79 protein-coding genes and 5 tRNA genes (2 of these 84 running past the window's edge) are annotated in these 115,343 nt (G+C 70.4%); 28 read left to right on the forward strand and 56 right to left on the reverse strand.

The genetic code is table 11. The features are described from left to right. Both C8E96_RS29235 and C8E96_RS29240 read left to right on the forward strand, forming a co-directional pair. Window positions 1–543 carry the 3' end of an aldehyde dehydrogenase (NADP(+)) gene (locus C8E96_RS29235; RefSeq protein ID WP_091377869.1) on the forward strand. It extends 882 nt beyond the left edge of the window, so 543 of the gene's 1,425 nt are visible here — the last part of the coding sequence; the start codon falls outside the window, past its left edge; the stop codon is at window positions 541–543. 10 nt (window positions 544–553) lie between these two features. Further along, window positions 554–1,633 carry an ABC transporter ATP-binding protein gene (locus tag C8E96_RS29240; RefSeq protein WP_091377865.1) on the forward strand — a complete coding sequence of 360 codons (1,080 nt, stop codon included), beginning with the start codon at window positions 554–556 and terminating at the stop codon, window positions 1,631–1,633. 372 nt (window positions 1,634–2,005) lie between these two features. Here C8E96_RS29240 and C8E96_RS29245 read toward each other — a convergent pair whose 3' ends face one another. Both C8E96_RS29245 and C8E96_RS29250 read right to left on the reverse strand, forming a co-directional pair. Further along, entirely contained in the window at window positions 2,006–2,365 is a 360-nt protein-coding gene (locus tag C8E96_RS29245) for a hypothetical protein (RefSeq protein WP_091377862.1), read from the reverse strand. A 58-nt stretch (window positions 2,366–2,423) separates the two neighbouring features. Then, window positions 2,424–2,855 (reverse strand): Hsp20/alpha crystallin family protein, encoded by a 432-nt coding sequence (locus C8E96_RS29250; RefSeq protein ID WP_091378245.1) that lies wholly within the window; start codon window positions 2,853–2,855, stop codon window positions 2,424–2,426. 168 nt (window positions 2,856–3,023) lie between these two features. On the opposite strand from C8E96_RS29250, the gene C8E96_RS29255 reads away from it, so the two are divergent. Beyond that, complete coding sequence (locus C8E96_RS29255; RefSeq protein WP_091377859.1) at window positions 3,024–3,371, forward strand: MerR family transcriptional regulator; 348 nt, start codon at window positions 3,024–3,026, stop codon at window positions 3,369–3,371. Between the two features lie 53 nt (window positions 3,372–3,424). On the opposite strand, the gene C8E96_RS29260 is transcribed toward C8E96_RS29255, so the two are convergent. The 11 genes from C8E96_RS29260 to C8E96_RS29310 all read right to left on the reverse strand — a co-directional run bounded on the left by C8E96_RS29260 (window position 3,425) and on the right by C8E96_RS29310 (window position 10,836). Continuing rightward, a complete protein-coding gene (locus tag C8E96_RS29260) occupies window positions 3,425–5,032 on the reverse strand; it encodes an ABC-F family ATP-binding cassette domain-containing protein (RefSeq protein WP_091377856.1) in 1,608 nt (535 codons plus the stop codon). A 340-nt stretch (window positions 5,033–5,372) separates the two neighbouring features. Further along, window positions 5,373–5,445: transfer RNA gene (locus C8E96_RS29265), tRNA-Gln, on the reverse strand. A gap of 7 nt (window positions 5,446–5,452) precedes the next feature. Continuing rightward, window positions 5,453–5,523 (reverse strand) — tRNA-Gln (locus tag C8E96_RS29270). Between the two features lie 4 nt (window positions 5,524–5,527). Beyond that, window positions 5,528–5,600 (reverse strand) — tRNA-Leu (locus C8E96_RS29275). 24 nt (window positions 5,601–5,624) lie between these two features. Further along, a tRNA-Leu gene (locus C8E96_RS29280) sits at window positions 5,625–5,698 on the reverse strand. Window positions 5,699–5,706: 8 nt separating this feature from the next. Beyond that, window positions 5,707–5,778, reverse strand: a tRNA-Glu gene (locus tag C8E96_RS29285). Between the two features lie 99 nt (window positions 5,779–5,877). Continuing rightward, window positions 5,878–6,459, reverse strand: a complete 582-nt coding sequence (locus C8E96_RS29290; RefSeq protein WP_091377853.1) for an HAD domain-containing protein — start codon at window positions 6,457–6,459, stop codon at window positions 5,878–5,880. Window positions 6,460–6,822: 363 nt separating this feature from the next. Beyond that, window positions 6,823–7,923, reverse strand: a complete 1,101-nt coding sequence (locus tag C8E96_RS29295; RefSeq protein ID WP_133794858.1) for a DUF6923 family protein — start codon at window positions 7,921–7,923, stop codon at window positions 6,823–6,825. Beyond that, window positions 7,920–8,681 (reverse strand): bestrophin-like domain, encoded by a 762-nt coding sequence (locus C8E96_RS29300; RefSeq protein ID WP_091377847.1) that lies wholly within the window; start codon window positions 8,679–8,681, stop codon window positions 7,920–7,922. Before C8E96_RS29300 ends, C8E96_RS29295 begins: the two co-directional genes overlap by 4 nt. Window positions 8,682–8,764: 83 nt before the next feature. Beyond that, window positions 8,765–9,817: an AI-2E family transporter gene (locus C8E96_RS29305; RefSeq protein ID WP_166658147.1), complete on the reverse strand. Its 1,053-nt coding sequence runs from the start codon at window positions 9,815–9,817 to the stop codon at window positions 8,765–8,767. A 71-nt stretch (window positions 9,818–9,888) separates the two neighbouring features. Further along, window positions 9,889–10,836, reverse strand: a complete 948-nt coding sequence (locus C8E96_RS29310; RefSeq protein ID WP_228770008.1) for a S1C family serine protease — start codon at window positions 10,834–10,836, stop codon at window positions 9,889–9,891. 176 nt (window positions 10,837–11,012) lie between these two features. Between C8E96_RS29310 and C8E96_RS29315 the strand changes: the two genes are divergently transcribed. Then, window positions 11,013–11,438 carry a DUF1761 domain-containing protein gene (locus C8E96_RS29315; protein WP_166658148.1) on the forward strand — a complete coding sequence of 142 codons (426 nt, stop codon included), beginning with the start codon at window positions 11,013–11,015 and terminating at the stop codon, window positions 11,436–11,438. 3 nt (window positions 11,439–11,441) lie between these two features. Here C8E96_RS29315 and C8E96_RS29320 read toward each other — a convergent pair whose 3' ends face one another. Genes C8E96_RS29320 through C8E96_RS29335 form a run of 4 tightly spaced genes read right to left on the reverse strand, consistent with a single transcriptional unit; the run spans window position 11,442 to window position 15,271 of the window. Next, entirely contained in the window at window positions 11,442–12,002 is a 561-nt protein-coding gene (locus tag C8E96_RS29320) for a GTP-binding protein (RefSeq protein WP_091377835.1), read from the reverse strand. Continuing rightward, window positions 11,983–12,351 carry a DUF742 domain-containing protein gene (locus C8E96_RS29325; RefSeq protein ID WP_091377832.1) on the reverse strand — a complete coding sequence of 123 codons (369 nt, stop codon included), beginning with the start codon at window positions 12,349–12,351 and terminating at the stop codon, window positions 11,983–11,985. Before C8E96_RS29325 ends, C8E96_RS29320 begins: the two co-directional genes overlap by 20 nt. Continuing rightward, a complete protein-coding gene (locus C8E96_RS29330; RefSeq protein WP_091377829.1) occupies window positions 12,348–12,776 on the reverse strand; it encodes a roadblock/LC7 domain-containing protein in 429 nt (142 codons plus the stop codon). Before C8E96_RS29330 ends, C8E96_RS29325 begins: the two co-directional genes overlap by 4 nt. Continuing rightward, complete coding sequence (locus C8E96_RS29335) at window positions 12,773–15,271, reverse strand: sensor histidine kinase (protein WP_166658149.1); 2,499 nt, start codon at window positions 15,269–15,271, stop codon at window positions 12,773–12,775. The genes C8E96_RS29330 and C8E96_RS29335 overlap by 4 nt, the downstream gene beginning before the upstream one ends. Window positions 15,272–15,900: 629 nt before the next feature. Here C8E96_RS29335 and C8E96_RS29340 point away from each other — a divergent pair. The 3 genes from C8E96_RS29340 to C8E96_RS29350 all read left to right on the forward strand — a co-directional run bounded on the left by C8E96_RS29340 (window position 15,901) and on the right by C8E96_RS29350 (window position 19,377). Further along, a complete protein-coding gene (locus tag C8E96_RS29340) occupies window positions 15,901–18,102 on the forward strand; it encodes a xanthine dehydrogenase family protein molybdopterin-binding subunit (protein ID WP_091377823.1) in 2,202 nt (733 codons plus the stop codon). 11 nt (window positions 18,103–18,113) lie between these two features. Then, on the forward strand, window positions 18,114–18,569 hold the full coding sequence (locus C8E96_RS29345; RefSeq protein ID WP_091377820.1) for a (2Fe-2S)-binding protein: 456 nt from the start codon (window positions 18,114–18,116) through the stop codon (window positions 18,567–18,569). Between the two features lie 226 nt (window positions 18,570–18,795). Then, on the forward strand, window positions 18,796–19,377 hold the full coding sequence (locus C8E96_RS29350; protein WP_091377817.1) for a superoxide dismutase family protein: 582 nt from the start codon (window positions 18,796–18,798) through the stop codon (window positions 19,375–19,377). Window positions 19,378–19,540: 163 nt separating this feature from the next. Here C8E96_RS29350 and C8E96_RS29355 read toward each other — a convergent pair whose 3' ends face one another. Beyond that, window positions 19,541–20,518 (reverse strand): YdcF family protein, encoded by a 978-nt coding sequence (locus tag C8E96_RS29355; protein ID WP_228770007.1) that lies wholly within the window; start codon window positions 20,516–20,518, stop codon window positions 19,541–19,543. Between the two features lie 411 nt (window positions 20,519–20,929). On the opposite strand from C8E96_RS29355, the gene C8E96_RS29360 reads away from it, so the two are divergent. Continuing rightward, window positions 20,930–21,286 (forward strand): MmcQ/YjbR family DNA-binding protein, encoded by a 357-nt coding sequence (locus C8E96_RS29360; RefSeq protein WP_091378235.1) that lies wholly within the window; start codon window positions 20,930–20,932, stop codon window positions 21,284–21,286. Here the strand turns inward: C8E96_RS29360 and C8E96_RS29365 are convergent. The 3 genes from C8E96_RS29365 to C8E96_RS29375 form a co-directional block, all read right to left on the reverse strand. Continuing rightward, the gene (locus C8E96_RS29365; protein WP_091377814.1) at window positions 21,283–22,128 is read right to left on the reverse strand and encodes a hypothetical protein; all 846 of its coding nucleotides are present in this window, start codon (window positions 22,126–22,128) and stop codon (window positions 21,283–21,285) included. The genes C8E96_RS29360 and C8E96_RS29365 overlap by 4 nt on opposite strands. Further along, entirely contained in the window at window positions 22,128–23,156 is a 1,029-nt protein-coding gene (locus C8E96_RS29370; protein WP_091377812.1) for a sugar ABC transporter substrate-binding protein, read from the reverse strand. The genes C8E96_RS29365 and C8E96_RS29370 overlap by 1 nt, the downstream gene beginning before the upstream one ends. A gap of 178 nt (window positions 23,157–23,334) precedes the next feature. Next, entirely contained in the window at window positions 23,335–23,796 is a 462-nt protein-coding gene (locus tag C8E96_RS29375) for an SRPBCC family protein (protein ID WP_091377809.1), read from the reverse strand. Between the two features lie 67 nt (window positions 23,797–23,863). Between C8E96_RS29375 and C8E96_RS29380 the strand changes: the two genes are divergently transcribed. Next, complete coding sequence (locus tag C8E96_RS29380) at window positions 23,864–24,181, forward strand: hypothetical protein (RefSeq protein ID WP_133794862.1); 318 nt, start codon at window positions 23,864–23,866, stop codon at window positions 24,179–24,181. A gap of 55 nt (window positions 24,182–24,236) precedes the next feature. On the opposite strand, the gene C8E96_RS29385 is transcribed toward C8E96_RS29380, so the two are convergent. Beyond that, complete coding sequence (locus tag C8E96_RS29385) at window positions 24,237–25,364, reverse strand: serine hydrolase domain-containing protein (RefSeq protein WP_166658150.1); 1,128 nt, start codon at window positions 25,362–25,364, stop codon at window positions 24,237–24,239. A 190-nt stretch (window positions 25,365–25,554) separates the two neighbouring features. Here C8E96_RS29385 and C8E96_RS29390 point away from each other — a divergent pair, with 190 nt between their 5' ends. Then, window positions 25,555–26,334: a chymotrypsin family serine protease gene (locus C8E96_RS29390; protein ID WP_091377798.1), complete on the forward strand. Its 780-nt coding sequence runs from the start codon at window positions 25,555–25,557 to the stop codon at window positions 26,332–26,334. A 46-nt stretch (window positions 26,335–26,380) separates the two neighbouring features. Here the strand turns inward: C8E96_RS29390 and C8E96_RS29395 are convergent, their stop codons facing one another. From C8E96_RS29395 to C8E96_RS29405, 3 genes are all read right to left on the reverse strand, one after another. Further along, complete coding sequence (locus C8E96_RS29395) at window positions 26,381–27,337, reverse strand: helix-turn-helix transcriptional regulator (protein ID WP_091377795.1); 957 nt, start codon at window positions 27,335–27,337, stop codon at window positions 26,381–26,383. 117 nt (window positions 27,338–27,454) lie between these two features. After that, the gene (locus C8E96_RS29400; RefSeq protein ID WP_091377791.1) at window positions 27,455–28,645 is read right to left on the reverse strand and encodes an RNA-guided endonuclease InsQ/TnpB family protein; all 1,191 of its coding nucleotides are present in this window, start codon (window positions 28,643–28,645) and stop codon (window positions 27,455–27,457) included. 199 nt (window positions 28,646–28,844) lie between these two features. Next, the gene (locus tag C8E96_RS29405; RefSeq protein ID WP_166658151.1) at window positions 28,845–29,957 is read right to left on the reverse strand and encodes a serine hydrolase domain-containing protein; all 1,113 of its coding nucleotides are present in this window, start codon (window positions 29,955–29,957) and stop codon (window positions 28,845–28,847) included. Window positions 29,958–30,125: 168 nt separating this feature from the next. Here C8E96_RS29405 and C8E96_RS29410 point away from each other — a divergent pair, with 168 nt between their 5' ends. Next, window positions 30,126–30,779 carry a TetR/AcrR family transcriptional regulator gene (locus C8E96_RS29410; RefSeq protein WP_091377784.1) on the forward strand — a complete coding sequence of 218 codons (654 nt, stop codon included), beginning with the start codon at window positions 30,126–30,128 and terminating at the stop codon, window positions 30,777–30,779. On the opposite strand, the gene C8E96_RS29415 is transcribed toward C8E96_RS29410, so the two are convergent. Together C8E96_RS29415 and C8E96_RS29420 are read right to left on the reverse strand one after the other, a co-directional pair. Next, window positions 30,714–31,055, reverse strand: coding sequence for a DoxX family protein (locus tag C8E96_RS29415; RefSeq protein WP_091377780.1), 342 nt, complete (start codon window positions 31,053–31,055; stop codon window positions 30,714–30,716). The two genes, C8E96_RS29410 and C8E96_RS29415, sit on opposite strands and share 66 nt — an antisense overlap. A 75-nt stretch (window positions 31,056–31,130) precedes the next feature. After that, window positions 31,131–31,844 carry a class I SAM-dependent methyltransferase gene (locus tag C8E96_RS29420; RefSeq protein ID WP_091377776.1) on the reverse strand — a complete coding sequence of 238 codons (714 nt, stop codon included), beginning with the start codon at window positions 31,842–31,844 and terminating at the stop codon, window positions 31,131–31,133. A gap of 95 nt (window positions 31,845–31,939) precedes the next feature. On the opposite strand from C8E96_RS29420, the gene C8E96_RS29425 reads away from it, so the two are divergent. Further along, complete coding sequence (locus C8E96_RS29425; protein ID WP_091377773.1) at window positions 31,940–32,776, forward strand: alpha/beta fold hydrolase; 837 nt, start codon at window positions 31,940–31,942, stop codon at window positions 32,774–32,776. 107 nt (window positions 32,777–32,883) lie between these two features. Here C8E96_RS29425 and C8E96_RS29430 read toward each other — a convergent pair whose 3' ends face one another. The 5 genes from C8E96_RS29430 to C8E96_RS29450 all read right to left on the reverse strand — a co-directional run bounded on the left by C8E96_RS29430 (window position 32,884) and on the right by C8E96_RS29450 (window position 35,949). Further along, window positions 32,884–33,864 carry a sigma-70 family RNA polymerase sigma factor gene (locus C8E96_RS29430; RefSeq protein ID WP_091378232.1) on the reverse strand — a complete coding sequence of 327 codons (981 nt, stop codon included), beginning with the start codon at window positions 33,862–33,864 and terminating at the stop codon, window positions 32,884–32,886. A gap of 107 nt (window positions 33,865–33,971) precedes the next feature. Beyond that, complete coding sequence (locus C8E96_RS29435) at window positions 33,972–34,697, reverse strand: DUF899 domain-containing protein (protein WP_091377770.1); 726 nt, start codon at window positions 34,695–34,697, stop codon at window positions 33,972–33,974. Beyond that, window positions 34,694–34,999 (reverse strand): hypothetical protein, encoded by a 306-nt coding sequence (locus C8E96_RS29440; protein WP_091377767.1) that lies wholly within the window; start codon window positions 34,997–34,999, stop codon window positions 34,694–34,696. Before C8E96_RS29440 ends, C8E96_RS29435 begins: the two co-directional genes overlap by 4 nt. Window positions 35,000–35,062: 63 nt before the next feature. Continuing rightward, window positions 35,063–35,647 carry a carboxymuconolactone decarboxylase family protein gene (locus C8E96_RS29445; protein WP_091377764.1) on the reverse strand — a complete coding sequence of 195 codons (585 nt, stop codon included), beginning with the start codon at window positions 35,645–35,647 and terminating at the stop codon, window positions 35,063–35,065. Next, entirely contained in the window at window positions 35,644–35,949 is a 306-nt protein-coding gene (locus tag C8E96_RS29450) for a carboxymuconolactone decarboxylase family protein (protein ID WP_091377761.1), read from the reverse strand. Before C8E96_RS29450 ends, C8E96_RS29445 begins: the two co-directional genes overlap by 4 nt. Before the next feature lie 109 nt (window positions 35,950–36,058). On the opposite strand from C8E96_RS29450, the gene C8E96_RS29455 reads away from it, so the two are divergent. Further along, a complete protein-coding gene (locus C8E96_RS29455; protein ID WP_166658152.1) occupies window positions 36,059–36,391 on the forward strand; it encodes a YrdB family protein in 333 nt (110 codons plus the stop codon). On the opposite strand, the gene C8E96_RS29460 is transcribed toward C8E96_RS29455, so the two are convergent. The 3 genes from C8E96_RS29460 to C8E96_RS29470 all read right to left on the reverse strand — a co-directional run bounded on the left by C8E96_RS29460 (window position 36,345) and on the right by C8E96_RS29470 (window position 39,234). Further along, complete coding sequence (locus C8E96_RS29460; protein WP_091377752.1) at window positions 36,345–37,010, reverse strand: DUF4386 domain-containing protein; 666 nt, start codon at window positions 37,008–37,010, stop codon at window positions 36,345–36,347. The genes C8E96_RS29455 and C8E96_RS29460 overlap by 47 nt on opposite strands. A gap of 93 nt (window positions 37,011–37,103) precedes the next feature. Beyond that, the gene (locus C8E96_RS29465; RefSeq protein WP_091377749.1) at window positions 37,104–37,634 is read right to left on the reverse strand and encodes a gamma carbonic anhydrase family protein; all 531 of its coding nucleotides are present in this window, start codon (window positions 37,632–37,634) and stop codon (window positions 37,104–37,106) included. A gap of 76 nt (window positions 37,635–37,710) precedes the next feature. After that, window positions 37,711–39,234 carry a glycosyltransferase family 39 protein gene (locus tag C8E96_RS29470; RefSeq protein WP_228770006.1) on the reverse strand — a complete coding sequence of 508 codons (1,524 nt, stop codon included), beginning with the start codon at window positions 39,232–39,234 and terminating at the stop codon, window positions 37,711–37,713. A gap of 204 nt (window positions 39,235–39,438) precedes the next feature. On the opposite strand from C8E96_RS29470, the gene C8E96_RS29475 reads away from it, so the two are divergent. From C8E96_RS29475 to C8E96_RS29490, 4 genes are all read left to right on the forward strand, one after another. Continuing rightward, window positions 39,439–40,287 (forward strand): ABC transporter ATP-binding protein, encoded by an 849-nt coding sequence (locus tag C8E96_RS29475; protein WP_091377644.1) that lies wholly within the window; start codon window positions 39,439–39,441, stop codon window positions 40,285–40,287. Further along, entirely contained in the window at window positions 40,277–41,095 is an 819-nt protein-coding gene (locus C8E96_RS29480; RefSeq protein ID WP_091377642.1) for an ABC transporter permease, read from the forward strand. The genes C8E96_RS29475 and C8E96_RS29480 overlap by 11 nt, the downstream gene beginning before the upstream one ends. Before the next feature lie 76 nt (window positions 41,096–41,171). Continuing rightward, window positions 41,172–44,948 (forward strand): SDR family NAD(P)-dependent oxidoreductase, encoded by a 3,777-nt coding sequence (locus tag C8E96_RS29485; RefSeq protein ID WP_091377640.1) that lies wholly within the window; start codon window positions 41,172–41,174, stop codon window positions 44,946–44,948. Beyond that, entirely contained in the window at window positions 44,945–46,099 is a 1,155-nt protein-coding gene (locus C8E96_RS29490) for an acyl-CoA dehydrogenase family protein (protein ID WP_091377637.1), read from the forward strand. Before C8E96_RS29485 ends, C8E96_RS29490 begins: the two co-directional genes overlap by 4 nt. Window positions 46,100–46,757: 658 nt before the next feature. Here the strand turns inward: C8E96_RS29490 and C8E96_RS29495 are convergent. From C8E96_RS29495 to C8E96_RS29540, 10 genes are read right to left on the reverse strand one after another with little or no spacing between them, the layout of a single operon-like run. Beyond that, the gene (locus tag C8E96_RS29495) at window positions 46,758–47,546 is read right to left on the reverse strand and encodes a thioesterase II family protein (protein ID WP_324187457.1); all 789 of its coding nucleotides are present in this window, start codon (window positions 47,544–47,546) and stop codon (window positions 46,758–46,760) included. Beyond that, complete coding sequence (locus tag C8E96_RS29500) at window positions 47,521–48,603, reverse strand: HAD-IIIC family phosphatase (protein ID WP_091377631.1); 1,083 nt, start codon at window positions 48,601–48,603, stop codon at window positions 47,521–47,523. The genes C8E96_RS29495 and C8E96_RS29500 overlap by 26 nt, the downstream gene beginning before the upstream one ends. 1 nt (window position 48,604) lies before the next feature. Continuing rightward, the gene (locus tag C8E96_RS29505) at window positions 48,605–49,750 is read right to left on the reverse strand and encodes an acyl-CoA dehydrogenase family protein (protein ID WP_091377629.1); all 1,146 of its coding nucleotides are present in this window, start codon (window positions 49,748–49,750) and stop codon (window positions 48,605–48,607) included. Between the two features lie 2 nt (window positions 49,751–49,752). After that, window positions 49,753–50,004, reverse strand: a complete 252-nt coding sequence (locus C8E96_RS29510) for an acyl carrier protein (protein WP_091378227.1) — start codon at window positions 50,002–50,004, stop codon at window positions 49,753–49,755. Window positions 50,005–50,029: 25 nt separating this feature from the next. Then, window positions 50,030–50,884 (reverse strand): 3-hydroxyacyl-CoA dehydrogenase family protein, encoded by an 855-nt coding sequence (locus C8E96_RS29515; protein WP_091377626.1) that lies wholly within the window; start codon window positions 50,882–50,884, stop codon window positions 50,030–50,032. A gap of 46 nt (window positions 50,885–50,930) precedes the next feature. Then, on the reverse strand, window positions 50,931–64,679 hold the full coding sequence (locus C8E96_RS29520; protein WP_166658153.1) for a type I polyketide synthase: 13,749 nt from the start codon (window positions 64,677–64,679) through the stop codon (window positions 50,931–50,933). An 8-nt stretch (window positions 64,680–64,687) separates the two neighbouring features. Continuing rightward, the gene (locus C8E96_RS29525) at window positions 64,688–69,382 is read right to left on the reverse strand and encodes a type I polyketide synthase (RefSeq protein WP_091377619.1); all 4,695 of its coding nucleotides are present in this window, start codon (window positions 69,380–69,382) and stop codon (window positions 64,688–64,690) included. Window positions 69,383–69,410: 28 nt separating this feature from the next. Continuing rightward, window positions 69,411–74,897, reverse strand: a complete 5,487-nt coding sequence (locus C8E96_RS29530; RefSeq protein WP_407642659.1) for a type I polyketide synthase — start codon at window positions 74,895–74,897, stop codon at window positions 69,411–69,413. A 21-nt stretch (window positions 74,898–74,918) separates the two neighbouring features. Beyond that, entirely contained in the window at window positions 74,919–80,435 is a 5,517-nt protein-coding gene (locus C8E96_RS29535) for an SDR family NAD(P)-dependent oxidoreductase (protein WP_456049314.1), read from the reverse strand. Next, window positions 80,398–88,881 carry a type I polyketide synthase gene (locus tag C8E96_RS29540; RefSeq protein WP_091377610.1) on the reverse strand — a complete coding sequence of 2,828 codons (8,484 nt, stop codon included), beginning with the start codon at window positions 88,879–88,881 and terminating at the stop codon, window positions 80,398–80,400. Before C8E96_RS29540 ends, C8E96_RS29535 begins: the two co-directional genes overlap by 38 nt. A gap of 423 nt (window positions 88,882–89,304) precedes the next feature. On the opposite strand from C8E96_RS29540, the gene C8E96_RS29545 reads away from it, so the two are divergent. After that, on the forward strand, window positions 89,305–90,666 hold the full coding sequence (locus C8E96_RS29545) for a condensation domain-containing protein (RefSeq protein ID WP_166658154.1): 1,362 nt from the start codon (window positions 89,305–89,307) through the stop codon (window positions 90,664–90,666). A gap of 67 nt (window positions 90,667–90,733) precedes the next feature. Then, the gene (locus C8E96_RS29550) at window positions 90,734–92,881 is read left to right on the forward strand and encodes an MMPL family transporter (protein WP_228770005.1); all 2,148 of its coding nucleotides are present in this window, start codon (window positions 90,734–90,736) and stop codon (window positions 92,879–92,881) included. 51 nt (window positions 92,882–92,932) lie between these two features. Here C8E96_RS29550 and C8E96_RS29555 read toward each other — a convergent pair whose 3' ends face one another. The 3 genes from C8E96_RS29555 to C8E96_RS29565 are packed head-to-tail and all read right to left on the reverse strand — an operon-like array spanning window position 92,933 to window position 95,922. Next, on the reverse strand, window positions 92,933–94,126 hold the full coding sequence (locus C8E96_RS29555; RefSeq protein ID WP_091377603.1) for a pyridoxal-dependent decarboxylase, exosortase A system-associated: 1,194 nt from the start codon (window positions 94,124–94,126) through the stop codon (window positions 92,933–92,935). Beyond that, window positions 94,123–95,664, reverse strand: coding sequence for an acyl-CoA ligase (AMP-forming), exosortase A system-associated (locus C8E96_RS29560; RefSeq protein WP_091377599.1), 1,542 nt, complete (start codon window positions 95,662–95,664; stop codon window positions 94,123–94,125). Before C8E96_RS29560 ends, C8E96_RS29555 begins: the two co-directional genes overlap by 4 nt. 9 nt (window positions 95,665–95,673) lie before the next feature. After that, a complete protein-coding gene (locus C8E96_RS29565; protein WP_228770004.1) occupies window positions 95,674–95,922 on the reverse strand; it encodes a phosphopantetheine-binding protein in 249 nt (82 codons plus the stop codon). A gap of 286 nt (window positions 95,923–96,208) precedes the next feature. Here C8E96_RS29565 and C8E96_RS29570 point away from each other — a divergent pair, with 286 nt between their 5' ends. Continuing rightward, entirely contained in the window at window positions 96,209–97,816 is a 1,608-nt protein-coding gene (locus C8E96_RS29570; RefSeq protein ID WP_091377593.1) for a condensation domain-containing protein, read from the forward strand. Between the two features lie 29 nt (window positions 97,817–97,845). On the opposite strand, the gene C8E96_RS29575 is transcribed toward C8E96_RS29570, so the two are convergent. From C8E96_RS29575 to C8E96_RS29605, 6 genes are all read right to left on the reverse strand, one after another. Continuing rightward, window positions 97,846–98,850, reverse strand: coding sequence for a helix-turn-helix domain-containing protein (locus C8E96_RS29575; RefSeq protein ID WP_091377590.1), 1,005 nt, complete (start codon window positions 98,848–98,850; stop codon window positions 97,846–97,848). Between the two features lie 220 nt (window positions 98,851–99,070). Further along, a complete protein-coding gene (locus C8E96_RS29585; RefSeq protein WP_133794868.1) occupies window positions 99,071–99,769 on the reverse strand; it encodes a helix-turn-helix transcriptional regulator in 699 nt (232 codons plus the stop codon). A 375-nt stretch (window positions 99,770–100,144) separates the two neighbouring features. After that, window positions 100,145–101,407 (reverse strand): helix-turn-helix domain-containing protein, encoded by a 1,263-nt coding sequence (locus C8E96_RS29590; protein WP_091377586.1) that lies wholly within the window; start codon window positions 101,405–101,407, stop codon window positions 100,145–100,147. Between the two features lie 142 nt (window positions 101,408–101,549). After that, window positions 101,550–101,759, reverse strand: a complete 210-nt coding sequence (locus C8E96_RS29595) for a hypothetical protein (protein WP_133794870.1) — start codon at window positions 101,757–101,759, stop codon at window positions 101,550–101,552. A 105-nt stretch (window positions 101,760–101,864) separates the two neighbouring features. Beyond that, window positions 101,865–102,488: a GTP cyclohydrolase I FolE gene (folE, locus tag C8E96_RS29600; protein WP_091377582.1), complete on the reverse strand. Its 624-nt coding sequence runs from the start codon at window positions 102,486–102,488 to the stop codon at window positions 101,865–101,867. Further along, the gene (locus C8E96_RS29605) at window positions 102,485–102,922 is read right to left on the reverse strand and encodes a hypothetical protein (RefSeq protein WP_091377578.1); all 438 of its coding nucleotides are present in this window, start codon (window positions 102,920–102,922) and stop codon (window positions 102,485–102,487) included. The genes folE and C8E96_RS29605 overlap by 4 nt, the downstream gene beginning before the upstream one ends. A gap of 78 nt (window positions 102,923–103,000) precedes the next feature. On the opposite strand from C8E96_RS29605, the gene C8E96_RS29610 reads away from it, so the two are divergent. Next, window positions 103,001–103,693 (forward strand): helix-turn-helix transcriptional regulator, encoded by a 693-nt coding sequence (locus C8E96_RS29610; protein WP_091377574.1) that lies wholly within the window; start codon window positions 103,001–103,003, stop codon window positions 103,691–103,693. Between the two features lie 385 nt (window positions 103,694–104,078). Here the strand turns inward: C8E96_RS29610 and C8E96_RS29615 are convergent, their stop codons facing one another. Continuing rightward, entirely contained in the window at window positions 104,079–105,248 is a 1,170-nt protein-coding gene (locus tag C8E96_RS29615; RefSeq protein WP_091377571.1) for a hypothetical protein, read from the reverse strand. Further along, on the reverse strand, window positions 105,245–105,751 hold the full coding sequence (locus C8E96_RS29620; RefSeq protein ID WP_166658155.1) for a SigE family RNA polymerase sigma factor: 507 nt from the start codon (window positions 105,749–105,751) through the stop codon (window positions 105,245–105,247). The genes C8E96_RS29615 and C8E96_RS29620 overlap by 4 nt, the downstream gene beginning before the upstream one ends. A gap of 212 nt (window positions 105,752–105,963) precedes the next feature. Here C8E96_RS29620 and trpB point away from each other — a divergent pair, with 212 nt between their 5' ends. The 7 genes from trpB to C8E96_RS29655 form a co-directional block, all read left to right on the forward strand. Then, window positions 105,964–107,121 carry a tryptophan synthase subunit beta gene (gene trpB / locus C8E96_RS29625; RefSeq protein ID WP_091378218.1) on the forward strand — a complete coding sequence of 386 codons (1,158 nt, stop codon included), beginning with the start codon at window positions 105,964–105,966 and terminating at the stop codon, window positions 107,119–107,121. Beyond that, window positions 107,118–107,918 (forward strand): tryptophan synthase subunit alpha, encoded by an 801-nt coding sequence (gene trpA / locus C8E96_RS29630; protein ID WP_166658156.1) that lies wholly within the window; start codon window positions 107,118–107,120, stop codon window positions 107,916–107,918. The genes trpB and trpA overlap by 4 nt, the downstream gene beginning before the upstream one ends. Then, window positions 107,896–108,660, forward strand: coding sequence for a GntR family transcriptional regulator (locus C8E96_RS29635; RefSeq protein ID WP_091377567.1), 765 nt, complete (start codon window positions 107,896–107,898; stop codon window positions 108,658–108,660). The genes trpA and C8E96_RS29635 overlap by 23 nt, the downstream gene beginning before the upstream one ends. Next, window positions 108,657–109,232, forward strand: coding sequence for a VanZ family protein (locus tag C8E96_RS29640; protein WP_091377563.1), 576 nt, complete (start codon window positions 108,657–108,659; stop codon window positions 109,230–109,232). Before C8E96_RS29635 ends, C8E96_RS29640 begins: the two co-directional genes overlap by 4 nt. A 119-nt stretch (window positions 109,233–109,351) precedes the next feature. Beyond that, on the forward strand, window positions 109,352–110,278 hold the full coding sequence (locus tag C8E96_RS29645) for an anti-sigma factor RsbA family regulatory protein (RefSeq protein WP_091378214.1): 927 nt from the start codon (window positions 109,352–109,354) through the stop codon (window positions 110,276–110,278). A 47-nt stretch (window positions 110,279–110,325) separates the two neighbouring features. Continuing rightward, on the forward strand, window positions 110,326–111,411 hold the full coding sequence (locus C8E96_RS29650; RefSeq protein ID WP_091377560.1) for an aminotransferase class V-fold PLP-dependent enzyme: 1,086 nt from the start codon (window positions 110,326–110,328) through the stop codon (window positions 111,409–111,411). A 186-nt stretch (window positions 111,412–111,597) separates the two neighbouring features. Next, window positions 111,598–115,343, forward strand: the 5' portion of a protein-coding gene (locus C8E96_RS29655; protein ID WP_091377557.1) for a hypothetical protein. The gene runs 106 nt beyond the window's last position; only the first 3,746 of its 3,852 coding nucleotides appear in the window; it begins with the start codon at window positions 111,598–111,600; the stop codon falls past the right edge of the window.

A 115,343-nucleotide genomic window follows, 5' to 3' on the forward strand; every position in this document is an offset into this window, starting at 1 on the left:
CCCGGAATCCACCGCTCCTATGTGGACCACACGGCCGCCGGCCCCGCGCGGGTGCTGGCGACTGGGACCGCGGGCGAAGGCGCCTGGGCGGTGGCACCGGTCGTGTTCGCCACGGACGCGGCGGATTTCGTCGCCCGGGCCGAGTCGCTCACCGAGGAAACCTTCGGCCCCAGCGGTCTCGTGGTCACCTACCGGGACCTCGACACCCTGCTCGCCGCGCTGGAAGCGTTGCCCGGCAGCCTGACCGGCTCCGTGCACGCGGGCGCAGACGACTCCGCGACGCTGAAGGTCGCGGCGATCCTGCGCACCCGCGTCGGCAGGCTCGTCCACAACGGCTGGCCCACCGGCGTCGCCGTCTGCTGGGCCATGCACCACGGCGGGCCTTGGCCCGCTTCGACCGCCCCCGCACACACATCCGTCGGCACGGCCGCCATTGACCGCTGGCTCGTGCCGATCGCCTACCAGGACTGGCCGGAGCACCTGCTGCCGCCGGAACTGCGCACCGACAACCCCCTCGGCTTTCCCCGAACCGTTCAAGGATAAGGAAAACACCATGGCCACAGTCGAGTACCGGGCCGCCACCCGGCTCTACCCGGGCACCGAGACCCCCGCCGTGCAAGACCTCGACCTGAACATCCGCGACGGCGAGTTCATGGTGCTGGTCGGCCCGTCCGGCTCGGGCAAGTCCACCGCCCTGCGCATGCTGGCGGGCCTCGAAGCCGTCGACGGCGGTGAGATCCACATCGGCGACACCGACGTGACCCACGCGCAGCCCAAGGACCGCGACATCGCGATGGTGTTCCAGAACTACGCGCTGTACCCGCACATGACCGTGCGGCAGAACATCGGGTTCCACTTGAAGATCGCCAAGGTGGGTCGCGCCGAGATCGACCGCAAGGTCGACGAGGCCGCGCGGCTGCTGGACCTGGAGCCGTACCTGGACCGCAAGCCCGCCAAGCTGTCCGGTGGCCAGCGCCAACGGGTCGCCATGGGCCGGGCGATCGTGCGTGAGCCGCGGGTGTTCTGTATGGACGAGCCACTGTCCAACCTGGACGCGAAACTGCGGGTGCAGACGCGCACCCAGATCGCGTCACTGCAGCGCAGGCTCGGGGTCACCACGATTTACGTGACCCACGACCAGGTCGAGGCGATGACGATGGGCGATCGGGTGGCGATCCTCAAGGACGGCAAACTGCAGCAGTGCGACACGCCGCGCAACGTCTTCGACCGGCCGCGGAACCTGTTCGTCGCCGGGTTCATGGGGTCGCCCGCGATGAACCTGATCCCGTTGCACGCGCATGACTGGACGGTCGAGTTCGCGGGAACGCGCATCGACTTGACGCCTGCTCAGCGGGCGGCGGCCACCAGTCGGGACATCACGGTCGGGGTCCGGCCTGAGGGGCTGCGCATCGCGGGGGCTCGGGAGGGCCAGCAGGTGATGGTGGAGATGGTGGAGGAACTGGGCAGCGACAGCTACCTGTACACCACGACGAACGGCGACACGGCGCACCCGATTGTGGTGCGGGCGGGGGCGCGGGATGTGCCGATGCGCGGGTCGACGATCGGGTTGCAGGTTCAGCGCTCGGACGTGCACCTGTTCGACACGGCGACTGGGGAACGGTTGCCGGACTGAGGGTTGGGCGGCGGGCCCGCTTCGGCGGGACCGCTGCTCGCCTGCGGTGCCTGTTCGGCCGCCCTTGCCTGCCTGGGGTGCCTGCTCGGCGGGATCGCCGCCCGCGCCTGCCTGGTGCCTGTTTGGCGGAATCGCCGCCCGCGCCTGCCTGGGTGCCTGTTTGGGTGGTTCGCCTTGATTCGGGGACCCCGCCAAATGGGCCTGGCGCGGGCTCAAAAGGTGGGCGAAGTACAGCCCACCCGCGCCGAAAGTTTAGGCCCATTTGCCCCGAATCAAGGCGAACCACCCAAACAGGCCGTTCTGTTCTGCCCCTTGCGATTCCGGGTGGGTGGCGTGGGTTCGGGTGGGTGGCGTGGGTCCGGGTGGGTTGGGTCAGGCTGGGATGGGCATCGGGCGATCAAGCGGGTTCTGTTGGCGTGGAACGGTTGCCGCCTCCGGTGAGGTCAGCCCGCGCAGATCTTCTAGCGCGGGCGCGAGCAACAACGTGCTGGTTGTCAGGCAGCCGTGCATCGCACGCAGGTCCGCGACGACTTCCTTGGCGATCCCCTGATCGTCAAGTCCGACCGGCACCTGCTCCATCAAAGCGGCCGTCACGGCGGCCAGCGCACGAGTCACCTCGTGCACGCCCTCGACAGCGGCACGAAGTCCTTCCGTGCCTGCGCCTTCGAGGGAATGTTCGACCTGTTCGAGCAAGCGGCGAGCGTCGGTCAGCGGCTCGCTGATGGTACTCACGAAACGCTCCTTCCCCGTCCCGCCGGGGAAAGCCCGGCGGGACGGGTCGTCGGTCGGGTCAGGCGTTGATCTCTTTGCGTCCCGCGCCCGCGGCGACGGTGATCTTGCGGGGCTTGGCCTGTTCGGCGATGGGGATGCGCAGGGTCAGGACACCCGCGTCATAGGTGGCGGCGACGTTGTCGACGTCCAGGGTCTCGCCGAGGAACAGCTGCCGGGAGAACAGCCCGCGCGGGCGCTCCGCGGCCGTGACCTCGACATCCTCGCCGAAGTCGGCCTTGCGCTCCGCCTTCACCGTGAGCACGTCGCGTTCGATGTCCAGGTCGATGGACTCCGGGGCCACGCCGGGCAGGTCGAACTGGACGACGTACTCGTTGCCGCTGCGGTAGGCGTCCATCGGCATGACCGCGGGGCGGGTCGTGGTGCCGTTGGTGCCGAAGAACTGCTGGGTCAGTCGATCCAGCTCGCGGAACGGGTCGGTCCGCATCAACATCGTCATCGTCTCCTTCCACGATCACGGTTCGTGTGCCGGTCTCGGACCCGGCAATGTTGCTAACGCTTGACTCAAGCTTCCTGTTCCCGCTGATGGAGATTTTTCGCAAGTAACTTATAGCTCGCACTGGAGATTGTGTCAATCCGCGCGCGCAGATAACGTGTGGGCATGACGAACCAGGGGCCCGAGGGCGACGGCGTGGGCGGGTTGGGCAGGCTCGACGACCCGGAGTACCCGGCGTTCACCATCGGGCAGGCGGCGACCCTGCTCACCGTCCAACAGGCGTTCCTCCGAAGCCTCGACGCCGCCGGGATCGTCTCGCCCGAGCGGTCCGGGGGCGGGCACCGCCGCTACTCGCGCCGACAACTGGAGACCATCACCCGCCTGCGGGAACTGCTCGACCAGGGCCACCCGCTCGCGGCCGCCGCCCGCATCGTGGGCCTGCAGAACGATCTGGCCGCCGCGAACGCCGAGATCAGCGACCTGCGCGACCAACTCCGCGAACGCGAAGCCTGAATCGATCCGGCACCAAGCCCACACACGCAATGCTCACCCACACGGCCGCTGGTTCAGGCGACTCGGCCCTCGACCAAGGCCAGTTCCGGGCCGTCCCACGTTCGGCGGAGCCAGCGGTCGTGGGTGGCGATCACGACGGCGCCGGGAGCGGTGCCGAGCGCTTCCTCCAACTCCTCGGCCAGACTGAGCGAGAGGTGGTTGGTCGGCTCGTCGAGCAGCAGCACCTGCGGCGGGCGGGCGATCAGCAGCGCCAACGCCACCCGCCTGCGCTGCCCGACCGACAGGGCACCCACCGGCCGGTCCAGGTCCCGCGGCGGCAGCAGGCCCAGCTGGGTCAGCGGCACCGCACCCGCCTGCGCGGCCTTGGCGTACAGCGTTCGCGCCGTGGCGCGGGCGTCGGGGAACACGACGTCCTGCTCCAGCAGGCCGACCCGGACACCGCGGTCGCGCCACACGGCACCGGCGTCCGGCGCGAGCCGCCCGGCGAGCACCGTCAGCAGCGTCGACTTGCCCGACCCGTTGGGGCCGGTGACCAGCAGCCGCGCCGAACCCGGCACGTCGAGGGCGCCGATCTCCAGGCGTCCGTCGACCCGAACCTCGCGCAGGGCCAGCGCGGGCCGGTCCGCCGCCGACTGCCCGGTGAGCGCGGCGCTGAACCGCAGCGGCTCCGGGGGTTCGGCGATCCGGGTGCGAACGAGCTCGTCAAGCCGCTGCTGGGCGTTGCGCACGCGGCGCGAGATCTGCTTCTGCACCCGGTCGCCGATCATGCCGTAGGACATCTTGTTGTTGTCCTTCATCTCGCGGGCATGGTTCACCGCGCGGGCTGTCACGTCGACCGCCACGCGCAGCTCGCCGAGCTCGGTCTGCTCAGCGAGATACCGCCGCACCCACCGCGCCCGCTCGGCGCGTTTGGCCACCAGGTAGTCGCTGTAGGCGCCGCCGTACCGGGTCACGCCGCCGCGCGCCGGGTCGAGGTCGACGATGTCGGTGCACACCTCGTCGAGGAAGACCCGGTCGTGTGAGGCGACCACGACCACCCCGGGCAACGCGGTCAGCTCCCGCTCGACGAAGGCGACCGCCTCGTCGTCGAGGTGGTTGGTCGGCTCGTCGAGCAGCAGCGCCCGCGGCCGACGGATCAACAGCGCGGCCAGCGCCAGCCGGGACCGCTGCCCACCGGAGATGGCGTCCAGCCGTCGAGTTGTGTCCACTGTGGCCAGTCCGAGCCCGTGCAGCACGAGTTCGGCGCGCCGGTCGGCGTCCCACAGGTCGTGGTCCTGCGCCCAGCCGAGCGCCTCGCCGTACTCCGCGAGCACGTCCGGGTCGTCCGGGCGCTTCTCCAGCAGCGCGGCCAGCTCGTCCAGCCGCGCCTTGGCGGCCCGGATGTCGGCGAGCGCGTCGTCGACCACGTCACGCACGGTCGCGTCGGGGGCGAACGGCGTCTCCTGCCAGAGGAATCCGCAGTCGGAGGGTCGTTCGACCGTCCCGGAGTCCGGCTCCTCCACCCCGGCCAGCAGCCGGAGCAGGGTGGACTTGCCCACGCCGTTCTCCCCCACCAGCCCAACCCGCCGCCCCGGCGACGCGGTCAGCGACACACCGTCGAGGACCCGACGGTCGCCATAGGACTTGACCAGCTCGGTCGCATGCAGAATTGACATAGACATCCACCACCCGGAACTCGGATACGAATGCCCACCGGCGCTCTCCCGCATGGACGCGGGTCGCTCGGACGTGGGCTCGGCGGAGGTCAGTGGATCACCCCATGAGGTTCTCATCGGGGGCACGGGAGCGTCAACGGAATTAATTCGGGCCCGCCCGACAGCGTTGACTGACCCAGGCGGCGCTGAGGACCTGGCCGTCGACGACTGGCTGGTCACCTTCGACTAGCGCGTTTCCCTCATCACGCCGCGCACCGGGGCTAGTTCTGACCTGACCGTCACGTGGCTGAACTACGTCCAGGACGCCCTGGTCCAGACCCGTCCGCACTAGGACGCGTTGGTTGAGCTGCCCGTCGAGGGTTCGAACCTCGGTCTCCGCGGTCAGAACGCGGTGTCCATGCCGACTGGACCAACGGGCACTGCCTGCTCCCGGCTCAGGGTTCGAACCTGACCTCGCGGTGTCAAAGACCGCTGTGCTGCCGCTACACCAGCCGGGACCGGTGCCCTTGGCAGGATTCGAACCTGCACTGGCCGCGTTCTGAGCGCGGTGCCTCTCCCGTTGGGCTACAAGGGCTTTCTCCCGCCAGGCGGGACGTAGTGCGGTCGCGGGGAGTCGAACCCCGACTGGCCTGGCCCTCGACCAGGTGCCTCTGCCGATTGGGCTACGACCGCGTGAAACGTGACGCGTACCGGGGTCGAACCGGTGTCTCCGGCGTGAGAAGCCGGTGTCCATCCCACTGGACCAACGCGCCTGGCCTGGCTGTAGTCGGGTGCCCGCGAGTCGAACGCGGTGTCTTCCGCTCCCAAGGCGGATGGGTTGCCGTCTCCCTCGCACCCGTGGCGACCCGCCCTCAAGCGGACGGGTCGGTCAGACCCGCGGCCCAGGCACGGACCGCGGTGAGCTGGTCGGGCCGCAGCCCGTGTCTCGGATCGACGTGACACAGCAGCGTCTGTGTCGACGCCCGGGCCTGGTCGAACGCCGCCCGCGCCGGGCCGAACGTGTCGTGGCCGACGAGTTCGTCGTCCAGCCAGGCCAGTGGCCTGCCCGCGGCGTAATCCGCGACCGCGGGCCACTTCCAGCCGCCGTCGGCCCGCCAGCCGTGGCCGACCCGCAGATCCCGTTCCGGGAACTCGATGACCGGCAGCTCCGGCAGGCCGATCGTCCGCCCGATGTACGTGTTGGCCTCGTGCGTCCACGTCGTGGCCCACACCAGCTCCAGGCCCGTGTCCGCGGCGACCCGCAGCAGCAGTTCGCCGTGGTCGGGCCGCAGCCAGACCCGCATGCCCCGGTGTCGGCGGGCCGCCGGTCCGGTGTGCCAGCCGCCATTCGGGGTCAGGCGGAACGTCTCGTACCCCGGTGGCCGCCGAGTCGGCTTGGCCGCGAAGGGGTTCAGCGGTCCGTCCACGTCGATCAGCAGCAGTCCACGGGACATCGGTCCGCCCTCCCTTCTCCTGGATGGTAAATAGCTAAAAATTGCCCGAAGGTATGCACACACCTCATTAATTCGCCGCCACACATAATGGGTGTGCGAAATAAAGAAAGCCGCCTACCGGTTTCCCGATGGCGGCTCCCTGAGCATGACGCTTCACGTCATGGTGGGGAGCCTGAGCTGCCAAGTTGCTGCTCAAGCAGCGGCAGGGCCAGTACGGGAAGCGGGCAAGCGGCAGCGACGCCGTAGCGCCGTCCTCGCATCCGAATGCTCGCCATCACAAACTCCCTCGTCGTTGTCCTTCGCAATCATGGACCAGTCCGACGTCGGGCGTCAATCATTTAATTCGGTTTCCGCGAATTGTCGTCAGCCGCGTGTGCGGCGAACCGCTCCGGCGCCGCCGGCGAGAATGAGCACGAGCACCGCCAAGCCCCAGCGGCGCTTCTCCTCGGTCCGGTCGAGCGCGTTCTCGGCCCGCGGGACCGTCGTGGCCGTCTTGTACCGCTTGCGACTGGGGGCCGGGTTCGTGGGCGGCGCCATCACCGGCGCGCTGCTCGCTGGTGGGGCCGGAACCGTTGGGGTCGCAGGGATCGCGGCCGTGGGGGTCGACCGGGGCGCGGGCCTGGGTGGCACAGCGGGGGCGGGCGGCACGGGCACCGCCCCGGGGCGCAGGCAGCCCGCCGCGTCGGTGTGGTCCATCGACGTCGGGCTGACGATCGTCTCCACTGACGACGGTGACCGCAGGGAGACCCGGAACCACGTGCTGCGTCCACGCACATGCTCGCCCAGGACGTAGAGCATCCCGTCCGGTCCGGTGACCGCCGCGCCGTAGCCTCGCCCGCCGCCGAGGTTCGCGGACTCGATCTCGCGGACCTCGCCGTCGGCCGGGTTGATGGTGACGAGCCTGCCCTGCGTGGCCACGCCGTGCAGCAGACCGTCCGGCCCCAGGTCGAAATCGTCGACGGTCTGCGCCAGCCCCGGCGAACGCAGCGACACCGTTGACACGACAGTGAGATACGTGCGGCTCGCGGGGTCCACATCGACCACCGAGAGCGTCAGGCCGGACCGCAGGTACCACCGGGTTCCGGACACCGCGCCCGCGGTCGCGCCGAGTGCCTGCCCGGGCGAGCGCAGCGGACCGCGGTCGGTGATCTTCCCGTCCCGGCCGATGGTGACCACATGGCCACCACCGGACAGCGCGCCGGACCGGCCGTGGGAAGCCAATCCGTAGGCGACGTCCTGCTTTGCCGCGTAGCCGATCGCGTTGACCCGGAAACCGAGGTCGGCGACCGGGGTGACCCGACCGGACGGCAACTCCACCCTCGCCAGCGCCGAGAGCCCACCGCCCGCGCCCTGGACCTGCAGCGCCACGCACACCGCGGGCGCCGCCGCCGCGGCGGGACCGGAGGACACGGCGACCACCGCGAACCCGATCACGGGCGCCAAGGCCCACCGCGCCCGGCTCATCGCAGCCGGACCTGGGCCGCCTCGAACGCGTCCGGCCCCACCTGGGCGCCGCCCATGTACGGGTTCTGCAGCTGCTGGGTGGCGAAGAGCAGCAGCGCCAGGGTGCCCGCGAGGATCGACACGATGATGATGTGGGTGACCGGCCGCGGCCCGCCGAAGAGCATCGGCAGCGCCACCGACAGGAGGCTCCCGACGATCAGCGCGAACCAGATGACGCCGCTGACGCCCTCGCCCGCCGCCGTGTCGAGACGGGCCTGCCGGGCCTGGTAGACCTCCCACAGCTGGTTCGCCGCCTCCGCCTTGCGGCCGTGCTGCCACTCGTCGGACACCGTCGCGTCGGCCACCGACCGGCGCAACTGGTCGAGCGTCGCCCATCCCGGGCCGGCGATGTCCTCGCCCGCGCGCATTTTCGGCCACTCCTGCTCGGCCACCGCGACGGCGTAGGACCGGGACAGGTCATGAACCTGGGTTCGCGCGGGCTCCGGCAGCGAGTCGGCGGCCCACGACGCGGCCACCAGGCTCTCGGCCTCGCGGGAGGCGCCCTCCTCGGCGGCGCCCACGCCGTCGAACAGCGAGATCAGCACGAACGCGAGCAACACCGCGTGCAGGCCGCCGACGATGGTGAAGACCTGGCCCGCGGCCTCATTGTTTTCCACGATCCCGTCGGTCTCGCCGATGTGCCGGATCAGGTACGCCACCAGTGCCGAGACCGCGGCGGCGCCCACGACCCACAGAACTCCGGCCAGGTAGATGTTCACCGCTGGTCTCCCCCACGTCCGTCCGGCCGACCAGGACGGACTCGGCCCGCGGCTGCGGCGATCTTGTCACCGCCCGATCGCCACTACGGAGCAGGGTCGGGATTCGACCAGAACTGGTTGATCATCGCGCGCACGACAAGGACGAACGGGACGGCGAACAGGGCCCCGACGATCCCGGCCAGCACGACACCGACCGCGATCGAGACCACCACCAGCAGCGGGTGCAGCCGCACCATTCGCCCAAGCAGGAATGGTTGCAGCACTTCACCTTCCAGCGTCTGCACGAGCACGCTGAGGCCCAGGACCAGCAACGCCGTGACGGGCCCGCCGGACACCAGACCCACCAGCACCGCCACGAACCCAGCCACGAACGCGCCGACGTAGGGCACGAACGCGGCGAGGAAGACCAGTGACGCCAACGGAATCACCATCGGCACACCGATGATCGCCAGCCCGGCGCCGATCACCACGGCGTCGACCACGGCCACCGCGACGGTCGCGCGGGAATACGCCCCCAGTGAGGCGAACCCCGTCCTCCCACCGCGATCGATGCGGGTGCGGACCGACTCGGGCAGCGGGGCGAGCAACCGGACCCAGATCCGGTCTCCTTCGTAGAGCAGGAAGAACAACACGAACACGGCGAGAACCAAGCCCGCGAGGAAGGAACCCACGGCGGCGGCCGTCGCTGTAGCTCCGCCGACGATCCGCTCGCCCTGATCGCCCAGGAAGGCGACCAGGTTGTCCACCGCCGCGCCGACTTGCGGCTCACTCAGGCCCAGTGGGCCATGCACGAGCCAGTCCCGCACGGTGCCGACGCCGTCCCGCAGCGCGTCGACGAGTTCGCCGCCGCCGCGCACCAGCGCGTCGACGGTGACCACCAGCAGGACACCCAGGACAGCGAGGGGGCCGATGACCAGGAGGGCGGCCGCGAGCGCCCTCGGCCAACCGCGCCCGACCAGCCATCGGGCAGCGGGGCGGAGGGCGGCGGCGATCAGCACGGACACGGCCAGCGGGACCAGGACGGGGGCCAAGGCGCCCGCTATGCGCCAGATGAGGTAGGCGACGGCGGCCCAGATGAGGATGGCCGCGCCCGCCCAGGCCCATCGCTTTGTCGTCGGTTCGCCTGCAGTGGGCATGGTCCAACGGTATCGGCGTTGGGGGATCCCAGCAGCCTCAACACCTCGGGCTCTATGGTGACCGAGCACCATCACTGAGCGGAAAGCTCGCTCGGCACGGCGTAGACGTCGACCATGGCGCCGTTGCGCAGGACGGTGACGGGCAGGTCCCGGTCGATCGCCTCGGCGAACAGCTTGCGCTGGATTCCTTGTGCGTCATGGATTTCGGTGCGGCCGACGGTCAGGATCAGGTCTCCCGCACGCAGACCCGAGCGGTGCGCGGGTCCGCCGGGGACGACCTCCACCACCCGCAGACCCGCCCGCTGACCGGTGCGCTCGGCGACGTCGTCGGGCAGCGGCGCGGGGACGCCCACGACCCCCAGGTACGCGCGGCGAACCCGGCCCTCGGTCAGGAGGGTGTCGATGATCCGCAGCGTGGTCGAGTTCACCGGCACCGCCAACCCGAGCCCGAAACCCGCCACCGCGGTGTTGATGCCGACCACCCGGCCCGCCGAGTCGGCCAGGGCGCCGCCGGAGTTGCCGGGGTTGAGGGCCGCGTCGGTCTGGATCACGTTCTCGATGACCCGACCCGCCCGGCCCTGCCGCACCGGCAGCGCGCGGCCCAGGGCGCTCACCACGCCCGCGGTGACCGACCCGGCCAGCCCGAGCGGGTTCCCCACGGCCACCACGAGTTGCCCGACCACGAGCTTGTCGGCGTCGCCGAACACGGCCGAGGGCGGCGAGTCGCCGTGGATCCGCAGCACCGCCAGGTCCGACAGGGCGTCGCGGCCGACCACGTCGAAGGGGGTCTCGGCGCCGTCGGAGAACGTGGCCGTGCCCGAGCCCGCGGACCCGACGACGTGCGCGTTGGTGATCAGGTGCGACTGCTCGTCGAACACCACGGCAGAGCCGCCGCCTTGCCCGAGCCGGACCGCAGCCACCTGGGGTGTCACCGCCGCGGCGACGGCGCTGACGGTGCGTGAGTACGCGTCGAGGGCTTCGGCCTCGGTGGGCGCGCGTGGTTCAAGGTCTTCGGACACGTCGACCACCGCCTCGCCCGTGATTACACCGTCGCACTCCAGTGTGCGCTGTGACATGGCGCCTGGTGGCGCGGCGGGCGAGCGGGCGGAGCTGCCACGTGTGGACAGAGCGAGGACTCGGGGCGATCATTCGGGGAAGGGCGGTCGGGGACCTCAGGCACCCTCCAGGAGGAATCGTGAGTTTCTCGGTACTGGCAGACCTCAACTGGCTCGCGGTGATCGTGTCCACGATCGCGTTCTTCGCCCTTGGTGGGCTCTGGTACTCGAATCTGCTGTTCGGCAAGATCTGGAGCCGCGCCGTCGGCTGGGAGATGGACGGCGACGAGAAGCCGCCGGTCACGATCTACCTGATGCCGCTGCTCACCTGCTTCGTCACCAGCATCGCGGTCGCCATGCTGGCCGCGGCGACCGGCACCGACACCTTCGGCGAGGCGATCGCGCTCGGCGTCGTCACCGGGCTGGGTCTGGCCGCCATGGCGCTGTTGGTCACCGGGTTCTTCGACCCGAAGAAGCCGCAGCCGATGGCATGGGTGGCCATCACCGCCGGATACCACCTGGTCGGCATCCTCGTGGTGTCGGTGATCGTCGCCCTGTGGCAGTAAAAGTCAGCGGGTGATCGCGGGCACCGATCGCGCCGCGGCCATGAGGGACTCCACCAGGGCGATCAGCAGCTGCTTGGTGGATTCCCGCCGCGACGCGTCGCAGAGGCGGACCGGGACGTCGGGGCCCAGGCCGAGGGCGGCGCGCACCTCGTCCACCTCGGGCAGCCTGGTTCCCTCGGGGCAGTCGACGCCGACCACGAACGGGATCGCGCGGCCGCGGAAGAAGTCGACGGCGGCCGCGGACTCCTCGAGGGCGCGGGCGTCGGCCAGCACGATGGCGCCGAGTGCGCCCGTGGAGAGTTCGTCCCACAGGAACCAGGACCGGTCCTCGGTGGACGTGCCGAACAGGTAGAGCATCAGGTCCGGGCTGATCGTGATGCGGCCCAGGTCGACCCCGACCGAGGCCAGGTCGGCCACGCCCGCGACGACGAAGAACTCCTCGACGTGCAGCAGGGGGATCTCGCTGACGGCGTCGACCAGCGCGGGCGTGTCGGTGCCCACCCCGCCCGCCACCAGCACCTTCACCGCGGTGGCGGTCTTCGGTTCAGAGCCTGCGGATTCCATCCAGCACCTTCTGCATCATCTCGAGGTCCGGCTCGACCGCGGTCTGGCGCGACCGCACCATCAGGCAGTTCCGCTCGATCAGGTCGCTGATCAGCACCTTCACCACGCCGAGCGCGAGCCCGACCTTCGCCGCGACCTCGGCGACCGACTGCTGCTCCACGCACACCGCGAGCACACTGTCGTGCTCTGGCCCCAACTGTTGCGCCTGAAGCCCGGTCGCGGCAACCAAAGTGATCAAGTCGAGTTGCGTGCCCGACGTTTTGGTCCGGCCGCGGGTGACCGCGTACGCGCGGACCAGCGGGCCCGCGTCCTCATCGAACCAGGCCTCGTCGTCGTCGTTGTCGATCATGACACCGACGGCGCCGCCGGCCCTGCGACCGCGGACCGCGGCGCGGAGGTGAGGTAACCCCCGACTCTTGTCACCATGCGGTTGACCTCGTAGGCGATGATCCCCAGGTCCGAGTCCTGCGCGGCGAGCACGGCGATGCACGCGCCGGTCCCGGCCGCGGTGACCATCATGAAGGCGTGCTGCATCTCCACCACGGTCTGGTAGACGTCACCGCCGCCGAAGTGCCGTCCGGCCCCGGTCGCGAGGCTCTGGAACGCCGAGGCGACCGCGGCGAGGTGCTCGGCGTCGGCCTGCGCGAGGCTTCTGGACTTCCCGATCATGAGCCCGTCGGCCGACAGCAGCACCGCTCTTTCGACGTCGCCGACGCGCTGCACCAAGTCGTCGAGCAGCCAGTCCAGGTTCTTGTTCGTCGACATGCCCGTCATGTTTCCTCCCCTGGCCTACCTGGTCGACCCGTGTCCGGCTCACCCGCGCGCGCACGGCGCGTGCCGCGCTGGAACGCCGACATGCTCGCACGAGAACGCTCAGGTGTGGGAACAGAAGCGGGCGGCACCGGATCGGCGGGTGTCTGACCAGGCTCTTTGCGCAGCTGCGCGGCGAGATTGGCCCGCGGCGTCCGCCGCGCGAGCGGGGTCGTCGGCCTACTCGGCGTGGCCCCGTTGGGCCGTGCCGGTTCGCCGGGCGTGCCCGGCGTGTGCGGGATGCGCTGTGTGGGCGCGCCGCCCGCCGCATCCAGCTTCTCCACAATGGATGGCTGGGCCAAGTCGCCGTGGGACTTGGCTCGGCCGGTGCCGTTGGAGCCGTTGGAGCCGTTGGAGCCGTTCGACGGCGCCGCCTGTTCGTCGGCGGGCGTCATCCACGTCGAGAAGCCGTTGCTCGCGGGCGCGGTCTCGGCGTGCTTGCCGATCGGGAGCTGCCCGGAAGTGCGGCGGTGCAGCGGTTCCGGTCTCGCCTGCTCCGGGGCGACCGGCTCGGGTCTGGGAGTGGGCTCACCGGGCCGCGCGTCCGGCGCGGGCTCGCGGACGACGACGCTGTTGGGCACCAGCACGACCGCCCGGACCCCGCCGTAGATCGACTCGCGCAGCGCGACCTTGATGCCGTGCTGGGTGGCCAGCCGTCCGACCACGAACAGGCCGATCCGCGACTCGCCGGACAGCGCCATCACGCCGAAGTCGGGCGGGCTCTGCAGCCTGCGGTTGAAGTCCTCGATCTTGTCCTCTTCGATGCCCAGGCCCTGGTCCTCGATCTCGATCACCACACCGCGGCCGACCAGGGTGCCGACCACGTCGACGTGCGTCTCCGGCGGGGAGAACGACGTCGCGTTGTCGATCAGCTCGGCGAGCAGGTGGATGAGGTCGGCGACGACCGCGCCCTGCAGCGACACCTCGGGCAGCTTGCCGGTGTTGACCCGTTCGTAGTCCTCGGTCTCGGCGACCGCGCTGCGCACGACGTCGAGCAGCGCGACCGGGTTGCGCCACCGCCGACCGGGCTGCTTGCCGCCGAGGATGATCAGGCTCTCGGCGTTGCGCCTGCTTCGGGTGGCGAGGTGGTCGAGCTGGAAGAGCAGGGCGAGCTGGTCCGGATCGTCTTCGGACCGCTCCGCCTTGTCGAGCACCTTGAGCTGGCGGTGCACCATGACCTGGCTGCGGTGGGCGATGTTGAGGAACACCGAGCGGACGCCCTGGCGGATCTCGGCTTCCTTCGCCGTCGCCGCGACGGCGGTGCGCTGGGCCTTGCCGAACGCGTTCGCGACCTGGCCGATCTCGTCGTCGCCGTGGTCGAACAGCGGCAGCTCGGCTTCGACGTCGACCCGCTCGCCGCGGCCGAGCCGGTCGATCACGTCGGGGAGCTTGTGCTCGGCGACCTCGAGGGTCTCCACGCGCAGCCGGGTGAGCCTGCGGATGAGGCCGCGGGAGAGTCGCAGCGCGATCAGCATGGCGGCGATGGCGACGAGGAGAATCGTCAGACCGGCGGCCAGCGACGTCGCCAGCACGCGGCTGCCGCTGTCGGTGCCGAGGTCGGCCGCGTAGGACGAGTGCGACTTGTACAGCTCGACCAGGCCCGCGGAGACCTTGCGGTTGGCGTCCTCCCAGGCGGCCACGTCGAACGGGACCGCGTGCTTGCCGGGGCCCTTGGCCATGATCGCGTCGTCGCCCGCGACCAGGGTCTTCCAGTTCGGCGTCGCCTTGAGCGCGGTGTACTGCTTGCGCTCCTGGTCGGTCAGCCGCGGCACGATCGTCTCGATCAGCTCGTGGTAGGTACCCATCTGGTGGGCGAGCTCGTGGAACTCCTTGGTGTCGAGGCCGTTGGCCATGGCCCGCTCGACGAGCACGTGCGAGCGCGCCTGCGCCTCGACCGAGCGGAACAGCTCGGAGCTGATCATCTGCTCGAAGCCGACCTCGGCGTCGGTGGCCGAGCGCGCGATGCCCTGCACGCCCTCGCCGACGAAGTCGACGAGTTCGCCGTAGAAGTCATAGACCTGCTGCACGGTCGCCGTGCCGCTGTCGACCAGCTGCCGGGTCGCGGGCAGTTCGCGGGCGGTCTCGTTGAGCCGCTCCAAGGGGCGGCTGAGCTCGTCCGGGGCGTCCGCGGCGAGGGTCTCGGTCGTGGCGGCGAGGTCCTTCACCGCGGCGTCCACCTCGCGGCGCTGCCGGTCGAGCTCGTTGGGGTCGCCCCCCGCGCCGGTGACCTGCAGCGTGGTCAGTCGCCGTTCCTCCTGGACCGCGACGATCACCCGTGAGCTGGGGCCGAGCGCGCCGCGCACGTTGTCCGCGAAGGACTGCGTGCTCACGCCCTGGTACGCCAGGTAAACGGAGAGAGCGACACCCACGACCAGGATCGCGATCGACGGGATCAAGGCGATGGCCAGCACCCGCGACTGGATCGTGCCCGACCCGCGTAGCCGGTTCAGTCTCTGCATGGATGCCGCCCCAGAACCTTCCATGATCATCGCCAGTGGCGTTGTGATCTTTGCCGTCCCAGCCGTAACGATCGAGTGGCCCGATCGTTGCGCGGCTATGAATGGAAACACACCGTAGGGACGAATCAGTTTGACGTCAAACAATGCGATGGGCACGGCGGCGGACGAGCGGACGCCCGCATTAGGGTGCGCTCCGGGGCCGGGATTGCCGACGACCACAGGCGGCGGGGCGACATTTCCTGCAACTTTGAACAAGTTTGGTGCTAGAACTTATAGCAGATCACCCGTACGGGTGCTACTCCAGGGTAGCCGCGCCGAACGGCCCAGTCGTGATTACTCCGAACAGGGGATCGATCCCTCGTGTGGGCGTACGTAGAGTGTCGGTCGACCACCGACCGCAAGGTGCTGATCACATCACGCACCGTGTTGTCGGTTATTCGTGCCGCCCGCGAAATAGTAAGAGGCCTCTTTCCCGCCACACCGATACCGCTTTAGTCATTGTATTTCGGATGTGCTAAAAACTAGACCACCGCGCGGCCGCGAAGCTCACGGATCGCGCGTTTTCGCAGTTGAACCAGCGTGCGGACCGGGATTAACGCTCCTGCCGCGCATTCCCGGAAGGAGTTCGGATGGCAGGCCCCGGCGAGCCGACTGCCCGCACGGAGGAATCCCCGGACGCCAAGCCGAGAGTCGGCAGGCGCAAGTTCCTCACATTCCTGGTCGCGGCCCCGACGCTCACCGTCGCCGCCAAGTTCACCTTCGACCCGGTCGCCGACGCCCTGCCGAGCCTCCCCGCGCCCTCCGATCTCCTCGACCTCGGTGACGTCATCACCCTGGCGACGAAGCCGACCGCGTGGTCGATGGTGCTGCGGGTCGAGGACGACGGCCGGGTCCGGTTCGAACTCCCCCGCGCCGAGTCCGGCCAGGGCATCACCACCACCGCGGCCATGATCATCGCCGAGGAGCTGGGCGCCCGGCTCTCGGACGTCGCGGTCGAGCTGTCCGACGCCAGGCCCGAGTTCATGTGGAACCAGTTCACCGCGGGATCGACCGGGGTGCGGACGCTGTGGGGCCCGCTGCGCGGGATCGCCGCGACCGCCCGCGCGCGGCTGATCACCGCCGCGGCGAAGCGCCTCGGCGTCGAAGCGGGCACGCTGACCACGCGGGACTCCGCCGTGTGGGCGCCGGACGGGCGCAGCGAGAGCTTCGGTTCGCTGGCCTCGGCCGCCGCGTCGACCACCAGCACCGCGGTGTCCACCGCGCCGAAGGACGCCTCGGGTTACACCCTGATCGGTCAGCCGACCGGCCGGATGGACGCCCGCGACATCGTCACCGGCAAGGCCGAGTACGCCATGGACATGACGATCGAGGGCGCCCTGGCGACCGTGGTCGCGCGGCCGCCGACGATCAAGGGCACGGTCGCCTCGTTCGACGCCGCGCCCGCGCTGGCCATCCCGGGCGTGGTCGCCGTGACCGAGATCCCCAGTGGTGTCGCGGTCAGCGCCGAGACGATCGACCTGGCGCTCAAGGGCCGCGACGCGCTCGTGATCACCTGGAAGAACGGGCCCGCGGTCGGACTGTCCGACGCCGACATCCGCACGAAGCTGCGGTCCGCCACCGCGCCGCTCGCGGTCCCCCGGCTGCTGACCAACCACCTGGACGCGAGCTTCGACTTCGGTTTCGTCAGCCACGCGCCGATGGAGGTGCACAGCGCCATCGCCGACGTCCGCGAGGACAGCGCCGAGGTGTGGGTGGCCTGCCAGTCGCCGATCATGGCGCAGAACGACGTGGCCAAGAGCATCGGGCTGCCGTCGTCCAAGGTGAAGCTGCACGTCCTGCGGGCGGGCGGCTCGTTCGGCCGCAGGCTGTTCTGGGAGCCCGCCGTCGAGGCGGCACAGGTCTCCAAGAAGATCGGCAAGCCGGTCCGGCTGATGTGGACCCGCACCGACGACGTGCGCCACGGCAGGCTGCGGCCCGCGTCGCACCACAAGATCCGGGCCACCTACCTGCTCGGCGAGGTGCTGTCCTTCGAGCACCGGATGGCCTCGGTCGAGACCGACCTCAAGCACGGCTTCGGCGAACTGGTCTCCGCCAGCGGCGCGGCCATCTCCGGGCCCGCCGACGGGCTGCTGTTCTTCCACCTCTCCGCGTCGAACCCGTACCACTTCGGTCTCGTCACGCAGCTGCTGACCGAGGTTCCCGTGCCGGTGCACACCGGCAGCTGGCGCTCGGTGTACTCGGCGGGCCTGCGCACGGCCGAGGAAGTGGTCGTCGACGAGCTCGCCGCGAAGATGGGCAAGGACCCGGTGCAGTTCCGGATGTCGGTGCTGAAGTCCAAGCGGGCCAAGGACGTGCTGGCCAAGGTCGCCAAGGAAGGCCAGTGGGGCAAGGCGATGCCGCGCGGCTGGGCGCAGGGTGTCGCGGTGCACGAGGAGTACCGGTCGGTCACCGCGTGCCTGGTGGAGATCAACGCCACCGACCCGAAGGCGCCGCGGGTGACCCGGGCGACCATCGCCGTCGACGTGGGCCGGGCGATCAACCCGACCGGCCTCAAGGCCCAGATGATGGGCGGGCTGATGGACGCGATCTCGACCGTCCTGCAGGCGGGCGTGCACCTCGACGCGGGCAAGGTCCGGGAGAAGAGCTACGCCGACTTCCGCTACGCGAGGCAGAAGGACGCGCCGGTCAAGCTCGACGTGTTCGTGATGCCGCCGACCGGCGAACCCGGTGGCGCGGGCGAACTCGGTGTGCCCGCGGCGGCGGGGGCGGTGGCCAACGCCTACGCCCGGGCGACCGGAACCAAGCCGCGCAGCTTCCCGATCAACTTCTGAGGAGTACGTCCGTGCCCACGTACAGGTTCAACGTCAACGGCAAGCCGGTCGCGGTCGACGCGCCCGCGGACACGCCGCTGCTCTGGGTGCTGCGCGAGCGGCTCGGCCTCACCGGGCCGAAGTACGGCTGCGGGGTCGGGGCGTGCCGGGCGTGCACCAGCCACCTCGACGGCAAGGAGTTCCAGCCGTGCACCGTCGCGGTCTCGGAGTGCAACGGCCGCAAGATCACCACGATCGAGGGCCTGGCCGACGGCGACGAACTGCACCCGGTCCAGCAGGCCTGGCTCGATGAGGACGTCGCGCAGTGCGGGTTCTGCCAGCCCGGCCAGATCATGGCCGCGGCCGCCCTGCTGAAGACGACCAAGACACCGACCGACGCCGAGATCGACGCGATCGAGAACGTCTGCCGGTGCGGCACCTACTGCCGCATCCGCGACGCCATCAAGCGCGCGTCGGCGGCCATGTAGCAAATCATCCATAGTGGACAGCCCGGCGGGTCACGACGACCGCCGGGCATCGCTTGTTGCGCGAAACCCTTGGTATCGCTGGATATGCGGCCAATCGGCCCAAGTCCCTTTTGGACTATTCGGAGTACCCCGGTGAAAGTTCTACTCACCAGTAGGCTAATCTCGGAGCCTGTCGGATCCCCCTCGGAGCGCGGTGAACGGCTCCGGCCGATCAAGGAGGCTCTCTTTGTCCGCTCGCACACTGTCCATTCTGGCCACTGCCCTGTTGCTCGCCGGATGCGGTCAGTCCGACACGCCGCCCGCGGCTGAGTCCCAGTCGTCGAGCGCCCCCGCCCCGGCCCTGCGTGGCGGCGGCACCTTCGCGAAATTCGCACCCGATGGCGCGGCGACCGTGTACAACGCGGAACTGCTGCCCGCCGGATCCGCCGCCGAAGCCGTGGTCACCGCCGCGGACACCGGTGTGCGCACGGAGCTCAAGGTCACCGGCCTGCTCCCCAACCGCGCCTACGGCGCCCACGCCCACGTGAAGCCCTGCGGCGAGAAGGGCGACGCCGCCGGCCCGCACTTCCAGGACAAGGCCGACCCGGTGACCCCGTCGGTCGACCCCGCATACGCCAACGCCAAGAACGAGATCTGGCTGGACTTCACCACCGACGCGACCGGCGGCGCGACCGCCACGTCCACAGTGGACTGGAAGCTCACCGACCGCAAGCCCGCCTCCGTGGTGATCCACGAGAAGGCGACGCAGACCCACGCGGGCCACGCGGGCACCGCCGGCGCGCGACTGGGCTGCATCATCCTCAAGTAGCCGCGGCAGCGACCGGGCGCGACATGTCGCCAATGCCGCACATCGTCTCGACGGTCGAACTCAGTTGCCGGAAGGGGCGACTCGCTTGCCGGGAGGGGCGACTCGCGTCGCCTCTTCCGGCGTTCGAGGGGTGCGGGTGCGGCGGCGTCCCCCGGTGGGAGCCCTATCCGAGGACCAGCAGCAAGTACGCCGCGACCAGGAGCCCGCACGCCATCGCGTGGGCGACCCAGTGCCGCGTCATGATGGCGACGAACTCACGCAGAAACGCGCTGGGCAGGAAGTAGAAGGCCGTCGGAGAGCCGATCACGTCCACCGGCAGGCGCAGGGAGCGGGCCACCATGGCGGTGCGGAAGACGTGGAAGTTGTTGGTGACGGCGGCGACGCGCTCGGTCGGGGGATCGAGAAGGGCGAGGCTCAGGCGGAGGTTCTCCTCGGTTGTGGTCGCCGCGTCCTCCACCAGGATGGCGTCCGGCGGGATCGTCTTGGCCAGCAGGTAGTCGCGCATGGCGGCGGCTTCGGAGACCAGCTCGTCGCGGCCCTGGCCGCCCGAGACGACCAGCCGGGGCGCCCGGTCCGCGCTGCGCCGGAAGATCTCCGCGCCGCGGTCGAGCCTGCTGGCCAGCAGGGGTGGCACCCGGTCGCCGATGAGACCGGACCCCAGGACGATGACCGCGTCGAACCCGGACCGCCTGCCAGTCCGGCCGTAGATGACCGCGTAGAGCAGCAGGCTGCCGAACAGGAACCCGACGTACCCCGCGACGACCACCAGCGCCCCCGAGGTGACGGCGATCCACCCGACCTCGTCCGCGGCGGCGATCAGGAAGACCAGGTCGAGCCCCAGGATGCCGAAGCCCGCCAGGAGCGACAGCAGGTTGCCGAGCCGACGGCCCTCGCGCAGGACCATGAACAACCCGTTGACCACGAGGGCGACCGGCAGCGCCAGGGCCAGCAGCAGCAACGCCACGACGACACCGACGCCGACCACGTCCGCCGCCCAGCCGCGGGCGGAGGACAGCGCCCACAGCAGCAGGAACATCAGCGTCAAACCGAGCCATACGGCGTTGCCGACCTTGCGGCGGTCGCGGCTCACGCCCACTACGAACAGCGCGGCGGGAAGTAGGGCGAGCAGTCCGAACGTCACGGGCTCAACATAGATCCGGGTCGAGCTGCCCGCTCCCGGAAGCCCGGCGGAGGCTCGACGGGGATGCACGGGAGGCTCTGCGGGGGGTGCACGGGTGGGTGGTGTTCGCCGAGTCGGCTTGATCTGGGGACCCCGGAGAAGGACCTGCGCGGGTAAAGCGGGCAGGGTGAAGAAACTGCCCCGCGCCGCGAAAGTTTAGGTCCTTCTCCCCCCAGATCAAGCCGACTCGGCGAACACCACCCACCCGTGCGCTTGCGTTGTTTGGTGCGGATGGCATGGCGGCAGGTTTGGGGGGCGGCGGGTTTGGGGGCCAGTGAGTTTGGGGGACCGGCGGGTTGGGGGGCGGGCGGGGTTGGGCTGCGCTCATCGAACAGGTCCGGGCCGTCGGTGGCATGCGCGAGAATGAGCGGCATGGGTGTCTCGAGTGTTCAGTTCGCGCGGATGATGGACAAGCTTGCCGAGGTCGAGCGGGCGCAGGCGCGCGACTACACGTCGTTCAGTGTGCGGGGCAAGCGGTTCGGGTACCACTGGCCGCGGACCAAGACCGTCGGGTTGAAGCAGACGCTGTCGGAGCAGCTCGCGCTGGTCGCCGAGCGGCCCGACGTGTTCGAGGTGCAGTTCACCGCGGGCGGATTCGGCTGGGTCGTGGTGCACCTGACGAAGATCGACGCCGACGAGCTGTCCGAGCTGCTCTACGAGGCGTGGCGGCTCTCCGCCCCCGAGCTCCTCGTCGACGACAACCCGCTCCCCAGCGCGCCTAGGGCCTAGTACCCGTCGCCGACCCGTCCGCCGTGGTCGCCGAGGAACCTGAGCACCTCGGGCAACGCCTGCTTCCGGTAACCGGGTCCGCCGTCGCCGACCCAGACCGTCTTGGCCTTGACTTCGTTCGCCAGCCGCCGGGTCGCCGGGTCCTCGACCGACGACCACACCCCCAGCGGCAGCCGCGCCAGACTGCTCGCGCGGCGCAGCGGGTCGGCGGCGCGCCAGGTGTCCTCGGTCGCCATGCCGCCGCGGGTGCGGGCGTCGGGCCAGGTGGTGAACAGCGTCGGGTCGAGCACGGCCACGGCGGCGAGACCCGGGTTCGCCGCGTAGCGGAGCGCTCCGTAGGCGCCCTCGCCGAGCCCCAAAGCCCCGAAGGGCGTGCCTGCCAGGCCATGGCGGGACAGCCAGCCGGGGACCTCCTCGCTCAGCATGCGGGCGGGGTCGTCGGCGCCGGTCGGCGTCCAACTCGTGCCGCCGCCGTCGACGGCGGCGACCGCGAACGGCATCGCCCCGGTGCCCGCCAGCCGGGTCAGCGCCTCGACGACCCCGATGCGGCCGAACACGTCCGCGTCCTCGCCGTTTCCGTGGAACGCCAGGCAGACCGGCAGACCCACGCGGTCGACCCCCTCCGGGCGGTACATGACCACCCGGACATCTCGGCCGCGCGCGTAGGACAGCGCGCGGAACACCGTCACCGGCCCGGCTGGGGCGGGCGCGGCTGTGGCTGCCCGCGGCGGCCGCGGGGGCGGCTCGGCCGACTCCGGCCGACATCCCGCGGCGAGCAGGCCCGACGCTCCCACGAGGAAACCGCGCCGCGACAACCGGTCCATCCGCACCTGTTCCTCCATCACGCGCAGGCGAGCACGTCGGCCCGGAACTCGTCGATCAGCTGCTCGGTCTTGGCCTTGCGCTCCTCGTCGTAGGTGTCCACATTGGCCGTGGTGACGACGAACGAGCCCGAGTCCACGATGGCGCCGCGCCGGTTGTTCTTGCACTCGCCGATCGACAGCTGGGTCAGCGCCCAGGTGCCCACGTAGGCCTGGCCCACCGGGTTCTGCACCACCGTCGCGGCCACGGAGCCGTCCCGGATGCCATCGAGGATCAGCGGATCGTCGTCGATGCCGACGATCTTGATCGGCAGCCCGGAGGACCGCACGCCGCGCACGGCGGCGATGGCGGGCAGGTAGCCGGTCGTCACGATCGCGCCGATCGCCGTGCCCTTCTCCGCGAGGAGATCGACCACCGCCCGGTCGGAGGCGTCCTGGTCCTTGTCGACGTCGGTCACCGTCGCCAGCAGCGTCACGGCGCCCTCGGTCTCGTCCACCGCGTGCCGGACACCGGCCGTCCGGCGCAACGTGTTGGTGTCGACCGAGTTCCCGGTGAGATGCACCAGCGTGCCCCGGCCGCCGATGGCGGCGATCGCGGCCTTGGTGGCCTTGTACGCCGCGAGCTCCACGTCGGTGGCGAGGCAGAAGTCGGCTTTGTTCGTCGTCTCCCCGGGGCAGGACCCCAACGACGCGACCACCATGCCGTCGCGCTTCAGCCGGGAGAACATGGCGTTGGTGTCCACTTGGGACACCGCGAACACGCCGAAGGCGGTGTACCCCTGCGCGCCCAGCGAGCTCAGGGTTCGAGCCTGCTTCGCCGGATCCCAGTCGCTCGACTCGTCATAGGTGACCTCGCCGACCTCGAACCGCTCCTTGGCCTGGGCGCCGCCGAGCCGCCACGCGGTGAAGTAGGGATGCGGGCCGCCTGGCACCAAGGCCACCTTCACCCCCTTGGACCGCGCGGCCTCGGCGGGCTGAGGGGTCGAACCGCACGCCGACAGCAGGGTCAGCACGACCGCGACCACCGCTAGTGACCTGCGTGCGCGCATCGAACGCCTCCACCAACGGCAGTGCCGACCACCACCAGTCGGGACACGATCGGACATCAGATGAATCAGCCACGCGAAGCGCACGCGAGCCGAATCTCGGCACACAATGCCCCAATCGGCCGTGTGACACAAGACATAGATCTGATGTATCTTTGGGTAGCGAAGGCGTGGCGTTAAGTCACTCCACGGTGCGCGCGAGGATGCCGAGGGTCGCCCGCAGCGCGGCCTCCGGGATGACGGGGAAGATGTTCTTGTCCCGGTACCGCTCCTCGATCTCGCTCCAGTCGTAGTACGACGTCACCAGGGTCCCGATCTCGCTCGGCTCCAGCCGGTAGCCATAGAGATGCCTGAGCGGAGGCTGGATCTGCCCCGAGATCGTCCACTCGATGGCGGCGTCCGGCTCGAACCGGGTGATGATCACGGTGACCTTGTACTTGCCCATCGGGTAGTCGTTGAGCGCCTCGCGGTCCATGTGCACGACGAACTCGTCGCCCACCTGCCGCACCGGCTCGCCTTCGGCGGACTGGAGCATCCCGGAACTGTCGATCGCCACATGGCCGCGCGGGTCGCACAGCAGGGCGAACACCTTCGCGGGCGGCGCGGCGATCTGTCGTCGAACCTCGAAACGCTCGTCGGTCATGGGTCCACTTTCGCATGACCGGCCGACAGCGTGGTCTTGGTCGGTGGCCTCGGGCATGCTTGGCGGCATGAGTGCCCCCACCGACACACCGCTGGAGATGCTGGCCCGCGTCGCGCAGGGCGAGCAGGCCCGATTCGAGGGGCGCAACCTGCGGGTGCGCCGATCCGCCATCGTGCACGCGGTCCGGTGGGCGCCGTGGCTGGCGAGCCTGACCCTGCCCGCGCCCGCGTGTGGTCAGGGCTGGTCGGGCACCGGCGTCGGCGAGTTGCACGCGGTGGCCGAGACCGTCACCTGCTCGAACTGCCTGGCCTCACCGACGGCCCGCGCGGGCGCCGCACCCGTCGACTCGGCACACCAGATCGCCTTGCCGCTGCAGTTGCGCTGACCACGAGCGACGAGCCCGCGCCCGCGAGGAAGGCGGGCGCGGGCTCGTCAGCCGGTCAGCCCCGGTCGCACAGGGCGGTGCCCAGGGCGACCGTGCGGTCGACACCGGCGCCGCTGATGGCGTCGACGGCGGGCAGGACGTTGAGCACGACGAAAGCCGACCGCCCGTCGGTGGTCGCGGCCGCGACGGACTGGTAGCCGGGCCAGACGCCGGGGTGGCCGTAGGCCTCGCCGCCGCAGGGAAGCGGGTAGCGGATCAGGCCGAGGCCGTAGTCCACGCCCGGCCCGGGGATGCCGGTGACCTTGAGCATCTCCGCGAGCTGCGCGGCGGGAACGACCTTGCCGGTGATCAGGGCCTGGAAGAACTTGGTCGCGTCGGCGCCGCTGGTCACGATGCCGCCGCTGGACTGCCCGACGCTCGGCTCGACCATCTGGGTGAAGTCGGCGTACACCACCCGGCCGACGTAGCCGCGGACGTGTCCCGGCGGCAGCGCTTTGTAGCCCGGGGCCGGGATGTAGGTGTTGGTCAGGCCGAGCGGGGTGATGATCCGGGAGTCCAGCTCCTGCTCGTAGGTCCGACCGGTGACCTTCTCGATGATCATGCCCGCGAGGAGGAAGTTGGTGCCGGAGTACTGGTGTGAGGTCCCCGGCGCGAAGTACGGCGCGACTGACAGGCCCCAGCCCACCATCTCGGCCTTCGTGTGCGTGAACAGGTGGACGAACGGGTTGAGGGTGAAGGGAATGACGTAGTCGGCGATTCCGCTGGTGTGGTTCAGCAGCTGCCGCACGGTGATCTTGGTGCCGTCATAGCCGTTTCCCTTGACCACACCGAGAAGGTAGGTCTCCACCGTTGCGTCGAGATCGAGCTTTCCCTCGGCGACCAGCTGCAGCGTGATCGCGGACGTGAACGACTTGGTCAGGCTGCCCGCGCGGACCTTGTGGTCGGGGCCGAACGGCAGATTCTGGCCCAGGGCCCGGGTTCCACTGCTCAGATCCCACTGGGTGTCGCCGTCGCGGACCACCACGCCCGCCCCCGGCGAGACGTTGGTGGTCTTGAGGGTGTCGATGGCGGCCTGCGTGGCGGCGTGCGGCTCCGCCGCGGACGCCGCGGGCGCGATGCCCACCGACGCGGCGAGCACCACCCCCGCCAGCACCCAGCTCGTCCCCCTGGTTTTCGTGCGCATTCGTTTCCTCTCCTCGAAAATCACACCTACGTCCACGATTCTCTCGGCCGGATGGACCGAACATGGCCGAATGCCATGGCCCACCTGCGCCATTGCCCACACAGGTCGCGCCAAGACGGCTTTCGGGAACCGCGGGAAATGTAGGTTCGCCCTTGTCCAGCCATATCCCACAATCAGGGGGAATCCACAGATGTCTCGGGGAATCCGATCCAAACCACGGCTCGCGGCGCTGGGGCTCGCCGTCGTCGGCCTCGCCGCGGGCCTACTTGGGGTCGTGGGTCCGACCTCGACCGCGGCCACCTCCGTCACCCTCGGCGGCGGCAGCGGAATCGCCTTCGACAAAGGGCTTCCGGCTGAGGTCACGCAGGCGACCGCGTTCGGCTGCACGCTCACGGCGGTCGGGTACGACCGGACCGGGAACCTGGTCGGGCTGACCAACGCCCACTGCTTCATCCAGGCCGACGGCACCAAACTGGTCGGCGAGCCGATCTACAAGAACGTCGCACCCGCGGGCACGGCGTTCAACACGGCGAAGGTGATCACGCCCGACACGGACACCGGCGTCATCGGCACCGTCACTCACGTCAGCACCCCGAACAACCTGGCGTCCGACGGCCCCGACGGCCTGGACTACGCGGTGATCGACCTGGACGAGACCAAGGTCGTGCCCACGACCACCGTCGGCGCGGTGACGATCACCTCGGTCGGCGCCGTTCCGGGGGCAGGCGTGCGGATGTGCAAGCAGGGCCAGACGACCGGCCTCACCTGCGGCTTCAACCTCGGCAACCGCGGGATCTGGTTCGCCCACACGATCTGGACCTGGGCCGGTGACTCGGGCGCGCCCGTCGTGGTGGGCCAGACCCTGGTGGGCAACGCGTGGGGACTGCAGCACGGCAGCCCGATCCTGAGCATCATCGCCGACATGGACGCCAACGGCGGTGTCGGCGCCGGATTCCGGGTCGCGGCCTAGGAAATCCGGGGTCGGGCGAGTCCGTCCGACCCCGGTTTCCCCGCTGTCAGAGCCAACCGCGGCGGGAGGCCTGTACCCCGGCCTGGAACCTGGTCGTGGCGCCCAGCCGGTCGAACAGGGCGGCGGTGCGCCGCACCACCGTGCGGCGCGACAGGTTCAGCCGCCGGGCGATCGCGTCGTCGGTCGCCCCGCTGGCCATCAGCGAGATGATCTGCCGGTCCCGGTCGTCGACGAAACCCTCGATGCGCGAGGCCGACACCGGGACCGAGAGCTTCCACAGGGTCTCGAACACCCCGGACAGCACGTCGAGCAGACCGGACGGCCGGACGAACAGCGACACCACGCCGTGCGCGCCCTCCGCCTCCAGGGTGAGCACGGCGGAGTCGTAGTCGGCCAGCAGCAGCTTGATCGGCGGATCCTCCATCGTGCGTGCCTGCTCCCCCGCCGCCATCATCCGCGCCATGTTGGGCCCGATCAGCGGGTCGTCGAACGCGGACTCGAAGTAGATGGTCCGGTAGACCACCCCCGCGTCCATCCGTTCGCGCTGCATGACTTCCTGGTTGACGTAGTACTCGTCGGGCGCGAAGTACGGCGGCCGGTCGACCACCCGGAACTGCTCCTTGGCGGCGCGCTGCATCTGCTGCGCCGTCCACGAGATGCGCGCGGTGTCGTCGATGACCTCGAGCGCGCCGTAGTGGCCGCTTTCCCGCCGGACGAAACGGAACAGCTGCTCCAACTCCAGCCCGTTGCGCCGCAGGCCCGCCTGGCGTTCGGCGTCGCGGCGCAGCAGTTCCTCGGTGACCTCCGCGGGCGAGTGTGCTTCCCACGCTCCCCCGAGCTCGGACACCGCCCCCTCGTCGAGCAGGTCGCGCAGCGTCGTCTCCACGACCTCGACGGAGAGACCCGTCCGCTCGACGATGCCCGGTACCCGCGTCCGCGGCTGGCCGACAAGGGCCCGGTACACCCGCCCATGATCCGTCTCGACATCCAGCACGTCGCCCATGCCCACCCCCCAGGCCGATTCGATACACAAGAGTATCGAGTCGTCCGGTGCACCGTGGGGTCAACTCCATGAAATTTGACATCCTCCCCGCATGAATACTGGGGATTCCAACTGCTCTTACCCCGCGAGGGGATCGCGTTGAGGTTCACGGTTCGCGGGCTCACCCGACGGCGGGCCTCCCCGTGCAGTCACGGCATGCCCTGCCGCGAGTCGAATATTCAGTGCCGCGTTCACGTCCGCGTTGCAGGCGAAACCGCAGGACCGGCACCGGAAGGCGGCTTGGCTCTCGCGCGCCTCCCGATCCACAACCCCACACGCCGAACAACGCTGACTCGTGAACCGCGGGTCGACCTTCACCACCCGCCCCGGAGCCTTCTGCTCCAGCCGAGTCACCAACCGACCCCACCCGTTGGCGAGGATGCCCCGGTTCAGGCCCGCCTTCTGCCGCACACCCCGGCCCGGCGTCTCGCGGGTGCCCTTCGCCGACCGGGTCATGTTGCTGATCTTGAGGTTCTCGACCGCGACCACGTCGAACTCCCGGGCAAGGCGGGTGCTGGTCTTCTCCACCCAGTCCTTACGCCGGTCGGTCTCGCGGGCCTTGAGCCTCGCGATGGCCGTCTTGACCTTGCCGCGCCGGTTGGAACCGCGCTGGGCCCGGGCGAGCCTGCGCTGCAGCCTCAGCAGCCGCGCCTTCTCAGGTCCGCGCAACATCGACGCGTTCAACAGTTCCCCGGTAGACAACGCAGCCGATACCACGACACCCCGGTCCACGCCCACCACCGCACCCGTGCCCGGACCGGCGATGGCATCGGGCACCAAGGCGAACGCCACATGCCAGCGACCCACCCGGTCACGGGTGACCCGGTAGGACTTCACACCATCGGCGACCGCACGCGACCAGCGGAAGCGCACCCACCCAACCTTGGGCACCCGCACCTCACCGACCTTGCGGGAGACCCTGCGCAGATCGCCCGGTTTGACAGCCACGATCCGGAAGCCCTCGGCCCGCCCACGTCGGCGCCAGGTCGGCCGCCGATGGGTTCGGCCGAAGAAGTTCGCCATCGCCTGGGAAAAGTCCTTCAACGCCTGCTGCTGCACGATCACTGACCCGGCGGCCAACCACGGGTTCACCGCCCGCGCCTCCGTCAACTGGCGGCACTGCTCGGTGAGCCCTGGCACCGACTTGCGCCCCGGCCTCCAGTGGGCGTGCTGCTCTACGGCGAGATTCCACACGAACCGGACATGCGCGCAATACTCCAGCAACGCCCGCTCCTGAGCGGGTGTCGGCTGAAGGCGGAACCGGGACATGCAGATCAACCTAGCTGCCACCACCGACAAAGCCACAAGACAACGGGGAGACCCGATAGATCACGGCACAGTCGGATCGAGGCGAACCTCCCGCACCATTCCTCCCGGCGTAGAACGCCGGAGAATCCCCGGAAGAACCTGTGATGTGACATGCGGCGGCGGCCCCTGGAGATCAGGAACCGCCGCCGTAGGGCGCTTATCAGGCACAGAGCGCGATTTCCACTGCCTCGTGCATGGGCTGCGTGTGGGGCTGGCTCGGGCCGATGTTCGCGTTGGTGGTCACGACCCCCTGCTTGCCGTCGGCCGTGGCGAAGGCGACGGAGACGAAGCCCGGCACCACGCCGTTGTGCCCGTACGCGGTCACGCCGCAGGACAGGCGCCAGACGATGAGGCCGAGTCCGTAGGCGTACGGCTCGTCGGTGAAGGTCTTGACCAGCTCCGCCTGCTGCGCGGGCGGGAGCAGCTTGCCCTCGGCGAGCAGCGCGTAGAACCTGCCCACGTCACGGCCGGTGGAGACCACCGCGCCCGACGCCCAGGCCAGCGTCGGCGAGTAGTGGGTGGTGTCGATCTTCAGGGTGGGCAGCAGGTGGGTGTAGCCGAAGGGGAACGGCTCGGGCAGCCGGTGCTTGGCCGCGGGCGGCAGCTCGGTCTCGGTGAGGCCGTGCGGCGCGGTGATGCGGTCGTGGATCTCCTGCGTGAGCGAGCGCGCGGTGATCTTCTCGACCATCATGCCCAGGATGATGTAGTTGGTGTTGGAGTAGAGGAACACCGCGCCCGGAGCGCCGTTCGAGCCCTTGGCCAGGCCGTTGCGGGCGAGTGCGGCCGGGTCGTGGGTGGCCCAGAGGTTGAGCGGGTTGATGACCATCGTGCCCAGGTAGTCCCGGATGCCGCTGGTGTGCTGCAGCAGGTGCCGGACCGTGATCTTCGTGCCGTCGTGGCCGTTGCCCGCGACGAGACCGGGCAGGTACTGCTCGATCGGACTGTCGAGGGCCACCTTGCCCTCGGCGACGAGCTGGAGCACGACCGTGGAGACGAACGACTTGGTCAGGCTGCCGATGCGGATGTGGTCGTTGTCGGTGATCGGCCGGTTCTCGAAGCCGGACACCTTGCCCGCCTGGACCGTCCAGCTCTGGTCGCCGCCGTAGCGGAACGCCGAGGCGCCCATCGCGCGGAAGTCGGTCACGACTTTGTCGATCTTGACCTGCGCCTCGGCCCTGGCGTCGCGCTGCGCCGCCGACGCGCTCATCGCGCCGGTCGCGGTTATGACCACCGCGGCCGCGAGCAGGCCGCCGACCAGTCTCTTGAGTGCCATGGGGGTTTCGCCGCACCTTTCCTCACCCGGCCGGAATGTCCGGCCATTCCTGGGAATCATTGCCTGCGGTGATAGTCGTTTGGGCTGGTTTCGTTGGCCCACATGGGAATCTGTCCCAGATGCGCCATCGTCGGCGAGCGCCCGCCTGCCCGGCGGTAGCGTGACCGGGTGAAGTCGACCGCCCCCACTCCCCGCGTCCGGCGCCTTGAGGTCCGCCGTCGCCTCCTGGCCGCCGCTGCCGAGCAGTTCGCCGAGCGCGGCATCCACGCGACCCGGTTGGAGGATGTCGCGGCCGCGGCAGGCTTCACCCGCGGCGCGGTGTACTCCAACTTCACCGGCAAGGACGACCTGGTCGCCGCGGTGATCGCCGACCGGGTCGAGGGGATGACCGGCAAGGGCCTGGCGCTGACCCTGGGGGCGGGGGCCGGTCTGCCCGCCCTGGTGGCGTCCTACCTGGCGGCCCAGGTCAAGGCCGACACGACCGGGCACCGGCTGGCCCTGGAGACCCTGCTCTACGCCGCCCGCGACGACGCGCTTCGGGAGCGGATCTTCGGCTCGCGGAAGATCTTGCGCACGGCGGTGGCCGACTGGCTCCGGGAGTACGCCAGGCAGTCGGGCGTAGACCTGCCGCTGCCGCCCGACGTGCTCGCGCTGACCCTCATCGCCTTGGTGAACGGGATCGCCTCGGAGTACCTGGCCGACCCCACTTCGGCGCCGCTGGACGCGTTGGCGCAGGCCATCGTCCACCTCGTCCCGTCACCCCCGGAGGGCGAGGGACGCGACGACGGGCGCCATATAGATCAGCGGGAAGGCGAGGTGTGAGTACCAGCGGGCCCGCGCCACGGTGACCACGGCGCCGGTGAAGTAGAGGATCAGCCCGATCGCGGCGATGAGACCGATGACCGGCACGAACAGGCCGATCACCAGGCCCGCCGCGCCCGCGGCCTTGGCCACACCGAGCCACGGCCACCACGCGCGGGGCACGCTGTAGTCGGCCAGCGGCTCGACGACCCACTTGGCGTGGGTGAAGACCGAAACCGCTGAGAACGCGGCCATGGCGGCTGCGACGATGGTGACGACGGTGTAGGTGGTGGACATCAGCTGCTCCTCTGTTCGGGTCTCTTACTCACCTGACCCGGGGCAGCAGCCGAATGTGACAGCACCGCCGAAACTTTATTCGGGCGCTTGGAACAGGGCGGTCCAGAGGAAAGGTTCGCCGAAGCGCGGCGACTCCGGCGGCTCGTCGCGCATGCGGCGCAGTTCCACCTCCGTGAACTGGTCGAAGATCCGGCGCAGCGATTCCGGCGTGTAGGCCAGGCCACCCTCCAAGCGGGAATGGCGGTAGAAGTCGGCGTCCGGGAGTTCGGAGCCCCCTTCGCGGGCGAAGCAGACCATCGCGAGGTGGCCGCCCGGTGCGAGGACGCGGTCGAGCAGGGCGAGATAGCTGACGCGGCGGTGCGGTGGCAGGTGGTGGAAGCAGCCGGAGTCGTAGACGAGGTCGTACGGTCCGGTGAGGTCGGCCTCGAACGCGTCGCCGCAGTGGAAGCGAACCTCGCCGCGCGCGTCCCGCTCCTTCGCCCATGCGATGGCTGTCGGGGAGAGGTCGACGGCGTCGACGGTGAAGCCTGCGGAAGCGAGGTGGAGGGCGTTGCGACCGGGTCCGCAGCCCAAGTCGAGCGCGCGGCCGGGGGCGATCAGGCCGCGGTCGAGGTAGGAGACGAGGTTCTCGTCGGGTTTCGCCGCGAAGAACGGCACGGGCTTGGCGCGGTCGGCGTAGAAGCGGTCCCACCAGTCGGCGCCGCCGGTCGTCCAGCGGTCGGCGTCGGGCGCGAACAGCTGGTCCATGAGCTTGAGTACGTCCTCGACCGTGCGGATGTTCCGGTCCACTCATCCCCCTCGTCCTTAGGTCGATTTTACCAGGTCAGAAGGGGTTTACGGGTAAAGCGATGGCTTGGGGACGGGTGGGCTGGGAGGATCCGCGGATGTCCGACTTCATCGCTTTCGACGGGACCAGGCTCACCTACCACGCGCTCGGGGAGGGGAATCCGGTGATCGTCCTGCCGGGCGGGCCGATGCAGGACTCGGCTTACCTCGGGGACCTTGGCGGCCTGTCCTCGCGGGTGCGCCTGATCCGGTTGGACCTGCGCGGGACTGGCGAGTCACCGACGACCGATCTGGCTTCTTGTCGGTGCGACCGGCTGGTGGAGGATGTCGAGGCGCTTCGGGAGCAGCTTGGGCTCGACCGGGTGGATCTTTTGGCGCACTCCGCCGGCACGAACCTCGCCGCCCTGTATGCCGCGCGTTATGCGGAGCGGGTTGGGGCGCTGGTTCTCGTCACGCCGAGCACTTACGCGGTCGGGATCACGATCAGTCCGGACGTTAGGCGGGCGGTTATCGAGCGGCGGAAGGGCGAGCCTTGGTACGGGCAGGTGTCGGCGGCGTTCGACTCGATCGCCGCTGGGGAGGGCACTGTGGAGGATTGGGAGGCGTTGGTGCCCTTCACCTATGGACGATGGGACGACACCGCGCGGGCCCACCATGCCGCTGGGGAGTTTCAGCGGAACCCTGATGCGGCTGAGGCTTACGCTGCTGAGGGTGCCTTCTCGCCTGACAGCACGCGGGCGGCGCTCGGCGCTCTTGGCGCGACGGTTTTGGTTCTCGCTGGGGATCATGATCTCTCGGCACCGGAGGCTGCCGCGGCTGAGTTGGCCGACCTGTTCCCCAACGCCAAGTTGGTTACCTTGGCGCGTGGTGGGCACTTTCCGTGGCTCGATGATCCGGACTGGTTCACCGAGACTGTGGCCTCGTTCTTGGCGTGATCGGGCGTTCTCGATGCTGGGTGCCTGTTTGGGTGGGCTGTTGCGTTTCGGGGTGAGTGGTGGTGGCCCACCGCCTGCCCTGGTTGAGGACCGGCGGGACGGGGGGCTTAGGGCGATGGGGCGTGGTCCGGCATTCCGAACGTGCTGAACAGGTCCGGCTCGTGGAACATTGTGATTCGGTTGATTCGCTTTCCCACCAAGGTAAGCACGAGTATCGCGTGCGCGTGGTATCCGCCATCTTCTTGTCGCATGTAGACGGCGAAGGCGGGTTGGCCGTTGGCGGAGGTGGGGACCATCCGCATGGCTCCGGGGGTGCGGAGGCGGGTGGCGAGGAAGGCTCCCACGTTGTCGCGGCCCGCGAACCAGGTGGGCATGGGGGGCATTTCGAAGACGGCGTCCTCGGTCAACAGTCGCATCATGGCGGGGATGTCGGCGTCTTCGAAGGCCTTGGCGTAGTTGTCCACCAAGGCTCGTTGGTCTGGGTCGGTAGGTTCCATGACCTTGTCCTCCACCGGATCCGCGGCCGCCAACTGGGTTCGGGCGCGTTGGAGGGAGCTGTTCACCGAAGCGGTGGTGGTGTTGAGGAGTTGGGCGACTTCGGCGGCCCGCCAGGCCAGCACCTCCCTCAACAGCAACACCGCGCGTTGGCGGGGTGGGAGGTGTTGCAGGGCGGCGGCGAAGGCCAGGCGGGTGGTGTGGCGGGACTCGACCGTGGCGGCCGGGTCGGGGGCGAGCATGGTGTCCGGGAAAGGGTGCAGCCAAGCCGTTTCCGGTTGGCGGGGGCCGAAGGGGCCCTCCGGATCGTCGCTGGGTCCGGCCAGTCCGGACGGCAGCGGTCGGCGGGTTCCGCGTTCCAGTGCCTTGAGACAGGCCCGGGTGGCGATCTTGTACAGCCAGGTGCGCAGCGACGACCGGCCCTCGAAGTCACCGTAGGCGCGCCAGGCCAGCAGGTAGGTCTCCTGGACCACGTCCTCGGCCTCGTGGATCGAGCCGAGCATCCGGTAGCAGTGCGCCAGCAGTTCCCGGCGGAACGGGTCGGTGAGCCTGGCGAAATCCGCACCGGCCCGCTCCTGGGTTGTCGATGACACCAACTGCTCCTCTCACCGCACGGACCTCTCCCCGATACAGATCCGTTCAGTGCGGAAAACTCATCGCCGCGCAGGTCACGGCGTCGCCAGGATGAGGTTACGACACGTCAGTGACAGGAATGGCCGGTCGCTTCGTCGTAGCGGTCGTGGTGGCGGAACTCGTTGACATAGCGCTGTCGGCCCAGCGGCGTCAGGTCGAGGAAGTGGTAGGTGCCCAGCAGTGTGTCGAGGCCCCGCGCGTAGGCCGAGTAGGTGTGGAACACGTCGTCGCCGTCGCGGAGGAAGACGCTCACGCCGGGGCCCTCGCTGGTGAGCAAGTACGTCAGCCCTTCGGCCCGCAGGGTGTCCGCGTCCTTGTAGTTGTACTCGGGGGGCGCGATGGACTCGTCATGGGACACCTGGAAGTCGTAGTTGAAGTCGCTTTCGTGCGACGAGACCCACGGCATGCTCCAGCCCATCCGGGCCTTGAACGGCTCGATCTTCGCCAATGGCGCGCGGGACACGAAAGCCAGCGAGGTGTCGTTGACGTGCAGGTGGACGAGGTGGCCGAGGTTGTCGGCCATCAGCGAGCAGCTCGCGCAGCCCTCGTCCCAGGCCGGGTCGAACATGAAGTGGTAGACGATGAGCTGCCTGCGCCCCTCGAACAGGTCGAGCAGCCCCACCGGACCGTCAGGCCCCGTCAGCTTGTACTCCTTGTCCAGGCGGACCATCGGCAGCTCGCGACGCCGCGCGTCGACCTCCGCCTTCGCCCTGGAGATCTCCTTCTCCCGCGCCAGCAGCTCCACCCGGGCGGCCAGCCACTCGTCGCGCGTGACGACCTTGGGGGCGCTCATGCGGACACCACCCGGTAGGAGCCGACCAGGGTCGCCTCGGACCGCTCCACCGGCGCGGCGAGGCGGTCGGTGATCCCGGCCTGGAACTCGGCGAACGCGGCCACCTTTGTCAGCGGGTTGTGCTCGCCCTCCATCACCGCGACGTGGACGAAGCTCACCCCGTCGGCCAGCCGGAAAGTGGCGTACCGCAGGCCATCCGGCCGTTCCTCGTTCAGTTCGGCGAACACCTTCTCGACCGCGGCCTGGTTGTCGTCGGCCGCCTCGGGCCTCGTCGTGTAACGCACCACGAACATCGTGCTCATCGGTTGCTCTCCCCGTATCCGTATCGGTCCTCTGCCTATACAGATCCGGGAAGTTCCCGAAACTCATCGCATGAAGATGCCGGGAAGTCGGTAGCGGAAGCGCTTGAGGGCTTTCGCGCCCGCCAGGACGTGGGCGTCGGAGTCCCAGGACCACTCGAACGCGTTGGCGAGCCGGTTCACGAGATTGAAGACGGCGTTGACGTGCAAGGCGTCGACGACGGCCTGGTCGGGAACACCGGCGGCGCGCAGCGGGGCGAGGTCGGCGGCGGTGACGTCGTCGGGGGTGCGGGTGAGACGTTCCAGGAACGTGGCCGTCGCGGCCAGTTCCGGGCGCACGGCGGCGGTGTCGACGTCGACCTCGCCCGTCGACACCAGGCGGGCCACCTCGGTGTGGACCCGCCTGCAGAACGGGCATTCGTTGGCCGCCGAGGTGACCATCGCGAGGTACTCGCGCTCGGCGGGGGTCCAGTAGGACGGGCCGCGCAGGACTTCCGCGACGTAGGCGAGGAAGGGCTTGCCGAAGAACTCCGGGCGGTGCAAGGCGGTCTTGCCGACGTCGTCCAGCTCCTCACCGGAAACCAGCGCCGCGATCCGCTGGAACAGCCGGGCAGGCAGCCGGTGGCCGTGTTCGAGCACGTCGAGTCTCATCGCGTGCCCTCCCGGACCGCGCGAAGGCCGACATCCAGGCGAGTCAGCGCCGCGCCCAGAGCGGTGGCCACGGTCAGCTCGAAGATCTGCTCCTCGTCGAGGCCCGACGCGCGCAGGCAAGTGATGTCCTCGTCGGCGACCCGGTAAGACTGCTCGCGCACCTTCGTGACATAGGCGCCCAGCGGGTCCGGCAGCGGTCCGCCCGAGGCCGCCGCGGCGCGGGTGGCCTGGTCGGTGGCGCCGGGCCCGTCGAGCACCGCTGCGCGGAGCGCGTCCAGAGCGGTGGCGTGCGGATCGTCCATTTGCGAAGTATGCGCCGGGTCAGGGCGCCCCGCGCCCCTCCCACCCATGGTCATCGGACGAGTTCGCGTGGCAGAGTGCGCCTGTCCGGTCCGGAACCTGGGGGTAGCTGTGCGCGGTCTGCAACTCACTTCGGCGCTCTTATTGGAACTCGCCGTCTTCGCCGCCTTCGCGTACTGGGGCTGGACCGTGCATTGGGCGCTCGGCCTCGCCGCCTTCGCCGTGGTGACCGTCGCGTGGGGACTGTTCCTCTCGCCGAAGGCGAAGTTCCCCCTGCCGGTGCCCGCGAAGCTCACGGCGAAGGCGTTCGTGTTCGCCGGGGCGGCGTTCGCGCTGATCGCGACCGGGGCGACCGTGCTCGGCTTGGTGTTCGGGGCGCTCCTGGCTGTGCTGCTGGTCAGTGAGGCAGTGTGGCCGTGGGCGCAGCTCGCCGGAACCCCTTGATGATGAGGTACAGGGCGAGACTGACTTCCCAGGCGAACACGGGAAGGGCGGCGAGCGCGCCAACCGGGGAGAGCTGCTCGTAGAGCCCGAACAGCACGGCGGTCGCCGACACGCAGATGAGCGGACCGCCGATGAGCCCCAGCACGGCGATGGCGCGCGGCACCAGCCGCGAGCGGTACATCAGGGCGGCGAGCATGAGGCTGTTCGCGCCCAGGACGAAGTTGGGGCCGAGCAGGAACGCCCATTCGTGGATCGCCAGGAGCGCCTTGCTCACGACGTTGTCGGCACCCGCCATGTCCTGTCGCAGAGTCACGACCGAGAGGACACTGATGGTCCCGACGACGATGATGGCGGCTTCGAGCAGCCGCGCGCAGACGTAGCCGAGGGCCAATCCGTGGTTCTGTCTCTTGACTACCGGGTAGAGCGTTACCGCGGACCCGATCACGGCGGCGACCAGCAGGAGTTCGAACAGCCCACCCAGCAGCACGCGACCGTCGCCGCCTGGGTGGTTCGGGTCGGCCAGGATCGGTTGGTACAGCGCCATTCCCGCGATCGCGGTGATCTCCGTGATCAGGAAGAACACACCCGCGGTCACTGCCGTCGTCCTCGTCGAGCTCATGTGCCGACCCCTGTTTCCGCGCTGAGGTGTACGACGTACACCAGTACGTCGGAACAGTAGGCGTACGCCGTACACCTCGTCAAGCGGGGGTGGTCACTCCGGGACCGGGCGAACTCCGGCACGGTGGCGGGCGGCGAGGTCGCGGTAGGCCTGCGGGTTGACGTTCACCCAGAACTCCGCGCCCGTGCCCGCGATCGGCCCCTTCACCTCCGCCGGGATGCCGATCACGAGCACCCCGTCGGGAAACTCGGACCCGCCGACGACCAGCGAGTGGGCCGCGACCATCGTGCGCGCCCCGATCTTCGCGCCATCGAGGACCGTGGCCCCGTTGGCGATCAACGCCTCCGCGCCGACGGTCGCGCCGTGCACCACACAGGAGTGGGCCACCGTCGCACCGGGTCCGATGACACACGGCATCCCCGGCGGCGCGTGGAGGACGGCGCCGTCCTGGACGTTCGCGCCGGCCCGGATGATCACTTGCTCGAAGTCGCCGCGGATCACGGCGTTGTACCAGACGGATGCCCCTTCCTCGACGATCACGTCGCCGACCAGGGTGGCCGTCGGGGCGATGAACGCGGTGGGATGCACGTTCGGGCTCTTGTCTTCGAATGAGAAAAGTGGCATACGCCGACGCTAGTCCGCCTCCCCGGAATTCAAGGTGTTGGTCAAGCGCGGCGGTTTGCCAGGCACGGCTCAGTGCTCAGTAGTAGTGCCGCAGCGAAGCCCACACGCTCGACCACGACCCAGCGGTGCCGGAACAGAGCTGCACCACAGTCCCCTGCTCGTCGTTCTCCAACCCGTACCCGTTGTCCACACGGGCCACCGGCGAGCAACCCCGGAAATACCGGACCATGGCCCGATTGCTCGGATAGTGCACCAGGATCACCGGCCCATCCGACGAATCCGCGGGCGGCCCCCAGTCGGCATAACTCATGTGGCCGGAGTGGGCAGGCGGCAGGCCGTAGTCGGGCCCGAACTTGTCGATCGCACCCGCTTCGCCGTAGTTCTGGGTGAAGATCACCGCCCGATCCCGTTGGTCCGCCGGGATTCGCTGCCACACCGTGGAAACGGTCTGAACCAGCGTAGGCCAGCCGACCTGTTCGCCCTGTTCCTTGTTCATCGCGTTGACCACGCCCACCACGCTCGGCGGCAGCAGGGGCAGGGTCGCCACCGCGTTGACCAGCGCCGAGACCGCGATGACCGCCGCGAGGATCGTCCGACGGCGAGCCGTGTGCGCCCAGCGGACGGCGGGTTCGGCGCCGGCGGCGAGAATCACGATCAGCAGCGGCAAGACGTAGTACGGCTTTCCGCCGATCGCCAGCACCACCACCGCCAACAACGGGTACGCCACGGCGAACGCCCGGGCCCACCGGAGCTCCGGGGCCCGCCACAGCCGCAGCAGGCCCGCCACCAGGATCGGGACGAACGGCGGCGACACGTAGACCAGCTGCAGCGGGACGAACAGCAGCCGGTTCTCCAGCCCGTCCTTCGAGCTGATCCCCCCGGCCACCGTCAGCTGCGGCCACCCGTGCACCACCTGCCACCACAGGTTCGGCAGCGCCAGCAGCAGCGCGATCCCCACACCTGCCGCCAACCACGGGGTGACCAGCGCCCGTCGCGGGCCGACTATGAGGACCGAGGCCAGCAAACCGAACACCAGCAGCAGGATCAGGTACTTGTTCTGCATCCCGACACCGACGGCCGCGCCGATCGGCAGGTACCAGCGGCCGTCGCCGGTGCGCAGGAGCCGCAGGACGAACCAGCTCACCAGCAGCCAGATGAGCATGTCGAACGTGGCCGTCGAGACCATGTGGCCGATCACCAGGACGATGCTGGACACCGCGCCGCACACCGCCGCGACTGTCTGCGCGCGGCGGTCGGCGCCCAGTTCGCGGGCTATCAGCGCGACCACGAAGACGATCGCGACGTACGCCAGGATGGCGACTGCCCGGAGGCCGACGAGCGTGTCGCCGAACAGTTCGGTGCTCGCGCGCGCCAGCAGCGGGGTCAGCGGCGGCTGGTCGATGTACCCCGCCGCGGGGTGATCGCCCGCGACCAGGAAGTACAGCTCGTCGCGGTGGAAGCCGTATCGGCCCGCCAATGCCAGCTGCACGGCCGCCAGCACCGCGGCGACGGCCGCGACCGGGCCGGTGGCGAAAGCTGGGAGGGTGGTTCGACCGACGCCCGCGTCGGTCACCGTCAGGCCTGCTTGGCTGGAGGGCACCCCGCGATCATGCCATCGACGCGCCCCGCCTGCCCCGCCGCACGCGACACGTCCGGGTTGAGCGGTGGCAGTTAGCTGCCGACAGTGATTCCCCTCTGGCCGGGCGTCTGCACCCCGTTCGATAGTGGGCGTCGAGCATGACAACCCCACCTGAGCCCGGGCTCAACGACCCTCTCGGGTCCATTCACGTTCAGAGGTGACCCATTGCTGGAAGCAATCGACCTCACCAAGCGCTACGGTCCGGTCCAGGCACTCGACGGCTTCAGCTTGCGGGTCGAAGCAGGCGAGATCGTCGGGTTGGTCGGGCACAACGGCGCGGGTAAGACGACGTTCATCGAGATGGCGGCGAGCCTCGCGCGCCCCGACACCGGCACGGTCACCGTCGACGGCCAGGACCCCGGGCGGGTCCGCGGCAGAATCGGCATCGCGCCGCAGCACATCGCGCTCTACCGCTCCATCACCGTCCGCGAACACATGGAGCTGTTCGGCGGCCTCGCCGGGCTGCGGCGCGCGGAACTCGCGAGCGCGATCGACGAACTCGCCGTCGCGCTGCACCTCACCGACTTCATCGACCGGCGTGCCGGTCTGCTGTCCGGCGGCCAACAACGCCGGACCCAGGCCGCCGCGGCGCTGATCCACCGGCCCTCGGTGCTGCTGCTCGACGAGCCCACGGCGGGCGCCGACCCGGAGACCCGGGGTGCGCTACTCGACGTGGTGAAGCAGCGCGCGGGCGAGGGGGCCGCGATCATCTACACGACTCACTACCTGCCGGAACTCGTCGAGCTCCAGGCCACGATCGCGGTCGCTCGAGCCGGGCGGATCATCGCGCGCGGCACGAGCGAGGACCTCCTCTCGCAGCTGCCCGGCGAAGTGCTGGTCACCCTCGATGACGAGGAAATCCGGGTCACCACAACCGATCCGGGCGCCACGCTGATCGACCTGCTCAAGCGCAACGACCGCAACGTCACCGCGGTCGAGTTGCGCAAACCCTCCCTTGACGACCTTTACCGGTCCCTGGCGGTCAACACCATGGCGGTCAACGATGTCTCTTGATTCCGCGCCGACCAAGACCACACCGTCCGCCGCCGGTCCCCGCCGGTCGACGATGTCTCTTGATTCGGCCCACCGCGTCGGCGTTCTGGTGCGGCACAACACCGTGATGCGACTGCGCGACCCCGGTCAGATGATCAGCTACATCGTGCTGCCGATGGTGATCATGCTGATGTTCAAGCCCATCTACGAGCGGGCGTTCAACACCGGCACCATCCAGGTCGTCACCGGCCCACTGATCATGTTCTCGGTCTTCACGCTGTCCATCATCGGCAACTCGATCCTGGTCGAGCGCGAGTGGCGCACCTGGGACCGGCTGCGCACCAGCCCGGCGACGGCTTTCGAGTTGCTGCTGGGCAAAACCGTGCCGGTCTTCGCGATCCTCATGGTGCAGCAGGTGGTTCTGCTGGTCTATGGGTGCCTGATCATCGGCCTGCCCATCCCCCGCACGATGGGTTTGGTGCTGCTGTCCATTGTCATGTGGGGTCTGACGCTGCTGGCGATCGGGGCGGCGCTCGCCACGATCATGCGCAGCCACGCCGAACTCGGCATGGTGGCCGACCTCGGCGCGATCACGCTGAGCGCCATCGGCGGCGCCCTGGTGCCGGTCGCCCTGATGCCCGGATGGGCGCAGGTGATCGCCCACTTCTCCCCCGGATACTGGGCGCTGGAGATGCTGCAGGCCTCGATCAGAGGCGACGAACTGGGCACGCTGAAGCCCGCCGGGATCCTGCTGTGCGTCACGATCGTCGCGGGCGGCTTCGCCATTCGGCGGATCGCGCGCGGCTGGGGCCGCAGCGACCTGCTCTGAGCACTCCCTTTCACACCTTCGTTCTGGGCCGCGGTCAGGCGGCGCCGCGCCATTTCTCGGACCCGGGAGGTCACCCATGACGGAAACCGACTACAGCTCCGCGGTCGCGCTGATCGGCATGTCCGGTCGTTTCCCCGGCGCGGACAGCGTTTCCGAGCTGTGGCGCAACCTGCTCGCGGGCGTGAAAGGCCTGCGGGAGGTCACCGACGACGAGTCGCGTGAAGCGGGCGTGACCGAGGGCGTGATCGCCGACCCGCGCTATGTGCGGGTCGGCGGTCCACTCAAGGTGCTCGACCAGTTCGACGCGTCCGTCTTCGGGTTCAACCCGCGTGAGGCCGAGACGATGGAGCCGCAGCACCGGCTGTTCCTCGAATGCTCTTGGGAGGCCTTGGAAAGCGCCGGATACTGCCCGACAGACACGCCTGGCCAGGTCGGGGTGTTCGGTGGGTCCGGCTTCCCGTTCTACATGATCCAGAACGTGCGGCAGGTCGCGGACGAGCCCGGCGGGGAGATCCTGCTGGGCATCGGCAACGAGCGCGACTCACTGTCCACTTTGGTCTCGTACAAGCTGGGCCTGAGTGGTCCCAGCATGACGGTGCAGACCTTCTGCTCGACCTCGCTGGTCGCGGTGCACCTGGCGGTGCAGAGCCTGCTGACCTACGAGAGCGATATCGCGCTGGCGGGCGGCGCGTACATCCCGCTGCCGCAGCCGACGGGTTACCTCTATGAGCAGGGCGGGATCCTCTCGCCCGACGGGGAGGTGCGCAGCTTCGACGCGGGCGCCGGTGGCACGGTCATGGGCAGCGGTGTCGGGGTGGTGGCGCTCAAGCGCATGTCGGAGGCGTTGGAGGACGGCGACGTCATCCACGCGGTGATCCTTGGGTCGTCGGTGAACAACGACGGCCGTGTCCGGGCCGGGTACACGGCTCCTGGTGTCGACGGGCAGGCCTCGGTGATCGAGTCCGCGATCGGCGTGGCGGGGATCAAGCCGGATACCATCGGATACGTCGAGTGCCACGCCACCGGCACCGTGCTGGGCGACTCGATCGAACTCGCCGCGATGAACCGCGTGTTCCAGCAGACGCCGGAGACGCCGTGTGTGCTCGGCTCACTCAAGCCCAGCCTGGGCCACCTCGACCGCGCGTCGGGTGTGGCCGGGTTGATCCGGGCGGCGTTGAGCCTGGAGCACGAGATCCTTCCGGGGACGCCGAACTACGAGTCGCCGAACAGTGCGCTGGTGACCGCCAAGGACCGGTTCACCGTGCTCACCGAGCACCAGCCCTGGCCGCGCGGGACGCATCCGCGGCGGGCCGGGGTCAGCTCGTTCGGTCTTGGTGGGACCAACGGGCACGTCGTGATGGAGCAGGCGCCTGTTCGGGAGGCCAGGCCGACCCGGCCCGGTCCGCACCTGCTGACGTTCTCCGCGGCCGATGAGCGCGCGCTCAATGACCTGACCACGCTGCTGCGTGAGCACCTGGTTTCCCATCCTGACGCCGATATCGACGACATCGCCTACACGTTGCAGGTCTCGCGTGGCGGTTTCGCGCAGCGGCGCGCGGTCGTGTGCGACAGCCGCGAGGACGCGATCGCGGCGCTGGCCGACCCGACGCGGTGGATCGACGGCTCGACCCGGCGCCGCAACCCCAAGGTGCGGCTCGTCGCGCCCGCCGAGGTTCCGGAGACCTGGTGGTCGGAGCTGCACGCGGCTGTTGCCACGTTGTTCCCCGTCAGCACGGACACCGGCCGCGACGGCACCCTGGCCGCGCTTGGCGACGCGCTGACTCGCCTGGGTGTGCGCCTGGTCCCCGGTGAAGCCGATGAGGACGTCGTGGTCGCGCCGAGGTACGAGGGTTCGGCGGGTGCCTGGCTGCTCACGACCGTGGCGCGGCTGTGGCAGGCGGGCACGGCGGTCGACTGGCCCGCGCTGCATGGTGGCGCCGGTCGGCGGGTCGAGCTGCCCACCTACCCGTTCCAGCGGCGCCGCTACTGGGTCAAGGCCGACCTGACGCAGGCGCCCGCGCCGGCGGACACCGGGCGGACGTTCGACCGGGCACAGTGGACGCATCTGCCCACGTGGAAGCAGCGGCCACTCCCCTTGGCGGACCTCGACGAGCAGCTTCGCGCGGCTGGTCCCTGGTTGGTACTCACCGACGACGAGCGTGGCGAGGTCCTGGTGGAGCGGCTGCGCTCGGCGGGCGCCGAGGTCGCCGCGGTGCGGCCGGGTGCGGCGTTCGACCAGGACGACATCGGTGACTTCACCGTCCCGGTCGACGACCCTGGCCACCTGACCGACCTGATCTCGTCGCAGCTGGTCACGCCGCGCACGATCGTGCACGGCTGGAGTCTGGCGAGCCCGGTCGACGCGGGCGACCCCATCGCGCACTTCGACGCCGAGCAGGACCGCGGCTTCTACTCCGTGATGACGCTGGCGCGGGAACTGACCGACGACAGCGGCGTCGCGCCGCCCATCGACCTGGTGCTGCTGACCTCTGGTGCGGTCGCCGTGGTCGGCACCGATCTTCGCCACCCCGAGCACGCGACGCTGGCTGCGGTCGGGCCGTCGCTGTCGCAGGAGAACCCGCGGCTGCGGTGCAGGCATGTCGACGTGGATGTCGACCTGGCCGTCGACGCCGTCCTGGCCGCCGCGGTGTGCCCGCATGAGGGGCCGGTGGCGGTGCGCGCGAACGAGGTGTGGCAGCGGCGGTATGAGCACCTGCCGATCGAGGCGCCTACCGGCCAGGACGTGGCGATCCGCGATGGCGACACCGTGCTGATCACCGGCGGTCTCGGCGATATCGGGCTGCGGCTGGCCCGGCACCTCGCGAGCCGGTACGGGTGCCAACTTGTGCTCACCGTTCGTTCGCCGCTGCCCGCGCGCGAGCAGTGGGAGTCGTTCCTCGCGGCGGTTCCCGAGGGCGGGGAGCGGACCGCCCGGCACATCACCAACATCCTGGACCTCGAGCGCCGCGGCGCGACTGTGCTGGCGATGTCGGCCGACGTCGCCGATCTCGAAGCCATGCGCGCGGTCGTGACGGCCGCGACCGAGCGGTTCGGCGGGATCGACGTCGTGGTGCACGGCGCGGGTGTGCAGGACGACCGGTACTTCAACTTCGCCCATCTCATGGACCGCGACGCGTGCGACCCGCACATGGCGGCCAAGGTGCGCGGCTTCCATGTGCTGCAAACGGTTCTGGACGGCCAGTGCCCGGACCGGAGGATCACCCTGTCGTCTTTGGCGGCGGTCCTCGGCGGCATGACCCTGGCGCCATACGCGGCGGCCAACGCGGCACTCGACGCCTACACCCGCGTGGCCCGCACCAGCGGCGCGGGCAAGTGGATCACCGTCGACTGGGACACGTGGAACACCGACGCCGAGCGGCTCGACACCCACGGACCCACCGTGAAGGACTTCGCGATGGTGCCCGAGGAGGCGGTCGACGTCTTCGAGCGCGCCCTGTCGGCCGGTGACCGGGTCGGGCACCTGGTCATCTCCACGGGCTCGCTGGACGCCCGCATCGCCCAGTGGGTCATCGGCGACGTCAGCGCCGAAAGCGACGCCACCGACGCCGATGGCCGGGAACGCCACCCCCGCCCCGACCTGCCCACCCCGTTCGTGGCCCCACGCGAGGGCACCGAAGCCACGGTCGCCGAGATCTGGTCCGCGGTGCTCGGGATCGAGCCGGTCGGCCTCGACGACAACTTCTTCGAGCTCGGCGGCCACTCGCTGGTCGCGATCAAGCTCACCACCCGGATCCGCAAGAGCCTGCAGACGTCGATCCCGGTGACCGCGCTGCTGGAGTGCCCCACGGTGCGGCAGCTCGCCGCCCTGATCGAGGAAGGGACGCAGGGATGAAGCAACCTGACTACGTCCGCACAGCCCAGACGTTCGCCCGCCGCGAGCTGATCGGCAAGGAGGCGATGCTCGACTCGCTGGCCGATGCTCCACTCCCGGTGTACCAGCGCTTCGCGGACACGGGCCTGGCGAACTGGTGGGTGCCGAAGCAGTACGGCGGCCAGGGCCTCGGGCTCGAAGAGGGCGTGCGGATCGTCGCCGAACTGGCCTATGGCGATGCCGGTGTGGCTTTCACCCAGCTCATCCCGATCCTGGCCAGCTCCATGGTGGCCCGGTATGGCAGCGAGGAACTCAAGGAGCAGTACCTCGGGCACCTGGTCGCCACCAACGGCTTCTGCGCGACTTTGGGCAGCGAACACGAGTCCGGCAGTGAGCTGACCCGCATCACCACCACTGTCCGCCGTGAAGGGGACACGCTGGTCCTCAACGGGCTGAAGGCGTTCTCCAGTGACACCGACTTCGCCCAGTTCGTGGTGGTGGTCGCCCGCACGGAGGACAACGGCTATCTGGCGGTCCTGGTGCCTCGGGACACACCGGGGCTGCGGGTCGACAAGCGGTGGGACGTGATCGGGCTGCGGTCGTCGGCGACCTATGAGGTCACCCTGGCCGACTGTCGCGTCCCGGCGGGCAACGCTTTGCGGGGCAACGGCTTGCGGCTGCTGGAAGTCGGCCTCAACGCAAGCCGCACGCTGATCGCCACCACCGCTTTGGGTATCGCGCGGCGGGTTCGGGATGTGTGCATGGACTACGCGAAGACCAAGCAGGTCAAGGGCGCGCCGCTGGTCACCAATGCGGTGTTCGCGAGCCGGCTTGGGCAGTTCGACATGCAGATCGAGGTCATGTCCAACCAGCTCCTGGCCGCGGCCCGGGAGTACGACGCGATTTCAGCTCGGCCGGATGCTGATGAGGAGTTCGTCCGGCAGGGGACGTTGAAGTCTTCGCTGACCACGAAGATGTTCTGCGGGCAGACCGGTTGGCAGATCGCTTCGACGGCTTCGGAGATGTTCGGCGGTCTTGGCTATACGCACGAGTCGGTCATCGGCAAGCTGCTGCGGGACGTTCGCTACGTTTCCATTGTCGAGGGTGGGGACGACGTCCTAAGGGACATGGTCTTCAACCGATTCGTGGTGCCGGTGGCGAAGCGAGCCTGACAACGCAAAAGACCCCGATGGCAACCGAGAACGCGGTTGCCATCGGGGTCTTTTGCTTTTAATCCCTGCTCTGCCCCCTGCTCCCTCGTCCTGGCCGTCTTTAACTCTCGATCATCGGTGTCAAGGGTCGGCTTGCCGATCGCGCAGCGACGGCCGTTTACGGCCGCCCTTGACGCCGATGATCGAGAGTTAAACAATTGTGGCCGAGGGGGACTTTCCCTTGGGAGCCAACAAGAACTCGGGGATCACGTGGGTGGCCCCTCTGGCTCGATTGTTTAATTCTCGATCATCGCTGTCAAGGGCGGCCGTAAACGGCCGTCGCTGCGCGATCGGCAAGCCGACCCTTGACAGCGATGATCGAGAATTAAAAGCGGCCAGGACGAGGGGCAAGGGGGAAGTGCAGGGGCGGAAGCTCGTCCCTTGAGGTGACCCGGGTCGGAGGTCAAGGGATTAAGGGCGGTCCCTTGAGGTGACCCGAGTTGGAGGTCAAGGGATCAAGGGCAGTCGCTAAAGGGGACCGCGTCCTGAGGTCCCGGGTAACGAACTGTTCCTAGAGGTGACTGCCGTCGGAGGGCCAGGGGTAACTCGCTGCCCTGTACGCGACCGAAGTGTGGGGGTGCGTATAAGGGCAACGAGCTGTCCTTGGGCGTTGCCTGGTTTAGGGCAGGTGTAGGGCTTGGGCGAGGTACTTGTGAGTGATTGTTGATTGCTCGAATACCTCGAAGTGGCCGCCTACCAGTGTGTGCAGGTCGAACTCCTTGGTGGTCTGTTGGCGCCAGCGGCTTTGTGCGTCGTGGGAGGCGCGGGGGTCTTCGGTGCTGGCCAGGACCGTCAGGGGGATGTCCAGCGGTGGTTCCGGGCGGTACTCATACGTTTCTTTGACGCTGAAGTCTGCTTGTACGGCGGGGAGGATCATGTCCACGAAGGATTCGTCGGCCAGTAGCCACTCCGGGGTTCCGCCGAGGTCCCGCAGCATCCGCACGAGTTGGGGGCGGGTCATGCCGGTCACCGGTGGGCCGTCGTCAAAGGGATGGCCTGGGGCGGAGCAGCCGGAGACTATGAGTCGTGTCGGCAGGGGGGCGTTCTGTCGGCGGATTTCTCTGACGAGTTCGAACGCCACCAAAGCGCCCAGGCTGTGGCCGTAGACGGCGTAGGGGCGGTCGCCCGCCTCGCCGAGGACCAGGTCGGCGAGGGCGGTGACCAAAGGTTCCATGTGTTGGTGGGGTGGTTCTCGGAATCGGGCTTCCCGGCCGGGGGGCTGTACCGGCAGCACGGCGACGCCGGGGACCTGGCCCAGCCACGTCCGGAAGGCCGACGCTCCGCCGCCCGCGTGGGGTAGGCAGAACAGTGGGAGGCCTGAGCCGGATTGGGTTTTGAAGGGCAGCCACTTGCTTGTCACTTCGACGGAGGTCATGGCTGCCTCAGCCGAGGATTTCGACGCGGACATAGGGCGGCGGGGCCTGGAGGGTGTCCAGATCCGCTTCGAGGACCACGTGGTCGTGGTTGCGGCTCACCTCGCGGAAGCCGGCGAAGGCGTAGGTCACCTGCATCATGCGGTTGCGGCCGGTTTCGACGAAGTCGGCGCGGACCTTGGCGCCCGCTTCCTTGGCCAGGCCCATGATGTGGTTCAGCATGACCATGCCGACGCCGCGGGACATGACGCGGCAGGACATGAGCATCATCCTCAGCTGCCAGACGTCATCGGCCTTTTCGACCAGGGCCAGTCCGATTTTGCCGTAGCTGCCGAACTTGTCGGTGAGGGAAGCGACCAGCAGGAGGTGATCCGGCGATTCACGCAGGGTGTCCAGTTCGTCATAGGAGTAGGTGCGTCCGGTGGAGTTGAGCTGGTTGGTGCGGACCGTCAGCTCCTCGGCGCGCTGGAGGTCCTCCTGGCGGGCCGGTTCGATGGTGAAGGTCATCTCGAGGCTGGCGAGGAAGTCGTTGTTGGTACCGACGAACTCCCGCTCCAGGTCGTCCCGGGCGATCTGGCCCTGGTACATCTCACGCCGCAGGGCGGACTCGTCGGTGACGAACCGCGGGATGAACTCCGGGCGGGCCAGGGCTTCATCCAGGTCGGCGACGTCCACGCAGGTCACCTCGGGGACGACGTGTGCCACCTCGGCGCGCTCGAATTCCTGGTCGTCGATGAAGGCGAAGGCGTCCAGGCCGAGGTTGAGGCCCTTGGCGATGTGCTTGATCGAGTCGGACTTGGCGTTCCAGTTGGCCTGGGGGTAGAGGAACATCTCGGTCAGGCCGAACTCGGCGAGCTTCGCCATGGCCGCGTCGTGGTCGTTCTTGCTGGCGATCGAGTGCAGGACACCCATCTTGTCCAGGCGGTGGATGTGCTCGACCACCTCGGGCCGCAGGGTCACGGCCTCGTCTTCGAGCAGCACCCCGTCCCACAGCGTGTTGTCGAGGTCCCACACGACGCACTTGATTCGGCCCTGCACGGGCTTCTCGGGAGCCACGAACACACCGGGCTCCGCGACAGTCTGCACACTCACGTCAGTTCATCTCCCGATAAGCCTCGCCAGCGATGGTGATTCGCTGGACCTCGTTACTGCCCTCGATGATCTCCATGACCTTGGCGTCGCGGTAAAGCCTTGCCACCGGGTAGTCCGGGCCGCAGCCGTTGGCGCCATGGATCTGCACGGCCTCCGACGCGTGCCGGGCGGCGGCGACGGAGGCGAAGTACTTCGCCACCCACGTGGCCATCAGGGTCGCCGAGTCGCCCTCGTCCTTGAGCCGACCGGCCTCGGCGACCAACAGCCGGGCCGCGCGGGCGTCGGTGAGCATGTCGGACACCTTCGCCTGGATCAGCGGGAACTCGCGGATCGCGGTGCCGCCGACGCTGCGCTTCGACGTGTACGCGGTGCACGCGTCGAGGCAGGCCTGGATGATGCCGACCGACCCGGCCGCCACGCTGTAGCGGCCGAGGTCGAGCGTGCCGGTCAGCACCATCCCCGCGGTGAACCCGCTGGGGCCGAGCAAGGCGTCCGGGCCGACCGAGACGTCCTTGAAGGACACCTCGGCGAGCATGGAACCCCTGGTGCCCAGGATCTCCGTGATCGGGCTGACCTCGACGCCCGGTGCGTCCCTGGGCACCAGGAACGCGCCGATGCTGGTCTCAGTGCGGGCGAACACCAGGTAGAGGTCCGCCCGGTTGCCGTTGGTGATCCACTTCTTGACGCCGTTGATCGTCCAGCCGCCGCCCGTGGGCACCGCGGTCGTGGTGATCCCCGCGGCGTCGCTGCCCGCGCCGGGCTCGGACAGGCAGAAGGCACCTAGAGCGGAGCCGCTGGCCAGGGCCGGGGCCCACTGGTCGAGCTGGGCCTGGCTGCCCCAGCGGGCCAGGGTCCAGGACACCATGGTGTGCACGGTGAGCAGGCTGCGCACCGACGAGCAGCCGCGGCCCACCTCCTCGTGGATCGCGCCGAGCGTCACCATGTCCATCCCCGCGCCGCCCAGCGCGGGCGACAGGAACGGCGCCCACAGCCCGGCCGCGCCGATCCGTTCGATCAGCTCCTCGGGGATCCGCGCGTCCCGCTCGAAAGCGTTGGCGTGCGGGGCGATGTGGGTGTCGACGAACGCGCGGGCCGCGGCGCGGTCGGTGACCGCGCCGACGTCCGGCGCGGTGGCCATGGCGGTCATGCTCACACCGCGACCGCGGCCGAGCAGCGCTCGACCAGGGCCGCCATCGAGTCCGCGGAGCGGAAGTTGTCGAGCTGCAGCTCGGTGTTCGGGATGGTGACGCTGAAGGTCTTCTCGACGAACATCACCAGCTCCATGGCGAACAGGGAGTTGACGAACCCGAGCGCGAAGATGTCCTGCGACGCGTCGATCTCGACGTCCGGGAACCGGCCCTTGATGAAGGCCAGGATCTGGGTGGTAGCGGTGTCCGACATCATGTCTCCTTTTGTCTTAAGTGGATTACTTGGAAGAGCCGGTGTAGTCGTAGAAGCCGCGACCGCTCTTGCGGCCGTGCAGGCCCGCCTCGGTCATCTGCTTGAGCAGCGGGCACGGCCGGTACTTGGGGTCGGCGTAGTGCTCGTGCAGCACCTCGATGCTGTAGAGCACGGTGTCCACGCCGATCAGGTCCGCGGTCTCCAACGGGCCCATCGGGTGCCCGAAGCAGCTGCGGAAGACCTCGTCGACGCCTTCGGCGGTGGCCACGCCCTCGTACACCAGGGTCGCGGCCTCGTTCATGAAGACGTGGGACAGCCGGTTGGAGATGAACCCGCACGAGTCCTTGACGTCGATGGCGTGCTTGCCCATCGCGGCCAACAGGTCACGCGTGCGCTGGATGGTCTCCGGCGAGGTGTGGAAGCCGGGGATCAGCTCGACGGCGGGCTTGGCGGGCACCGGGTTCATGAAGTGCACGCCGATCACGTTGGCCGGGCGGCTGGTCACCGCGGCGACCTTCGTGATCGGGATGGCCGAGGTGTTCACCACGAACACCGTGTCCGGGTGGCACACCGCGTCCAGCGCCAGGTACACCTCGCGCTTGATCGTCCAGTCCTCGGGGACGTTCTCGATCACCACGTCCACTTTGGCCAGTGCGTCCGCGCCGATGCCGGTGCTGATCTTGGCGAGCACCTCGTCCGCGTCGACCGCGGGGCCGCCCATCATCCGGCTGAACCGGCAGTTGTTGCGGATGGTGGCCAGTGCCTGGGTGAGGATCGCCTCGCTGGTGTCGACCAGGATCACCTCGTGTCCGGTCTGCGCCAGGTTCTGGGCGACTCCGACGCCCATGACACCCGCGCCGATTACGCCTACCACGGTCATGACCGCTCCATTTCGTGTGAGTTCGCGTTGGGGGAAGCCATTTGGGTCACCGACCGCGCCTGCGCGCGCCCGCCGCCTCGAGCCCGGAGCGGCGCAGCTGGGCGCGGACGCCGCCGTCGCCGTTCGCGGTCTCGGCCGCCGCGGGCCCGTCCGCCGCCGCCTCGATGACCTTGGCGAGGGAGGCGACCGTGGGCGCCTCGTAGAGGATGTGCGGCGGCAGTTCGTCGAGCTCGAACTTCTTGCGCAGCGCGGCGACGATGTTGACGCCGAGCAGCGAGTTGCCGCCGAGTTCGAAGAAGTTGTCCAGCACGCCGACCTGTTCCAGGCGCAGCGCCTCGCACCACATCGCCGCGATGGTCTCCTCGGTGTCCCCGGACGGCTCCTGGAACAGCGTCACCAGGTCCGGACGCGGGTGGCGGGTGCCGCCGCCCTCGGCCATCGCGGAGGACATCACCGCTTCGAGGGTGAACTGCGAGCTGAACCGGACCATCGTGTCGAAGTCCTGTGTGGACACGACCACGCGCGGCTCGCCGCAGTCCAGGGCGCGCAGCAGCGACTGCCAGCCCTCGGCGAAGCCGATGCCGATGCGCTCCCGGTTCTCCAGCAGGAACTCCTGCAGGGTCTCCGAGTAGCCCGCGAGCCCGTCGGCCCACGCGTTCCAGATCCACTCGCCCCAGTCGACCGAGAGCACATTCCGACCGGTGGCGGCGAGCTGGTGGGCGTAGGCGTCGAGGAAGGCGTTGGCGGAGCAGTAGTCCACCTGGCCGGGGCCGCCGCCGGTGGCCGAGGTGATCGAGGAGAACAGGACCCAGAAGTCCAGCTCCACCTCGTCGGGCTCACCGATGCGCAGCGCCTCGGCGATGGCCAGGGTGCCCGCGACCTTGGGCGCCAGCACCTGGTCCAGCTCATCGGGCTGCTTGAACTGCATGAGCCCCATGCCCGGCACACCCGCGGCGTGCAGCACGCCGTTGAGCGCGCCGAACCGCTCCAGGGCCACGTCGACCGCTCGTCTGACGTCGGCCGCGTTGCTGACGTCACCGGCGACGATCTCGACCTCCGCGCCGAGTTCGAGCAGCGCGGACACACCGGCCACCCGGCGCCGCTGGATCGGGTTGCCCGCGTCCCCGGCCAGGATCGCAGGCCAGGTCTCCCGCTCAGGCAGGCCGTTGCGGCCGAACAGGACCAGCTTCGCGCTCCGGTCCATGGCCAGCTGCTCGGCCATGGCCAACCCGATGCCGCCGAGGCCACCGGTGATCAGGTAGACCCCGCCGTCCCGCAGCACCGTGCTGTCCACAGTGGAGGGGGCGGTCATGGACTCGTAGGAGGGCAGCCACCGCCTGCCGTGGCGCAGGGCCACGATCCGGTCGGTGAACGGCCTGCCCAGCTCGGCGACCAGCGCCTTGACCGCGCGGGCGCCGAGGTCGGCGTCCACGTCGAGCAGCCGGGCGCTGACCGTCGGGTATTCGAGCGGGATCACCATGCTCGGCCCGGTCAGGGTGGCCGCGTGCGGGTTTGCCTTGTCGCCGGGGAGCACCTGCTGGGTGCCCGCCGAGGCGACGTCGAGCGACCAGCCCTCCATGCCCAGCTCACCGGCCGCCCTGGCCAGCGCGACCAGGGTGTGCAGGCCGAGTCGGACGGTCTCGTCGCCGGACTCCTCGCCCAGCGTCCACAGGTGCACCACCCGCTCCAGCGGGGTGCCCGCCGTGCGCAGGTCGCGCAGCAGGGCGAGGGTGTCGTCGACGTTGCCCGGCCGCAGCGTGTGGCTGTTCTCCTCAACCGAGTAGGCCGTGCCCGGGCGGACCAGGCGCAGCGTGGCCCCGGTCTTGCCGATCGACTTCTGGAGACCCGCCACCACATCTTCAGCCACGCCGTCGCGGGTGAAGACCAGCCATGAGCCCGGCTGTCCTTCCACCGGCGCGGGCGACGCGGTCTGTCGCCACACCGGGAGGTGCAGCCACTGCTCCTGCGGCAGCTTCGGCAGGTCCGCGAGCACCTCCAGGGTGGCCTCCGCCGGGATCTGACCCGCCTGCAGCACGGCGCCGCGAACCGGGGGCTCGATCCAGTAGTCCTGCCGCTGGAAGGGGTAGGTGGGCAGCGGGATCCGGTTGGGCTGGGTTGCCAGATCGGCGTCCGGGTTGTGGCGGTCGTGGTAGGTCGTCCAGTCGAGCTCGACGCCGGTCAGCCAGAGCCGGGCGAGGCAGTCGGTGAAGACCGCGTCGTCCGCGCGGCTGTCACCCGCGGGCGGCAGCGTGTTCAGGATGAGCGGCCAGCGGCTGGGCGGGCAGTTCGCGCCGCGGATCATCGCGCCGAGCGACTGGCCCGGACCGATCTCGACGATGACGAGTTCCTCGTCGGCCAGCAGCGTGGCGATGCCCGAGGCGAACTGCACCGTCTGGCACATGTGCCGCGCCCAGTAGGCGGGGTTGGTGACCTGCTGCGCCGTCACCCGGGTTCCGGTGACGTTGGAGATGTAGTCGATCTCCGGCGCGTTGAGGGTGAGGTTGTCCTTGACCCACGTGGTCAGCTCGTCGCTGATCTCGTTGAGCATCCGGGAGTGGAACGCGTGCGTGGTCTGCAGTTCCCGGCACGGGACCTCGGCCTCGCGCAGGTCCGCGACGAAGGCGGCCATCGCCTCGGTCGGGCCCGCGACGACCGTCATCGACGGCCCGTTGACCGTGGCGATGTCGAGGCCGCGGTCCTGGAGGTTGTAGGCGCCCAGTTCCGCCACCGACAGCGACACCCCGGCCATCGCGCCGCCGGGCAGCGCCTCGATCAGCTTCGCGCGGTGCGCCACCAGCTTCAGCGCGTCCGGCAGAGACAGCACGCCCGACAGGCACGCGGCCACGTACTCGCCGAGGCTGTAACCGAGCATCACCTGCGGCTGCAGGCCCCACGTCATCAGGGTCTTGGCCAGGGCGTACTCCACCGCGAACAGCGCGGGCTGCACAACCTCCGTGCGCTCCAAAGTGGACGCTCGCGCATCGGGCGCCGATCCGTTGCGGCCCATCAGCGCGGCCAGGTCGAGGCCGCCGCCGCGCTCCCCCGCCAGCAGGTCGGTGAGGTCGACGTCGGGCAGGGCGTCGGCGAGGTGACCGACGCACTCGTCGAGCACCGCGCGGAACACCGGCTCCCGCTTGTACAGCTCGGTCACCATGCCCGGGTACTGCTCGCCGACACCGGCGAACACGAACGCCACCTGCCTGCCGGTGGTGGTGTCGACCCGGCCGAGCAGCCCGGCCACGTCGCCGTCCAGCATCGCCTTGGCGCCCTCGACGCTGTCGGCGACGACCGCGCGGCGGTGCTCGAAGGTCTTGCGCCCGACCTGAAGGGTGTAGGCGATGTCGAGCAGCCGGGCTTCGCTGCCGTCGAGGTGCGAGCCGAGTCGGGCGCAGGCCGCCTCGATCGCGCCGTTGTTGCGGGCGGAGACCGGGATGACCTGGTAGCGGCGGCTCGTCTCCGGGTCCGCGGGCGGCGGCACCGGACGCTCCGGCGCCTGCTCCACGACGACGTGGACGTTGGTGCCGCCCATGCCCAGGGAGTTGATGCCCGCGATCGGCGGCTTGCCGTTGGTGGGCCACGGGGACAGCTCGGTGTTGACGTAGAACGGGCTGTTCTCGAAGTCGATCTGCGGGTTCGGGCTGGTGAAGTGCAGCGTCGGCGGGATCACCTGCTCACCGATCGCCAGCGAGGTCTTGATCAGACCCGTGACACCGGCGGCGCGGTCGAGGTGGCCGACGTTGGTCTTCACCGAGCCGATCGCGCAGTACTGCTTGTCCTTCGTGTCACCGAAGGCCCGGGTCAGGGCCGCGACCTCGATCGGGTCGCCGAGTTCGGTCGCGGTGCCGTGCGCCTCGATGTAGCTGACGTCGTCACCGGTGATCCCGGCGTCGGCGTGCGCGTCGACGACCACGCGGGACTGCCCGACCACGCTGGGCGCGGTGAACCCGACCTTGAGGGCGCCGTCGTTGTTCATCGCCGAGCCGCGGATGACCGACCAGATGTGGTCGCCGTCGCGCAGCGCGTCCGACAGTCGCTTGAGGACGACCACGGCCGCGCCATCGCCGAACATGCTGCCCCGGGCCTGCGCGTCGAACGTGCGCACGTGCCCGTCCGGCGACTCCATGCCGCCCGCGGCGAACTCGTGGCCGATCTTGTCGGGCACGCGGACCGACACACCGCCCGCCATCGCCATCTCGCACTCGCCGTTGCGCAGCGCCTGGATCGCCATGTGGGTGGCCACCAGCGAGGTGGAGCAGAAGGTCTGCACCGCGACGCTCGGGCCGTAGAGGTCGAGCAGGTAGGACACCGTGAGGGTCAGGGCGTCCTTGTCGTTGCCCATGATCACCTCGTAGGTGCTGAACTCGCCGTCGGCGAGCCGCTCCGGCATCCGCATGAGGTAGGTGCTCAGGTTCGCGCCGCCGAACACGCCGACACGGCCCCGGTGCTCGGGCACGACGTAGCCGGACTGCTCCAGCGCCTCCCAGCAGACCTCCAGGAACAAACGCTGCTGCGGGTCGGTGATGGCGGCCATGCGCGGGCTCATGCCGAAGAACGCCGCGTCGAACCCACGCACGTTGTCGAGCACCGGCCGCGCCGGAACGTACGCCGGGTTCGCGATCTCCTCCGGCGTCACGCCCGAGGCCAGCATCTCCTCCTCGGAGAACACCTTGATCGACTCGACGCCGCCGCGCAGGTTGTCCCAGAACGCGGCCACGTCGGGCGCGCCGGGGAACCGGCCCGCCATGCCGACCACGGCGATGCGCCGGTCGTCGGTCAGCTCCACCGCGGGCCGCTCCGGGCGAGCGGTGACCGTCGTCTTTGCCTTGCCCGACTTGCCTTCCGGGTCGAGCACCAGCGAAAGCGCTTGCACGGTGGGCGATTCGAACAGGGTCACGGCCGCGACCGCGATGCCGAAGCGCTTCTTGACCAGCGCCAGCATCTGCAGGCCGAGCAGCGAGTTGCCGCCCAGGTCGAAGAACGCGTCCTTGATGCCGATCGGCTCGATGCCGAGCAGGTGCGACCACAGCTCACACAGCGACTTCTCCGTCGCGGTGACCGGCGGCGCGTAGGGCTGCGGCAGGTCCGGGCGGGGCAGCTTCGGTCCGGTGCTGACGACCTCGGAGACCGTCACCGCCCTGGGCAGCCGCTCGTCGAGGCCGCCCGCCGCCACGACCAGCCACGGGCCGGGCTCGGCCAGCAGCTTGTCGAGGGCGTCGAGCGCTTCCTCGGCGGTCATGGCGTGCTTGGACATCGCCGCGCCGAGCGTGCCGTGGCCGTTCTCCACCGACCACGTGTCCCAGCTCGACGAGATCCAGCACGTGGGGATCTGGCCCGCCGTGTAGCGCATGTGGTTGCGGTAGCCGATCGCCGCCAGCGCCGCGTTGGACGCCGCGTAGCAGGCGAAGGTGATGCCGCCGAGGACCGCCGACGTCGAGGAGAACAGCAGGCAGAAGTCCGGGGCCTGCTCGTCGGTCAGCTCGCCGAGGAGGGTCTCCAGGACCCGCACGCCGACGACCTTCGCGCCGAAGTGCAGGCCGACGGCTTCCTCGTCCACCTCGCGCAGCGCCCGGAAGGTGTCCGGGTCGGTCACGGCGGCGGCGTGGACGACACCGTCGAGGGTGCCGCCGTCGACCAGGAGGTCGGCGATCACGGCGCGCATGCCGTCGAGGTCGGTCACGTCCACCGCGGGGGTGATGACCTCGGCGCCCAACTCCTGGAGCCGGGCGACGCCGTCGCTGCGGCGGTCGCCGATACCGGTGGGGACGCCGCCACGGCTGGTCAGGACCAGCCTGCCCGCGCCCTGCTTGGCGAAGTGCTCGGCGATGAGCAGGCCGAGGTCACCGAGACCACCGGTGATCAGGTAGGTGCCGCCCTTGCGGACGGAGTGGTTGCCCGCCTTGCCCGAACCAGGCTCCATGGGGGCGAACCCGCGCACGTACCGGGTGCCGCCGCGGTAGGCCATGAGGACGTCGCCGACGTCCTCCGGCCGCTGGATCTCCGCCAGCAACGCCTGCGCCGCCTCGGCCGCGTCGCCGGTGACGTCGACCGTGCTGCACTCCAGGTTCAGGTATTCGAGGTTGGCGACCATCTGCAGGATCGCGGCGGCGGACTGGGCGGGCAGCGGGGTGTCGCCCTCGCTGATGACCTGGCCGCCGCGGGTGACGACGATGACGCGGGCGCTGCCGCTGCCGTCACTGCCCCACGCGTCGAGCATGGCCGCGGTCGGCCGGACCACGTCCCGGCCATCCACATCGGACTCGGGGTGGTCGAGCAGGCGCAGGTCCACGACGATGTTCTGCGTCTTGGACGCGTGCTTGCGCACCAGGGCCGCGTGATCGGCCGCGGTCAGCGCGCCGCTCGGAACCACTACGGCTTCGGTGCCCACCGCCCGCAGGGACTCGGCGAGCGCGTCGGCCACGCCGAGGGTGTCGGCGTAGAGCACGCAGGTGCCGAGCGTCGCGGGCTTGCCGACGATCTTGGCCTCGGTCCAGTCCGGCCGCATGACCCGCACGTGCGGGCCTTCGTCCTCGACCACGACGGGCTTGCCCGCCGCCGGGAGCGCGGGTCGACCCGAGGACTCCATCCAGTAGCGCTGACGCTGGAAGGGGTAGGTGGGCAACGGAATGCGGTTGGGCTGGAGGACGTCGTCAGCCGCATCTTCGTGGCGGTTGTGGTAGACGGTCCAGTCCAGGTCCACGCCGTTGAGCCAGAGCCGGGCGAGCAGGTCGGTGAGGACCGCGTCGTCCGCCCGGGTCTCGTTGGCCGAGGGCAGGGTGCTGAGGATGAGCGGCCAGCGGGTGGGCGGGGCGCCCGCGCCGCGGATCATGGCGCCGAGCGACTGGCCGGGGCCGATCTCGATGATCGCGAGTTCCTGGTCGGCGAGCAGCGTCTCGATGCCCGCGGTGAACTTCACGGTCTGGCACATGTGCCGCGCCCAGTAGGCGGGGTTGGTCGCCTGCTCGGTCGTGACCCGGGTGCCGGTGACGTTGGAGATGTAGGGGATCTCCGGGGCGTTGAGCGTGAGGTTCGCCTTGACCCACTCGGTCAGCTCGCCGCTGATGCCGTCGAGCATGCGGGTGTGGAAGGCGTGCGTGGTCTGCAAGGGGCGGCACGGGATCTCCGCCTCGCGCAGGTCCGCCACGAAGGCGTCGACCGCGTCGACCGGGCCTGCGACCACGGTCATCTGCGGCCCGTTGACCGCCGCGATGTCGAGGCCACGCTCGGGGAAGCCGAACTGCTCCAGTTCGGCGACGGGCATCGGCACGGCGACCATCGACCCGGCGTCCACCGTGTCGATCAGCTTGGCGCGGTGCGCGACCAGGGCCAGCGCGTCGGGCAGGGACAGCACGCCGGACAGACATGCGGCCACGTACTCGCCGAGGCTGTAGCCGAGCATCACCTGCGGCTGCAGACCCCAGGTCATGAGGGTCTTGGCCAGCGCGTACTCCACGGCGAACAGCGCGGGCTGCACGATCTCCGTGCGCTCCAGTGTGGACACACGCTCGTCGGTGCTGTCATCGCCGCGACCCAGCAGGGCCGCGAGGTTGGCGCCAGCGCCGCGCTCGCCGGTCAGGAGATCCTTCAGGTCGACGTCCGGCAGGGTCTCGGCGAGCCGCGCGAGGCAGTCGTCGAGGACACCGCGGAACACCGGTTCGCGCTGGTAGAGCTGGTTCACCAGGCCGGGGTACTGCTCCCCCACGCCGGAGAACACGAACGCGACCTGCCTGCCGGTGGTCGTGTCGACCCGGCCCAGCACCTCGCCTTCGGTGAGCGCTGTCGCGGCCTCGTCGATACCGGCGGAAACCAGCGCGCGGCGGTGCTCGAAGGTCTTGCGCCCCACCTGAAGGGTGTAGGCGACGTCGGCCAGCCGGGTGTCCGTGGCCGAGCCGAGGTGCGCGCCGAGCTGGGCCAGCGCCTCGTCGGCGGCGACCGCGCTGCGGGCCGAGACCGGCAGGACGTGGTAGCGCCGGGCCGACTCGGGGTTGGCCGCGGTGGCCAGGGCGCGTTCGGGCGCCTGCTCCACGACGAGGTGGACGTTGGTGCCGCCCATGCCGAGGGAGTTGATTCCCGCGATCGGCGGTCGGCCGTCGCGCTCGGGCCACGGGGACAGCTCGGTGTTGACGTAGAACGGGCTGTTCGCGAAGTCGATCTTCGGGTTGGGCGCGGTGTAGTGCAGGCTCGGTGGGATCACCTTGTCCCACAGGGCGAGCGAGGTCTTGATCAGGCCGGTGACGCCCGCCGCGCGGTCGAGGTGGCCGACGTTGGTCTTGACCGACCCGATGGGGCAGAACTGCTTCTCTTTGGTGTCACCGAAGGCGCGGGTCAGGGCGGTGACCTCGATCGGGTCGCCCAGCTCGGTCGCCGTGCCGTGCGCCTCGATGTAGCTGACGTCGTCGCCGGTCACGCCCGCGTCGGCCATCGCGTCGATGATCACCCGGGACTGGCCGATGACGCTCGGCGCGGTGTAGCCGACCTTGAGCGCGCCGTCGTTGTTCATCGCGGAACCGCGGATGACCGACCAGATGTGGTCGCCGTCGCGGATCGCGTCCGACAGTCGCTTGAGGACGACCGCCGCGGCGCCGTCGCCGAACATGCTGCCCTGCGCCTGCGCGTCGAACGTGCGGACGTGGCCGTCCGGCGACTCCATGCCGCCGGGCATGTGCTCGTGGCCGATCTTGTCCGGCACGCGGATGGAGACACCGCCCGCGATGGCCATTTCGGACTCACCGCTGCGGAGGCTCTGGATCGCGAGGTGGATCGCCACCAGCGAGGTCGAGCAGAACGTCTGCACCGCGACGCTGGGGCCGTACAGGTCGAGCAGGTAGGAGACGGTCGTGGTCAGGGCGTCCTTGTCGTTGCCCATGATCACTTCGTAGATGGAGAACTGGCCGTCGGTGAGGCTGGCGGGGTTCTGCAGCAGGTAGGTGCTGATGTTGGCGCCGCCGTAGACGCCGACCCGGCCGCGGTGCTTGGGCGTCACGTAACCGGCCTGCTCCAACGCTTCCCAGCACACTTCGAGGAACATGCGCTGCTGCGGGTCGGTCACCGCCGCCATGCGCGGGTTCATGCCGAAGAAGCCGGCGTCGAAGTCGCTGACGTTGTCGAGGACCGGGCGGGCCCGCACGTAGGACGGGTCGGAGAACTCCTCCCGGGTGACACCGGAGGCGAGCAGTTCCTCGTCGGTGAAGAAGCTGATCGACTCGACACCGCCGCGAATGTTGTTCCAGAAGGTCCGCACATCGGGCGCGCCGGGGAACCGGCCCGCCATGCCGATGACGGCGATCCGGCGGTCGTCATCGTTCTCCTGGCGAGCGCGCACCTTGGTGATGGCGGGCGTGGTCGACGCGGGGGCCGCGACGCCGTGCTGGTCGAGGATGGCCGCCAGGGTGTGCACGGTCGGGGCCTCGAACAGGGTGACCGCCGGAAGCGAGACGCCGAAGCGCTTCTTGACCAGCGCCAGCATCTGCAGGGCGAGCAGCGAGTTGCCGCCCAGGTCGAAGAAGGCGTCCTTGATGCCGACCGGCTCGACGCCGATGACGTCGGTCCACAGCTCGGCCAGGGACCGCTCGGTCCGGGTCAGCGGCGGGGCGTAGGACTGCGCGAGTTCCGGGCGCGGGAAGCGGTCCGCCGCGCCGACCGTGGTGTCGAGCATGGCCGCCGCGCGCGGGAGCCGGTCGTCGAGACCGCCTGCCGCGACGACGAGGTTCGGCTGCCGCTCGGTGAGCAGCCTGTCGAAGGCTTGCAGGCCCTCCTCGGTGCTCATCGAGTGGGCGACCATCGCCGCGCCGACCCCGACCTGCATCCGCTCCAGGGTGATCGACCAGGTGTCCCAGCTCGCCGCGATCCAGCACGTCGGCGACTCGCCCGCGACGAAGCGGGCGTGGTTGGCGTGGCCGACGGCGCTCAGGGCGGCGTTGGCCGCCGCGTAGCTGCCGAAGGTGATGCCGCCGAGGATCGACGACGTCGAGGAGAACACGACACAGAAGTCCGGCGCCTGCTCGGTGGGCAGTTCGCCCAGGACTTCGCCGAGGGCGAGCGCGCCCGCGACCTTGGCGCCGAAGTGCCAGTCGACGGCTTCGGTGTCGATGTCGCGCAGGGCCCGGAACGTCTCGGGTCCGGTGACGGCGGCGGCGTGCACGACACCGTCGAGCCTGCCGTCAGCCAGGGTCTCGGCGAGCATGGCGCGCATCGCGGCGGCGTCGGTGACGTCCACGGCGGGGGTGAGGACTTCGGCGCCGAGGGCACGCAGCCGGGCGACGCCGTCGCTGCGGCGGTCGCCGATGCCGGTCGGGATGCCGCCGCGGCTGGTGAGGATGAGCTTGGCGGCGCCCGCGGTGGCGAGGTGCTCGGCGAGGATCAGGCCGACGTCACCGAGACCGCCGGTGACCAGGTACGTGCCGCCACGGCGGATCGGGGTGCCGGGACGGTCGGATTCGGTCGGGGCGTAGCCGCGGACGAAGCGGACGCCCTTGCGGTAGGTGGCGAGGACGTCGTCGGCCGGGCGGCGGACCTCCGCGGCCAGGGCTTTCGCCGAGGCTTCCGGGGTGGCGACCGGGTCGAGGTCGACCGTGCGGCATTCGAGGTTGAGGTATTCCTGGTTGGCGACCACAGGCAGGCCCGCGGCGGCGGCGTGCGCGGGCACCGGGCTCTCGGCCGTGGTGACCGCCTGGCCGCCGCGGGTGACCAGGATGACCCGGGTGTTGCCGCCCTGGCCGCCCCAGGCGTCGAGCATGGCGGCGATCGGGGCCACCACGTCGCGTCCGTCCTCATCGGACTCTTCGCGGTCGAGCAAACGCAGGTCCACCAGGGTGGTCGGGATCTCGTCGGTCTCGGCGAGGCTGTGCGCGTCGCGGAGCACGACGACGTCGACCTTGTCGGCGCGCAGCGACTCCGCCAGCGCGTCGGCCACACCGGTGGCGTCGGCAAGGAGCACACAACGTTCCAGTGGCACCAGGTCGCCGGTCAGCGCCGTGTCGGTCCACTGTGGAGTCATGAGCCGGACGTGGTCGACCGGCTCGTCCAGCTCACCGACCAGGAGGTTCGCCGAGACGGCCGCGACGGCGGTCTGGCCGATGGGCGGGTCGATCCAGTAGCGCTGCTTCTGGAACGGGTAGCTCGGGAGGCCGACCTTGCCGACGGAGCGGTCGTCCTGGTAGCCGGCCCAATCGATCGGGACACCGGCGAGCCACAGTCGGCCGACCGCTTCGGCGAGCATGACGCTCGCCTGGCGCGGGTCGCCCGCCGCGGGGATCGTCGGCACGACCAGGGGCCAGCGGTCCTGCGGGCAGTCGCGGTGGCCGCGCACCATGGCGCCGAGCGACTGGCCGGGGCCGATCTCCAGCAGCGCCAGGTCGCCCTGCTCCAGCAGGGTGCTCAGGACGGCGTCGAACTGGACCGGCGCGCACATGTGCTCGGCCCAGTAACCCGGGTCGGTCAGCTGCTCGGCGGTGGCGAGGGTGCCGGTGACATTGGAGATATAGGGGATTTCCGGCGCGTTGAGGGTGACGTTCGCGGCGACCCACTCGGTCAGCGCGGCGCGGATCGGCTCCAGCATGGCGGAGTGGAACGCGTGCGTGGTGGCCAGCGGGCGGCTGGGCACGGCTTCGCCTTCGAGGAAGGTCCGGAGCGCGTGCATGGCCTCCGGCTCGCCCGCGACCACGGTCAGGTCGGGTCCGTTGACGGCGGCGACGTCGACGCCGGTGATGCCCGCGCGCTCGATCAGGTCGCGGACGTCGGCGGCGGACTTCGGGATCGCGGCCATGGCGCCGCCGGGCATCGCGTTGATCAGCTGGGCGCGGCGGGCGACCAGCGCCAGCGCGTCCGGCAGCGACAGGACACCGGCGAGGCAGGCGGCGACGTACTCGCCGACGCTGTAACCGGCGAGCACGGTGGGCCGGATGCCCCAGGACTCCAGGAGCCGGGCGAGCGCGTATTCGACGGCGAACATGGCGGGCTGCAGGCGGTCGGTCGACTCCCCAGCGCCGGGCGTGGTGTCGCCTTCGCGGCCGAGCAGCCAGCTCAGGCCGGAGCCGTCGGTGGATTCGCGGGAGCTCAGCATCTCTTCGAGCGGGTCGAGTCCGAGCCGCTCCACCAGCACCATGCGGCACTCGTCGAGCACGGCACGGAAGACGGGCTCGGTCTCGTAGAGGTCCGCGGCCATGCCCGGGTACTGCTCGCCGGTTCCGGCGATCAGCAGGGCGACGTCGCGGTCGGCGCGGCCGTCGGTGCGGCCCAAAGCCGCGCTGTCACGAAGGCTCGCGACCGTGCCGTCCACAGTGGAGGCGACGATCGCGCGGCGGTGTTCGAACACCTGGCGGCCGGTCTGCAGCGTGAACGCGACGTCGGAGAGACGCTCGGCGCCGGTGTCGAGATAGTCGGCGAGGCGGGTGGTCATCGCGTCGGCCGCGTCGGCGGAGCGCGCGGACCAGACCAGCAGCTCAGGCCTGGGCCGGGGCTCCGGGCGCGAGACGAGCGGAGCCTCCTCGACCACGACGTGCGCGTTGGTGCCGCCGATGCCGAAGGCACTGACACCCGCGCGGCGGATGTGGATCTCCTCGCGGGGCCACGCGGTGAGGCTGGTGACGACCTCGAGTCGGGCGTCGCCGGTGCTCAGCTGGCGGTTCGGCTCGGTGAGGTTGCGCGAGGGCGGGATCTCCTCGTTGCGCAGGGCGAGCGCGGCCTTGATCAGGTTGGTGACACCGGCGGCGCGGTCGAGGTGGCCGACGTTGGTCTTGATCGAGCCGATCTTGACCGACTGGTCGCGGAACACCTGCTGCATGGCGGCCAGCTCGGCGGCGTCGCCCAGTGCGGTGCCGGTGCCGTGGGCCTCGATGTAGTCGATGTCGGCGGGGGTGAGGTCCGCACAGGCCAGGGCCTCGGCGATGACCGCGGCCTGGCCCTGCACGCCGGGGGCGGTGAAGCCGACCTTGCGGCCGCCGTCGTTGTTGACCGCCCAGCCGCGGATGACGGCGTAGACGCGGTCCCCCTCGGCGATCGCGTCCTCAAGGCGGCGCAGCGCGACGACACCGACGCCGCTGCCGACCAGGCTGCCCAGGCCTGCCGCGTCGAACGCCCGACACTCGCCGTCGGGTGGGGCGATGCCGCCCTGCTGGTAGAGGTAGCCGACCCGGTGCGGGACAGCGACATTCACGCCGCCCGCGAGCACGAGGTCGCTCTCGAAGTTGGCCAGGCTGCTCGCCGCCGCGCACACCGCGACCAGGGAGGTCGAGCAGTAGCTCTGCACGGCGTAGCTGGGCCCGGTGAGGCCGAGCGTGTGCGCCACGCGGGTGGTCAGCGAGTCCTTGTCGTTGGCGAGCCCGACCGCCAGCTCACCCATGGACGCGGCGATCCCGCTGGGCGAGAGGTTGTTCTGCAGGTAGGAGCTCCACGAGCTGCCCGCGATGACGCCGATGGCACCGTCGAACCGGGTCGGGTCGCAGCCGGCGTCCTCCAGCGCCTCCCAGCTGTGCTCCAGGAAGAGGCGGTGCTGCGGGTCGAGGATCTGCGCTTCCTTCGGGTTGACCCCGAAGAAGCCCGCGTCGAACAGCTCGATGCCGTCGAGGACCGCGCCCGCCTTCACGTAGCCGGGGTCTTCCAGCAGTTCGCGCGGGACACCCGCGGCGCGCAGTTCGTCGTCGGTGAACCGGGTCAGCCCGGACAAGCCCGCGCGGATGTTGGCCCACAGCCCGGCGACATCGGCGGCGCCCGGGAAGCGCCCGGACATGCCGACGATCGCGATGTCGGTGCTGGGCACCATGGTGTCCCCGCGGTCGTTCATGTCGTCGTTGTCAGTCACGTGATTCCTCATTTCCGCGAGTCCGAACGGGCGCGGCGCCGCCGCTGCCCACGAGCCGAGCTGGTGGCGAGCACTTGCTCGGAGGTCTGGTCAGGCCCGTCCGGGCGGTCCAGGGCCGCGGCGAACGCGGCGACGGTCGGGTGCTCGAACAGCACCGCGGGTGCGATGGTCGAGTCGAGTTCCTTCTCCACGGCGCGCACCATCGCCATGCCGACCAGGGAGTTGCCGCCCAGGTCGAAGAACGGGTCGTTGACGCCGACGCGGTCGATGCCCAGGTAGGCCTGCCACACCTCGGCGATCGTGGTTTCCAAATCGGTGCGCGGCGCCACGAATTCCGTGCGCAGCAACGGCCTGGGGAACCGCTCCCCCGCCGGCGCCACGAAGCTGGCGTTGACGAGCGCGTCGATGTCGACGAGCGCGGTCCACTCCCTCAGCGCTTCAGCCATGGGCTGACGCACGGCGAGCACGCTGCCGTGTCCTCGGCCCACCACGCGGTCGAGGAAGGCGTTGCCCGCCTCGTCGCTGAAGCCGTACTTCTGCCGGTACTGGCTTGCCCGCTCGGCCAGGTCGCTGACGCTGCCGTCGCCCGCGTCCTGCCAGGCGTCGTGCAGCCACGGGCCCCAGGCAACGGTCACCACCCGGGTCGACGGCGCGGTGGCCGCCAGGGCGGAGCCGTAGGCGTCGAGGACGGTGTTCGCGGCGCAGTAGTCGCCCTCGCCGATGCCGCCGAACGCGGTCACCGCGGAGGAGTACAGCACCAGCAGCTCAGGTCGTTCCTCCACTGGCGAGTCCGGTCCGACGAGTTCGGCCAGCGGGCCCATCGCGAGGATCTTCGGCGCGAGTACAGCGCCCGCGCCGTCGATGGTCTGGCGCTGCGCCATCCCGCTGGCGGGCAGGCCGGCGACGTGCAGGACGCCGGTCAGCTCGCCGAAGTGCTCGCGGCAGCTCCGCAGCGCCGCACGCAGCTGGTCGGGAACACCGACGTCGGCGGCCAGGGTGAGGACTTCGGCGCCCGCCGCTTCCAGTTCCGCGACGTCGGCCGCGGGGGCGACGCCGGAGCGGCTGACCAGCGCCAGTTTGCGCCCGCCTGCGCGCACCAGGTGCTTGGCCAGACCCATGCCGAGGCCCCGGGTTCCGCCGGTGATCAGGTACACGCCGTCCGCGCGCCACGGCCAGTCCGCGTTGTCCTGTGTGGACACTTCGGCCCAGTCGTTGATCCACCGGCGACCGCGCCGCCAGCCCGCGACGGTTCCGTGCGGGTCGCTCTCCCTGGCCAGTTCGTAGCCAAGGTGAGTCGCCGAAAGGTCGTCGGTCTGGTCGGGGTCGAGGTCGACGCCGCTCCAGGTGAGGCCCGCGAACTCGTGCTGGACGACTCGGGCGAGGCCGTGGCCGGCGGAGCGGTAGGGCGCGGGGGCGTCGGCGCCGAGGATCTCCATGCCGCCGCGACTCACGGTCAGCAGCCGCATCCCGTGGCTCGCGGGCACTTCGGCAAAGGCCTGCACGGTGAGCAGCAGGCTGTCGAAGGCGTGTCGGATGGAGCCACGCAACTCGTCGTCGGTGGCGTAGACGGGTGTCGCCGAGTCGGCTAGCAGGCTCCAGGTGTGGACGACGTGCACCGGTCCCGTGTCGGCCAGTGCGGTGGCAGCGGCGCGGACCTCGCGGTAGTGCTCGGGCTCGGCCGGGTCGATGACCATGCGGTCGCCGTCGCGGCTCAACGCGGTGCCGGGAACGACTTCCAGCACGGGGGTTCCGGTCGCGGCGACCATGGCGGCCAGCCGGGTGCCGACGCCGTCCGGGTCGGCGAACACCACGAGCGGACCAGACAGGCGCGACAGCGGCGCGGCTTCCGGGGTGACATCACGGCGCCACGAGGGTGCGTAGCAAAGCTCCGCGGGCTGGGTGCGCTTGGTCGTCGCGGTCCCGCCCTGATACGTCTGCTCCGGCCAGAAGCGGGTGCGCTGGAACGGGTACGTGGGCAGGCTGACGATCCGGGCGCCGTCCTGGCCGGCCCAGTCGACGGCGACACCGAGTTCCCACAGCTGCCCGCAGGCCGCCAGCAGCTCGACCCGCTCGTCGGGGGTCTCCCGCCCGGCCCACAGCGCGGGCAGCGTCCCGAGCACCGACGCTTGGCCCGCGGTGAGGTTCTGGCGCACCAGGCCGCCGAGGGTCTGGCCCGCGCCGAGTTCGAGGAACACGTCGATGTCCTCGGCCAGGCAGTGCCGCACGCCGTCGGCGAAGCGGACCGGGTTGACCAGGTGGTCGGCCCAGTACCCATGGCTCGTCGCCTCGGCAGCGGTCAGCGCGGCCCCGGTGTGGTTGGAGACGATCGTGGTGGTCGGTGCCTGGCGCGGCACCGAGTCGATCAGCGCGGCGAGCTTGTCGCGGACCGGTTCGAGCAGCGAGGAGTGGAACGCGTGCGCGGTGCGCAGCGGCCTGCACGCGACACCGCGGGAGGTCAGCAGCCCGGACACCGCCGTCAGCGCCTCGTCGACTCCGCTCAGCACGGTCATCGACGGGCCGTTGAGCGCGGCCACGTCCACCTCCGCGCCGCTGTCGGCGATCGCGGCTCGCACGGTGGTCTCGTCGGCGGCGACCGCGACCATCCCGCCCGCCGGGGCGGAGCTGATCAGCCGGGCCCGCTCCACGACCACGTGCAGGGCGTCCTCCAGGGAGAACACGCCCGCCAGGCAGGCGGCGACGTACTCGCCGAGGCTGTAGCCGATCAGCAGGTCGGGCGTGACTCCCCAGTGCGCCAACAGCTTCGCGAGGGCGTACTCGACGGTGAACAGGAACGGGTGCGCGATCTCGGCCTGGTGCATGGGGTCGTCATCGGAGGTGGCTGTCGGGCCGCGGCCGAGCATCGTGGCCAGGTCGTCGGCGACCGGGGCCTTGTCCTCGCCGAAGAACACCGGGCGCAGGTCCACTCCGCTGCGCGACTGCGCGATCTCGACGCAGGTGTCCACCGCCGCCGCGTAGACCGGTTCGGTGCGGTACAGCTCGCGGCCGAGACCGAGGTACTGGTCGCCGGTTCCGGGCAGCAGGAACGCCACGCGGGGGCGCTTCTTGGCCAGGACCAGCTCGCCCGCCGAGGCGGCGCCGCTCAGCCTGCGGATCGCCTCGGCGGTGTCGGTACAGAGCAGTGCGCGGCGGTGGTCGTGCTCGGCGCGGCCGGTCTGCAGGGTGTGCGCGACATCGGCGAGGTCGGCGTCGGGCCGTGCTTCGAGCCAGCCCGCGAGGCCTTCGAGCTGGGCGCGCAGCGCGGAAGCGCTCGTCGCCGACACCGGCAGGACGTGAGTAGTGGCGGCGCTTTCCGTGCGCTCAGTGGGTTCGGGTGCGGACTCCAGCACGAGGTGCGCGTTGGTCCCGGACCAGCCGAACGAGCTGACGCCGCCGATCCGCTTGCTCTCGGGCAGCCGGACCTGGGTCGCGGCGGGCTGGACCGTGCCGTCCGCGGGGATGGCGACCGCCGGTTCGGACAGGTGCAGGTTCTCCGGCACCAAGCCGTTCTCCAGCACCAGCACGGTTTTGATCAGCCCGGCGACGCCCGCCGCCGACTGGGTGTGGCCGATGTTCGTCTTCACCGCGCCCACATGCAGCGGGCGGTCCCGCTTGCCGAAGACGTCGTGCAGCGCGGACAGCTCGATCGCGTCGCCGAGCTGGGTTCCCGAGCCGTGCGCCTCGACGTAGTCGACTTCCTCGGGGCGGACCCGGGCCGCGGCGAGCGCGCGGCGGATCACGTCGACCTGGGCGCCGCGGCTCGGCGCGGTCAGCCCGTTGCTGCGGCCGTCCTGGTTGACCGCGGAGCCACGCAGGACCGCGCGGATACGCCGCTTGTTGCGAATGGCCGAGGACAGCCGCTCCAGGACGACGAGGCCGCCGCCCTCACCCATGACGTAGCCATCGGCGCCGCTGTCGAAGGTCTTGCACAGGCCGTCCGGCGCCAGCATGGAGGTGGCGCAGGCCTGGACGTAGATGTCGGGGTGGATCATCAGGAACGCGCCCGCGGCGACCGCGAGCTCGCATTCACCGCGCCGCAGGGCTTCCGCCGCGAGGTGCACGCCGACCAGCGAGGACGAGCACGCCGTGTCCAGCGTGACCGTGGGCCCGCGCAGGTCGTATTGGTAGGCGAGCCTTCCCGCGACGACGCTCGCCGACACGCCCTGGCCGAAGTACGGGTCGGCGACGACGCCCGGGCCGGTGAACTCCTGCTCCAGCCGTCCATATTGGACGGTGTCCATGAAGCCGACCATCACGGCGGTCCGGCTCCCGGCCAGCTTCGCCGGGGTGGTGCCCGCGTTCTCCAGGCCCTCCCACAGCAGCTCCATCAGCAGCCGCTGCTGCGGGTCCATCCGCAGCGCCTCCTGCGGCGAGAGGCCGAAGAACTCCGCGTCCCAGCCGCTGATGTCGGGGAGGAACGAGCCGTGCCGGGTGTAGACGCCGCCGACGGCACGACGGTCGGGGTCGTAGTAGTCGTCGACCTGCCAGCGCGACGGCGGGACCTCGACCACGCCGGTCCGGCCGTCGCGCAGCAGGTCCCAGAAGCTCTCGACGGTGTCGCCGCCACCGGGGTACCGGCACGCCATGCCGACGACGGCGATGGGCTCGTGCCGGGTCTCCTCCACCTCGGCCAGGCGCTTGCGGGCCTCGGTGAGGTCGACGGTGACGCGCTTGAGGTACTCGCGCAGTTTGTCCTCAGTGGCCATGAGCCGAGCCTTTCGGGGAATCGGGGGGTCAGAGCTGGCTGTCGATGAAGGCGAAGATCTCGTCGTCCGAGGCGGAGCGGATCTTGTCCTGCACCCCGGCGGACCCGTTCGTCTCGGCGCCGAGCCGGGCCAGCGTGCTGTGCAGAATCGCGATCACCTTGGCCCGCGCGGATTCCCCGTGCTCGGGGAGCATCCGGTGCACCTGTTCCAGTGAGGCCCGCAGGGTGTCCTCGGGTGAGGGCGCCTCGGGGGCCAGGGTCCGGTGCAGGTACTCGGCGAGCGCGCGCACCGTGGGGTGGTCGAAGGCGAGCGTGGCGGGCAGCCGAAGTCCGGTCTCGCCGCCGAGTCGGTTGCGCAGCTCCACCGCGGTCAGCGAGTCGAAACCCAGGTCGCCGAACGGCCGGTCGAGTCCCACACTGTCCACTGTGGCCTGGGCGAGCACGGCGGCCACGTGGGTGCGGACCAGGTCGGTGAGCACCTGGCGGGCCTCGTCCTCGGTCAGTGCGGCGAGTTTCACCGCCAGCCCGCGCGATCCCGACTCCGGTCCGGCCGCCGCCCGGCGGACACCGCGGACCATCCCGGTCAGGACCGGGGGCAGGTCGCCGCGCTCGGCCCGCGACCGAAGGCCCGCCAGGTCCCAGTTCGCGGCGACGACCAAGGCCTCCGGCTCGGCCAGGGCGGCGTCGAACAGGGCCAAGCCCTGCTCCGGTGTCAGCGCGGCGATTCCGGTTCGGGCCAGCCGGGCGACTTCGGCCTGGGTGAGCGCGCCGGTCATGCCGGTCGCGTTGTCCCATAGGCCCCAGGCGATCGACACCGCGGGCAGGTCCAGCCTGCGCCGGTGCGCGGCGAGTCCGTCGAGGACGACGTTCGCCGCCGCGTAGTTGGCCTGTCCCGGGGTGCCCAGAACGCCCGCCAGGGAGGAGAACAGCACGAACATCGACAGCGGCACGTCGCGGGTCAGCTCGTGCAGGTGCCAGGCCGCGTCCACCTTCGGCCGCAGCACGGTGTCGAGCCGATCGGCGGAGAGGTCTTCGACCATGCCGTCGTCGAGCACGCCCGCGGTGTGCACCACACCGGAGAGCCGTGGGGCCACGTCGGCCACCAGCGCGGCCAGCGCGTCGCGGTCGGACACGTCGCAGGCGACCACCTCGACTGCCGCGCCGAGGCTTTCCAGCCGCGACACCAGCTCCGCGGCGCCTGGCGCGTCGGCGCCGCGCCGGGAGGTCAGCACCAGCCGCCGCACGCCGTGCCCGGTCACCAATCGCTCGGCAACCAGCGCGCCAAGGCCGCCGGTGCCACCGGTCACGAGCACCGTGTTCAGCTTGTCCAGCTTGTCCACGTCACGGGGCGCGGGGATCGGCCTGCGGGCGAGGCGGGGAACCAGGACGGTTCCGTCGAACCCGTCCCGCACGACCAGCTGGGACTCGTCGAGCGCCACCGCGGCGGCCAGCGAACCCCAGTCGGCGAAGCCGTCCGGCACATCGGCGAGCACGAACCGGTCGGGGTGCTCGGACTGGACCGAGCGGACCAGACCCCACACCGCGCCGCCGACCACACTGCAGGGCCGGTCACCGGAGTCCGGGCCGACCGCGTCGGTCGTCAGGAACACCAAGCGGGCCTGGGGGAACAGCTCGGTGTCGATCCGGCCGATCCAGCGCTGGACCGTGTCGAGCACGCGGGCGGACAGCTCGCGCACGGCGTCGGGCACGTCCATCCGCTCGGCCGCCGTCGCGACGACCACGAAGTCCGGCATCGGCCTGCCACCGGCCACCGCCGCGACCAGCGCGTCCAGATCGGCGAACCCGTCGATGCCGGGAACCGGCTTGCCCAGGGAGGCCCAGCGGGAGAGGTCTTCGTCCGGCGTGACGGCGAGGTCGACCCAGTCCACCCCGAGCGCGTCGGTGGGCGAGGGTGCGCCAACGCGCAGCGACTCGACGGCGACTTCCCGAATCCGGAGCGACTCGATCGCGAAGACGAGTCGGCCCGTGGTGTCGGCGGCCTCGACTCGCGCGTCGTCACCCGTGACCGTCAACCGCACGCGCAGGGCCGACGAGCCGGTGGCGCACAGCCGGACGCCGCCGAAGACGAACGGCAGCCGCAGCTCGCCGAACCCCGCCGCCAGGGCGATCGGGTGCAGCGCGGCGTCGAGCACGGCGGGGTGGATGCCGAATCCGGTGACGTCGAGGCCTGCGGGGGCGGCGATCTCGGCGAACAGCTCGTCGCCCTGGCGCCAGACCCCGACGACCCCCTGGAAAGCGGGCCCGTAGTGGTAGCCGAGGGCCGCCAGGTCGCGGTATCCGCGCTCCGCGTCGCCGACGGCCCCGCCGCGCGGGGGCCACTGCTTCGCCCACTCGCAGACCTCGTCGACCGAGCCGGTGCCGACCGCACCGGAGGCGCAGCGCACCCAGGCTGAACCGGAGCGCGAGTAGACGGTGACGGTTCGGCGCTGTTCGGCGTCGGCCTGCCCGACCGCGAGCTGCACGTCCACGGACCCGGTCTCGGGCAGGACGAGCGGGTGTTCCAGGGTCAGTTCGTCCAGGTGGTCGCAGCCCGCGACCGCGGCCGCTTCGAGCGCCAGCTCGACGAACGCGCTGCCGGGGAACAGAACCGTGTCCTCGACGGCGTGGTCGGACAGCCAGGGCATGGCTTCGCGGGACAGCGTGCCGGACAACAGGAAGCCACCGTCGGCCATCGGCACCACGGAGGTGAGCAGCGGGTGCTTCGAGTCGGTGCCCGCGGCGCGTCGAGTCGCCTGGAGCCAGAAGTGGCGCCGGTCGAACGCGTAGGTGGGCAGGTCGACCTGGCGCGGCGCGGCACCGAGCACCGCGGTCCAGTCGACCGGCGCTCCGATGACGTAGGCGTGGGCGGCGGCGGTGAGGAAGCGCCGCCAGTCACCGGTCCCCCGGCGCAGCGATCCGCAGGCCTGGCCCGGGATTCCCGCCGCGGCGAGGATGTCCTCGACGTCGCCACCGAGCACCGGGTGCGGGCTGACCTCGATGAACACCGGGGTGCCGTGGCCGGCGAACGCGGCGACCGCCTGGTCGAACCGCACCGGCTCGCGGAGGCTGTCGTACCAGTAGCCGGTGGTCAGGTCGGTGGTCGGGATGAAGCCGCCCGCCATGGACGAGCAGAACCTGATGTCGGTCTCGGCGGGGGTGATCCCGGCGAGCACCGTGCCCAGTTCGTCGCGCAGGGCCTCGACGTGCGGGGTGTGCGAGGCGTAGTCGACGTCGATCCGCCGGGTCTTGACCATTTCACCGCAGGCCGCGACAAACTCGTCGAGCGCGTCGCCGTCGCCCGCAACGACCGCACTGGCGGGTCCACTGTGGACCGCGATCCAGAGCCGGTCGGCCCAGGGAGCGATCCGCTCGGCGACCTCGGTCGCGGGCAGGGCCACCGCGAGCATCCCGCCGGTGCCGCCGAGCTTGACCAGCACGCGACTGCGCAGCGCCACGATCCGGGCGGCGTCTTCGAGGGAGAGGGCGCCCGCAATGTGTGCGGCGGCGATCTCGCCTTGGGAATGGCCGACCACGGCGGCGGGCTCGACCCCGATCGAGCGCCACACCGCGGCCAGCGACACCATCATCGCGAACAGCACCGGCTGGATCACGTCGGAGCTGTCGAGCGTGGGCGCGCCATCGTCGGCCCGCAACACGCTCAGAACCGACCAGCCGGTGTGCGGCGCGAGCGCCTTGTCGCACAGGGCGAGCTGGTCGCGGAAGACCTCGTTCGAGTCCAGCAGGTCGACGGCCATGCCCACCCACTGCGTTCCCTGGCCGGGGAACAGGAACACCGGCCGGGCGTCGGCGGGCGCCACACCCTCCACAATGGACGTGTGGGGTTCGCCCGCGGCGATGGCCGCCAGGGCCGCCACCAGCTCGGCCCGGTCGTCGGCGATCACGACAGCCCGGGAGGCCAGCGTCGTGCGCCGTGCCAGCGCCGGTCCGGCGGCCGCGAAGTCGGCGTCGGACGCGGACTCCGCGAACGCCCGCAGCCGCTCGGCCTGCGCCCGCAGCGACTTCTCGGTCCGGGCGGACACGACCCACACCAGCGGGCCCTCGGTCACGGCTTCGTCGGAAGCGGTCTCTGAGGGGCCCACTTCAAGGATCACGTGCGCGTTGGTGCCGCTGACCCCGAAGCTCGACACCCCGGCCCGCGCGGGCCGGTCGTCCGCGGGCCACGGCGCGGGCTCGGTGATCAGCCGGACGCCGCCGTTGTCCCAGTTCACATGCGGGGACGGCTCGTCGGCGTGCAGGGTGGGCGGCAGCGTGCCGTTGCGCATCGCCATCACCATCTTGATCACGCCCGCGACACCGGCGGCGGCCTGGGTGTGGCCGATGTTCGACTTCAGCGACCCCAGCCACAGCGGCCGGTCGGCGGGCCGGTTCTTGCCGTAGGTGGCGAGCAGGGCCTGCGCCTCGATCGGGTCGCCGAGCCGGGTGCCGGTGCCGTGCGCCTCGACGGCGTCGACCTCGCCCGCGTCGATCCGGGCGTCGGCCAGCGCCTGCCAGATCGCCCGCTCCTGCGACGGCCCGTTCGGCGCGGCCATGCCGTTGCTGCGGCCGTCCTGGTTGACCGCGGAACCCCGCACCACCGCGAGGATGCGGCGTCCATTGCGCTGCGCGTCGGACAACCGCTCCAGCAGCAGCACGCCCACGCCGTCGGACCACGCGGCGCCGTCGGCGTCGGCGGAGAAGGACTTGCAGCGGCCGTCCGGGGACAGCACGCGCTGCCTGCAGAACTCGACGTACATGTCCGGGGTCACCATCACCGTGGTGCCGCCGGCGAGAGCCATCGAGCACTCGCCGTTGCGCAGCGCCTGAACGGCGAGGTGCAGGGCCACCAGCGAGGAGGAACACGCGGTGTCCACGCTGAGCGCGGGGCCTTCGAGGCCGAAGGTGTAGGCCACCCGGCCGGGCAGGATGCAGGGCAGGCTTGAGGTGTAGAGCGTGCCCTCGACCTCCTCGGGGACCGCGCCGAGGAACTGGGTGCCGTAGAAGTCGAACATGTTCCCGATGTAGACGCCGGTGCGCGACCCGCGGATCGCCGCCGGGTCGATGCCCGCGCGTTCGAAGACCTCCCAGGTGGTCTCCATGAACAGCCGGTGCTGAGGGTCGGTCGCGAGCGCCGCGCCGGGGCTCATGCCGAACAGGCCGGGGTCGAAATCACCGGCGTCGTAAAGGAAACCGCCGTGCCGGGTGTAGGACTTGCCCAGCGCGTCGGGGTCCGGGTCGTAGAGCCCGTCGAGGTCCCAGCCCCGGTTGTCGGGGAACTCGCCGATCGCGTCCACCCCGCCGGCCACCAGGTCCCACAGCTCCTCGGGACTGGTCACGCCGCCGGGGAACCGACACGCCATGCCGACGATCGCGATCGGCTCCTGGCGGGCCGACACGACACTCTCGGATTCGGTGAGGCGGCGGCGGGTGTCGGCAAGGTCGACGATGACGCGCTTGAGGTAGCCGCGCAGTTCTTCCTCGGTCGCCATGTCCCAGCCTTTCCAAGCAATGATGATCAAGCGGTGGTGGACTTGCAGGAATCAGAGTTCGCTGTCGATGAAGGCGAAGATCTCGTCGTCGGAGGCGGAGTGGATCTTGTCCTCGACCCCGTCGGCCCCGACCGGGCCGCCGAACCGGGCGAGCGTGCTCTGCAGCATCGCCACGAGCGTGGCGCGGGTGGCGTCGTCCTCGCCGTCGACAAGCCGCTGGATCTGGTCCAGCGCGGCCCGCACTGTGTCCTCAGCGGACGGTGGCGCGGGGGCCAGGGTGCGGTGCAGGAACTCGCAGAGCGCGGCCACCGTGGGGTGGTCGAACGCGAGCGTCGCGGGCAGCCGCAGCCCGGTCTCCGCGTCGAGCCGGTTGCGCAGTTCCACGGCGGTCAGCGAGTCGAAGCCGAGTTCGCTGAACGGCCGGTCCACCTCGACCGCGTCCGCACCCGCATAAGCGAGCACGGCCGCGACATGCCCGCGCACCATGTCACTGAGCAGGCGCGCGCCCTCGGCCTCGGTCAGGGTCGCCAGCTTGGCGGTGAGCGCGGCCGGGCCACCGGTCGCGGCGCCAGTGCCCGCCGCGCGGCGGGGAACCCGGACGAGTCCGGTGAGGATCGACGGGAGAACGCCGCCCTCGGCGCGGGAGCGCAGCCCGGCGTTGTCCCAGTTCGTGGCCACCAGCAGCGAGTCCGACGACACCAGGGCCAGGTCGAACAGGTCCAGGCCTTGGTCCACGGTCAGCGGCGCGATGCCCGATCGGCCCATCCGCGCCACGTCGGCGTCGGTCAGGGTGTCGGACATCCCGGAGCCGGTGTCCCACAAGCCCCAGGCCACCGAGACGCCGGGCAGGCCGGCGGCCCGCCGGTGGGCGGCGAGGCCGTCCAGGGCGGTGTTCGCCGAGGCGTAGTTGCCCTGCCCCGGGTTGCCCAGGATGCCCGCCAGGGACGAGAACAGCACGAACATCGACAGCGGGAGGTCTTCGGTCAGCTCGTGCAGGTGCCAGGCGGCGTCCAGCTTCGGGGTGAACACCGTGTCCATCCGATGCGCCGACAACCCGTCGATGGTGGCGTCGTCCAGCACGCCCGCGGTGTGCACCACACCGGTGAGCGGGCGGTCGGCGGGGATGGCGGCCAGCACCCCGGCCAGCGCGTCCCGGTCGGAGACGTCGCACGAGGTGACCGTCACCGAGGCCCCGAGACCCTCCAGTTCGGACACGAGTTCGGCCGCGCCGGGGGCGTCGATGCCGCGTCGCGACAGCAGCAGCAGGTTCCGCGCGTCGTGGTTCTCGACGAGCCGCCGGGCGATGAGCGCGCCGAGGCCGCCGGTTCCGCCGGTCACCAGGACCGTGCCCGACTGGTCCACATAGGACAGCTCGATCGCCACCCGCTCCACTCGGGGAGCAGTCACGGCGCCGTCGCGTACCAGGACCTGCGACTCGCCTGCGGAGACGGCGGCAGCGAGGGACTCCCAGTCGGCGAACCCTTCCGGCGCGTCGGCGAGGACGAACCGTCCGGGGTATTCCGACTGGGCCGAGCGCACCAGGCCCCACACGGAGCCGGCGACCACGGGGGCGGTATCGACCACGCCGTTGGTCAGGAACACCAGCCGGCAGTCCGCGAGCCGCTCGTCCGTAAGCCAGGTCTGCAACACCTCGAGGGTCCGGCCGGACAGGTCACGCACGCTCTCAGGCACCGGTCCCGAACCCGGGACACACGGCACCACGACGAACTCCGGCATCGGCAGCTCGCCACTGGACACCGCGGCCAGCAAGGCATCGCGGTCCGGGTAGCCCACGAGTCCGGGGACCGGCTCGCCCACACAGGCCCAGCGGGACGCGTCGCCGCCCGTGGCCGCGACCGGTGTCCAGCGCACCGCGTACGGCACCGGCCCGGCCGTGGCGGACGACGCCAACTGGGCCGCGGAGATGGTCCGCACCCGCAGCGAGTCGATCCCGAAGACCAGCCTGCCGTCGCCGTCGACGGCCTCCACCACGACCTCGTCGCCGGACGCCGCGAGCCGCACCCGCAGCGAGGAGGCGCCGGAGGCGAGCAGGCGCACACCGCGGAACACGAACGGCAGCCGCAGTTCGGAGGTGTCGGCGGTGAGCACCAGCGCATGGAACGCGGAGTCCAGAACGGCGGGGTGGATACCGAAGCCCGCCAGGTCCAGTCCCTCGGGGGCGTGGACCTCCGCGAACAGCTCCTCGCCTCGGCGCCACACCGCGGACACGCCGCGGAAAGCCGGGCCGTACTCGTAGCCGAGCAGTTCCAAGCCGTCGTAGCCGCCGTCGACCGACACGGTCGTGGCACCGGCGGGCGGCCACGACTCGGCCCAGGCGCGAACCCCGCCCGTGCCACCGCCGCCCGCGACGACACCGGACGCGCACCGCACCCAGCCCGCGTCACCGGTCTGCGAGAAGACCCGCACCGGCCGCGCGTCGTCGGATTCGCCGGGGCCGTCGATCACGATCTGCAGGCACAGGTCGCCGTCGGCGGGCAGCACCAGCGGCGCCTCGAACATCAGCTCCTCGACGTGGTCGCAGCCCACCTGCGCCGCGGCCTCCATGACCGCGTCGAGCACCGCCGTGCCGGGCACGACGACCGCGCCGGACACCACGTGGTCGGCGAGCCAGGGGTGGCCCGCCAGGGAAAGCCTGCCGGTGAGGATCAGGCCGCCGTCGCCGCCGAGGTCGACCGCGGCGCCGAGCAGCGGGTGCTCCAGAGCGCGCTGGCCCATCGACGCCGCGTCGGCGCCCTTCGCGGGCGGGTCGAGCCAGAAGCGGCGGCGGTCGAACGCGTAGGTGGGCAGGTCGACGTGGGTGTCGGCGGCGCCGAACAGCGCGGACCAGTCCACCGCCACGCCCGCCACCGTGGCCTGGGCCAGGCAGGCGAGCAGCGCGTCGGGCTCGTCGCGCTTGCGGTGGTGCAGCGCGATCACGGAGGCCTCCGGCGCGCTGAGGCAGCTGTGGGCCATCGCGGAGAGCACCGCGTCCGGCCCGACCTCCAGGTAGGTGTCGACGCCGTGGGTTTCGAGCGCGGCGACCGTGTCGCGGAACAGGACCGCGCGGCGGATCTGCTCCACCCAGTACTCGGGGGCGGACCAGGTCAGCTCGTCGGAGCCGACCAGGTTCGTCACGAACAGAATGCGGGCGTCCTCGAACTTCGTCTCCGCCAGTTCGGCGGCGAAGGCGTCGAGCATCGGCTCCATCAGCGGCGAGTGGAACGCGTGGCTCACCGACAGCCTGCGGGTGCGCCTGCCCTCCCGGCGCCAGCGCTCGGCGACGGCGAGGCATTCCTGCTCATCGCCGGAGATGACCACGCTGGTGGGTCCGTTGACCGCGGCGATGCCGACCAGGCCGGACACCGTCGGCTCCACCTCTTCGGGGGTCGCCTCGATGGCGACCATGGCCCCGGGGGCGTCGAGTGCCTGCATCAGCCGGGCCCGGGCGGTGATCAGCCGGGCGGCGTCGTCGAGCGACCACACACCGGCGACGTGCGCGGCGGCGTACTCGCCGACCGAGTGCCCGGCGAGGTAGTCGGGCCGGACGCCGAGGGACTCCAGGAGCCGGAACGCGGCCACCTCGTGGGCGAACAGCGCGGGCTGGGTGTAGCGGGTGTGGTTGAGCTGCAACGCGTCCAGGGTGTCCGGGCGGGCCCACATCACCTCGCGCAGCGGGCGGTCCAGGTGCGCGTCGAGCGCGTCGCACACCTCGTCGAGCGCTTCGGCGAAGACGGGGAACGCGGCGTAGAGCTCGCGGCCCATCCCCACGCGCTGGCCGCCCTGGCCGGTGAACAGGAACGCGAGCTTGGCCTTCTCCCGGGCGACGCCGTGCACGACATCGGCGGTGGGCTTGCCCGACAGGTAGTCGCCGAGCGCGGCCAGCAGGCTGTCGCGGTCCTGACCGAGCACGACCGCCCGGTGCTTGTGCCGCGAGCGGGTGGTGACCAGGGCGCGGGCGATATCGACCGGGTCGACGTCTCCCGCGGCGAATTCGTGCAAGCGCTTCGCTTGGGCCACAAGGGAATCCGCGCTGCGGGCGCTGATCACCCAGGCGGGCGGACCGGCGTGGCGCACGGTCGGCGGGTCCACCAGCGGGCTCGGCTGCTCGGGGCTCTCCTCGAGGATGACGTGCGCGTTCGTCCCGCTGATGCCGAACGACGAGACACCGGAGCGGCGCGGATGGCCGTTGGGGGTCCAGTCCCGGGCCTTGGCCAGCAGTTCGACCGCGCCGGTGGACCAGTCGACGTGCGTGGTGGGCTCGTCGGCGTAGAGGGAGGTCGGCAGCACGCCGTGCCGCATCGCCATCACCATCTTGATCACCCCGGCGACGCCCGCGGCGGCCTGGGTGTGGCCGATGTTGGACTTCACCGAGCCCAGCCAGAGCGGCTGCTCCTCGGGCCGGTTGCGGCCATAGGTGGCCAGCAGGGCCTGGGCCTCGATGGGGTCGCCGAGCGTGGTGCCCGTTCCGTGCGCCTCCACCGCGTCGACGTCCGCCGCGTCGAGGCCGGCGTCGGCCAGCGCGTCGAGAATGACGCGTTCCTGGGCGGGGCCGTTCGGCGCGGTCATGCCGTTGCTGCGGCCGTCCTGGTTGACCGCGGAACCGCGCACCACGGCGAGGATGTTGCGGTGGTTGCGGCGCGCGTCCGACAGCCGCTCCAGCAGCAGCACGCCGACGCCCTCGGACCACGCGGCGCCTTCCGCGGCGGCGGAGAACGACTTGCAACGGCCGTCGGTGGACAGCGCGCGCTGCCTGCAGAACTCGATGAACGGATCGGCCGTCGCCATGACCGTGGTGGCCCCGGCGAGGGCCAGCGAACATTCACCGTTGCGCAGCGCTTGCACCGCAAGGTGAATCGCCACCAGCGACGACGAGCACGCGGTGTCGAGCGTGAGCGCCGGACCGGTCAGGCCGAGGGTGTAGGAGACCCGTCCGGAAAGGACACTCGGCGCGCTCGACACCAGCAGCATGCCTTCGAGCGCGGGCGGCGACGCGCCGTTGAACCGCATCGCGTAGTCGTTGTACATCAGCCCGGCGAAGACACCGGTCTTGCTGCCGGGCAGCGTCGCCGGGTCGATGCCCGCCCGCTCGAAGACCTCCCAGCAGGTCTCCAGGAACACCCGGTGCTGCGGGTCGGTCGCCAAGGCGTTGCGGGGGCTCATGTCGAAGAAGCCCGCGTCGAAATCCGCCGCGTCGTAGAGGAAACCGCCATGGCGGGTGTAGGACTTGCCGAGCGCCTCCGGGTCCGGGTCGTAGAGCCCGTCCAGGTCCCAGCCCCGGTTTTTCGGGAACTCGCCGATGGCGTCGACCTCGTCGGTCACCAGCTCCCAGAGGTCTTCCGGGCTGGTGACCCCGCCGGGGAACCGGCAGGCCATCCCGACGATCGCGATCGGCTCGTGGCGCGCCTGCTCCACCTCGGCCAGGTGCCGACGGGCCTCGGTGAGGTCGACTGTCACGCGCTTGAGGTAATCGCGCAGCTTGTCCTCGGTCGCCATGAATCGAGCCTTTCGGAGCGTGGAATCCAGGGAGGGGTCAGAACTTCTGGTCGATGAAGGCGAACATCTCCTCATCCGAGGCGGAATCGACCTGGTCCAGCACGACATCTGCAATGGAGTTGATGGGACCTTCGTCCTTCGCCGCCTGGCCGGAACCGAGCCGGTGCAGGGTGCTGTGCAGGATCGCGGCGAGCTTGCTTCGAGTCGTCTCGTCATCGTCGGGCAGCACGCCGTGGATGTGGTCGAGGGTGGCCCGCAGCAGGTCCTCCGGCGACTGGGCCGAAGGCGCGATGGTGGCGCGGAGGAACTCGGCGAGCGCGGCGACCGTGGGGTGGTCGAACGCGACCGTCGCGGGCAGCCGGACCCCGACCTCGGCGTCGAGCCGGTTGCGCAGTTCGACCGCGGTCAGCGAGTCGAACCCCATCTCGCTGAACTCCAGGTCCACCTCGACCGCGTCGCCGCTGGGGTGGGCCAGGACCGCCGCGACGTGCGAGCGGACGAGCTGGGTCATGACCTTGCGCGCGTCGGTCTCGGCCATCGCCGAAAGGCGTTGCGCCAAGCCGTCCGCGGGTGCCGAGACCGCGTTCGAGGCGGTCGGCGTTGTGGCCCTGCGGGTGACGCGCACGAGTCCGCGCAGCACGGCGGGGAGTTCACTGGTCTCCGCCCGCTCCCGCAGCTCGGCGGTGTCCCACTTCGCCGCGACCAGCTGCGGGTCCGGTGAGCTGAGCGCATGGTCGAGCAGGTCGAGGCCCTGACGCGAGGTCAGCGGGGCGATGCCGGACCGGCCCAGGCGGGCGGTGTCCGCGGCGGTCAGCCCACCGGTCATCCCGGCCTCGGTGTCCCACAGGCCCCAGGCGACCGAGACCGCGGGGAGGCCGAGTTCGTGCCGGTGCGCGGCCAAGCCGTCGAGGAACATGTTCGCCGCCGCGTAGTTGCCCTGTCCCGGGGTGCCGACCACTCCGGCCACCGAGGAGAACAGGACGAACGTCGACAGCGGCAGGTCGCGGGTCAGCTCGTGCAGGTGCCAGGCGGCGTCGGCCTTCGGCCCGAACACGGTGTCCAGGCGGCCGGCGGAAAGCCCGTCGACGGTCGCGTCGTCGAGCACGCCCGCCGTGTGCACGATGCCGGTCAGCGGCCGGTCCGCCGGAACCGAGTTCAGCAGGTCGGCCACGGCGTACCGGTCGGAGACGTCGCAGGCGACCAGGTCCACTTCGGCGCCCAGGTCGCGCAGCCGCGTCACCAGGTCTTCGGCGCCGGGCGCGCTTTCACCGCGCCGCGACGCCAGCAGCAGGTGCCGCACGCCGTGCTGCTTGACGAGGTGCTCGGCGACCAGCGCGCCGAGGCCGCCGGTGCCGCCGGTCACCAGCACCGTTCCCGATCCGTCCATAGAGGACGTGTCGGCGCCGGTGCCGGGGCGGGCCAGGCGGGGAACGAGGACGTCCGCGTCGCGCACCAGCAGCTGGGTCTCCCCCGCCGCGACCGCGGCGGCGACCGCGGCCCACTCGGTGCAGCCTTCGTCGACGTCGACCAGGGCGAACCGGCCGGGGTGCTCCGCGATGGCCGAGCGCACCAGGCCCCAGAGCGCCGCGCCCGCGACGCCCGCGGCCGACCCGGCGAACACGCCGCGCGTCGCGAACAGGAGCCGGGACTTGGTGAACCGGTCGTCGCCGAGGAAGACCTGAACCAGGTCGAGGACCTGGTACATCGCTTCCCTCGCGGCATAAGCGAGGTCGTCGTCCACCTCGGACAGACCGGGAACCACGATGGTGTCCGGCAGGTCTCCCGCGGTGATCTCCGCCAGGGAGTTGAGGTCGTAGTAGAGCGGCGCGTCGATCCCGGCCAGGCCGAGGGTCGCGCTGAGGTCGTCGGCGGCGCCATCGGAGCCGACCACGGCCCAGCGGCGCGGCTCGGCGACCGCGTCGGGCACCGTGAGGTCGATCCAGTCGACGACATAGGGCGCGACACCGCTGCGAGCGGGCGCGGCGGCGCCTTGGCGTTCGATCCGGCGCAGGGTCAGCGCGTCGACGTCGGCGATCCGCTGCCCGGCTCCGTCGTGGATGGCCAGCGACACCCGGTCGTCGGCGGTCTCGGTGATCCGCACGCGCAGCGCTTCCGCGCCGAGGGCGGTCACCCGGACGCCGCTCCAGGCGAACGGGAGCAGCATCGAGCCCTGGTCCATCAGCGCGTGCGCCGGGTCGCCGAGGACGAGCACATGCAGCGCGGCGTCGAGCAGGGCGGGGTGCAGGGCGAACCGGCCCGCGTCCGCACGGACGGCTTCGGGCAGCGCGACCTCGACGTAGGTGTCGGTGCCGCCATCAGCGGAGACTCGCCAGGCGTCGACGAGGCCCTGGAACGCGGGGCCGTAGGCGTAACCACGGTCGGCGAGCCGCTCGTAGACCTCGTCCAGGTCGACGGCGACCGCGTCGGCGGGCGGCCAGGCGGCGAGATCGCCCGCGGCCGGAGACGCGGCGGGGGCCAGCACGCCGGTGGCGTTCCGGGTCCAGGACACGGTGTCGTTCAGGTCGTCCGAGTCATCGGCCGGACGGGTGTGGACGGTCAGGCCGCGACGGCCCGCCGCGTCCGCACCGCCGACCACGAGCTGGATCCGGACGGCGCCGGTCTCGGGGAGGACGACCGGCGACTCCAGGGTGAGATCGGCGATCTCGGCGCAGCCCGCGACGGACGCGGCCTCCAGTGCCAGGTCGACGAACGCGGTGCCCGGCAACAGGACCTGGCTGTCGACGACATGGTCAGCGAGCCACGGCATGGCGGCAACGGAAAGCCGCCCGGTGAGCAGGAACCCGTCGCCCTCGGCGAGGGAGACCACGGCGCCGAGCAGCGGATGCCGGGACTCGGTCATCCCGCTCGCGGCGAGGTCCGCGGTCGGCGCCGCGCCCTCGATCCAGTAGCGGCGGTGTTCGAACGGGTAGGTGGGCAGGTCGACGTGGCGGCGCGGCACGTCGGCCAGCGCGGCCGACCAGTCGACGTCGGCGCCGAGGACGTGGGCTTGGGCCGCCGCCAGCAGGAACCGGCGTCGTCCGCCGTCGCCGCGGCGCAGCGAGCCAATGGCGGAACCGGCCGACTCCGCGGCGGTCAGCGTGTCCTGGATGTGGCCGGTGAGCACGGCGTGCGGGCTCGACTCGATGAACAGCGGCGTGCCCTGTCCGGCGAAGGCGCGCACCGCGTCGGCGAACCGGACCGGGTTGCGCAGGCCGCCGTACCAGTAGTCGGCGGTCAGCTCGGCCGAGTCGATGAACTCCCCCGCCATCGCCGAGCAGAAGGTGATGTCGGTCGGCTGGGGCTTGACGACGTCCAGCGCGGCGAGCAGTTCCTCGCGCAGGGCCTCGATGTGCGGGGTGTGCGCGGCGTAGTCGATGGCGACCTTGTGGACCCGGACGTCGGCGCAGGTCGCGGCGAACTCGTCGAGCGCGGTCAGGTCGCCCGCGACGACGGTGCTGCTGGGTCCACTGAGGATGGCCACCCACAGCCGGTCGGCCCACGGCTCGATTCGTCGGCCGGCCTCGTCGGCGGGCAGCGACACGGCGAGCATGCCGCCGGTGCCGGTGAGCTTCATCAGCGCCTGGCTGCGCAGGGCGACGATCTTGGCCGCGTCGGCCAGGCTGAGCGCGCCCGCCGCGCAGGCCGCGGTGATCTCGCCCTGGGAGTGGCCGACGACGGCGGCGGGTTCGATCCCGACCGACCGCCACACCGCGGCGATGGACACCATCACCGCGAACAGCACCGGCTGGATCACGTCCGAGCCGACCAGTGCGGGTGCGTCCTCGTCGCCGCGCAAGACGGCGAGCACGGACCTGCCGGTGTGCCGGGCGAGCGCCTCGTCGCACCTGGTCAGCTCGTCGCGGAAGACAGCGCTGGTGTCGAGCAGTTCCGTCGCCATGCCCGCCCACTGCGAACCCTGGCCGGGGAAGACGAACACCGGCCGGACGTCGGCGGCGGCCACACCGTCCACTACGGACTGGTGCGGCAGTCCCTCGGCGAGAGCGGCCAACGCGGCGGTCAGGTCGTCGCGGTCCTCGGCGACGACCACCGCGCGGCGGTCGAACCTGGCCCGGCGCGCCAGCACGTGGCCTGCGGCGGCGAGGTCACCCTCGGGCGCGGTCACCGCGTAGTCGCACAGCCGGGCGGCCTGGGCGCGCAGCGCGGCCTCGGTCCGGGCGGACAGCGTCCACACGATCGGGCCGGTCGCGGGTTCGACCTGGGTTTCGGCTGGGGCTTGTTCGAGAATCACGTGAGCGTTGGTGCCGCTGATGCCGAAGCTCGACACGGCGGCCCGCGAGGGCCGGTCACCGGGCAGGTCGACCGGTTCGGTCAGCAGCCGGACACCGCCGCTCGCCCAGTCGACGTGCTCGGTCGGCGCGTCGACGTGCAGGGTGCGCGGCAGCTTGCGGTGTTCGAGGGCCTTCACCATCTTGATCACACCGGCGACACCCGCGGCGGCCTGGGTGTGGCCGAGGTTCGACTTCACCGAGCCGAGCCACAGTGGACGGTCCTCGGGCCGGTCGCGGCCGTAGGTGTCAAGCAGGGCTTGGGCTTCGATCGGGTCGCCGAGCCGGGTGCCGGTGCCGTGCGCCTCGACGGCGTCGACGTCGGCGGCGTCGAGCCGGGCGTCGGCGAGCGCCTGCCGGATCACGCGTTCCTGCGACGGCCCGTTGGGGGCGGTCATGCCGTTGCTGCGGCCGTCCTGGTTGACCGCGCTCCCCCGCAGCACCGCGAGCACCGGGTGCCCGTGCTTGCGTGCGTCGGAAAGGCGTTCCAGGAGCAGGACTCCGGCGCCCTCGGCCCAGCCGGTTCCATCGGCGGTCGAGGAGAACGCCTTGCAGCGCCCGTCTTCGGCGAGCCCGCCCTGGCGGCTGAACTCGACGAACATGCCCGGGGTGGCCATCACGGTCGCGCCGCCCGCCAGGGCGAGCGAACACTCGCCGCGGCGAAGCGCTTGCGCCGCCAGGTGAACCGCGACCAGCGACGCCGAGCACGCGGTGTCGATGGTGAGCGCGGGGCCCTGAAGTCCCAGGGTGTAGGCGATGCGGCCGGACACCACGCTCAGCGCGCTGCCGGTCAGCAGGTGGCCGTCGACGTCGCCGACCGGCTGGTGCAGGCGGGGGCCGTAGTCCGGGGCCATGGCGCCGATGAAGACGCCCGTGTCGCTGCCGCGCAGGGCGGCGTGGTCGAGTCCGGCGCGTTCGATGGTCTCCCAGCAGATCTCCAGCAGCAATCGCTGCTGCGGGTCCATGGCCATCGCCTCGCGCGGGCTGATGCCGAAGAGGCCCGCGTCGAACTGGTCGGCGTCGTGGAGGAAGCCGCCGTGGCGGGTGTCGCTGGTGCCGGAGCGTTCCGCGCCGGTGGCGAAGAGGGTTTCGACGTCCCAGCCGCGATTGGTCGGGAAAGCCGAGATCGCGTCGGTCTCGGTGGCGACGAGCTGCCAGAGCTCCTCGGGGGTGGTCACGTCACCCGGGTAGCGGCAGCCCATGGCGACGATCACGACCGGGTCGTCGTCCGCGGGGGCGGCGCTGTGCGTGATTGCTGCTTGCTTGTCGTTGCCGGTCAAGGAAGTCAGGTGGTCGACCACGGCGTCCGGGGTCGGGTGGTCGAACAGGAGGCCGGTGGACAGGCGCAGCCCGGTCGCGGCTCGTAATCGGTTGCGCAGTTCGACGGCGGTGGCCGAGTCGACGCCGAGTTCCTTGAAGGTGCGGTTCGGCAGGACGTTCGTGGCGTCCTGGTGGCCGAGCACGCCCGCGGTGGTGCTGAGCACCAGGTCGCGCAGGGATCGCCGGGAGTGGGTGGTGACGGGGGCCGGCTCCTCGACCCGCGTCTGTCCACTGGTGACAGCCGGTCGCGGGGAACTGCCGGGAGCCGACCAGTGCCGTTGCCGCTGGAACGGGTAGGTGGGCAGGTCGACGATCCGCGCCGCGTCCAGGGTGCTCACCCAGTCGACGGGCGCGCCCGCGGTGTACGCCTCGGCGAGTGCCCGCTGGAACCGGTCGAACCCGCCGTCGGCGCGGCGCAGTGTGCCGACGACGACGAGGTCGCGTTCGGCCTCCTCGGCGGTCTCCTCGACCCCGGCGACGAGCACGGGGTGCGCACTGCACTCGATGACCAGGTCGCAGCCGTGGTCGAGCGCGCGGCGGACGGCGGCGGCGAACCGGACGGGCTGGCGCAGGCTGCGGTACCAGTACTCCGCGTCGAGGCCCGCGGTGTCCATCGGCTCGCCGGTGAGCGTCGAGATGAACAGGGTGCCCGAGGACACGGGCCGGATCGGAGCCAGCTCGGTGAGAAGTCGTTCGCGGAGCTGTTCGACCGCGACCGAGTGCGAGGCGTAGTCGACGGGGACGAGCTTCGTCCGGTAGTCGGCGTCGAAGATCCGGCCGAGTTCGGCGAGCACCTCACGGTCGCCGGACACCACCACCGAGCGCGGCCCGTTGACCGCGGCCACCGTGGCCCGCGGCGCGTGCGCGGCCACGACGGACTCGACCACGTCGAGCGGTGCGGCGACCGACATCATCCCGCCGCTGCCCGCGATGGCCGCGATGGCCTTGCTGCGCAGCGCGACGACCCGTGCTCCGTCCGAAAGGGACAGTGCGCCGACGACGGTGGCGGCGGCGATCTCGCCCTGCGAGTGGCCGATCACCAGGTCCGGCTCGACACCGTGCGAGCGCCACAGGTGCGCGAGGGAGACCATGACGGCCCACAGGGCGGGCTGGACCACGTCCACCCGGTCGAGATCGGGCCCGGAACCGCGAAGCACCTCGGTCAGCGAGTAGTCGACGAACGGGGCGAGCGCCGCGTCGCATTCCGCGATCCGGTCGGCGAACCCGGGCGAGCTGTCGAGCAGGGCGCGGGCCATCTCGGGCCACTGCGATCCCTGGCCGGGGAAGGTGAACGCGCACCGGGCGGGGGTCGCGGTCCCGGTGACGACCGACATGTCGGGGCGTCCGGCGGCGAGCGCCGCGAGTGCCTCGACCTTGGTCGGCAGGTCGTCGCCGAGGACCACCGCGCGGTGGTCGAACTCGGCGCGGGTGCGCACCAGCGACATGGCCACGTCGGCGGAATCGATCCCCGCTTCCTCGACGCGGGCGCGCAGACGCTCGGCCAGCGCGGACAAGGCGGGGGCGGACCGGGCGGTGAGCACCCACGGCGCGTCCGGCCTGCCCGAGGCGACGGGCTGGTCAAGGGTGGCGGGCGCGGCGGCGAGGACCAGGTGGCAGTTGGTGCCGCCCATGCCGAAGGAGCTGACACCCGCGACCAGGGTCTCGTCCGGGCGGGGCCAGGGCTGGGCCGTCTCGGCGACCCGCAGGCCGAGGTCGTCAAGGGAAATGTCCGGGTTGGGGGTCTGGAAGTTCAGGCTGGCCGGGAGTTCGCCGTGTTTGAGGCTCAGGACGACCTTGAGCAGGCCCGCGATGCCCGCGGCGCCTTCGAGGTGGCCGATGTTGGTCTTCACCGACCCGACCAGCAGCGGCGCCGGGCGCCCCTCACCCAGGGCGGCGCCGAGCGCGGCGGCCTCGATCGGGTCGCCGACTTTGGTGCCGGTGCCGTGGAGTTCGACGTACTGCACGTCGGCGGGCCGAACACCGGCGTGCGCGCACGCCGCCTCGATGACCTGCCGCTGCGCCAAGCCGTTCGGCGCGGTCAGGCCGTCGCCGCCGCCGTCGTTGTTGACCGCGCCGCCGAGGATCACGCAGTGCACGACGTCGCCGTCGCGCACCGCCGCGGACAGCGGCTTGAGCACGACCAGCGCGCCGCCCTCGCCACGCACGTAACCGTTGGCGCGGCTGTCGAAGACGTAGCAGTGCCCGTCCGGGGACAGCGCGCCGAAGGAGCCGATCGCGTCGGTGGTCTCGGCGAGCAGGTTCAGGTTCACCCCGCCCGCGAGCGCCAGCTCGATCTCGCCGCGACGCAGGGCCTCGCAAGCCAGCTGCACCGCGACGAGGGACGAGGACTGGCCCGTGTCGAGCGTCAGGCTGGGACCCGCGAGGCCGAGGAAGTAGGACACCCGGTTGGCGATCATGGCGCGGTGGGAGCCGGTGTAACTGTGCGGGCCGGGTGCGCCAACCCGGTCCTGCAGTGCGGCGTAGTCCTGGGAGATGGCACCGAAGTAGACGCCCGCGGGGGTCGAGCGCAGCGCGGTCGGCGCGAGGCGCGCGTTCTCCAGCGCCTCCCAGGCGAGTTCGAGGGCGAGGCGCTGCTGCGGGTCCATCACCGCGGCCTCGTTGGGCGAGATCCCGAAGAAGTCGGCGTCGAACCGGTCCACGTCCGCGACGAAGCCGCCGCGACGGTACTCGGGTTCACCCGCGTGCGGCCAGCGGCCTTCGGGCACCTCGGTCACGGCGTCGACGCCCGCGCGAAGGTGCTGCCAGAACGTGTCCGGGTCGCCCGCCTGGGGCAGCCTGCAAGACATGCCGACGACGGCGATCGGCTCGGCGGACGCCGGGACGCCCTCATGACGAACCCGCCGACCGTCCTGGTCGACCTTCGTGCCATTCGGCTGAATCGTCTCACCAACCATGCGCTGCGCCACCCTTACGGTCGTCGCCTTTATTTCTGGTCGGCAAATTCGCGGGAGGAATGGTCAGCAAGACCACTCGGACCGCGGAATACGTGCCGGAGTTTCTCTCGTTCGTGCTTGTCCCGGAATTAATACCCGATCAGCGGACCGCCCGACAGGAGAACTAGGCCATCTGCGCGGGGCGCGCGGTGACAACAAACGGCCACCACAATCTGCCGTCGGCCGCGCTTGACGCTGTGAAGCGGCCCGCACTAGCGTTGCGATCACGCAGCGCGACGTAAGGCGTCGATCACGTGTTCACGTTCAACCCTGACCTGAAACAAGTTTCACATTGCTTTCGGCAGCGGAATCGGAGATAGCGAACAAGTTGCGGTAAGGCGTCTCGCGCGTGAAGAGGCCGATTCACCTCATTTAGGAGTCCACGTGCACCTCGACGCCGTCCTCAGCCATGGCCAGCTCTACAGCTGGCGCGAAGTGGACACCTATCCGCGGGACTGGAAGAAGGAAGCCAATCTCCCGGCGACCTGGGACCTGCGCGGCCTGACGCTGGAGCAGGTGGACTCCGCCCTGCGCAGGCTTTTCGACCGCCATGAGCCGCTGCGCACCACCTACCACCTGCGCGACGGCGAGCCCGTGCAGCGGGTCCACACAGACCTGCCGATGCCGGTCGACCGCGTCGACCGGGTGATCACCGACTACGGCGACCCCGACCGGACCACCGCCGCGCTGGTCGACGTCGCGTTCCCGATGACGGATTCCCTGTGCTGGCGCGGAGTCCTGGTCACGACCGGAAACGTCCCGATGTTCCTGTCGCTGTCCTTCTCGCACCTGATCGTCGACGTGTGGTCGATCATCGAGCTCGAGTCGCAGTTCAAGGCGCTCATCGAGAACCCCGACGCACCCGAGCCGGTGTGCCTCTCACCGCGTGAGCTGGCCCGGCAGCAGCACGAGGAATCCTGGCAGGGCAGGCAGAACAGCGCCGAGCGGTACTGGCGCCGCGTCCTGGCCGACGACCTGACCCACCAGCTGCCGACGTTGCCGCTGGAGACCACCCGCCACCGCGTCCAGGCGACGCTGCACTCACACCGCCTCGGCGGGCTGGCCGCCCAGGCCGCCAAGCGGCACGGCGTGTCCGCCCCCGCCGTGCTGATGGGGCTGGTCGCCGCCGGGCTCGCCGAGCACACCGGCGCCGAGCGGGTCGCGATGAGCCTGATGTCGTCGAACCGGTTCGCTCCCGAGTTGCAGCAGGTTGTCGGCACGCTGAACCAGCTGATTCCCGTGGTCACCACGGTCGACCACCGCTCGACGCTGGCCGAGCACATCACCGCCCTGCACTGGGCGAGCGCGAAGGCATACCGGTACTCCCTCTACGACCTCGACCGCGTCGCCGCCCTGGCCGCCGAGTCGAACGCCGACGGCGACCACGACTGCTGGTTCAACCACCTTTTCCAGTGCTGGTTCAACTATCTGCAGCTCGACGGCCAACCGTGCGACGCCGCGGATGAGAGCCCCGCCGAGTTGGTGTGGACCCCGGTCGCCCGCCAGTACGGGCAGCCGTTCGACGTGCGGGTCACGGTCAAGGGCGGGCGCACCAGCATCGCCCTGCGCGCCGATCCCGACGTCGTCTCCGCGCAAGGCGTGACCGACATCCTGCGCGCCGTCGCCCTCGGCACCGAGCGGGCGGCGACCGACCCGGACACCACCCTGAAGGACCTCTGGAGCGCCCGCGCCGAACCGCTCGCGCCCACCCTGTTCCCGCCGGTCGTCCCGGCGCCACCGAAGTAGCTGAAGATCCGACGGAAGGAAGCGCATGTTTGCCTGGTGGGGAACGGTTGTAGGCCGGATTCGGTGGTTGATCCTGGTCGGGACGGCCGCATTCGTAGCGTTTGCCGGGATCTGGGGCACCGGTGTGTTCGACCGCCTCGCCGATGACGGCAGCCTCAGCGACCCGGCCAGCGAATCGCAGCGGATCATCGCCCGGGTGGCCGACGAGATCGGCCGCGCGAACGTCCATCTCATCGCCCTCTACTCCAGCGACACCCTCGAGGTGACCGACGCGCGGTTCCGCGACCCGGTCAACGCCGTCGTCGCCGACCTCAAGGCGGACAAGGCCGTCGAGATGGTCACGTCGTTCTACGAGACCAAGGCGCCCTCGCTGGTCTCCACGGAGAAGAACGCCACCTACGTGCCGATCCGGTTCGTCGCGGGAACCGGAGAGGCGGTCGTCAAGCAGGTCCGGGACCGGCTCGCCATCGAGGGCCTGACCACGCAGATCGGCGGGCAGCTCGCGGTCAACCTGGACATCGACAAGCAGGTCGGCGACGACATCGTGCGCGCGGAGCTGATCGCGACGCCGATCCTGTTGCTGCTGCTGGTGTTCATCTTCGGCAGCGTGGTCGCGGCGAGCATGCCGCTGCTCATCGGCGGCGTGGCCATCCTCGGCGCGTTCACCGCCGTGCGGGGCCTGACGATGGTCACCGACGTGTCGGTGTTCTCGATCAACATCATCACCATCCTCGGCCTCGGGTTGGCCGTGGACTACGCGCTGTTCATGGTGAGCCGCTTCCGCGAGGAACTCGACAAGGGCTACGAGGTCAACGACGCGGTGCGGCGCACCATGGCCACCGCGGGCCGCACGGTCGCGGTGTCCGGTGTCGTCGTCACCCTGGCGCTGTCCGGTCTGATGATCTTCCCGCAGATGCTGCTGCGCTCGATGGGCCTCGGCGGCGCGTCGGCGGTGATCGTCGCGATGCTGACGAGCCTCACGGTTCTTCCCGCGATGCTCGCGGTGCTCGGACACCGGATCAACGCGCTTCGCCTGCCGTGGCTGCGCAAGCGCAAGATCCCGACCGTGACCGGCGCGGTGGCCAAGACCGCTGACAGCGGGGTGTGGGCCCGCATCGCGAACAGTGTCATGCGCAGGCCCGTGCTCTACACCCTGGGCGTCACCATGATCCTGCTGCTGCTCGCCGCCCCGTTCACCCGCGTGCAGTTCGGCGGCGTCGACGAGCGGGTCCTCCCGCCGGGCACCGAGAGCCGCGTCGTCTCCGAGCGCCTGGCGTCGGAGTTCGACGGCGACGGCGTCGACCCCATCCGGGTCCTGATCAGCGGCGCGTCCAAGGACACGGCCACGGCGTTCGCCAAGCAGATCGAGGACGTCTCCGGCGTCCGCGCCACCTCGGTCGCGGGCCAGAAGGGCGACTCGACCCTGCTGACCGTGGGCTACGACGGCGCGTCCAACTCCGAGCACGCCCGCAACATCGTGGTCGGCATCCGCGACCTGCCCCCGCCCGCGGGCGCGGAAGTCCTGGTGGGCGGCCCGACAGCGGGTGTCGTCGACCAGGTGAACGGCCTGGGCGAACGGGTGCCGTGGATGCTGCTGCTGGTCGCGGGCATCACGTTCGTCCTGCTGGCCTTGGCTTTCGGCTCGCTGGTGGTGCCGCTGAAGGCGATCGTGATGAACCTCGTGTCCATCGGCGCCGCCTTCGGTGTGGTGGTGTGGATCTTCCAGGACGGCAACTTCGCGGGCCTGCTGAACTTCACCCCCACCGGCTACATCGACGCGAGTCAGCCGATCCTGATGCTGGCCATCCTGTTCGGCCTGTCGATGGACTACGAGGTGTTCCTGCTGTCGCGGATTCGCGAGCAGTGGGACACCCTCGGCGACAACACGGCGGCGGTCGCCAGCGGCGTCCAGCGCACCGGCGGCATCATCACCTCGGCGGCCCTGCTGCTGTGCGTGGTGGTGGGCGCTTTCGCGACGTCGGGCATCACGTTCATCAAGATGGTCGGCGTGGGCATGCTCGTCGCCCTCGCGGTGGATGCCACGTTGGTCCGGCTGCTGCTGGTGCCGGCGACGATGCGGCTGCTCGGCGGCGCGAACTGGTGGGCCCCGAAGTTCTTGCGGCGCATGTACAGCCGCTACGGCTTCCACGAGTCCGACGACCCGGACGAGCCGGTCGGCGCGAAGCCGGAGCCGAATCTGGTCACTACCCACTAGCCAAAAGCAGAAGGCCCAAGTCCACTGGACTTGGGCCTTCTGCTTTGGTGGTTAGACCAGCACTTCGAGCGGTGCCGGGTGGCTCAGGAACGCTGTGGGGCTGGCGGTCAGTCCGTAAGCGCCGGCCTGGAACACCGCGACAAGATCCCCGATCTCGGCCGCGGGCAGCTCGACATCGTCACCGAGCAGGTCAAGCGGAGTGCACAGGCAGCCCACGACAGTCGCCGTCTCGGTGGCCGGGGAACCGATCCGGTTCGCCACGGCGATCGGATAGTTCCGCCGGATCACCTGCCCGAAGTTCCCGGACGCGGCCAGCTGGTGGTGCAAACCGCCGTCCACGACAAGGAAAGTCTTGCCGCGAGACACCTTCCGATCCACGACCCGGGTGAGGTACACGCCCGCTTCTCCGACCAGATAGCGCCCGAGTTCCACGACCACCCGCGCCTCCGGCAGCCCTGCCCGGATCGGGCCGTCCACCAAGGCCGCCAGGTTCTCCCCGATGGGCGCGAGGTCCAATGGCTTGTCCCGCGCGGAATAGGGGATGCCGAAGCCACCACCGAGGTTGAGGTACCGCACCGCAACCCCGAACCCCAGGATCAACTCCACGGTCTTGCGCTGTGCCTCACAGATGCTCTCGGCGTTCAGGTTCTGCGACCCGGCGAACACGTGGAACCCCTGGAAGTCCAGGTCCCCCAACGTCTCCAGGACCGCCGGAATCCGCTCCGAGTCGATCCCGAACTGCTGGGGCCCACCACCGAGCCGCATCCCGGACCCGCGCACGCTGAAGTCGGGATTGACCCGAAGTGCGACCCTCGCCGCGACGCCGAGCGTCTCGCTGACGGCACGAACACGGGTCACCTCGTGCTCGGACTCCAACTCGACCGTCACCCCGGCCGCGACCGCCTGGGTCAGCTCCGCCAAGGACTTCCCCGGCCCGGCGAAACTCACCCGGGACGCGGGCATCGAGGTGTCGAGCGCGTTGCGGAGTTCCGCACCGGAAGCCACGTCGAACCCGTCGACGAGGCCGCGCATGTGCTGGATCACCGCGGGCATCGGGTTGGCCTTCACCGCGTAGCTCAGGTTGATCTCCGTGGGCAGCGCGGCCCGCACCGCCGACACCCGGGCAGCCAAAAGCCCGCGGTCGTAAGCGAAGAACGGCGTGCTGCCCACCCGGGCGGCGAGCCGCTCCACCGCGATCCCGCCGACCGCCAACTGCCCGTCGACCCGCCCAAACCCTTCGGTCACGACGACAACCTCCGACGTAGCTCGTTGCGGTCGAACTTGCCGTTGCCCGAGCGGGGCAGCTCCCCGAGCACCTCGACGCGGCGCGGGAGCATGTACTTCGGCAGGTCCTTCTCCAGGGACTTCAGCAAGGTCTCGGTGTCGCACGAACCGCCACCGACCACCAGGACCACGTGCTGCCCGAGTCTCTCGTCGGGCACGCCGAACGCCACGGCTTCGCCGACCAGGCCGGTGGCGTAGGCCGCTTCCTCGATCTCCGTGGGACTCACCCGATAGCCAGAGGTCTTGATCATGTCGTCGGTTCGGCCGACGAAGTACAGGAAGCCATCCTCGTCGCGGTAAGCCGTGTCGCCGGACCACACCGCGATCTCGGTGCTGTGCAGGCCCGGGTTGCTGGCACCCCCGGTCGGACAGGGCCGAAAGCGCTCCGCCGTCCGCCGGGGGTCGTTCCAGTAACCGAGCGCCACGAGCGCTCCGCGGTGCACGATCTCGCCGTGCTCACCGGGGTCGCACTCGGTGCCGTCCGGTCGCACCACCAGGATCTCCGCGTTGGGGATCGCCCGGCCGATCGAATCGGGCCTGCGGTCCACCTCGGCCGGGTCGAGATACGTCGACCGGAAAGCCTCGGTCAGCCCGTACATCAAGTACGGGTGGGCGTCGGGGAAGATCTCGCGCAGCCGGTCCAACGTGGCGCGCGGCATCCGGCCGCCGGTGTTGGCGAAGTACCGCAGCGCGTGGGTGGACTCCGGCGGCCAGGGCAGGGCGGTGAGCTGTATCCACAGCGGCGGCACGCAGGTGAGCGCCGTGACGCCGTGGCGCGCGCAGAGGCGGACCACTTCGCGCGGGAGCAGGTAGTTGACGAGCACGACATGCGCGCCCGCGATGAACGCCGTGGTCAGCTGGCTGAACCCGGCGTCGAAACTCAGCGGGAGCACGGACAGCACGACGTCGTCGGCGGTGTGCCCGAGGTAGTCGGCGACGCTCGCCGCGCCCGCCAGGAGATTGCGATGCGAGAGCACCACGCCCTTGGGCCCGCCGGTGCTGCCCGAGGTGTAGAGGATCGCGGCGACATCCGCGTCGATCACGCCCACGGGCGCCTCGGCCGGACCGTCCAGGTCCGCCCAGGCGGTGGCCGTCGGGTCGTTGTCATCGAGTTCACCGACCAGCACAACTTCGCGCAGCGACGCGGTATCCAGGCCTTCGGCGAGCAGCGTCCGGTGTCGCTCCGGGGTCGTGATCAGCACGGCCGCCGCGCAGTCGGCCACGATGTAGCCCACCTGCGCGGACTTGAACACCGGGTTGACCGGGACGACGACACCACCGGCCGCGGACACGGCGAACAGGGCGACGACGGTCTCGATCCGCTTGTCGAGGTACACCACCACCCGCTCGCCGCGCCGCAGCCCGCGGCGGCGCAGGCCCCCGGCGACACCGTCGACGCGGGCGCGGAGTTCGCCATAGGTGACGGTCTCGTCTTTGAAGGTGACCGCCGGGTGGTCCGTATCGCCACACCGCAGGAGGTCGTCGAGTCGAGTCGGCATCGGCGGTCCTCAGGCCACGAGCGTGGACAGCGTCCGCCACAGCGAGCCGACGGTCGCGAAGGTCTCCTCGTTGAGGATGTCGTCGGGCAGTTCGACGTCGTAGCTGTTCTCGATGTCGGCCAGCAGGGCCACGATGCTCATCGAGTCCAGCCCGAGGCCGCCCAGCTCGCTCGCCGCCGCCAGTTCACCGGAATCCGCGTACGGCAAATGCGGACGAAGAATGTCCTGAAACGTGTCGGGAATTTCGGATGCGGACAAAAGTCTCACCTCTGACTTCATCACAGTCGGCAGGCACAACCCGGCGAAACAGCTCGCCTGCCTCAGATTCGTCGACGCCGGAACACCCGTCAAGGTGGCCCTTTCCCTGGGCGGTGGCCATTATCGCCGTCCGCTACCTGCCACCGAGGCACCCATTGCCGCGCCATCCCGCACCCACGATTATCGACGGTAATCGCGACGAACGACAAGCGGGCAAGCAGACTGCCAGACGACGCACCATAACCACCCGCGCAACCAACACAGTGAATTCCGGGGAGGCGGGACCGTGAAGAGCGCAGACCTTTGTTGGGGCCAGCGGTACATCTGGCTGCGACACCACCACCTGCCCGCGCACGCCCGGCATGAGGCGCACATCGTCCTCAGGTTCGACATGCCCGCCGGTGTCACCCTCGCGATGGTCCGCGCGACGCTCAACTACCTGGTGCGCAGGCATGAGGCGCTGCGCACCACGTACCACTTCGACGCCGACCGGGACCCGGAGCAGCGGGTCCACCCGCCGGCCGCGGTCCCGGTCGTCCAGGTGACGGTGGAGCGCGACGGCACCGCGACCCCGGCCGAGGTGGTCGAGGAACTGAGTTCCACGGAGTTCGACCTCGCCGTCCAGTGGCCGATCCGCGCGTGCCTGATCACCGCCGGTGGCGCCCCGAAGCAACTGGTGCTGGTGCTCAACCACATGGCGTTCGACGCCTGGACCGTCGACCGGTTCGAACGCGAGTTCGAAGCCCTCGGCGCCGGTCTCGCCGCACGCAAACCCGCGGTGCTCGAACCGATCCGGCACCAGCCGACCGACCTCGCCCGGTGGGAGTCCTCCGCCGAAGCCCTTGCCGCGAAGGAAAAGGCGCTCGCCTACTGGCGCGGCGAGATCACCGAGTTGGCCACGGACCTGTTCGCCACGCGCCGCGGACCCGGTGCGGAACCGGCCGCCCGCGGCGCGACGCTGACCTCGCCCTCGATGCTCGCCGCGTGCCGCCGGATCGCCGACCGGCACACGGTGTGGCCGTCGCTGGTCCACGTGGCGGTGTACTCGATGGTGATGGCCGCCTATACCGGCAGCGCCGAGGTCGCGCACCTGTCGTTCTCGGGCAACCGGGAGGCGAACCCGTACGCCGACGTCATGACGTGCATGTTCTCCCCGTTGCTGCTGCGCGTGGACTGCGGGGACAACCCGCCGTTCTCCGAGGTGCTGCGCGGCGCCGCCACCCGGTTCCGGTCGGCTCAGGACAACGCGGGTGTGCCGTACGACGAACTCGTGGAGTTGTTGTCCCGCGAGAGTTCCCGGCGCGGCGAGGCGGTGCGCACGGGGTCGGAGCTGAACTTCCTCAACCACGGCGCGCACGTGTCCAAGGCCCGGCGGACGAAGTTCACCTGGAGCCCGACACCGGCCGCGTGGGCGGAGTACGGCGCCGACACGTTCTTCCGGATCTACGAGTTGCAGGACGCCGTCGTCATCGCGCTGAACGCCCTGTCCACGGTCATGGACGCCGACGCCGTCGAGAAGTTCCTGCGCGGCTACGAGTCCGTACTGCTGGCCCTCGACGAACAGGGAAGCGACCTCCGGCTCGACGAGATCGCCGCGATGATCGGGTTCGCGCCCGCCGCGCCGACGCGGATGTCTGAGGTCGAGACCGCTGCGACGGCGGCGGAGGCCGCACTGGCACTCGCGGCGGCCGTCGGCCAGGCGAACGGACTCGGCGAAGTCCGGTTGTCGGACAGCTACACGGTGGCGGGCGGCCGGGTCCTGCGTATCCCCCGAGTGCTCGCGCTGCTCGCCGAGCAAGGCTGGACCGGGATCACCGTCCACCAACTCGCCTCCGGCGTCGCCTTGTCGAAGCTGGCCGCGCGGTTGACCGCGGCAGTGACCACGACGATCTGAGTGGCCGCCCGAAGTGGGCGGCCGCTTTCCTAATTGACCAGACATCGCTGTGCGGCTTGGACACCGGCCTGGAAGCGGCTCACGGCGTGCAAGTCGCTCATCAGGGCGGCGATGTGGCGGCGGCAGGTGCGCACCGACATGCCCAGCTTGCGGGCGACCACCTCGTCGGTGAAGCCCTTCGCCATCAGGCAGGCGACGGTCTGCTGCAGTTCGTCGGCCACCTCGGCGTACCCGGATTCGAAGCTCTCCAACGGTGTCGCCGAATCCCACAGGTGGTCGATCATGGCCAGCAGGAACTCGACGACCTCGTCCTGGCGCACCCGTGAAGCGGTCGCCTCGGCGGCGCCGTCACCCAGCAGGACCGCCGACGACCGGTCGAACACGACAGCGGCCCGCGGGATGTGGCTGGCGGTGCGGACGACGGCGCCCGCGTCGATCAGCTTCTTGATCTTCACCCGGGTGGCGAAGTCGGTGCGGCTCTTGTGCCTGCACACCACCCGAACCGCGACGCCCCGGCTCAGCAGCCGGTCGCACACGCTCATGAAGTCGTCGAAGTCGTCGGTCTCGACCGTCCCCGACAGCAGGACCAGGATCTCCTCGCGGCACGCGTCGCTGGCGACCTTCAGCAGCCCGCGCACCTCCATGACCCCGGAGACACTCTCCACCGAGGCGGACCCCGCGCCGCGCAGGCCCGTGTGGACATAGTCCTGTCGGAACACATCGGTGCGCTCGCGGATCTGGGCGATCAGCTCCCGGCGCTGGTAGATCTCACGCTCCATCGGGGACACCAGCAGCGCCGCCGCCACCTCGGGGTCGACCGGCACCAGCCTGCGGTCCGGGTCGACCCGCAACAGCCTGCTCTCGATCAGATGGTTCACCGTCGCGTTGACCTCGTGGACCGTGAGCCCGAGATCCACCGCCGCCTGTTCGACCGACTCGATGGCCCCTCTTCGCGCGGCGTAGCGGTAGACATCGATCAGGTGGGCTCCGACGAGCGGTGTGATTTCGGGGCGTAACGCGGTCACCGAGTTCATGACGTACCTTCCAGGTCGACCTGACGAACGTCCGGAACGCCCCCGGACGTTCGAACACTCCTCTACTTCATCGTGATCCGCGGGAGCGTTCAAGGAAGCTGCATATAGCTGCAGCCGACCGATTTTCCTTACGTGCCAACAGTTTCAACGCAAACAGCACGGAGAGTCGCACCGGCTGACCCGGCGCGACTCTCCGTGCTCTTGCTTGTTTACCGGCGCGTTAAACGAGTCCGAGTTGGACAGCGCGAACGCCTGCCTGGAACCGGCTGCGGGCCCGCAGCCCGACCATCGCCCCGGCCACATCATTGCGCACCGTGCGCACACTGACCCCGATCCGACGCGCGATGGCGTCGTCGGTCAACCCCTCGGCCAACAGCCGCAACACCATCTTCTTCCGCGCGTCACACGAGCTCTCACCGGCATCGGCCCCACCGATTTCCGACTCGATCCCGTTGCGCCACAACCGGTCCCCGATCAGGCTCAGCGAGCCCAGCACCCGGTCGAGCTGGATCAGCCCGGCCCGGCCGTCGTCATCGTGGACGATCGCGGCGGCACGGTCCACAAGGGTCGCCCGAATCGGCACATGGTCGACCACCCGCGGTGCGGACCGCCGGACCGCGAGCCACTTCGCGTGCGCGGCCGCGGCGGGCTCCTCAAGAACCTTGGAGCTCCACACCGCCCGCAGCTTCGCACCGCGGCGAAGCACCGCGTCGGCGACCAGGCGGGAGAACTCGAACGATCCGGCCGTGAAGACCGGCACCAACTGCATGACCTCACCCTCGACGGTGGCCGCCATCTGCTCGACGAACGCCGCCGCGTCCGCGCACCCGTCGAACCGGGCACGCTCGACGGGCGACCGGCCCGCCGTCCGGTGAAGCAGGTCCCCGCCCGATTCGAGCCCGAAGATGGTGTCGGTCATCCGGCCCCACCACACTTGCGCCTCGTTCTTAACTCTGGGCAATCACTCATCTCGGCCCCTCCGCCCTGACCTGTGACCCCGGTCACTTCATTACGCCCGTCATCAAGACTATGACTGGTTGAGTCATGGTGTCAATGACTGGGTGAAAGTGCATCCTAAGGTCACCTACCAGTGACTTGACCGTCATTTGGACCCCCGCGCAGGTGGTTGCCGCAGTTATAGGGGTTCACGGTCTCGACCGTGGTGACTCCGACGTCAGTAAACCAGTCGGCCGCGTCGTTCCGGACGCTTGACAGGGGTAATTAACGCGCTCCACGCCCGGGCGCCCTCACGGGTTCACGGTTGGTCCACCTGGGACGTGGGAGGGCGGGGCGATCAGGCCGAGCGCAGCTCGTCGATCTCCCGCCACACCTCGGCGGCGACCCGGTAGGAGGCGAGTTCCTCCCCCAGGCGCGCGGCTGAACGCAGCGCCTCGACGGCTTCCTCGGTGCGGCCCATGCGGTGCAGGGCCCGGCCGCGGGTGCGCCGCAGCCGCAGGAGGTCCGCGGCCGCGAGCCCGTCCGGTTCGTCCTCGGACAGCTCGAGCGCCCGCTCCGACTCGCCGCGGGCGAGCGCGTACCTGGCCTCGATGCTGACGAGTTTCGCCTGGTCGCCCGGGGAGTCGGCCAGCTCGAGCGCCGACCGCATCCAGTTCACGTACTGGTCCACTTCGGACAGCTCGGCGTCGGCGTCGAGCAGCACCGACGCGGCGGCGCTGGCGAAGCGGCCCCACTCGCGGATCGAGGTGCCCGGCTGGGCGAGCATGTCCTTGGCGTGGCGCACATGCCGCTCGGCGCGCTCGCCGACACCGAGCCGGGCGAAGGCGACCGACGCGGCCCAGTGGGCCCGGCCGAGGACCGTGCGGCTGCCGAGTTTCTCCGCGCAGGCCAGCATCCGGTCGACCAGGGCCGGGATCTCACCGGTGTCCCCGGAGTCGACCTTGACCGAGATCAGGACGCCGAGCGCGCGGACGTTCTCGCCGGTGTCGGCCAGTTCGGTGTCCGGCAGCGCTTCCATGGCACAGGACGCGAGGACCATCGCCTCGGCCATGCGCCCGCAGTCACGCGCGGCCGCGGCCTTGTCCAGCCGCAGCTTCACCATGAGTTCGGGCACGTCGAGCTGGTCGGCGACGGTGACCAGGTTGTCGAGCAGCGCATAGCGCGCCTGGTGGTCCGCGCGCAGGATCAGCACATCCTGCAGGGCGATGCCACGTTCGACCACAGCGGACGGCACGCCGTCGCGCACGGCCGAGTCATAGGCGCTCTGGTAGCGGTCGCCCGCGTCGTCGAGGTCGCCGACGTCGAGCGCGCTGCGAGCGAGGATGTCGAGCACCAGCGTGCGGTTGGCCTCCGGGCTCTGCTCGACTTCCTTGATCGGCAGGACCGCGTCGGCCACCAGGGCCTCGAGGTGCACGTCGAGCGCCCGGGCTATCTGGAGGACCACCTCGAGGGTGGGCACCCGGGCTCCGGTCTCCAACAACGAGATGTAGCTCGGATTCACGACGTCGCCCGCCACATCCCGCTGCGACAGCCCGCGCTCCTGACGCAACTGGCGCAACCGGCGACCGAACTCCGGCTGCTGGACCCCGACGATGCTCACACGCCCCGACCTCGAGTCTCATGACTGATACGCCAGTCAATTACCTATCTAGAGTCAACTGCCTTGCTGAATAGTCAACGTAGCATAACTACGGTCGACCTTTTGTGCGGCCGCGGCCCCGATGTCGGACACCGGCGATCGGCTACACGACCCGCCACGGCCAGTCGTCTGACTTGGCGGCGAGCTGACCGGGAGAAGTGTCGCGTGCGGCCGTGGTGTTCGGCGCCTCACCACCTGCTACAGGTGAGGCCGCGCCCGCCACGGCCACCGCTAACATCCCGACCAGCATCGCCGTGCGGAGCTTGCTTCCGGTGGAGTCATTGCCTGCGGTGATCTTGTTTACTCTCGTCATGACTCAGGTCTAACGTAGTGCGTGTGAGCCACACAACAGCGGTGCAGGATCAGGCAGCGCCGCACCCGGAAAGGCCCGCGGGCCCCGACTCCTGTGGTAATCCGCCTAGCCGTTGACTCCGGCGAGCGCGAAGAACTCCTGCCGCGATCGTGGATCCTCACGCAGCGCTCCCTGCAGAGCGGACGTCACGGTCCGGGCGCCCGCGGCTCGAACTCCCCGCAAGGACATGCACAAGTGCTCGGCCTCGATCACCACACCCACACCCTTGGGATCCAGATGGTGCTGGAGCCAGTCGGCGACCTGTTTGGTGAGGCGTTCCTGGACTTGCAGGTCGCGGGCGAACAGCTCGACGACCCGGGCCAGTTTGGACAGGCCGAGGATGCGTTCACCGGGCAGGTAGCCGACGTGGGCGACGCCTTGGAACGGCAGCAGATGATGCTCGCACAGCGATTGCACGGGAATGCTCTTGGCGAGCACGAGTTCGTCGTACCCCTCGTCGTTGGGGAACGTCGTCAGGTTGAACTCGCGCGGGGTGAGCATCTCGGCGTACGCGCGCGCCACGCGCCTCGGGGTGTCCGCCAGGTGCTCCGACGCCGGATCCCGTCCCAAGGCGATCAGGAGATCCGCCACCGCCCGCTGCGCCGCGGGCAGGTCGACGGCTTCGCGTTCGTGGACCACCCGAAGCCTGCGGTGCTCGTCGAGGTGATCCGGCGCCGGGCTCAGGCTCATGCCACTCGTCCTCGACGCGCGGGGGCGTACCGGACCGCGAGGCGGGCCAAGGCGATCGCGGCGACGAACAGGCCGAAGTCGCGCAGCGCGATGTCGTAGAAGCCCGGGAACGACAGCAGGTTGACGATGATCCCGGCCAGCCAGGCCGCCACGAGCAGGCCGCCGAACCTCGGAGCCACTGCGACCACGACGCCCGCGAGGATCTCGACCACGCCGACGCCATACATCGCCTGCTGGGCCGTGCCAGGAAGGATGCCGTCGATCCACGGGGCCAGATAGCGCGGCCAGTCGACGAGCAGGTTCAGGAACTTGTCGAGTCCGAACAGGATGGGCGCGACGGTGAAGACCGTGCGCAGCAACAAGAACGACTGGTAGCCGGGGTCGGACAGCACGCCGTGCTTCTCGGTCGCGGCGGCAGGCGTTTCGGTGGCCATGACTCCTCCTTCTATCGACAACTCGTGTTAACGTTAGAACCCGACCAGGGATTTAGTCAACATAGATTGGTTTTAGAAATGGCAGAGTCCTGGGACGCCCGTGTGTCGGCCGTGGCAGCGCTCGACGAGCCGACCCGCAGACGGCTCTACGACTTCGTCGTGCGCCAGCCCGCGCCGGTCAGCCGGGACGAGGCCGCGGCGGCGGTGGACCTGGCCCGCACCACGGCGGCGTTCCACCTCGAGAAGCTGGCGGAGGAAGGACTGCTCGAGGTCGTGCACGAACGGCGCACCGGCCGCAGCGGGCCCGGGGCCGGTCGCCCGTCGAAGCTCTACCGGCGCTCGGCGCGGCAGATCGCGGTCTCGCTCCCGGACCGGCGGTACGAACTGGTCGGAGACCTGCTCGCGGCGGCCGTCCAGGAGGCGGACGGCTCGGGCGAGTCACCGCGAAGCGTGCTCGCCCGACGCGCCCGCGAACTCGGCCAGGACATCGGAGAGTCGGCGCGGTCCGCCGACTCCGGCGTGGACAGCCGCGACACGGTGCTGCGGGCGCTGGAGTCGTACGGATTCGAGCCGCGGGCCAGGGATGCCGCGATCGTCCTCGGCAACTGCCCGTTCCACAGCCTGGCCAAGCGGCACACGGAACTGGTGTGCGGCATGAACGTCTGCCTGATCGACGGGCTCCTGCGCGGGCTCGCCGTCACGGACCTGACCGCGAGCCTGCATCCCGAGCCGGACCACTGCTGCGTACGCGTCGAGCCCGCGGAGAGCTAGCTTTCGAGACCGACGGCAGTCCCGGTCCGCCGAGCGCGCTCGACGGCGAAGACCAAGCGGTGACTGGCGAGGGTGGCGTCATCGGCTCGACGTCGCCGCCGCCGTGCCCCTCGCCTGCAGACGCGCCCGGGAAAGAAGGCGCGAGTTCCGGAGTCGGCGCCAGGGCACCTCTTCAGCGGCGATGGGGTGTACGTCCGCGAAACCGCTTGATGCTCTGATGGGGTGCTGGGTTCAGGTGGCCAGATCCGGCTCGCGGCGATCAGTGCGGCGGCCTGGTATGGCGGCGGTTGGGTGCCCCCGTTGACGGTCCACTTCCTCGTTGTGCGACAACAGACGTGTCCGTGTCCACCTCACCACCTGTCTCGCAGGTGCCCTTGGCGGTTCCTCACGGGTTGCGCACGACAATGGAGGCTTCCGTGTCCACGCCGGGCAGCACCACGGTCTCGCACGGCCTACCGCTGACCTCGCACCGCAGCAGGCCTCGGCCGCGGTGCCCGTTGACCAGCACCGCTTCCGCGCTCTCCCAGTGGAAATCGGGTGCGTCCAAGGGCTCCGCCAACCCGAGCTCCTTGATCTGCGGACTGCCGCTGAAGAGCGCACCCACGGCGATCCAACGGGATCCGTTGGGCCGCACCAGGTGCTGCCCGTCGGTGGAGACCAGCGGGCGTTCCCAGGTCAGGCCGCATTCCTTGCGCAGCACCGCGAACTTGTCCGGTGGGTCGAGTTCGACCAGGCACGCCTTCAGCGGATCGGTGTCCGCGACCATGGCGATCAGGTGGCCCGCGGTGCCGAATCTGCCCAGGAGGGCGAACTCCCCCTGCGGCGGCGACGCCACGTACGCACCGCGCGTCGGGTTCCACAGGTCCACCGGGACCGGACCGAAGTCGCCACTCATCCGGGCCAGCACCACCGCGTCCCCAGACCAGGCGCGCACCACCATGGAGTTGTCCCCACCGGGCAGCGGTGCCTGGGAGACCACGTTGCCCGACGGCAGGTCGACCACGACCGCGGTCGAGACCTGGCCCGCGTTGTGCCAGTACTGGACGACGGCCCGCGTGCCGACTGGGTGCACCACGATCGCGGTGTCCGGCGCGACGCCGAGCGTGGTGCTGATGCCGTCTTCACGGACGAACTCGACGGTCTGGCTCCGCTCGCTACCGGTGTGCTGGTAGGTGACCAGCCAGCCGCCCGCGGTCCGGACAGCTTCGATGACCCGCTGGTTCGACTTGACGGGCAAGGCCACGTGACCGCCGCCCGCCCGGTGCAGCACGAGCCCGTGGATCAGGTCCACCTTGAGCCCGGCGGAGCTGGGAGCGGGCGCCACCGAGATCGGCGGCGGGTCGGCGGGCAGCGAGACGGCGGGCGGCCGCACCAGTTGCACGACGGCGAAGACGGCCGCGACCACCGCGACCACCGAAGCGGTGATCGCGGCCATCCGTCGCCGACCGCGGATCCGGCCTGCCTGAGTGATCGCCTGGTCGGCCAGGTCGGTGGTCTCCGGCACCGCCGCGACCCGGGCGGCGAGTGCGGCACGCAGGTGTTCCTCGACGTTCATCGGGTCACGCTCCCCTCGGTGGCGGCAGGCTGGACGCGGTCTCGCAGTGCGCTGATCGCGCGCGAGGTCTGGCTCTTGACGGTGCCGACGGTCACCCCGAGCGCCGCCGCAGTGGCGGCTTCGGACAGGTCGTCATGGAACCGCAGCACCACCACCGCCCGCTGCCTCGCGGGCAGCTTGCGCACCTCGGCCCACAGGTCCTGGCTCAGCGCGCTGCACTCCGCGAAGTCAGGCTGCACGATCTCGGGCAGCACTTCGGTCGGCTGCTCCCCCCGCCAGCGCCGCCGCCACCACGACGTCGCGGTGTTCACCATGATCTTGCGGACGTAGGCGTCAGCGGCGTCGTGGTCCTTGATGCGCTCCCACGCCAGGTAGGTCTTGGTCAGCGTTGTCTGCACCAGGTCCTCCGCGCTCGCCCAGTCCCCACTGAGCAGGCACGCGGTCCGCAGCAGCGCGGCCCGCCGCGTCGCCACGAACTCGTGGAACTTCTCCTCGCCGCCCACGCGGACTCCCCTCGACAGACAGGAAGACGCCCGAGGGCGCCCGGAAGGTTGTCACCACTTCCAAGGCCACACGATCGTGTCCGATGCTTATTGTTCTAGAACTCTCGACGGAACTGTGTCAGACTCTCCGCAACCGTTCTAGAACACTAGGGGTAGTTGTGGACAATTCGCTGGTCAGCGACAACCACGGCGGCATCGTGGCCGCCGCCGGGATGCGCGAACCCTCCGGCACCGGGCGGTTCGGCGACTACGGGGGCCAGTTCGTACCCGAGTCGCTGGTGCCCGCGTGCGTCGAGCTGGACCGTGAGTTCCGGCAGGCCTGGGCGGATCCGCGGTTCCGGCAGCAGCTCGAACGCCTGCTCGCGGTCTACGCCGGTCGCCCCACGGCGATGACGCCCGCCTGGCGGCTGTCGGCCGAACTCGGCATCACGCTGCTGCTCAAGCGCGAAGACCTCGCGCACACCGGGTCACACAAGATCAACAACGTGCTGGGGCAGGCGCTGCTGGCCCGGCGGATGGGCAAGACCAGGCTGATCGCCGAGACCGGCGCGGGCCAGCACGGCGTGGCCACCGCGACCGCGGCCGCGCTGCTGGGCATGTCGGCCACGGTGTTCATGGGCGAGCGCGACATCGAGCGGCAGGCGCTCAACGTGTTCCGGATGGGCATGCTCGGCGCCGAGGTCGTGCCGGTGGGTTCGGGTAGCCGCACGCTCAAGGACGCGTGCAACGAGGCCATGCGGCACTGGGTGGGCGCGGTCGACGAGGCCCACTACTGCATCGGCTCGGTCATGGGCCCGCACCCGTATCCGTGGATGGTGCGCGAGTTCCAGCGGGTGATCGGCGACGAGGCCCGCGCCCAGTGCGCCGCCGAACTGACGGCGGGAACGCCGGACTACGTCGTGGCCTGCGTCGGCGGCGGCTCGAACGCGGCGGGCACGTTCGCCGGGTTCGTCGACACCCCCGCGCGGCTGATCGGGGTCGAGGCCGAGGGCGGCGCGGCCATGACCTTCGGCGCGAACGGCGTGCTGCACGGCTATCGCTCGAAGTTCCTGCAGGACGAGCACGGCCAGGTCCGCGAGGCGCATTCCATCTCCGCGGGCCTCGACTATCCCGGGGTGGGCCCGGAGCACGCCCATCTCGCCGACCTCGGTCGCGCCCGGTACGTGACGGTGTCCGACGAGGAGGTGCTCGACGCGGTCAACCGGCTGTGCCGGGCCGAGGGCATCTTCTGCGCGCTGGAGTCCGCGCACGCGCTGGCCTGGGTGCTGCGGGCGGCGGGCTCGGCCGAACTGCCCACCGGATCGACGGTGATGCTGACGCTGTCCGGCCGCGGCGACAAGGACATGCCCGCACTCATGGAGGCGTCGTGAACACGCTCGAAGACCAGCTGCGGTCCGCGCGGGACCGGGGCCGCAAGCTGCTCGTCCCCTACGTCACCGGCGGCGTCACCGACGACTGGACGCGCTACCTCACCGCCTACCAGGACGCGGGCGCCGACGCGGTGGAGATCGGGCTGCCGTTCTCCGACCCGATGCTCGACGGCGGCACCATCCAGCAGGCCTCGGACCGCGCGCTCGCCCGCGGGACCACGGCCCACCGGATCCTCGCCGACCTCGCCGAGATCGACCTGACCGTGCCGCGCGTGGTGATGACGTACGCGAATCTCGTGCTGCGCCAAGGAGCCGAGACCTTCTGCCGCAAGCTGCGCGACGCCGGGGTCCGCGGTCTCATCGTGCCGGACCTCCAACTCGGCGAAGTGGGTGAAGTCGAAGGCGCCGCCGCGGCGGCCGGAGTGGACTTGGTGCTCCTCGCCGCGCCCTCCACCCCGCCCGCGCGGCTGCGGGAGATCGGCGCGCGCAGCCGGGGTTTCGTCTACGCCGTCAGCGTGATGGGCACGACCGGGGAACGTGACAAGTTCGCGGATTCGGGAGTCGCCCTTGCCCGGGCGCTCAAGGCCGTGACCGACCTGCCGGTGTTGCTAGGCTTCGGCGTCTCCCGCCCCGCCCACGCGGTGCAGGCGTGCCGCGCGGCCGACGGCGTGGCTGTCGGGGCGGCGCTGATGCGCCGGGTGCTCGACGGCGCGGGTCCGGCCGAGGTGGGCGCGGACGTCGACGCCATGCGCACCGAACTCGACCGGAGTGCCGATGAACCCACAGGCCCCACGTGAACCGAAGTACCACACGATCGCGGCCGACCTCGCCACGAAGATCCGCTCGGGTGAGTACCGGCCCGGCCAGGCACTGCCGTCGCAGCGGGAGCTGAGCGCGGCCTACGGCGTCACGATGATGACGCTGCGGCAGGCGCTTCGGGTGGTCGAGGACGACGGCCTGGTGTCCCAGCAGGTCGGGCGGGGAACGTTCGTCACCGAGCCGCGGGCGGCCTACCAACTCGACTCGCTGCGCGGCCTCGCCGAGGACCTCCGCGAGCAGGGCCACACCGTGCGCACCGAGGTAGTCGGCGTGCGCCCGGGCCCGGCCCCTACCGAGCTGGGCACGGACGACGCCCTGCGGATCGAGCGGGTTCGGCTGCTCGGGGGAAGGCCCGCGGTGCACCAGGTGTCGTGGGTCCGCGAGCCCTACGGGTCGATGGTCCGCGCGGTCGATTTCACGCAGGTTTCGCTCTATGCGGCGCTTTCCGAGCATGACGTGGTCGTGCACCGGGCCACCGAACGCCTGCGTCCCGCGATCCTGGACACCGCGATCGGCGACCTGTTGCGACAGCCCGCCGGTGTGCCGGTGTTCGTCAGCGACCGGGTCACGTACGGGATGGACGGTGAGCCGGTCGTCGTCGACCGGGCCACCATCCTCGGGGACGCGATGGAGGTCAGGGCCGAGCGGGCGGCCTCGGGCCTTTCCTTGCGGTGGACGAGCAACGTCGGGGCCGGACTGACCGGCGCGGAGGATTCGTGACCTCGTTGATGCGCTCATTCGGAAATCCGGTGAGCTTCGCCCTCGGTGCCGCGCTGCTTCTTCTGCTGGCGGCAACCTGGGTGTCGGCCCGCGGCGACCGAGCCCGGCGGGCGGTCTCGCCGCTCGGCGCCGCCGCGCTCGTTGTGTGGTTCTTGACGGTGTCGTACGTGGCGTTGGTGCTGCCCTGGTCGGCGGAATTGCCCGCGCGGCTGAGCCTGGTTCCGCTGATCGACACGATTCGCGGGCTCTCGTCGAATTCGGCCGAGAACGTGGCGGTCGCGACGATGGCCAATGTCGCATTGTTCGCTCCCCTGGGCGTGGTCGTGGCACTGCTTTCCGTGGCGAAGCGGGAACGCCGATTCCCCGGTGGTTGGTGGACGGCGGTCGTGGCCGGGCTGGCGGTGTCGATCGTTGTCGAGGCCGCTCAGCTCGTGCTGAACCAGGGGGCGGTCGCGGCCGACGACCTGATCGCCAACGCCTTGGGCGCGGGGTTGGGCTGGTTCGTGGTGCGAGTCAGCGACACGGGCAACCGGGCCCCGGACGACTTGACCGTTCCCGACCTGATTGGTTAGACAACTCGGGACACGTTTGCGTGGGCATCGCGGCGGGTACCAATCGGACCATGGCCGGCACGCTGGTGGACTCGGTCCGCGACAGCGGACGGTCGAGCGATGGAGGTCAGACGAGGTCGATGACCGCTTCCGAGCGTTTCGCCCATCCCGCGCTGTTCTATCGGGGCGCCGACGAGTACCTCGACGGGACGCTGCCGTTCATCCAGGCGGCGCGGGCCGCGGGCGAACCGGTCGCCGTGGCGGTGCCCGGCCCCAACCTGAAGCTCCTCCGCGACGCGCTGGGCGCCGACGCCGACGACGTGCGGATGCTCGACATGACCGAGGCGGGCCGCAACCCCGGCCGCATCATCGCGACCGTGCTGCGAGGCTTCGCCGACAGCCACCCCGACCGGCCGGTGCGGATCATCGGCGAGCCGATCTGGGCGGGCCGCTCCGACCTGGAATACCCGGCCTGCGCCCAGCACGAGGCGCTGATCAACCTGGCCTTCACCGGCCGGGACGCGACCATCCTGTGCCCGTACGACACCGAGGAGCTGGCCCCGTCGGTGATCACCGACGCCGAGGCCACCCACCCGGTCCTGATCGACGCGGCGGGCACCCGGGCGAGCACGCGGTACGCGCCCCTGGAGGTCATCGACCGGTACAACCTGCCGCTGCCCGACCTCGACCGACCGGCCGAGATCCTCGTCGAGGGCCCGGACCTGACCGGCGCCCGCCTGCTCGCCCGCGAGCGCGCCGAGCGCGCCGGTGTGGTCGCCGAACGCGTCCCCGACGTCGAGCTCGTCGTCACCGAGCTGGCCACCAACAGCCTCCTCCACGGCGGCGGGACCGCCCTCGTCCGGCTCGGCACCACCGGCCGCCACTTCGTCTGCGAGGTCCGCGACAGCGGCAAGCTCACCGACCCGCTCGCGGGCAGGCGACCGTCGTCGCCGGAGCAGGCGGGCGGCCGCGGGCTCCTGCTCATCCACCACGTCAGCGACCTCGTCCGCACCCACACCGACCCCGCGTCGACCACCATCCAGGCGCACTTCCGCATCGGCGCGTGAGCGGGCCGGGTAAACCCGCTCAGGGCCACGCCCGGTTAGGTGATGGCATGGACCGACGTGCGACCGACCACCTGACCGAGTACCTGGCCGACTTCGACGAGCCCACCGGCTATGTCGACTTCGCCCGGTTCGGCCCGCCCGGGCGCTCGGTGCTCGCCACGTCCGAGTCGCTGCTGCGGCGGGCGGCCCAGGCCGGGCCCACCACCGTGGACGAGCTGATGGCCGAGGAACCCAGGGCCAAAGCCGCGGCGGCCCGGCTCTGCGGCACCAGCCCCGACCACGTCGTGCTCGTGCCGAACACCAGCCTCGGCCTGGTCCAGGCGGCGTTCGGCTGCCAGGGGGAGGTGCTGGTCCCGGCGAGCGACTTCCCGGCCAACACCTACCCGTGGGCCCGGGCCCAGCAGGCGGGCCGGGTGAAGGTCGACTGGCTGTCCGGGCCCGCGACACCCCAGGGCATCGCGGACGCACTGACCGCGCGCACCACCGCGGTGACCGTCAGCGCCGTCGACTTCCGCACCGGGTACCACCTGGACCTGGCCGCCCTGCGCGACCTTGTGGGCGACCGGCTGCTGATCGTGGACGGCATCCAGGGCTTCGGGGCGGTCTCCTCGCAGTGGGCGGCGGCCGATGTTCTCGTCGTCGGCGGGCAGAAGTGGCTGCGCGCGGGGTGGGGGACGGGGTTCGCGGTGCTGTCGGACCGGGCGCTCGACCGGTTGGAGCCGTTGGTGTCGAGCTGGACCGGGGCGCAAGACCCGGTTCGGTTCGACGATCTCATCCACTCCCCCGCCGACGGCGCGGCGCGCTGGAACATCACCAACTTGAGCCCGATCACTTCCGGGGCCTTGGCGAGCGCGCTCGAACTGGTCGAAAGTGTTGGGGTGGAAGCCATCGCGGCTCGGATCACCTCGGGTGTCGAGGCGCTTGCCGAGGCGGTCCGGTCGGCGGGTGGGCGGATTCGCGCGCAGGGGCCCAACATCTTGACGTTCGACATGCCGGACGTAGCGGCGGCTGGGGCCGCCCTACGAGGCGCCGGGATCGCGGCGACTGTCCGTGGCGATCACATACGGCTGTCGCCGCACGCGTCCACGAGTGCCGAAACGGTCGACGCTGTTCGGGATGTGCTTGCTCGTTGACGGGTCAGCCCCGCGGGTCCGGCTGAGCGTCGGCGGGTCCATCGCCCTGGCGGGCGAGATGCTGCCGGCGACCAACTCACCGGCTGACCCGACACTCATCGCTGCCCTTTGGTGCGGTCCTCGGGCGATCATCTTGCGGGCCCTTGGAGCACAAAGGACACTCGCGGGTGGCGAGAGGAGGCCGACGTGCCTTCGCGATCGAGGAAGCCCCGTAAGGAACGGCGGGTCGAGGTCGATCCGCTCCGGTTCGTCGACGGCTGGGGCTCGGTCGTGGGCCCGCCCGCCGAAGCCGAGGCCGAGGGAATCCGGGTCGACCTGGTCCGCCCGAGCGACCTGGTCGCGCTGTCGGTCACGGCGTCCGGATGTGAGCTGATCACCGGCGGCGGCGCGCCCGCCCGGCTGCGGTCGACCGGCGATGAAGCCCGGCTCACTGTCCGGTTCGCCTTCCAGCACCTCGGCGAGCAGGCGATCTACGAGGGCTTCGTGCCGGGCAAACCCATGCTGCAGCCCGACGACCAGGGCAAGCCCGTCGCCGCGCCCGCGCACCAGCCACCGGATGAGGGGCCCGGTGTGGTGACCCAGCCGCCCGTCGGCGTCGTGCCCGCGCGATCGAGCCGACTGGTGTTCAAGGTCCCGGCGGGCGAGACCATCGAGTTCTCCACCGCGGGCATCCTCGCCGCGATGAGTCGGCTCCAACTCGCCGTGCACCCGCTCGCGCTGCCGGGGGACGCGCCCGCCAAGGGCGGCGTCGACGGGTTGTCGTCGCCGACCATCGCGCTGCCGGGCGGCCTCATCGCCGAGCTCACCGCGAACGGCGCCGTGATCTCCAAGGCGAAGCGCGCGCAAACCGTTGCGGACGTGGCATTCGAGGCCCGCGAGCTGCGTCGCGCCCGCACTGAGTTGCAGGCCCGGACCCCGACGACCCGGGCCCGCACCACGCTTCCCGACGAACGCGAGCAGCCGTCGGTGACCATCGGCGAGACCACAATCCCGGTGTCCTCGCTGTTCGGGCCGGGTGGGCTGATCCGCGACCCGATTCGGGCGCGCCGGGCGCGCCGCACGCTGAGCAGGCCGGCCGCGGCTGACGAGACCGCCATCGAGGCGCCCTACCGCCTGGTGATCTCGCCGAGCGACGAGGCGCGCTGGGCGCACGCGACCGAGCCGGTGGTCGCCGACGACGCCGCGCAGCACATCGAGTTGTGGCACAGCAGGCTCGCCATCGCCGCCGAGCGGCCGGACGGCAGCATCGTGCCCGACGAGCACAACACCAAACGCCGGGTCATCCGCGCGGTGTGGGCCCGCGACCGCGACACCGTGGGCGAGGACTGGAAGGACTCCGCCAACAATCTCGGCCACTCGACCACCGACCCGTTCCGGATGTCGCTCGACCGGGCCGACCGGCACATGCTGGTCCGCCAGACCGCCGAGACCTGGCCCGGCAGGCCGACCGAGATCGAGCCGGTGCCCGTGGGCGCGGAGGCGTTGTGGCTGTCGAGTCTCGGCGCCTGGCTGGACCTGCACGGCGCATGGACCACCAAGCCGTACTCGCGGATGCGGATGTCGTCGCTGCTGTCCTGGGACCATGTCGCGCCGATGGGCCGCGACCAGTACGTACGCGTCGTCTACCCGGGCTACCTCTACCCGTTCGGCCACCAGGCGGCCTTGGTCAAGCTGACTGAGCGGAAGATGAAGAAGTCCGCGCCCTCGGTCGCCGGGCTCTACCAGCGCAAGTTCCTGGTGCTCGGTGAGCGCGCCCGCACTTACGCCGACAACCACGACTTCCCGTTCCTGCGGGTGGAAATCCGCCCGCTGGTCACGCCGACCCTCGACGACCCGACCGAGCAGTTCGGCGACTCCCAGGACAACTTCTTCTGGCCGAAGGTCGGCTTCCAGCGGTTCAGCTTCGTCATCGACGCGCTGGACCACGAGCTCAAGCCGGTCCGGCTGCGCGCGCCGCTGATGTGGGTGGCCGAGCACTACCAGGACTTCGCCAAGACCGACAAGGCCTACGACGAGGACCCGGCACGCAAGGTCCCGGCACTTGGCCAGAAGATCGCCTTCGGCCCGGTGCGCGCGGGCGGTGACACCGTCGCCGAGACCGACTCGATCCTGTTGCGCGGCAAGGCGAGGCTGGGCGACTCGACCCCGCGCATGAGCGCGGCACACGTGTCCGTTCCGGCGGTGCAGGCGCTGTCCGGCACCGGCCCGGTGCCGATCGCCTACCACGACGAGTACCGCAAGGTCGGCTTCAGCGGCCCGACCAACACCGGCGAGCTGTGGGCGAAGGTGCTCGTCGATCCGGCCCAGCGCGAGCACCCGACCGATCCGACGACCACGTTGCCGCAGCTGAAGTTCGGTGCGGGCGCGCCATCGGGCAGCGACAAGGCGGGCGGCTTCCTCAGCCCCGACCTGCCGATCCGCGGGCTGTCGAGGACGTCCGGCGCGGTCGGCGACATCGTGGGGATGCAGACGAAGCAGTTCAACCCCACCGAGTTCCTGAAGAGCGCTTCGCCGAAGCTGCTCGGGTTGGTCAGCCTGGTGGATCTCGTCAACGCGGTCACCGGTGACGCGCTGAAGATCCCCGCGCTGGTCTCGGAGGCGCTGGACCGAGTCGAGGCGCTGGTCGCCGACCTGCGGCGGGTCAAGGCGGCCGCGGAGCAGGCCGTCGACGAGGCGAACAAGATGATCGCCCGCGCGGGCGGGAAGACCGCCGAGCTGCAGGCCCAGGCGCAGCAGGCGCTCACCAAGACCACCAGCTCCCGGGACAAGATCGTCGCCTTGGTCGACCAGATCCCGGCCCTGCTCGCCTCGCTGAAGAACAAGAGCCCAGCCGAGGTCGCCGCCGCGATGGCGAATCCGCTGCAGAAGCTGCGCGACGAGGTGGCCGAACTCCGCGCGATCGGCCCGACCCTGCCGCCGTTCATGCGCAACCTGATCGCCTCGATCACCGAGGTGCTCGCCGACGTCCTCGCGATGGCCGACCTCATCGAGGACATCTACCGGTTCGTCAACGGGTTCGACCCGACCAGCGTGCAGGCCCGGTTCCGGTTCGAGTGGGCGCCGAAGGTGTCGTCCTGGCCGCCGGGCGCCGCGCCGATCCTGCAGGTCCAGCCGGACAGCCTGCTGCTCGCGGTCGAGGGCCGGGCCAGCGGCAAGGGCAAGATGGGCGTGCAGGCCTTGGCCGAGCTGCGCGACTTCACGCTGCACCTGCTGCCCGGCGCGCCGCTGGTGCGGGTGCCGTTCGAGCACCTGTCGTTCAAGTCCGGCACCGCGGGCAAGCCCGAGGTGGACGTGGTGCTCGGCGAGATCGAGTTCCTCGGCATCCTCGGCTTCGTCGAGGTGATCAAGGACCTGATCCCGTTCGACGGGTTCTCCGACCCTCCGTTCATGGAGGTCACGCCCGCGGGCATGACCGCGGGCTTCACCCTCACGCTGCCGAACCTGGCCATCGGCGTGTTCACCCTGTCGAACCTGTCGCTCGACGCGGACGTGCAGGTGCCGTTCCTCGGCAAGGCGGTGACGTTCGGGTTCAACTTCTGCACCAGGGAGCGCCCGTTCACCCTCGCGGTGCTGTTCCTCGGCGGCGGCGGCTGGTTCGGCATCCGGGTCTCGCCCGATGGGCTCGACGTGCTGGAGCTGGGCCTGGAGGCGGGCGCGGTCCTGTCGGTCGACCTCGGGGTGGCGTCCGGCTCGATCTCGGCCATGGTCGGTGTCTACATGCGACTGGAGGGCGAGAAGGGGTCGCTCACCGGGTACTTCCGGCTGCGCGGCGAGGTCGACGTGCTCGGGCTGATCTCGGCGTCCATCGAGCTGTACATGGAGCTGAAGTACGAGTTCGACACCGGCAAGATGATCGGCCGGGCCACCATCACCGTCGAGGTGGACGTGCTGGTGTTCTCCGGCTCGGTCAAGATCAGCGCCGAGCGCAAGTT

The sequence above is a fragment of the Actinokineospora alba genome, from assembly GCF_004362515.1.
In the GTDB taxonomy this organism is placed as follows: Bacteria; Actinomycetota; Actinomycetes; order Mycobacteriales; family Pseudonocardiaceae; genus Actinokineospora; species Actinokineospora alba.

Bases quoted from the DNA above. Each gene is read 5' to 3' on its own strand.
- C8E96_RS29560 (WP_091377599.1), bottom strand. From the start codon at position 95,664: ATGCCGACTCGACTCGACGACCTCCTGCGGTGTGGCGATACGGACCAC.
- C8E96_RS29585 (WP_133794868.1), bottom strand. From the start codon at position 99,769: ATGACCGACACCATCTTCGGGCTCGAATCGGGCGGGGACCTGCTTCAC.
- C8E96_RS29395 (WP_091377795.1), bottom strand. From the start codon at position 27,337: ATGGGCGACGTGCTGGATGTCGAGACGGATCATGGGCGGGTGTACCGG.
- C8E96_RS29390 (WP_091377798.1), top strand. From the start codon at position 25,555: ATGTCTCGGGGAATCCGATCCAAACCACGGCTCGCGGCGCTGGGGCTC.
- C8E96_RS29635 (WP_091377567.1), top strand. From the start codon at position 107,896: ATGAACCCACAGGCCCCACGTGAACCGAAGTACCACACGATCGCGGCC.
- C8E96_RS29260 (WP_091377856.1), bottom strand. From the start codon at position 5,032: ATGTCTATGTCAATTCTGCATGCGACCGAGCTGGTCAAGTCCTATGGC.
- C8E96_RS29330 (WP_091377829.1), bottom strand. From the start codon at position 12,776: ATGACGGGCATGTCGACGAACAAGAACCTGGACTGGCTGCTCGACGAC.
- C8E96_RS29365 (WP_091377814.1), bottom strand. From the start codon at position 22,128: ATGGAGGAACAGGTGCGGATGGACCGGTTGTCGCGGCGCGGTTTCCTC.
- C8E96_RS29255 (WP_091377859.1), top strand. From the start codon at position 3,024: ATGACGAACCAGGGGCCCGAGGGCGACGGCGTGGGCGGGTTGGGCAGG.
- C8E96_RS29460 (WP_091377752.1), bottom strand. From the start codon at position 37,010: ATGAGCTCGACGAGGACGACGGCAGTGACCGCGGGTGTGTTCTTCCTG.
- C8E96_RS29385 (WP_166658150.1), bottom strand. From the start codon at position 25,364: ATGCGCACGAAAACCAGGGGGACGAGCTGGGTGCTGGCGGGGGTGGTG.
- C8E96_RS29360 (WP_091378235.1), top strand. From the start codon at position 20,930: ATGGGTGTCTCGAGTGTTCAGTTCGCGCGGATGATGGACAAGCTTGCC.
- C8E96_RS29490 (WP_091377637.1), top strand. From the start codon at position 44,945: ATGAAGCAACCTGACTACGTCCGCACAGCCCAGACGTTCGCCCGCCGC.
- C8E96_RS29370 (WP_091377812.1), bottom strand. From the start codon at position 23,156: ATGCGCGCACGCAGGTCACTAGCGGTGGTCGCGGTCGTGCTGACCCTG.
- C8E96_RS29335 (WP_166658149.1), bottom strand. From the start codon at position 15,271: ATGCAGAGACTGAACCGGCTACGCGGGTCGGGCACGATCCAGTCGCGG.
- C8E96_RS29250 (WP_091378245.1), bottom strand. From the start codon at position 2,855: ATGTTGATGCGGACCGACCCGTTCCGCGAGCTGGATCGACTGACCCAG.
- C8E96_RS29445 (WP_091377764.1), bottom strand. From the start codon at position 35,647: ATGAGACTCGACGTGCTCGAACACGGCCACCGGCTGCCTGCCCGGCTG.
- C8E96_RS29615 (WP_091377571.1), bottom strand. From the start codon at position 105,248: ATGAACGTCGAGGAACACCTGCGTGCCGCACTCGCCGCCCGGGTCGCG.
- C8E96_RS29610 (WP_091377574.1), top strand. From the start codon at position 103,001: ATGGCAGAGTCCTGGGACGCCCGTGTGTCGGCCGTGGCAGCGCTCGAC.
- C8E96_RS29295 (WP_133794858.1), bottom strand. From the start codon at position 7,923: ATGAGCCGGGCGCGGTGGGCCTTGGCGCCCGTGATCGGGTTCGCGGTG.
- C8E96_RS29400 (WP_091377791.1), bottom strand. From the start codon at position 28,645: ATGTCCCGGTTCCGCCTTCAGCCGACACCCGCTCAGGAGCGGGCGTTG.
- folE (WP_091377582.1), bottom strand. From the start codon at position 102,488: ATGAGCCTGAGCCCGGCGCCGGATCACCTCGACGAGCACCGCAGGCTT.
- C8E96_RS29605 (WP_091377578.1), bottom strand. From the start codon at position 102,922: ATGGCCACCGAAACGCCTGCCGCCGCGACCGAGAAGCACGGCGTGCTG.
- C8E96_RS29375 (WP_091377809.1), bottom strand. From the start codon at position 23,796: ATGACCGACGAGCGTTTCGAGGTTCGACGACAGATCGCCGCGCCGCCC.
- C8E96_RS29505 (WP_091377629.1), bottom strand. From the start codon at position 49,750: ATGACCGCCATGGCCACCGCGCCGGACGTCGGCGCGGTCACCGACCGC.
- C8E96_RS29325 (WP_091377832.1), bottom strand. From the start codon at position 12,351: ATGATCGACAACGACGACGACGAGGCCTGGTTCGATGAGGACGCGGGC.
- C8E96_RS29510 (WP_091378227.1), bottom strand. From the start codon at position 50,004: ATGTCGGACACCGCTACCACCCAGATCCTGGCCTTCATCAAGGGCCGG.
- C8E96_RS29485 (WP_091377640.1), top strand. From the start codon at position 41,172: ATGACGGAAACCGACTACAGCTCCGCGGTCGCGCTGATCGGCATGTCC.
- C8E96_RS29450 (WP_091377761.1), bottom strand. From the start codon at position 35,949: ATGGACGATCCGCACGCCACCGCTCTGGACGCGCTCCGCGCAGCGGTG.
- trpB (WP_091378218.1), top strand. From the start codon at position 105,964: ATGCGCGAACCCTCCGGCACCGGGCGGTTCGGCGACTACGGGGGCCAG.
- C8E96_RS29425 (WP_091377773.1), top strand. From the start codon at position 31,940: ATGTCCGACTTCATCGCTTTCGACGGGACCAGGCTCACCTACCACGCG.
- C8E96_RS29380 (WP_133794862.1), top strand. From the start codon at position 23,864: ATGAGTGCCCCCACCGACACACCGCTGGAGATGCTGGCCCGCGTCGCG.
- C8E96_RS29540 (WP_091377610.1), bottom strand. From the start codon at position 88,881: ATGGTTGGTGAGACGATTCAGCCGAATGGCACGAAGGTCGACCAGGAC.
- C8E96_RS29645 (WP_091378214.1), top strand. From the start codon at position 109,352: ATGACCGCTTCCGAGCGTTTCGCCCATCCCGCGCTGTTCTATCGGGGC.
- C8E96_RS29415 (WP_091377780.1), bottom strand. From the start codon at position 31,055: ATGTCCACCACCTACACCGTCGTCACCATCGTCGCAGCCGCCATGGCC.
- C8E96_RS29240 (WP_091377865.1), top strand. From the start codon at position 554: ATGGCCACAGTCGAGTACCGGGCCGCCACCCGGCTCTACCCGGGCACC.
- C8E96_RS29595 (WP_133794870.1), bottom strand. From the start codon at position 101,759: ATGACGAGAGTAAACAAGATCACCGCAGGCAATGACTCCACCGGAAGC.
- C8E96_RS29650 (WP_091377560.1), top strand. From the start codon at position 110,326: ATGGACCGACGTGCGACCGACCACCTGACCGAGTACCTGGCCGACTTC.
- C8E96_RS29435 (WP_091377770.1), bottom strand. From the start codon at position 34,697: ATGAGCGCCCCCAAGGTCGTCACGCGCGACGAGTGGCTGGCCGCCCGG.
- C8E96_RS29440 (WP_091377767.1), bottom strand. From the start codon at position 34,999: ATGAGCACGATGTTCGTGGTGCGTTACACGACGAGGCCCGAGGCGGCC.
- C8E96_RS29320 (WP_091377835.1), bottom strand. From the start codon at position 12,002: ATGGAATCCGCAGGCTCTGAACCGAAGACCGCCACCGCGGTGAAGGTG.
- C8E96_RS29305 (WP_166658147.1), bottom strand. From the start codon at position 9,817: ATGCCCACTGCAGGCGAACCGACGACAAAGCGATGGGCCTGGGCGGGC.
- C8E96_RS29575 (WP_091377590.1), bottom strand. From the start codon at position 98,850: ATGAACTCGGTGACCGCGTTACGCCCCGAAATCACACCGCTCGTCGGA.
- C8E96_RS29405 (WP_166658151.1), bottom strand. From the start codon at position 29,957: ATGGCACTCAAGAGACTGGTCGGCGGCCTGCTCGCGGCCGCGGTGGTC.
- C8E96_RS29465 (WP_091377749.1), bottom strand. From the start codon at position 37,634: ATGCCACTTTTCTCATTCGAAGACAAGAGCCCGAACGTGCATCCCACC.
- C8E96_RS29290 (WP_091377853.1), bottom strand. From the start codon at position 6,459: ATGTCCCGTGGACTGCTGCTGATCGACGTGGACGGACCGCTGAACCCC.
- C8E96_RS29515 (WP_091377626.1), bottom strand. From the start codon at position 50,884: ATGACCGTGGTAGGCGTAATCGGCGCGGGTGTCATGGGCGTCGGAGTC.
- C8E96_RS29480 (WP_091377642.1), top strand. From the start codon at position 40,277: ATGTCTCTTGATTCCGCGCCGACCAAGACCACACCGTCCGCCGCCGGT.
- C8E96_RS29495 (WP_324187457.1), bottom strand. From the start codon at position 47,546: ATGTCCGCGTCGAAATCCTCGGCTGAGGCAGCCATGACCTCCGTCGAA.
- C8E96_RS29525 (WP_091377619.1), bottom strand. From the start codon at position 69,382: ATGGCCACTGAGGACAAACTGCGCGAGTACCTCAAGCGCGTCACCGTC.
- C8E96_RS29340 (WP_091377823.1), top strand. From the start codon at position 15,901: ATGGCAGGCCCCGGCGAGCCGACTGCCCGCACGGAGGAATCCCCGGAC.
- C8E96_RS29535 (WP_456049314.1), bottom strand. From the start codon at position 80,435: ATGAGGAGATGTTCGCCTTCATCGACCAGAAGTTCTGACCCCTCCCTG.